78 protein-coding genes are annotated in these 94,408 nt (G+C 60.6%); 40 read left to right on the forward strand and 38 right to left on the reverse strand.

All coding sequences use genetic code 11. The features are described from left to right. The 4 genes from Q1A20_RS22065 to Q1A20_RS22080 form a co-directional block, all read left to right on the forward strand. Nucleotides 1–425, forward strand: a 425-nt coding sequence (locus Q1A20_RS22065) for a hypothetical protein (RefSeq protein ID WP_299918750.1), incomplete at its 5' end; no start/stop codon positions are given. Continuing rightward, on the forward strand, nucleotides 422–1,741 hold the full coding sequence (locus Q1A20_RS22070; protein ID WP_299410238.1) for a Gfo/Idh/MocA family oxidoreductase: 1,320 nt from the start codon (nucleotides 422–424) through the stop codon (nucleotides 1,739–1,741). The genes Q1A20_RS22065 and Q1A20_RS22070, both read left to right, overlap by 4 nt. Before the next feature lie 12 nt (nucleotides 1,742–1,753). Further along, nucleotides 1,754–3,031 (forward strand): glycosyltransferase family 4 protein, encoded by a 1,278-nt coding sequence (locus Q1A20_RS22075; protein WP_299410236.1) that lies wholly within the window; start codon nucleotides 1,754–1,756, stop codon nucleotides 3,029–3,031. 1 nt (nucleotide 3,032) lies between these two features. Beyond that, nucleotides 3,033–4,391: an oligosaccharide flippase family protein gene (locus Q1A20_RS22080; RefSeq protein ID WP_299918752.1), complete on the forward strand. Its 1,359-nt coding sequence runs from the start codon at nucleotides 3,033–3,035 to the stop codon at nucleotides 4,389–4,391. A 16-nt stretch (nucleotides 4,392–4,407) separates the two neighbouring features. On the opposite strand, the gene Q1A20_RS22085 is transcribed toward Q1A20_RS22080, so the two are convergent. The 5 genes from Q1A20_RS22085 to Q1A20_RS22105 all read right to left on the reverse strand — a co-directional run bounded on the left by Q1A20_RS22085 (nucleotide 4,408) and on the right by Q1A20_RS22105 (nucleotide 9,593). After that, the gene (locus tag Q1A20_RS22085; RefSeq protein WP_299918754.1) at nucleotides 4,408–5,370 is read right to left on the reverse strand and encodes a glycosyltransferase; all 963 of its coding nucleotides are present in this window, start codon (nucleotides 5,368–5,370) and stop codon (nucleotides 4,408–4,410) included. Further along, nucleotides 5,367–6,221, reverse strand: a complete 855-nt coding sequence (locus Q1A20_RS22090; RefSeq protein ID WP_299918756.1) for a sulfotransferase — start codon at nucleotides 6,219–6,221, stop codon at nucleotides 5,367–5,369. The genes Q1A20_RS22085 and Q1A20_RS22090 overlap by 4 nt, the downstream gene beginning before the upstream one ends. Then, complete coding sequence (locus Q1A20_RS22095) at nucleotides 6,221–7,186, reverse strand: glycosyltransferase family 2 protein (protein ID WP_299918758.1); 966 nt, start codon at nucleotides 7,184–7,186, stop codon at nucleotides 6,221–6,223. Before Q1A20_RS22095 ends, Q1A20_RS22090 begins: the two co-directional genes overlap by 1 nt. 1 nt (nucleotide 7,187) lies before the next feature. After that, nucleotides 7,188–8,732 (reverse strand): hypothetical protein, encoded by a 1,545-nt coding sequence (locus Q1A20_RS22100; protein ID WP_299918760.1) that lies wholly within the window; start codon nucleotides 8,730–8,732, stop codon nucleotides 7,188–7,190. Between the two features lie 81 nt (nucleotides 8,733–8,813). Beyond that, complete coding sequence (locus Q1A20_RS22105) at nucleotides 8,814–9,593, reverse strand: WecB/TagA/CpsF family glycosyltransferase (RefSeq protein WP_299410227.1); 780 nt, start codon at nucleotides 9,591–9,593, stop codon at nucleotides 8,814–8,816. A 415-nt stretch (nucleotides 9,594–10,008) separates the two neighbouring features. Here Q1A20_RS22105 and Q1A20_RS22110 point away from each other — a divergent pair, with 415 nt between their 5' ends. The 4 genes from Q1A20_RS22110 to Q1A20_RS22125 are packed head-to-tail and all read left to right on the forward strand — an operon-like array spanning nucleotide 10,009 to nucleotide 16,124. Next, a complete protein-coding gene (locus Q1A20_RS22110) occupies nucleotides 10,009–10,269 on the forward strand; it encodes a hypothetical protein (protein WP_298976346.1) in 261 nt (86 codons plus the stop codon). Continuing rightward, the gene (locus Q1A20_RS22115; RefSeq protein WP_299410225.1) at nucleotides 10,269–11,705 is read left to right on the forward strand and encodes a hypothetical protein; all 1,437 of its coding nucleotides are present in this window, start codon (nucleotides 10,269–10,271) and stop codon (nucleotides 11,703–11,705) included. Before Q1A20_RS22110 ends, Q1A20_RS22115 begins: the two co-directional genes overlap by 1 nt. 3 nt (nucleotides 11,706–11,708) lie before the next feature. Continuing rightward, entirely contained in the window at nucleotides 11,709–13,247 is a 1,539-nt protein-coding gene (locus tag Q1A20_RS22120; protein ID WP_299410224.1) for a hypothetical protein, read from the forward strand. A gap of 9 nt (nucleotides 13,248–13,256) precedes the next feature. Next, complete coding sequence (locus Q1A20_RS22125) at nucleotides 13,257–16,124, forward strand: hypothetical protein (RefSeq protein ID WP_299918763.1); 2,868 nt, start codon at nucleotides 13,257–13,259, stop codon at nucleotides 16,122–16,124. 18 nt (nucleotides 16,125–16,142) lie between these two features. On the opposite strand, the gene Q1A20_RS22130 is transcribed toward Q1A20_RS22125, so the two are convergent. Further along, entirely contained in the window at nucleotides 16,143–16,847 is a 705-nt protein-coding gene (locus Q1A20_RS22130; protein WP_299410221.1) for a sulfotransferase family protein, read from the reverse strand. A 169-nt stretch (nucleotides 16,848–17,016) separates the two neighbouring features. Here Q1A20_RS22130 and Q1A20_RS22135 point away from each other — a divergent pair, with 169 nt between their 5' ends. Then, the gene (locus Q1A20_RS22135; protein WP_299410219.1) at nucleotides 17,017–17,907 is read left to right on the forward strand and encodes a sulfotransferase; all 891 of its coding nucleotides are present in this window, start codon (nucleotides 17,017–17,019) and stop codon (nucleotides 17,905–17,907) included. Between the two features lie 13 nt (nucleotides 17,908–17,920). Continuing rightward, entirely contained in the window at nucleotides 17,921–19,135 is a 1,215-nt protein-coding gene (epsE, locus tag Q1A20_RS22140; RefSeq protein ID WP_299410218.1) for an exopolysaccharide biosynthesis GT4 family glycosyltransferase EpsE, read from the forward strand. 3 nt (nucleotides 19,136–19,138) lie between these two features. Here the strand turns inward: epsE and Q1A20_RS22145 are convergent, their stop codons facing one another. The 4 genes from Q1A20_RS22145 to Q1A20_RS22160 are packed head-to-tail and all read right to left on the reverse strand — an operon-like array spanning nucleotide 19,139 to nucleotide 23,040. Beyond that, complete coding sequence (locus tag Q1A20_RS22145) at nucleotides 19,139–20,236, reverse strand: acyltransferase (protein WP_299410216.1); 1,098 nt, start codon at nucleotides 20,234–20,236, stop codon at nucleotides 19,139–19,141. Continuing rightward, entirely contained in the window at nucleotides 20,169–21,113 is a 945-nt protein-coding gene (locus Q1A20_RS22150) for a capsular polysaccharide synthesis protein (RefSeq protein ID WP_299410215.1), read from the reverse strand. Before Q1A20_RS22150 ends, Q1A20_RS22145 begins: the two co-directional genes overlap by 68 nt. Next, a complete protein-coding gene (locus Q1A20_RS22155; RefSeq protein WP_299410213.1) occupies nucleotides 21,110–22,063 on the reverse strand; it encodes a sulfotransferase domain-containing protein in 954 nt (317 codons plus the stop codon). The genes Q1A20_RS22150 and Q1A20_RS22155 overlap by 4 nt, the downstream gene beginning before the upstream one ends. Continuing rightward, a complete protein-coding gene (locus Q1A20_RS22160; protein ID WP_299918766.1) occupies nucleotides 22,060–23,040 on the reverse strand; it encodes a glycosyltransferase family 2 protein in 981 nt (326 codons plus the stop codon). The genes Q1A20_RS22155 and Q1A20_RS22160 overlap by 4 nt, the downstream gene beginning before the upstream one ends. Nucleotides 23,041–23,251: 211 nt before the next feature. Between Q1A20_RS22160 and Q1A20_RS22165 the strand changes: the two genes are divergently transcribed. Continuing rightward, nucleotides 23,252–25,213: an acyltransferase family protein gene (locus Q1A20_RS22165; RefSeq protein ID WP_299918769.1), complete on the forward strand. Its 1,962-nt coding sequence runs from the start codon at nucleotides 23,252–23,254 to the stop codon at nucleotides 25,211–25,213. Here Q1A20_RS22165 and Q1A20_RS22170 read toward each other — a convergent pair. Continuing rightward, on the reverse strand, nucleotides 25,203–26,543 hold the full coding sequence (locus tag Q1A20_RS22170) for a glycosyltransferase (protein ID WP_299918771.1): 1,341 nt from the start codon (nucleotides 26,541–26,543) through the stop codon (nucleotides 25,203–25,205). The genes Q1A20_RS22165 and Q1A20_RS22170 overlap by 11 nt on opposite strands. Nucleotides 26,544–26,698: 155 nt before the next feature. On the opposite strand from Q1A20_RS22170, the gene xrtD reads away from it, so the two are divergent. Together xrtD and Q1A20_RS22180 are read left to right on the forward strand one after the other, a co-directional pair. After that, entirely contained in the window at nucleotides 26,699–28,291 is a 1,593-nt protein-coding gene (xrtD, locus tag Q1A20_RS22175; RefSeq protein ID WP_299410207.1) for a VPLPA-CTERM-specific exosortase XrtD, read from the forward strand. Between the two features lie 216 nt (nucleotides 28,292–28,507). Continuing rightward, complete coding sequence (locus Q1A20_RS22180) at nucleotides 28,508–28,903, forward strand: GFA family protein (RefSeq protein ID WP_299918773.1); 396 nt, start codon at nucleotides 28,508–28,510, stop codon at nucleotides 28,901–28,903. A gap of 66 nt (nucleotides 28,904–28,969) precedes the next feature. Here Q1A20_RS22180 and Q1A20_RS22185 read toward each other — a convergent pair whose 3' ends face one another. From Q1A20_RS22185 to Q1A20_RS22195, 3 genes are all read right to left on the reverse strand, one after another. Then, on the reverse strand, nucleotides 28,970–29,602 hold the full coding sequence (locus Q1A20_RS22185) for a sulfotransferase family 2 domain-containing protein (RefSeq protein ID WP_299410205.1): 633 nt from the start codon (nucleotides 29,600–29,602) through the stop codon (nucleotides 28,970–28,972). Between the two features lie 155 nt (nucleotides 29,603–29,757). After that, entirely contained in the window at nucleotides 29,758–30,273 is a 516-nt protein-coding gene (locus tag Q1A20_RS22190) for a VPLPA-CTERM sorting domain-containing protein (protein ID WP_298976368.1), read from the reverse strand. Nucleotides 30,274–30,509: 236 nt separating this feature from the next. After that, nucleotides 30,510–31,523, reverse strand: coding sequence for a replication initiator protein A (locus tag Q1A20_RS22195; RefSeq protein ID WP_299410203.1), 1,014 nt, complete (start codon nucleotides 31,521–31,523; stop codon nucleotides 30,510–30,512). 427 nt (nucleotides 31,524–31,950) lie between these two features. On the opposite strand from Q1A20_RS22195, the gene Q1A20_RS22200 reads away from it, so the two are divergent. Both Q1A20_RS22200 and Q1A20_RS22205 read left to right on the forward strand, forming a co-directional pair. Continuing rightward, complete coding sequence (locus Q1A20_RS22200) at nucleotides 31,951–33,333, forward strand: AAA family ATPase (protein ID WP_299918774.1); 1,383 nt, start codon at nucleotides 31,951–31,953, stop codon at nucleotides 33,331–33,333. A 76-nt stretch (nucleotides 33,334–33,409) separates the two neighbouring features. After that, a complete protein-coding gene (locus Q1A20_RS22205) occupies nucleotides 33,410–34,414 on the forward strand; it encodes a ParB N-terminal domain-containing protein (protein WP_299918775.1) in 1,005 nt (334 codons plus the stop codon). A 167-nt stretch (nucleotides 34,415–34,581) separates the two neighbouring features. On the opposite strand, the gene Q1A20_RS22210 is transcribed toward Q1A20_RS22205, so the two are convergent. The 4 genes from Q1A20_RS22210 to Q1A20_RS22225 all read right to left on the reverse strand — a co-directional run bounded on the left by Q1A20_RS22210 (nucleotide 34,582) and on the right by Q1A20_RS22225 (nucleotide 41,108). Then, the gene (locus Q1A20_RS22210; RefSeq protein WP_299918777.1) at nucleotides 34,582–37,728 is read right to left on the reverse strand and encodes a right-handed parallel beta-helix repeat-containing protein; all 3,147 of its coding nucleotides are present in this window, start codon (nucleotides 37,726–37,728) and stop codon (nucleotides 34,582–34,584) included. A 626-nt stretch (nucleotides 37,729–38,354) separates the two neighbouring features. After that, nucleotides 38,355–39,041: a rhomboid family intramembrane serine protease gene (locus Q1A20_RS22215; protein WP_299506636.1), complete on the reverse strand. Its 687-nt coding sequence runs from the start codon at nucleotides 39,039–39,041 to the stop codon at nucleotides 38,355–38,357. A 76-nt stretch (nucleotides 39,042–39,117) separates the two neighbouring features. Continuing rightward, a complete protein-coding gene (locus tag Q1A20_RS22220; RefSeq protein WP_298976265.1) occupies nucleotides 39,118–40,488 on the reverse strand; it encodes a hypothetical protein in 1,371 nt (456 codons plus the stop codon). An 11-nt stretch (nucleotides 40,489–40,499) separates the two neighbouring features. Next, a complete protein-coding gene (locus tag Q1A20_RS22225) occupies nucleotides 40,500–41,108 on the reverse strand; it encodes a polysaccharide biosynthesis/export family protein (protein WP_298976267.1) in 609 nt (202 codons plus the stop codon). A 335-nt stretch (nucleotides 41,109–41,443) separates the two neighbouring features. Between Q1A20_RS22225 and Q1A20_RS22230 the strand changes: the two genes are divergently transcribed. Then, on the forward strand, nucleotides 41,444–41,920 hold the full coding sequence (locus Q1A20_RS22230) for a hypothetical protein (RefSeq protein ID WP_299410294.1): 477 nt from the start codon (nucleotides 41,444–41,446) through the stop codon (nucleotides 41,918–41,920). A gap of 239 nt (nucleotides 41,921–42,159) precedes the next feature. Here the strand turns inward: Q1A20_RS22230 and Q1A20_RS22235 are convergent, their stop codons facing one another. Continuing rightward, on the reverse strand, nucleotides 42,160–44,562 hold the full coding sequence (locus tag Q1A20_RS22235; RefSeq protein WP_298976270.1) for a tetratricopeptide repeat protein: 2,403 nt from the start codon (nucleotides 44,560–44,562) through the stop codon (nucleotides 42,160–42,162). A gap of 230 nt (nucleotides 44,563–44,792) precedes the next feature. Then, nucleotides 44,793–45,491 carry a sugar transferase gene (locus tag Q1A20_RS22240; RefSeq protein ID WP_298976272.1) on the reverse strand — a complete coding sequence of 233 codons (699 nt, stop codon included), beginning with the start codon at nucleotides 45,489–45,491 and terminating at the stop codon, nucleotides 44,793–44,795. A 557-nt stretch (nucleotides 45,492–46,048) separates the two neighbouring features. Here Q1A20_RS22240 and Q1A20_RS22245 point away from each other — a divergent pair. The 5 genes from Q1A20_RS22245 (at nucleotide 46,049) to Q1A20_RS22265 (ending at nucleotide 51,727) form a co-directional block, all read left to right on the forward strand. Continuing rightward, on the forward strand, nucleotides 46,049–46,942 hold the full coding sequence (locus Q1A20_RS22245) for an AAA family ATPase (protein ID WP_298976273.1): 894 nt from the start codon (nucleotides 46,049–46,051) through the stop codon (nucleotides 46,940–46,942). Then, nucleotides 46,939–48,459, forward strand: coding sequence for a lipopolysaccharide biosynthesis (locus tag Q1A20_RS22250; RefSeq protein WP_299918779.1), 1,521 nt, complete (start codon nucleotides 46,939–46,941; stop codon nucleotides 48,457–48,459). Before Q1A20_RS22245 ends, Q1A20_RS22250 begins: the two co-directional genes overlap by 4 nt. Before the next feature lie 68 nt (nucleotides 48,460–48,527). Next, complete coding sequence (locus tag Q1A20_RS22255) at nucleotides 48,528–49,367, forward strand: CpsD/CapB family tyrosine-protein kinase (protein ID WP_298976277.1); 840 nt, start codon at nucleotides 48,528–48,530, stop codon at nucleotides 49,365–49,367. Between the two features lie 42 nt (nucleotides 49,368–49,409). Beyond that, nucleotides 49,410–50,438: an NAD-dependent epimerase/dehydratase family protein gene (locus Q1A20_RS22260; protein WP_299918781.1), complete on the forward strand. Its 1,029-nt coding sequence runs from the start codon at nucleotides 49,410–49,412 to the stop codon at nucleotides 50,436–50,438. A gap of 14 nt (nucleotides 50,439–50,452) precedes the next feature. After that, nucleotides 50,453–51,727, forward strand: coding sequence for a nucleotide sugar dehydrogenase (locus Q1A20_RS22265; RefSeq protein ID WP_299918784.1), 1,275 nt, complete (start codon nucleotides 50,453–50,455; stop codon nucleotides 51,725–51,727). A gap of 4 nt (nucleotides 51,728–51,731) precedes the next feature. On the opposite strand, the gene Q1A20_RS22270 is transcribed toward Q1A20_RS22265, so the two are convergent. The 3 genes from Q1A20_RS22270 to Q1A20_RS22280 are packed head-to-tail and all read right to left on the reverse strand — an operon-like array spanning nucleotide 51,732 to nucleotide 54,752. After that, complete coding sequence (locus Q1A20_RS22270) at nucleotides 51,732–53,192, reverse strand: sulfotransferase (RefSeq protein ID WP_299918787.1); 1,461 nt, start codon at nucleotides 53,190–53,192, stop codon at nucleotides 51,732–51,734. After that, nucleotides 53,189–53,407: a hypothetical protein gene (locus Q1A20_RS22275; RefSeq protein ID WP_299410284.1), complete on the reverse strand. Its 219-nt coding sequence runs from the start codon at nucleotides 53,405–53,407 to the stop codon at nucleotides 53,189–53,191. The genes Q1A20_RS22270 and Q1A20_RS22275 overlap by 4 nt, the downstream gene beginning before the upstream one ends. A gap of 19 nt (nucleotides 53,408–53,426) precedes the next feature. Further along, nucleotides 53,427–54,752: an arylsulfotransferase family protein gene (locus tag Q1A20_RS22280; RefSeq protein ID WP_299918790.1), complete on the reverse strand. Its 1,326-nt coding sequence runs from the start codon at nucleotides 54,750–54,752 to the stop codon at nucleotides 53,427–53,429. 602 nt (nucleotides 54,753–55,354) lie between these two features. Here Q1A20_RS22280 and Q1A20_RS22285 point away from each other — a divergent pair. Further along, nucleotides 55,355–57,094, forward strand: coding sequence for an ABC transporter ATP-binding protein (locus Q1A20_RS22285; protein WP_299410281.1), 1,740 nt, complete (start codon nucleotides 55,355–55,357; stop codon nucleotides 57,092–57,094). 114 nt (nucleotides 57,095–57,208) lie between these two features. On the opposite strand, the gene Q1A20_RS22290 is transcribed toward Q1A20_RS22285, so the two are convergent. After that, on the reverse strand, nucleotides 57,209–58,342 hold the full coding sequence (locus Q1A20_RS22290; protein WP_299410279.1) for a rhamnan synthesis F family protein: 1,134 nt from the start codon (nucleotides 58,340–58,342) through the stop codon (nucleotides 57,209–57,211). A 288-nt stretch (nucleotides 58,343–58,630) separates the two neighbouring features. Here Q1A20_RS22290 and Q1A20_RS22295 point away from each other — a divergent pair, with 288 nt between their 5' ends. After that, nucleotides 58,631–59,359, forward strand: a complete 729-nt coding sequence (locus tag Q1A20_RS22295) for a hypothetical protein (RefSeq protein WP_299918794.1) — start codon at nucleotides 58,631–58,633, stop codon at nucleotides 59,357–59,359. Nucleotides 59,360–59,390: 31 nt separating this feature from the next. Here the strand turns inward: Q1A20_RS22295 and Q1A20_RS22300 are convergent, their stop codons facing one another. Then, nucleotides 59,391–60,545, reverse strand: a complete 1,155-nt coding sequence (locus Q1A20_RS22300; protein ID WP_298976291.1) for a rhamnan synthesis F family protein — start codon at nucleotides 60,543–60,545, stop codon at nucleotides 59,391–59,393. Nucleotides 60,546–60,865: 320 nt separating this feature from the next. Between Q1A20_RS22300 and Q1A20_RS22305 the strand changes: the two genes are divergently transcribed. The 5 genes from Q1A20_RS22305 to Q1A20_RS22325 all read left to right on the forward strand — a co-directional run bounded on the left by Q1A20_RS22305 (nucleotide 60,866) and on the right by Q1A20_RS22325 (nucleotide 66,764). Continuing rightward, nucleotides 60,866–62,488, forward strand: a complete 1,623-nt coding sequence (locus tag Q1A20_RS22305; protein ID WP_299410276.1) for a hypothetical protein — start codon at nucleotides 60,866–60,868, stop codon at nucleotides 62,486–62,488. Nucleotides 62,489–62,510: 22 nt separating this feature from the next. Then, entirely contained in the window at nucleotides 62,511–62,885 is a 375-nt protein-coding gene (locus Q1A20_RS22310) for a DCC1-like thiol-disulfide oxidoreductase family protein (RefSeq protein WP_298976293.1), read from the forward strand. 86 nt (nucleotides 62,886–62,971) lie between these two features. Beyond that, the gene (locus Q1A20_RS22315) at nucleotides 62,972–63,772 is read left to right on the forward strand and encodes a hypothetical protein (RefSeq protein ID WP_299918798.1); all 801 of its coding nucleotides are present in this window, start codon (nucleotides 62,972–62,974) and stop codon (nucleotides 63,770–63,772) included. A 74-nt stretch (nucleotides 63,773–63,846) separates the two neighbouring features. Then, nucleotides 63,847–65,712 (forward strand): asparagine synthase (glutamine-hydrolyzing), encoded by a 1,866-nt coding sequence (gene asnB, locus Q1A20_RS22320; RefSeq protein WP_299410273.1) that lies wholly within the window; start codon nucleotides 63,847–63,849, stop codon nucleotides 65,710–65,712. Then, the gene (locus tag Q1A20_RS22325) at nucleotides 65,709–66,764 is read left to right on the forward strand and encodes a glycosyltransferase family 2 protein (protein ID WP_299410272.1); all 1,056 of its coding nucleotides are present in this window, start codon (nucleotides 65,709–65,711) and stop codon (nucleotides 66,762–66,764) included. The genes asnB and Q1A20_RS22325 overlap by 4 nt, the downstream gene beginning before the upstream one ends. 9 nt (nucleotides 66,765–66,773) lie before the next feature. Here the strand turns inward: Q1A20_RS22325 and Q1A20_RS22330 are convergent, their stop codons facing one another. From Q1A20_RS22330 to rfbC, 7 genes are all read right to left on the reverse strand, one after another. Further along, nucleotides 66,774–67,451: an FkbM family methyltransferase gene (locus Q1A20_RS22330; RefSeq protein WP_298976298.1), complete on the reverse strand. Its 678-nt coding sequence runs from the start codon at nucleotides 67,449–67,451 to the stop codon at nucleotides 66,774–66,776. Between the two features lie 168 nt (nucleotides 67,452–67,619). Next, a complete protein-coding gene (locus Q1A20_RS22335) occupies nucleotides 67,620–68,672 on the reverse strand; it encodes an adenine phosphoribosyltransferase (protein WP_299410270.1) in 1,053 nt (350 codons plus the stop codon). Nucleotides 68,673–68,915: 243 nt separating this feature from the next. Further along, nucleotides 68,916–70,295: a phosphomannomutase gene (locus tag Q1A20_RS22340; protein WP_299410268.1), complete on the reverse strand. Its 1,380-nt coding sequence runs from the start codon at nucleotides 70,293–70,295 to the stop codon at nucleotides 68,916–68,918. 28 nt (nucleotides 70,296–70,323) lie between these two features. Next, nucleotides 70,324–71,190: a glucose-1-phosphate thymidylyltransferase RfbA gene (gene rfbA / locus Q1A20_RS22345; protein WP_299918801.1), complete on the reverse strand. Its 867-nt coding sequence runs from the start codon at nucleotides 71,188–71,190 to the stop codon at nucleotides 70,324–70,326. A 13-nt stretch (nucleotides 71,191–71,203) separates the two neighbouring features. Beyond that, a complete protein-coding gene (rfbD, locus tag Q1A20_RS22350) occupies nucleotides 71,204–72,052 on the reverse strand; it encodes a dTDP-4-dehydrorhamnose reductase (protein WP_299918803.1) in 849 nt (282 codons plus the stop codon). After that, the gene (gene rfbB / locus Q1A20_RS22355) at nucleotides 72,049–73,089 is read right to left on the reverse strand and encodes a dTDP-glucose 4,6-dehydratase (RefSeq protein WP_299918805.1); all 1,041 of its coding nucleotides are present in this window, start codon (nucleotides 73,087–73,089) and stop codon (nucleotides 72,049–72,051) included. Before rfbB ends, rfbD begins: the two co-directional genes overlap by 4 nt. A 4-nt stretch (nucleotides 73,090–73,093) precedes the next feature. Beyond that, entirely contained in the window at nucleotides 73,094–73,657 is a 564-nt protein-coding gene (gene rfbC, locus Q1A20_RS22360; RefSeq protein ID WP_299918807.1) for a dTDP-4-dehydrorhamnose 3,5-epimerase, read from the reverse strand. Between the two features lie 165 nt (nucleotides 73,658–73,822). On the opposite strand from rfbC, the gene Q1A20_RS22365 reads away from it, so the two are divergent. Further along, nucleotides 73,823–75,151 (forward strand): UDP-glucose/GDP-mannose dehydrogenase family protein, encoded by a 1,329-nt coding sequence (locus Q1A20_RS22365; protein ID WP_298976307.1) that lies wholly within the window; start codon nucleotides 73,823–73,825, stop codon nucleotides 75,149–75,151. 12 nt (nucleotides 75,152–75,163) lie between these two features. Here Q1A20_RS22365 and Q1A20_RS22370 read toward each other — a convergent pair whose 3' ends face one another. Next, nucleotides 75,164–76,522, reverse strand: coding sequence for an arylsulfotransferase family protein (locus tag Q1A20_RS22370; protein ID WP_299918809.1), 1,359 nt, complete (start codon nucleotides 76,520–76,522; stop codon nucleotides 75,164–75,166). 83 nt (nucleotides 76,523–76,605) lie between these two features. Beyond that, nucleotides 76,606–78,018, reverse strand: a complete 1,413-nt coding sequence (locus Q1A20_RS22375; RefSeq protein ID WP_299918810.1) for a mannose-1-phosphate guanylyltransferase/mannose-6-phosphate isomerase — start codon at nucleotides 78,016–78,018, stop codon at nucleotides 76,606–76,608. A gap of 364 nt (nucleotides 78,019–78,382) precedes the next feature. On the opposite strand from Q1A20_RS22375, the gene Q1A20_RS22380 reads away from it, so the two are divergent. The 8 genes from Q1A20_RS22380 (at nucleotide 78,383) to Q1A20_RS22415 (ending at nucleotide 87,052) form a co-directional block, all read left to right on the forward strand. Continuing rightward, a complete protein-coding gene (locus Q1A20_RS22380) occupies nucleotides 78,383–79,402 on the forward strand; it encodes a glycosyltransferase family 2 protein (protein ID WP_299410258.1) in 1,020 nt (339 codons plus the stop codon). Next, nucleotides 79,386–80,906, forward strand: a complete 1,521-nt coding sequence (locus Q1A20_RS22385) for a hypothetical protein (protein ID WP_299506588.1) — start codon at nucleotides 79,386–79,388, stop codon at nucleotides 80,904–80,906. Before Q1A20_RS22380 ends, Q1A20_RS22385 begins: the two co-directional genes overlap by 17 nt. Before the next feature lie 34 nt (nucleotides 80,907–80,940). Next, nucleotides 80,941–81,852 carry a lysylphosphatidylglycerol synthase domain-containing protein gene (locus Q1A20_RS22390; protein WP_299506586.1) on the forward strand — a complete coding sequence of 304 codons (912 nt, stop codon included), beginning with the start codon at nucleotides 80,941–80,943 and terminating at the stop codon, nucleotides 81,850–81,852. A 128-nt stretch (nucleotides 81,853–81,980) separates the two neighbouring features. Then, the gene (locus tag Q1A20_RS22395) at nucleotides 81,981–83,420 is read left to right on the forward strand and encodes a UbiA family prenyltransferase (RefSeq protein WP_299918815.1); all 1,440 of its coding nucleotides are present in this window, start codon (nucleotides 81,981–81,983) and stop codon (nucleotides 83,418–83,420) included. Continuing rightward, nucleotides 83,417–83,839 carry a GtrA family protein gene (locus Q1A20_RS22400; protein ID WP_298976320.1) on the forward strand — a complete coding sequence of 141 codons (423 nt, stop codon included), beginning with the start codon at nucleotides 83,417–83,419 and terminating at the stop codon, nucleotides 83,837–83,839. The genes Q1A20_RS22395 and Q1A20_RS22400 overlap by 4 nt, the downstream gene beginning before the upstream one ends. Continuing rightward, a complete protein-coding gene (locus Q1A20_RS22405) occupies nucleotides 83,836–85,158 on the forward strand; it encodes an FAD-binding oxidoreductase (RefSeq protein ID WP_299918818.1) in 1,323 nt (440 codons plus the stop codon). The genes Q1A20_RS22400 and Q1A20_RS22405 overlap by 4 nt, the downstream gene beginning before the upstream one ends. After that, complete coding sequence (locus Q1A20_RS22410) at nucleotides 85,155–85,892, forward strand: SDR family oxidoreductase (RefSeq protein WP_299410251.1); 738 nt, start codon at nucleotides 85,155–85,157, stop codon at nucleotides 85,890–85,892. The genes Q1A20_RS22405 and Q1A20_RS22410 overlap by 4 nt, the downstream gene beginning before the upstream one ends. An 8-nt stretch (nucleotides 85,893–85,900) precedes the next feature. Next, nucleotides 85,901–87,052 (forward strand): hypothetical protein, encoded by a 1,152-nt coding sequence (locus Q1A20_RS22415; RefSeq protein WP_299918821.1) that lies wholly within the window; start codon nucleotides 85,901–85,903, stop codon nucleotides 87,050–87,052. Nucleotides 87,053–87,065: 13 nt separating this feature from the next. On the opposite strand, the gene Q1A20_RS22420 is transcribed toward Q1A20_RS22415, so the two are convergent. Together Q1A20_RS22420 and Q1A20_RS22425 are read right to left on the reverse strand one after the other, a co-directional pair. Continuing rightward, complete coding sequence (locus Q1A20_RS22420; protein ID WP_299918824.1) at nucleotides 87,066–88,118, reverse strand: acyltransferase; 1,053 nt, start codon at nucleotides 88,116–88,118, stop codon at nucleotides 87,066–87,068. Nucleotides 88,119–88,238: 120 nt separating this feature from the next. Continuing rightward, a complete protein-coding gene (locus Q1A20_RS22425; protein ID WP_299506574.1) occupies nucleotides 88,239–88,991 on the reverse strand; it encodes a hypothetical protein in 753 nt (250 codons plus the stop codon). A gap of 267 nt (nucleotides 88,992–89,258) precedes the next feature. On the opposite strand from Q1A20_RS22425, the gene Q1A20_RS22430 reads away from it, so the two are divergent. Then, a complete protein-coding gene (locus tag Q1A20_RS22430) occupies nucleotides 89,259–90,443 on the forward strand; it encodes a glycosyltransferase (protein ID WP_299918827.1) in 1,185 nt (394 codons plus the stop codon). Further along, nucleotides 90,433–91,353: a hypothetical protein gene (locus Q1A20_RS22435; protein WP_299918829.1), complete on the forward strand. Its 921-nt coding sequence runs from the start codon at nucleotides 90,433–90,435 to the stop codon at nucleotides 91,351–91,353. Before Q1A20_RS22430 ends, Q1A20_RS22435 begins: the two co-directional genes overlap by 11 nt. Here the strand turns inward: Q1A20_RS22435 and Q1A20_RS22440 are convergent, their stop codons facing one another. Together Q1A20_RS22440 and Q1A20_RS22445 are read right to left on the reverse strand one after the other, a co-directional pair. Then, a complete protein-coding gene (locus Q1A20_RS22440; protein ID WP_299918832.1) occupies nucleotides 91,354–92,340 on the reverse strand; it encodes a glycosyltransferase family 2 protein in 987 nt (328 codons plus the stop codon). After that, nucleotides 92,337–93,425: a glycosyltransferase family 4 protein gene (locus Q1A20_RS22445; protein WP_299918834.1), complete on the reverse strand. Its 1,089-nt coding sequence runs from the start codon at nucleotides 93,423–93,425 to the stop codon at nucleotides 92,337–92,339. The genes Q1A20_RS22440 and Q1A20_RS22445 overlap by 4 nt, the downstream gene beginning before the upstream one ends. Before the next feature lie 236 nt (nucleotides 93,426–93,661). Between Q1A20_RS22445 and Q1A20_RS22450 the strand changes: the two genes are divergently transcribed. Beyond that, a partial coding sequence (locus tag Q1A20_RS22450; protein WP_299918836.1) for a Gfo/Idh/MocA family oxidoreductase occupies nucleotides 93,662–94,408 on the forward strand: 747 nt, incomplete at its 3' end.

Here is a 94,408-nt window from a genome sequence, read left to right on the forward strand (position 1 = left end):
GTGGTGCGCTCTCCACCTTACGCGCCAGCCTGCGCGCGGGCGGGATCGACGGGGCTGCGATCTACGGCACGAAAGCGACACTGCGGATCGCTGGCCCGGCCTATCGCCCCACCGGGGCCGTGCTCTATCGCACGCATGTCGGGCCCGCGGTCACCGGCCCGAAAGGGCCACGGCGGCTCGAGGGGCTGCGCGAGAGCGCCATGGGTCTGCGGCTGTCGCGAGGACTGGCGGCGCTGCGGCGGCGTGGAGAGCGCCTCGGCGCCCCGTTCTCCGGCAACGGCTATCACTACCAAGCCCGCGCCGTGATGCAGGCGGTGGCCGCAGGGCGCACCGAGGATCCGCGCATGAGCCTTGCCGAAAGCGTTGAGATCATGGCGATGATCGACACAGCCCGTGCGGGCTGGTCCGGCGAGGGCACCTCATGAAGATCGGCGTCATCGGATGTGGCTATGTGTTCGATCACTATATGACCACCCTGCCCCAGCATCCTGGGCTGGAGATCGCCGGCGTGGCGGATCGCAACATGGACCGCGCCCGGCAGGTGGGGGATTATTATGGTCTGCACGTCTATGAGGATGCCAGCGCCCTGCTGGCGGATGATGACATCGGTATCGTGGCCAATTTCACCTCGATTGAATCGCATGGGGCGGTCACACGGGCCGCACTTGAGGCGGGCAAGCACGTCTATTCCGAAAAACCCTTTGTCACCGATATGGCAGAGGCGCAGGCCTTGGCCGATCTGGCCCATGAAAAAGGGCTGCGGCTCTCCTGCGCGCCCTCCAATGCGCTCAGCCCAACGGTCCAGACCCTGTGGAAAGCGGTGGAGGACGGCGCGGTTGGCGATGTGCGCATGGTCTATGCGGAGTTCGACGACAACCCGGTCTATCTGCTGGCGCCGGCAAGCTGGCGGTCACGCTCCGGCGCGCCCTGGCCTTACTTACATGAATACGAGATGGGCTGCACCTGGGAACATGTGGGCTATCACCTGACCTGGATGTGCGCGATCTTCGGACCGGTGCGCGCGGTCACCGCCTTTTCCAAAGCCACCCTGCCCGACAAGACGGATGAGCCGCTCAATCCCGCGGGCACGCCGGATTTCTCCATCGCCGCGCTGGATTTCGAAAGCGGGGTGGTGGGGCGCATCACCTGCTCGATTGCCGCGCCGACCGATCACCGGATGCGGATCATCGGCAACAAGGGCGTGGTCAGCGCCGATACCTATCGCGATTATCATTGCCCGGTGTACCTCGAAGGGTTCACGCCCTTTACGCTGAAGGCGCGCAATGCCCGCAGCATCCGCAATAATTCCCTGTTGCAGAGCCTGTTTTCCGTAGGCGGGCGCCGGGTACCGCTGGCGGAAAGCCCCGCCCCGGGATCGACCCGCATCGTGCGCGAGACGGGATCGCCCTTCTCGCCGAAGGACTGGCTGAAACGCCTGCGTCGGGCGCAGCTGGGCCAGCAGGACAAATGCATCGGGCTGGCGGAACTGGTGGAGGCCATCGCCATGGACCGCGCGCATTTCCCCGCGCCCGATTTCACCCTGCACCTGACCGAACTGACCCTGGCCATTCAGAGTGCCGGGCCCGATGGCGCCAGCCAGGTGTTGAAAACCCGCTTTGATCCGCTGCCCCTGCCCGCGCGCACAAAAGCCGCTGGCCCCGATTACACCGCCTGGACCAGACCCGCCCCGATGACCCGCGCCCTGCAGGGCGTGCTGTCCAAACTGCGCACCCTGAAATAGCCCCGGAGCCTCATGTCTTCGCCGTCGAAACTCCCCCGCATTGCCTATCTGACCGGTCAATATCCGGAGGTTTCGCTGACCTTCATCCTGCGCGAGGTGGAGGCGTTGCGCGATCTGGGGGCCGAAGTGCTGACCTGTTCGATCCGCCGCACCCCGCCCGAACAGCACCCCGGCCCGGCGGAAAAGGAAGCCGCCGCGACCACGTTTCATGTGCTGGAAGTGGCACGCAACCCAGCACGGCTGCTGGCGGCACAGGCCTATCTGATCACCCGTCCGGGGCGTTACTTTGCCACGCTGATGCTGGCGCTGCGCAGTGGCGCGCCGGGGATCAAGGCACGGGCTTACCAGCTGATTTTCTTCATCGAGGCCACGATCCTCGCCCGGCATCTCGAAGCCGAAAAGGTCACCCATCTGCACAATCACTTCGTCTTTGGCAGCGCCACGGTGGCGATGCTGACCTCGGAGCTCACCGGCATTCCCTACAGCTTCACCCTGCACGGGCCTGCGGACCTCTTTGAACCCACCCGCTGGCGGCTGGACGCCAAGACCGCCCGGGCGAAATTCGTCTCTACCATCAGCCATTTTGCCCGCAGCCAGCTGATGTTTTTCTCCGATCCCGCCCATTGGGACAAGATCCGCATTATCCATTGCGGGGTGACGCCCGCGCTCTATGAAACAGCCGCTGGTCCCGCCCTGCCGCCCCGCAGCCCGGATGAAATCCGGTTGCTCTTTGTCGGGCGGCTGGCGCCGGTCAAGGGGCTGCGGGTGCTGCTGGCCGCCCTGACGGAGCTTTCCGATCTGCCTAATCTGCGGCTGGTGCTGGTGGGCGACGGGCCGGACCGCGCACGGCTCGAGGCCGCCGCCGCACCCTTGGGGGATCGCGTCACATTCACCGGTTACCTGTCACAGACAGAAGTGGCCCAAGCGCTGCAGGCCTGCGATATCTTCGTGCTGCCCAGCTTTGCCGAAGGCGTGCCGGTGGTGCTGATGGAAGCGCTGGCCAGCGAAAAACCGGTGATTGCCACGCAGGTTGCAGGCGTGGGCGAGCTGGTCGAAGAGGGGCAAAGCGGCTTTCTCGTCCCGCCCGGCGATGCAGAGACACTCGCCGACCGCATCCGCACATTGGTGGGTGACCCCGAGCTGCGCGCCGCCATGGGGCAACATGGGCGGGCAAAGGTCGTGACCGATTTCGACATCCGCATCGAGGCCGCACGGCTGGCCACCCTTTTTGCGGGGGCCGCGGGCGAGGATATCCGTCCGGCCCCCCACGCGCGCGACGGGGACAGATGACGTGAAACGCCTTGTGCAGTCTCTGATATCCGGGGGAGATCTGAAATCCAGATCGCTCCGGGGCACGATGCTGACGATGCTGTCCTTTGGCGGCACCAACGCGCTGCGGCTGGCCTCCAACCTCATCCTGACACGGATCCTTTTCCCTGAAGCCTTCGGGATGATGGCGCTGGTGCAGGTTTTCATCACCGGGCTGCGGATGTTTTCTGACACCGGCATCCGCACCTCGATCATGCAGAACCCGCGCGGCGATGACCCGGATTTTCTCAACACCGCCTGGACGCTGCAGATCATTCGCGGGGTGATCCTGTGGCTTTTGACCTGCGCCATCGCCCTGCCGGTGGCCAATCTTTATGATGAGCCGATGCTGGCGCAGCTCCTGCCGGTGGTGGGTCTGGGCACGCTGATCGCGGGGTTCACCACCACCAATGTCGCCACCGCGGGCCGGCACATGCACCTGGGCCGCACCACCGCCATTGATCTCGGCACCCAGGCCTTCGGCGTTGTCGCCATGGTGTTGCTGGCGCTCTGGCTGGAATCGGTTTGGGCACTGGTCTTCGGCAGCCTGATCGGCTCCGTGGTCACGGTCATCGTGCAGGGGCTGGTGATGCCGGGCATCCGCAACCGGCTGCGCTGGGACAGATCGGCGGTCAGCGATCTCTTTCATTTCGGCAAGTTCATCTTTCTCAGCACCGCCGTCACCTTCATGATTTCCCAGGGCGACAAGGCCATTCTGGGGGGCTACATCTCGTTGGCGGAGCTGGGGGTCTATAACATCGGCTATTTCCTGGGGTCTCTGCCGCTGGTGCTGATGGGGGTGATCAACGGGCGCATCGTTTTCCCGCTCTACCGGCTCAAACCCATCGCCGAGAGCCCAGAAAACCGGGCCAAGGTTTTCAAGGCGCGGCGCATGGTGATGGCGGGGGGGCTGCTGCTGACGGCGGTCTTTGGCTATGGCGGCATCGCCCTCATCGATCTGATGTATGATGATCGCTATGCGCTGGCGGGGCCGGTGGTGGTGCTCTTGAGCCTGACGATGGTGCCGCAGCTGGTGATCAAGACCTATGGCGCGGTGCTGCTGGCAGCGGGCGATTCCAAAAACTTCTTCACGCTGAACTGTTCCACGGCCGTCTTGCAGACCGTGCTGATGTTCGCGGGTGCCACCTGGTTCGGCATCTTCGGCGTCATGCTGGCGCCGCCGATCGCGATCCTGCTGACCAATCCGCTGCGCATCTATTACGTGCGCAAATACAATGCCTGGGATGCCAAGGCGGATGGGTTTTTCATGACCACCGGGTTCATCGTCAACGGGCTGGCCTGCTGGCTGCATTGGGATGAGATCGTGAAACTGATGGGGTAACCCCCCTTATCAGGCTCTATTTATACTCGATCAGGCGGCTTTTCTGGCCGGTCAGCCGTTTCAACCCATATTCCAGCACGCCCAGAGCTTCGGGGATATTGCCCAGCGTCAGGAAAAACGCGCGCGGCCCATCGATGCCGCGCCGCATCAGGCGCAGGATTTTCAGCGGCCAGAGCAGTGTGAGCAATAACGCCAAAGGCGTGATGAAAAGACCGATCAACACGATAAGCGGCAGGCCTGCGCCCCAGATCAGCGCGCGCCGGGTCTGAGCCACGTTATGGCGTTCCGGCGCGGCCCCATGCAATGCGGCCCCCTCGGCAAAGGCGTGCCCGGCCCGGCGGGTGCGTTTCCACCACTGGCCAAAGCGGGTCAGCGCGGCGTCATGCCAGGTCATCTCCGCGTCGAGCCGCCAGATTTTCCAGCCCGCTTGGCGCAGGCGCACGCAGAGCTCCGGTTCCTCGCCCGCAATGAGGTCAGGGTTGTAGCGGCCCACTGCCTCGACAGCGGCTACCCGCATCAGCGCATCGCCACCGCAGGCGCGGGCCGCACCCACGCCCGTGTCCCATTCGTGATCCGTCAGCCGGTTATAAAGCGAGGCTTCGGGAAACCGTTCGCGCCTGCGACCACAGACCACCGCCACCTCCGGGTGCGCGTCGAGAAAACCCAACGCCTGTGCCATCCAGCCGTCGCGCATTTCACAATCACCATCGATGAACTGCACCAAATCGGGCGGATCTGGCCGCTCCAGCAGGGCGGCAAGCCCGGCGTTGCGGGCGCGCGCCGCGGTAAAGGGGTGATCGGTATCCAGCAAGACCACCTCGGCCCCGGCCTCCTCTGCTGCGGCCACCGAGCCGTCGTCCGAGCCGGAATCCACATAGATGATCGGCGCGGCCCGCCCCTTCAGCGCTGCCAGACAGCGGATCAGCCGCGCGCCTTCGTTGCGCCCAATCACCACCGCCCCGGCCCGCGAGACCGTCATTGCGGCACGAACCCGTAGGCCAGCGGCAGCGCGGGATGATCCGGAAACAACGCCGCCAAGGCAGTGCGATCCGGGGCAAACCGCTGTTCCAGTTCCCGGCGCAGGCTTTGCGGCAATTCAGGACGGTCGCCATGGGTGCGGGCTTTGCGGATCTTTGCCCGCAGAGCGGGGGGCACCAATCCGCGCCGTAGCGCGCGGGCCACCGGGTTAGCCACCAGCAGGCGGTGCAGCGGCAGGCGTCGGAACCGCTCGGATGAGACATTCTGCGCGCCCAACCCATGGTCCCAAATGAGCGGGGTGCTGCTGCCGATATGTGGCCCTATACGGGCCAAAACGCCATCCGGATCGCTTGTCAGCTCTTCCAGACTGGTCAGCAGGATCGCGTCCAGCCCAAAGCGCTCGATGAAGGGGGCCAGTTGCATCGGATAATGGCTATAGGCCACAAGTTCGGGGTGGTCGGCAAAGGCGGCAACCGGATCGTCGCCCATCCGCCCCTCGCTCCATTCGTGGATGTAATGCGAGACCGCCCGCGCCACCGGATCGCGGATCACATAGATCAGCTTGGGCGCAGGCACCATGTCAGCCAGCCGCGCCACGGTCTGCGGATAGGTGGGCAGCTTGGTGTAATGGGTGCTGGCCTCGCCTGTCAGATCGCCCGGGGCGGCAGCGTCAAAAAGCGCCTGATACCACTCGGGGCCTTTGGCAAAGACATCGTCATCGGAGAAATAATTCGGCTCCTTCGGCGTGGTCATGAAGATGCCCGCCTGGGCGGCCAACTGCGCCTGCAGCGTCGTGGTCCCTGATTTCATCGCCCCGATGATCAGAAAATCCGGCTCCTGCCCCGCTGTCATCACATCTCCCATGGGGCGTAGCGCGGGCCCAGCGGATTGCCGGCGTTGATCCAGATGTCGCGCCCTTCAGAGGCGGCCATCGGGGCCACGCGTTTGCCCACCAGCCGGGTCAGGTGCTTGATGCTGCGGCCTGCATACCACAGCAGATTGGCCGCGATCAGGCCACTGCGCCCATGCGCCTGATAGAGAAACCGCGTGCGCGAGCTGTAGAAATAGCGCGGCAGGCGCGCGCGTTCCTTGGCCAGCGTCTTGACCGGGCCGGAGCCGCCGCGGAAATGCACCGCAACCGCTTGCGGCACATGCGCCACGCGCCAGCCCGCCCGATGCGCCCGCAGGCAATATTCGACATCTTCGTAATAGAGGAAATACCCCTCATCCATGGGCCCAAGCGCGCGCACCATCTCGCCGCGCAGCAGGATGCAGGCAAAGCTGGCCCATTCGATCTGCGCCGGATCCGGGTCCGGCCCAAGCGAGACCTCATGGGTCTTGAACATCCGGGTGACGAAACCGGTGCGGGCACTGCGGATGAATTCGCTCAAAGGACCGGGAAAGCGGAAGCAGCTGTCCTGCACGCCGCCATCGTCATATTCGATGCGCGGCGCAAAAAACCCCGCCTGGGGATCTGCCTTCGCTGCCGCCAGGATATTGCCCAGAAAGCCGGGCCGCAAAACCGCATCGGAATTGAGCACCAGATAGAAATCCGCCTCGGCGGCGGCGATGCCCTGATTGTGGCCCCCTGAAAAGCCGGAATTCGTCTGCGACAGCACCAGGCTGACGGGCGTGCCTGTCGGCTGGGCCGCGATCCAATCGGCAATCATCTCGGCAGAGCCATCGCCCGAGAGGTTATCTACAACAACCACATGGCCGTTGATCTCCCCCATATCCGCCAGCACCGAGGCCACACATTGCAGGGTCAGATCCGCGGTGCGGAAGTTGATGATAGACACAACGATGTCGTAGGGCATGTCAGCTTTCCGAGCCTCTGGACGTGCGGCGGTTCGAGGACCCGCGGGCGTATCCCGATTTTCCCCTCAGCGGCGTCACATTCGGGGGGGGCCGGTGTTTCTCCGGGCGGGGCCTGCTGTATTGCCGGATCCGTTCAAAGACCTGTGCGACAGGTTGTGACGTTGTGCGCGAATGCAGCACCGCCTCCTGTTCCAGCCGCCCCAGCAGCGCCCCCGCAATCAGCCAGGTGATATTTGTCAGCCCCGCATTCGGAATGAGATCGACCAGATTGCCCGCCAAAATCAGACAGAGCGCCGAGGTGGCCCGGGATATCTCGTATTTTTGTCGTCGCAACATCATCAGCACGATGGGGATGGTCAGCAGGCCAAAGCGACTGAGGTATCCAAACCACCCCTCCCCGCCGATGCTGATGGTCCAGCGGCCATCGGTGGTGCTGACGTCCCGGCCGCGGGAATCGTAGACCCGGAAGCGGCCCCAGCCGCCCCAGCCAAAGAGCGGCCGGTCATTGGCCTTCTCCAGCAGGATATCCTCGTTGTTGAAACGGAATTGCAGCGAGTTCGCCCGCTGCGGATTGATCTTTTCGATCACCTGAACCACCTGATCGGTGGGGACCAGCCCGCTGCCGCGCAACATCGGATAAAGCAGCACGGTGATGGCAATGATGGCCGCCACCAGCACCTGCATCCGCGCCGTGAAAATCAAAATCACTGGCGCCAGAAAAGTGACGATGATCAGGGAGGTCATGCTCTTTGACAAGAGCAGGGCCAGGGCGACCCAGATGATCATGGCCCAGAGCCTGGGTTTCTTCTCTGGCGCGGAGACCCGCATATAGGCGATGGCCGCCATCAGCGCGCAGGCCATGAAGATGCTCAACCAGAGCCCGTGCCGGATAAAGACCAGCGGCCGGAACCCGTCACCGCGAATGTTCTGGCGCCAGGAGGCGGGGTAGTACCCGTAGACGATATTGTTCAACTGCGGCGACATCCGCACCTCGTAAAGCACCAGGAAGGCATAGGCGAACCCGGCGAGGGCCAGCACCATCAGCAGGTCCTTGTGGGCGTCATCCGTGGCCAGGCATTTGCGGGCCACGAGCAAAGGCAGCAAGGTGATGACCAGCGTCATCAGATTGGAAAAAATATCGTAGGTGCGCAGCCCGGGGATCGCGAGCGAGCCATAAACCAGCCTGTCGCCATTTGTCACCACGGTCATCACCGTGCTCAGAACCAGGCAGAAAAACAGCAACCGTCCCGCGGGATGGCGCGGCAGCCAGCCGGTCAACACTGGCGAGGCGGCCACCTGTTGCCCCCGGGTGCCGGAGACAGCGTCGCGCGATACCCGCAGCAGCACAAAGAGCGTCACCGCAAGGACGGGTATGGAATGTTTGTCGAACTGCGGCAAGAGCGGCAGGTCCAGCCGCGGGCCGAAGGGCAGCAGTAGATAACCTGCAATGATCGACCAACAGATGGCCAAAGGCAGGCTCAGCCGTTTGAACAGGATCAGGGCGACAATCGGCCAGCAGTAGATCACCAGATGGGGGGGCAACATCGCGTCAGACCTGCAAAAGCTGGCGCGCCGTCAGGCGGGCACAGGGGCCGGGTGGCGTTTTATGACAGATATTGCACATCATCAGACAGGTTTCTGACCTCCCTTGAGCCGGATTCTGAGGGACCGGTGCAACAGGCGGGGCAGGATGGCGATGCAGGCGCCGTAGCGGCGCGCCAGACGCCGCGGGTTCGAGGCCAGACGCCAGAGCCATTCTGCCGCCAGCGCCCGCACCAGCCGGGGCGCGCGCACCTGCTGGCCGGAGATGAAATCGAGCCCCGCCCCGATGGAGACAAACCCCATCTGCGGCAACTGCTGCGCGGCATGTGCGGCAAAGATCTCCTGTTTTGGTGCCCCCAGCGCCAGAAAACACAAGCCCGCCCCGGAGGCGGCAAGCGCCGCGATATGTTCTTCGGCCTCAGGGCCTGTCGGATCGAACCCCATTTGCGGGGCGATCCGGGCGGCCACCTGCAGGTCCGGATAGCGCCTGCGCAAAGACTGTGCTGCGGCTTCCAGCGAGCTTTCGGTGGACCCCAAAAGGGCAATGGGCACCCCGCAGCGCGCGGCAATCCCGGCCAGCGGATCGACCAGTTCGGAACCGGGCACCAGCGACACCTGCTGGCCTGCGATCCGCGAAAACCAGACAATCGGATTGCCGTCCGCGGTCACATGGGTCTGACGTTGATAGGCTTTGCGAAAGCTGGGCAGGCTGCGCAGCTTGGTGACATGATCGAGGTTGAGCGTGGCCACACTGAAGCCCTGCGCCGCCCGCAACCGCGCTTCCAGATCGGTCAAAAGGACGTCGCGCGCCTCGACGTTCACCACCACGGCATCCTCCTGGCACATATCGGACCAACGCATCATTACTCTTTCACCTCATCCGGGTCAGGCCGCTAAACCATTACCCTACCCAGTAATCTACAAAAAAATGTGTCCAAATCGGGGATCTGGCCACAGACGGTAAAAAATCCGCCGATCATCGTCCTTCGCCCGCAAAATACGCAATAAGCGGCAGCGCAGCAATGGTACCGCGCGGTGCATATCAGCAATGGTAACGAATTTATAACACTTTGCCCTCTCCGGAAGGGGGCACCCATGCAGAACGGTGATTTTCTGACAGCAACAGAAGCGGTTTCATCCGCTGATGCCCGGCGCCACCACGGCGCTGGCGGCATGCCTCATGCAGAAAGCACCCTCCCCGTTTCTCCAATCAGATCAAGTTCACCACCGATACTCCGGGCGGCGCACATGCAACCGGACACCAGAAAGGACATCTCCCATGGCTGATAAATTCTCCAGTTTCTCAGAAGGTCTCAACAGTCCGCCAGCATGCCTGGACGCCGTCATACCCGATGACAATACCGATCTGGCCTTTGCCAGCCGGAGCCTCAATGTCGCCACCGCAGGGAACGTGCGGGTCACCACCACCAATGATGACACCCAGACGCTCTATATCGCAGCGGGCATCGCCTTTCCGGTGCGGGCCAAACGCATCCACGCGACCGGCACTGACGCCACTGGCATTGTGGCGATGTACTGATGATCGGAGTTGGCATCGCCCTCGGCCAAGGGGCTTCGCAGGCAGGCGGCATGATCAGCGCAGGGCCGCCGCGCCCTACTCCTGCCATCACCGTTGCGACCGGAGGGCTCGTGCCAGCCGTATCGCGGCTTTATGAAGGTCAGTCCACAGCAGACATGGTGGGCTATGCCACGATGATCTCTGCGGCGAACTTCTCCTCCAACATCGGCCCTATCGCCAGTGTAGACGTCACCTTTCTGGGCAGCGCCACCGCAGCAGATGCCCCGCTGGCGGAAGGTGAAACAGCCGGGTTTTCCCTGCGGGTCACCGACAGCGACGGCAATAGCCAGACCTTCAGCAGCGGCCTCACAACGGTTGAGTATCTCTACCGCGATGTGACGACGGCAACCAATGAGCTGGGGCTGGACATCAACGACCTGGTCGACGATGCCGTCAACATCACCTTCACCCTATCGGGGTTCACCGGGGATAACATCCATTACAACGATGATTACACGTTTACCGCAGGCTACCTGCGGGCAACGAACCCGATCACCGGCACCCAGAAGATCAATTTCGACGGGCTGGCAGCGGATCTGGAAGAAGCGGATGTGCTGCGCGCAAACGAAGGGCTCTGGGTCTCCGACACCGGCGCGCTCACCCTGACCCATCAGTTCATGCGCGACGGGGTTGCCATTGCCGGGGCAACCGGCCCGACACACGCAATTACTGCAGCGGACATCGGCACGGCCCTCACGCTGCAGGTCACGGCGGATGACGGGGTAAACCCGGCCGTCACGACCACCTCCGGCGCCACCCAAATTCCGGCGTCCGGACTGTCCCATGACTTCCTGGGCAGCGCCTATAACGGCAGCGGCGATGCCTCCAATACCTTTGATTTCAGCGGTTCCGGCATTCAGCCCGGCGACACGCTCTACATTGGCTGCCTGGCCCAGCACACCAACAATGCCCGACAGATCAACGGCGTGCGCCTGAATGGCGGGCCGCTGGTTGCACCACGCGATGAAACCGCCAATGACGCGGCCACAAGCACCAATGTCTGTGCCTGCTGGTGTGAACTGACGGCCCCGGCCTCCCCCACCATGACCATTGCGCTGGAAAGCAATGTTGCCCCCGCCCGCAGTATGCTCGCGGTCTACCGCGTGCCCGGGGCCACCACGGTGACCGACCATGCCGCTGTGAACGATACCGACAGCGACACCGTGAGCAGCACCATCAGCACCGCAACAGGTGACGTCATCCTGGCCATTGCCACGGATAAGGACGGGGCCCCGGCCTCCTGGACGGGTGTGAGCGGCAATACCAACCGGGGCGGCGACCGCTTCGAGGCAGGCTCCCAGGCGGTCACGGCAACGGATGCCAATTACACAGTGGCCTATGTCGCCACCACAAGCAGCGACAGCGTTCTGGCAGCCCTCAACCTCAGCGGAGCATAAAAAATGGGTATTATCCTGAAATTACCTGCTGCGCTGAAGGGCACGAATGTCACCTTCACGCGGCCCAACGGGGTCACACGGGTTCTCAACAACTATGCCATTGTGAACTCGACCATCACCGTGGCCAGCGCTGGGGTGACCCCGGCGCTCTCGCCGCTCGTGGCCGGGCAATCCGTCAGCGACGTCGCAAATTTCGCGACCATCATGAATCCGGCCAACTATGCGACGGATTTCCCCGGCGGCACCATCACCCGTGTCGAGGCGCTGGTGATCGTCGGGATCAGCCCGCCAGGGGCCTATACCGCGGACACCCCGCTGCAGGCGGATGATATTGTCGAGCTGGTGATCCGCGTGACGGACAGCAACGGCACCGTCACCGATTTTGACACGGTCGACACCATCGTGCAGTCCGCCACCGCGGGATATTCGGTCACCATCACCGCCGGGCGCTATGCGCGGGTGACCATCTCTCCGGGCTATATCGGCGTCACAATCGCACTCGAGATCACCGGGGCCGGGATTTATGATGGCGTCTATGCCGATCTGCCGGTGACCGCCTTTGCCGATGGCGCAGCCCCCTATATCTTCCCCGGCACTTCGCAGATCGTCCTGCCCGCTACGCGCTCAGACGCCAGCGAATTGGTCGCCGGCGATGTGCTGACCATCTACCCCGGTCTGGTGGCCACCGAGAACGAGGATACCGTGCTGACCTCCTCGGTGAAGGCCGACGGGATCGAGATCGCCTCGCACACCGGGATCGACCCCTTCGATGTGATCCTGACCCCCTCCCAGAACGGCAAGACCATCACCCTTGATGTCACCGCAGATGACGGGGTCAACCTGCCGATGATCAGCACCGCAACCACCATTGCCGTGCCCATCCCGGTCTCGGCCGGGCCGCTGTCGCTCAACCTGATCGACACGGTCACCGTGCCCACGCTTGCCAGCGGGAGCACGCTGACCGTGGCGGCGGTTGATTTATCGGCGGTGCCGCAGGACGACTATGTGCATGCCTTCATGATGATCCGGACCTCGCCAGCCCTGGCCCCGATCGTCGGGATGTCGGTCGACGGGGTGCCCGCGACGCTGCTGGAGAAATCCCGGGATCTGGTCAGCACCCGTGTCGAGGTCGCCGCCTTCCGGTTTCAGCGTGGCGCCAACACAACGCCCGACATCGTGCTCGCCTTCGAGGACAACGCCGATGTCGACAATTGCCAGCTCAAGATCTGCCATATCGAAAACTATCTCGGTGAATTCACCACCGCCTCCGATGAAGCGCAGACCGATCAGACCCTCGACATCAGCCTTGGCGTTCCCGATGCCGGCATGGTCATTGCCGCGGCGGCAAATGAAAGCGGCAACCTCTCGGGCAGCTTCACCGGGGCGACCCGGTTGACAGCGGCCGACAGCACCTTCCGAGGAGACGGGGGGTTCATGCTTGGCACCCATCTGTCGGACACGCTGGAAACCCCCCGGACGGTCACCTTCAATTCTGCCTCCTCAAGTGCCCACAACGCGGCTGTTGCCGTCTGCGTCTATTAAGGAAACTTCATGTCAGCTGTTATCAAAGGATTCCCCGTGGGGTCTGCCCCCACGATTGGGGCGCTCACGGTCAAAGACTATGCCACCCCGCCGGACGGCGCCGAAGACCTCCTGACCCTGCGCCAGAATACGGTGGCCCTGCCGGATAACCCGGAAAGTTTCGAGATCACCTCCGCCCCCCCTCTCGGGCGCTACCATGTGCGCTCCGATGGCCTGCTGGGGGTCGATCTGACGGATGTGCAGACCGCGGATGAACTGACGCTGGAATATAACGACACCACTGGCGGCGGCTCTGTCCCCAAGACGTTCCTGTTCAAGCCGCAACAGGGCAAGGAGCGCTTTGGCTGGGGCAAGGGGCGGCATTACATGCTGCCCAAGGACGCCCAGGACAAGGTGATCTGGGAACCGGTACCGATCAACCGCCGGGACATGCATGTCTCCACCTCCGGTCTGAGCATTGCCGATATCGAAACGCGCGAAGGCGAAAACATGACCGCGCAGAAGCTGAAGGATCAGGTTGCTGCGGTCGGCACGGATATTCCGCAGGCCAATGGTGTGCTGAAATACGGCGAAATCCCCGAGCTTGCCATTCAGGAAGAGCCCGCCAAACTGGTCTGGCGGATCCTGGCCGAGCAGGAAGGACCCGGCTGCTGGCAGCTGCTCTTCAAGGCCGGAGAGCGCTTCACCGCCTGGAGCGGCGGCGGCGGGCGTGAAATGCGCGGCCTGAGCCCCATTCACCCGATGCGGATCGGCACCTATGGCGGCGACGAGGTCGCCACGCTGACCAACCTGCCGTCTTATGACAACTGCATCCTCCAGGGTAAATTCCGCATCCTCAGCCCGGTGAAGGAACCGGGCAAGCAGTTCTATCTCTTTGAAGATGTCGATTTTGCCCGCCAGCCTGCCTTTGTCACCGGCAAGGTGACGCAGAAATTCGTCACCGGGCGGCGCTACACCTGCTATGACATCTATCCCCGCACCCCGGACCCCAACAACAAGAACCCGGCGATCTGGGACGTGAAAGCACCCCATGAGGTCGGCACCTACCTGTCGGGCTTCAACGGCGTGCTGATCGAGGACAGCTTTCAGGATCTGATCGGCTGGGCACCCGATTATGACTACGCCGCCGACATCACCAAACCCTACCCGGTCAACCAGTTCTCGCATTGCCTCTATATCGACGGCGGCAATGCCGACATCACCGTGCGGCGCTCCGGCTACAGCCGCGGGTCGCTAACCGTCTACCAGATGCGCTCGGGCGGGCTCTGGTACGATAACTTCTCGATGGGCTCCAACCAGCAGATGTCGGTGGGCCCGGGCAAGAACGGCGATGACATCAAGGGGTATAACGGCAACCACGCCTATTTCCTGGACAGCACCTTCACCTGGGCCGGGGCCAAGCGTGAAGACATCGACTACATGAACGCCTCCCTGGGCATCCGCAGCCAGTCCTGGCATATTTCCCTGCGCAACTGCCTGCTCATGCATAAAGGAGAGCCGCCGGTCTTTGCGGTGGACCGGGCCTGGCCCTCGGTGCAGCCGGATGGCGCCTATAACTTCAACGGCGGTTCGATGTTCCTCAACGATCTGCTGGTCTACAAATGGACGGACAACCCCGATGAGAACATCGACGGGCTGGATACGGCCACCCTCGATGCCACCACGATCGAGGCCTATAACGACCAGTGGAAATCGGTCACCGGGTCGCATCGCAACGATCTGATTGCCAACCTGCGCGCGCTGGATGAGCCCTGGGTGCAGGCGATGGACATCAATGCCTGGTTCCTGGCGCAGACCGACCGCGCCAAACCGACCCGCACCGACGCCCAGACCATGGTGTTCGAGCCCTTCTTTACCGGGGAAACACCCGGCACCCGCTGGGACATTCGCCTCGACTGGTCCACCTTCACCCTGCCCGGCATCGTCGCGGGCGACAGCGTGGACCTCAACGGCTATCACGTGAACAACTTCGACACGCCGGATCATCCGCTGGTGGATCTGTCCCTGGGCGGCGGCGCGCTGACCCATTGCGGCGGTAGGCTCGACCTGACCGGCGACATTCTGGATGGCGGCGAGATCACCCTCGATGGCGCGGGCCAGCTTTTCATGGAGGGCGGCGCGGTACACTTCGGCGTCGACATGAACGTCGGCATGGGCGCGCGTTTGGCCAATACCGGGGCGCTCACCTTCAATGGTGATCTGCGCGCCTCCGGCACCTCCGAGGTGCTGTTTGGGATCGATGCAGGGGACACATTCGAAATGAACGGCGATCTGACCCTGAGCGGTCAGGTGCGTGTCGGCTTCGACGGCACCGGCGGGGCTGCGTCTTTGACGCTTGGCGCCGGGGCCATCACCACCTTCGAACATGTGTACCGCATGCGGGTGACCCGCGATGACGGAGAATTTGCCAAGGGCAGCGGCGAACCCTTTCTGGGGGACACCGTGACCGGTCTGACCTCTGGCTTCACCGGCGTGATCGAGCATATCGAGACGCTGAGCGATGACGACGAGATGTATTTCCACATCCGGCCCCTCTCGGGCGTGCCGGTCAATGGCGAGGTGATCGAGGGGATGCGCTGGTTTGGCCGCCCGCTGGGGTTCAACAGCGCCACGAACCGCTCCAACATCGCCAAAATCATCTCGGTGCCCAAAGTCATCCTGCCGAAGATCCGGAGCTTCACCTCCGGCCTGCACGGTCTGGCGGATCCTGCCATCACCTCAACGGTGACCCTGGGCGGGACACTGGTGGTGGATGAAACCAACCTGCCCCCCGGCACCTATACCCTGATCGAGGCCGACACGATCACCGGCGCCTTTGCCAGCCAGCCCACCAATGTGGCGGTGACCGGCACCACGGTGCGGTTGATCGTGAATTAAGGCGCAATCGGTTTCGCCCTAGAAGCTGTAGTCCAACAGGGCCACATCCCGCGCATAAAGCTCCGCCACCGTCTGGCGCGCGCGGGCGCTATAGGCCTCGCGGTAGGGCAGATGCTGTGACGGGCGCGCTTTGACAGGCGCGCCCGCCTCCAGTCCCAGCCGGGCGCGCAGCTGCGCCATATCGTCTTCCATCGTCTCGAACCGGCCCAGGAAATCCATCGCATGGGTCCGCGCGCCCGGCATGCAGATCCAATGGCTCTGCGGCCTGAAGTGGTCGTAATAGAGGATCTGCCGCCGCGCCCTGGGGTCTTCGAGCTTGCGCACGAAGCCGTCGAAATCACCGGTATCGGCCAGAAACTGGCGGGCAAACTGATTGTCGCGAAAGGTCGTGCCGGTGCCCTGGCTGAGATAGGAATAGGCCGAGAGCAGCCGGTCCCAGGGGTTGCGCACGAAAGCGAATTTGAAAAACGCAGCCGTGCGTTTCATGTCGTAAGCGGCATATTCGGCAATGCGGCGGTGCCCGCCCGCCGCCTTGGCAGAGCCGTAGACCTCCACCTTGATGCTGGAGCCTGCGGCCTTGGGCACATGGATGAAAATCGCCTCCCGTGCACAGATCGACGGCAAAAAGGGGGATTTGCCCGCCGCCACCCGTGGCAGCACATGCTGCAACAGCGCCGGGGACAGGGTGCCCAGAATAATGTCTTTGGCTCTGGCGTTGATCATCCCGTGCCGTGCGTCCTCTGATCTGCGGTCCCCACCGCAGTTCTTTTACGCAGATTGCTGCGGGGCAGCAAACCCCGGATATGGTTTTGCGCCGCCCATATTGCCGCCCGCCCCTGCCTGCCGCTATAGGGGAGGCGGGGGCAGGCGCAACGAGGATACGACCGCAGGCATGACCGATATCATTTCGCGCACGCTGACCCACCCGCCCGTGGATACGCGTTATATCGCCGGTCTGTGGCATCCCGCCCGCGTCTCGCCGCGCGGGTTCTGGACGGAACTGCGGGTGCTGGGGGCCAGCCTGATCAAACCGGCCAACCGACATGTGCATAAATTCCTGATCATCGGGCGCGCGCGGTCGGGCTCCACCCTGCTGACCCGGCTGCTGAATGACCACCCGCAGGTGCATTGCGGGCGCGAGATCCTGTCGCGCCGGGTGCTCTTTCCGCAGCGTTTTCTCAACCGGCTGGCGCAGAAGACCCCGCAGGCCGCTTACGGGGCCAAGCTGCTGTCCTATCAGATGATCCAGGTGCAGCGGTTCCGGGATCCCGTGGGCTTTCTGCAGGGGCTCGCAGACAGCGGCTTTCGCTTCATCCATTTGGAGCGCGACACCTTTGCCCAGACCTTCTCGCTCGACATCGCCCAGACCCGGCGCATCTACCACCAGCGCGACGAGAGTGCCGCAGGCCAGCGCAACCCGGGCTGGGAGCATGGTGAGAAAATCGCGCAGGCCGCCGCCCCGGTGCAGCTGGATCTGGATGATTTCATCGCCCGGTTGAAATGGAGCGCCCTGCTACTGGAGTATGAACGCCATTGCCTGAGCGGGTTTGACCATATGACCGTGTCTTACGAGACCGACCTGCAGGACCAATCCGCGCATCAGCCGCTGGCCGACCGGGTGTTCGACTGGATCGGCGTGCCCCCGGCCCCGACCCCGGTCGCAGGCGGCATGAAGAAAATCCTGCCCGCCGACCCGCGCGAAATGATCACCAATTACGAGGCCCTGGCCGACAGGCTGCACCGCGAGGGGCTGTCAGACCTGCTGCCCGCGCCCCCTTCATGAGACAGGATAACACGTGAGCGACACCCCCCCTGCGCCAATCGGATATATGGTCCCGGAATTCCCGGCCCAGACCCATGCGTTTTTCTGGCGCGAGATGGGCGCCATCGAAGAGGCGGGCGTGCCGGTCACGCTGCTCTCGACCCGGCGCCCGCCCGCCGGGGCCTGCCCGCATGCCTTTGCCGAGGCGGCACGCAACCGCACGCGGTACCTCTTTCCGCCCGACATGGGGGCGGCGCTGGCCTTGCTGGCACGGCACCCGGGGCGGCTGCTGGCGATGATGCGCTATATTCTGGGCTTGGGGGAAACCCCGCTGGCGACCCGTCTGAAATTCCTGGCGCTGATCCCCTCGGCGGCCGATCTGGCGGCCCTTTGCGCAGAAAGGGGCATCGCCCATGTGCATATCCATTCCTGCGCCAATGCCGCGCATCTGGGGGCCATGGCCCATATCCTCACCGGGTTGACCTACAGCCTGACCCTGCATGGCGATCTGCCGGTCTATGGCACCGATCACAAAGCCAAGATGGCCCGCGCCACCTTTGTCAGCGCCGTGACCGCGCCCTTGCAACGCTCCCTGCGCGACGAGATCAGCGAAACGCAGCCCTATCCGGTGATCTGGATGGGCGTGGATACGGAGACGTTCAAACCCGACCCGGCACAACGCAAGACCCGGCCCGAGGGCCGTTTTGAAGTGGTGACCGTGGCCCGGCTCAACAATATGAAAGGGCACCGGTATTTCCTGCGCGCCATGGCAGAACTGCGCGCAGAGGGCATCGATGTGCATTACCGCATCGCCGGTGACGGCCCCGAACAGGCCGCAATAGAGACGGAAATCGCCAAACTGGGCCTGGGTGATCACGTCACCCTGCTGGGGTCGGTCGATGAGGCGGTGGTGCTGGAGCTGTTGCAATCCTCGGACGCGCTGGCGCTCACCAGCATCAACAAGGGCGAAGCCGCCCCGGTGGCGGTGATGGAGGCGATGTCCTGCGGGGTGCCACCCATTTGTTCGATCATCGGCGGCACCGGCGATATGATCACCGATGGGCAGGATGGCTTTCTGGTGCCGCAAAAGGATGTGGCGGCGATCACGGAGGCCGCCCGTCGGCTGGCCACCGATCCGGGCCTCCGTACCGCGATGGGTCAGGCTGCGCGCAAAACGGCGCAAGCCAAGTTCGACCACCGCCGCAACGCGCTGGCGCTGTATGAGGAAATCCGCAAACCCGCAGGCTAACGCCTAGCGCTTCTTGCCCAGAATATAGCGGCGGGTCAGCCCCCAGCGCTCCGACAGCCGGTGCAACACCACCGGCAGGGCAATGCCGCAGACAATACTGGTCAGGAAAATCGGGGTCACCGCAGTGATGCCAAACGCCTGCAGCGCGTCGCGCGCGCCCGCCGTGCCAAAGACATGGTAGAGATAGATCGTGAAAGCATAGGGCCCCAGCGCCTCGAACCGGGCCACCCGCGGCAGGGTGAGCATGGCCAGCATGCAGACCGCCAGCCCCATCGCGAGGCTTTGCACGTCATAGCGTTGCAGCGACAGCTCGCCACTGGCGCGCAGCAACGAAAGGTTGGTGGCCGTGGCGACAATCACCACCAGCACCGACAGGCCGGTCAGCCAGGGGGCTGCCTGCGCGATCCGGGGCAGATGCCGGATAAACACCACCCCCAGCAGGAAGAAGGGCAGCAGGTAGATCGCCGCATTGATCGACATCACATTGCTCGGAATGAACCCGGCAAAGAGATAGGGCACCACGGAAAGCACCAGCAAAACCGTGGTAAACCGCCCGCGCAGCGCCATATCCAGCGCGCCGAAAAACACGAAGATCAGCAGGATCGCCTGCAAAAACCAGTAATGCGCGTAGGGAAAGAAATAGACCTGCCAGAAATCCGCCCAGGTGCGGGCGGAGCCTGATTCAAAAAGGCCCGCCATGATCATCATCAGGGTCGCCGCGATGGCCCCGGGGATATAGAGACGGCGGAATTTGCCGGTGATGAAACTGCCGTAATCCCCCAGCGCAATGGGCCGCAGCCCGTAGACGTAGCCCGCGATGAAGGCAAAAAACGGCATGCGCAGATCGATCAGGAAATCCGCAAAGAGCCGCAAGGGATGCGGATAATCCAGCTCCAGCCCGCTCATCGGCCCCGACCCGATGGCGTGATAGGCGACCAGCAGGAACACCGCGACCGCCCGCATGGTCTCCAGCGGATAATCGCGGGCAGCGGCGGTGGGCGGGGCGTCTGTGCGGAAAACCATCGGCGCGCGCTCAGGCGGAACCGGACGCAGCAGGCTCTGCGTCAATCTCGGCACAAAGCGCCTCGAAGGCCGCTTCATCGACAATCTCTTTCCAGGTCAGCTTGCTGACCGGGGTGCCGCTCTCCAGCATCTCGTGCAGGCGGGCCACCGGGAGGGTGCCGCGCAACGCTTCCATCATGAAGAAGGTCGGCGTCGAGGGCATCGCCGGGGATTGCCGCCAGAGGGCCAGCGCCTGCGGATGCCGTTTGATCTGCCACTGGAACATATAGGAGAGCGAGAAATAGAGATCCGGCACATAGGTGAGGGATTTGACGAAGGGCGCGTAGCCCTGCTCCCAGAGGGTCGGCAGCAGGTGATCCCGCTCGGAGACCAGAAACCACGAGGCAAACCAGCGCCCGGCCCCGGGGGTGCGGAAGACGAAAAACCCGGTGACCAGCAGCGGCGCCAGCCAGTCATCCAGCGGGCGGTGACAGTAGACGGTGGCATCCGTCCAGACGCCGCCATGGGTCCGCATCAGCCGCATCCGCAGCAGGTTGGCAAAGAACCGCGGCGGCAGCCCGTCGTGGTAATCGGACATGTCGAGATGCTCGGAGACGTTCTGCGCATCCAGCACCCGCACCTCCCAGCCGGGGTTCATCTGCCGCCAGCGCGCAATGCAGCGGCGCACCACGAAAGGCGCCTCGGCCTCGCCCTGTTGCCAGTAGATCCAGATGATCTTCGGAATATCCGCCTTGTGAAACGGTGCCAGACTACGGCGTACCGCCTCGGCTCCGCCCGCCCGGTCGGCGATGAACGCGCGGCGGTCCAGCGTGCCCTGACGGCGGGCATAAAGCTCATAGCGCGGGTTCTTCGGCACCTCGTTCAGCAGCCAGCGCGCATAAAGACGGCTGCGTTTCAGCCGCGTGCGCAGCCAGGAGATCACCGGTCTTTTGGGTTTATGCCCCTGCGTGCTCACAAATCCCACTCCGCGAAGGTCAGACCGGTCAGCCGTTCCAGCTCCGGGATCTGGGCGGCAAAACGGGTGCGCAGCAGGGCGCGGGTCTCGTCCTGCATCGGCGGCGGGATATGTGCCGTGGGGGCCGGGCTGCGACGCACGGCCTGACGGCGCAGCATCTCGCGCAACGGGGTGGGCACGGCCTGGCGCAGCGCCCAGAGCGGGCCTGCCCGTTTGCGCATGCCGTCCAGCGTGACCGTCTCTTCGAGCGCATTAAAATGCGCTTTAGAGACGTTTCTGGTCACGGAAGCCTCTTCAAAGACCGCATCGGCCAGCGGGGACAGCCCCAGGAAATCCGTCACCTGGCGCACCACCCCGGCCCGGTCGGTTACGAAATCCTCGAACTTCAGGAACAGGAAGCGGTCGGCGTCGAAATGCGCGCGATAGGCCATGATCTGCTGCACGTACTCGCTGCCTGCAAGACACAGTTCCGGCACATCGGGCAAATGCGCATTGGCTTTTGAAAACGCCTTTTCGCGGGGGGCGGCCCGGGCGTGCGGCTCGGGCAACACGAATTCCTCGAAGCGCCGATGCACCGCCCGGTCGCCGGTCACGTTCTGATAGTTCTTGAGGATCTGCACGTAGTAGGAATAGGCGCGGGCCACCGGGTCGCGCATCACATAGATCAGCTTGGCCTGCGGCAGATGCGCGTTCATCCGCGCCGCGGTCTGGCCGAAAAGCGGGCTCAGCGAATAGATCGTCGAAGCCTCCCCCACGGTCTGATCCGCGCGCGCCTCGGCAAAGCCCTGCGCGTAAGCCTCAACCCCTGCCGCATAGCGGTCATCACGGGCGAAGAACTCCGGCTCCTTGACCCGCGGCATGAAGATATCCGGGTGCCGGTCCAAAAGCGCATGCAGGCTGGTGGTGCCGGCCTTGGCCGCGCCGATGACCACAAAATCAGGCAACCTCATGAGGGGCCTCCCGCAACCATTTGCGCGCTATTGGCCTGAAACAGGCCCGCATTTTCCGCATCGATCTCGGCCACCGCGCGGGCCTTGCCCACTCGCAGCGCCCGGCGCTGATAGGCGCGGATGAAGGCGCGCAGCTCGGCATCCTCATACTGCCGCTCCCCGCGCAGCCAGGCGCCCAGATAGCCCTGCAGCATCGCCAGACCGCCCAGCACGAAGGGCCGCTCGCGCATGCGAAAGACACAGGTGGCCAGATAAAACAGCGGATCGGACCCCATGAAATACTGCCCGAACCCGTGTCGGCGACGCCCGGTATAGATCGAGGTCTGGCTCGACCCCATAGGCCGCAGGTGTTCAAAGCGCAGCTCCGGCGCGTCCCAGCTGACCGCAATCCAGCCCATCGACCGCGCCTTGTGGCAATCAATGGCATCCCACATCACCTCATGCACATAGCCGCCAATGGCGTCGAAACAGGCCTGCCGGTAGAACTTGGTCATGCCCACGGACATCTCGTCGCCGCGTCGCTCGGAGATCAGCTGGCCGCCCTCGCGCACGTAGGGTTTGCCCGAACAGGTGCCGATGCGCGGGTTTTCCTGCATCCGCTGCATCAGGATCTCGAAATAGCGCGGCGGCAGATCGAGATCGAGGTCGAGCTTGCAGGAATAGGCGAAATCGCCCGGATCGATGGTGGCATAGCCCGCGTAAAACGCCTCGATCACACCGGGCCCGACGGCGCGGTGCCCCCGGTCGGATTTCTGCACGATCCGGATCCAGTCGTGGCGCGCGGCATATTCCGCCAGGATCTGCGGGGTCTCATCGGTGGAGCCGTCATCGACAATCACCCAGGCCGCAGGCGTCACCGTCTGGGCCACCACACTGTCGAGCGTGCGGCGCATATAGGCTGCCTCATTCCGGCACGGCGAAATCAGCACATAGGACTGAGGGTCGGCGGAGGCATTCATGTTTTGAAAAACTTTCACGGGTCAACTTACCTGTCGGCTTGTAAAGCCGGTCCGCGCGAAAAGAAACAGGTTGAGTACTTAGAATCGCCGAGAAGTCAAAGATGCGCGCAAAAATGCATCCCCGCAGGGCAAGCTGCATATCTGCCCCGCAAACACAGGTTTATCAATTGATCGCTGCGGCAAAATTTGCCAAAAGCGACCCTGTATTTGTTTAAGGTTTTACGCGCTGATGAGTTTGAAATACCGCCCGGAAATTGATGGTCTGCGCACAATCGCGGTGGGGGCGGTGCTGATCTACCACGCCAAGTTCCCGTTCTTTTCCGGTGCTGTGCTGCCTGCGGGCTATCTGGGCGTCGATGTCTTCTTTGTCATCTCGGGCTTTCTGATCACCTCGCTGATCCTGCAGGAATGGGACCGGACGGGGCGGTTTTCGATCCTGAATTTCTACGAACGCCGGGCGCGCCGCCTGCTGCCTGCGCTTTTTGCGGTGATCTTCGCGACGCTGCCCGTCGCCTGGGTTGTGCTCATGCCCAGCGAGATGGAGGAGTTCGTCCGCTCGCTGATCGCCTCGGTGTTCTTTCTGTCCAATATGTTCTGGCATTTCGAGGCGGCGGTCTATGGCGCAGCCCCCGGCGCGCTGAAACCCTTCCTACACACCTGGTCGCTGGCGGTGGAGGAGCAGTTCTACATCTTCTTTCCGCTGATCTATATCCTTTTGCTGCGCCATGCGGCGGCGCGGATCATCCCCATCGGGCTCGCGGCGATCCTCATAGGGCTGATCGTGTCGGAGATCACCACGCGGGCGGATCAGTCGCTGTCGTTCTACTGGGTCATCAGTCGGCTCTGGGAGCTCATGGCCGGGGCGGTTCTGGCGCATTTTCTGACCCGCCATCCGGGGGCGGGGCATACGGCGACACGCTGTAGGCGGCTGCCTGCGATGGGTCTGGCGCTCATTGTGCTGCCGATGTTTGTCAGCGGGCTGAACCGCTATCACCCCGGGCTGGCGACGATTCCGGCTGTGTTAGGCACTGTTTTGATCATCTGGTTTGGCGGCCAGCAAAGGGATGTGGTCACCCGGTTGCTCTCCAGCAAGGCCTTTGTCGGGATCGGGCTGATCTCCTATTCGCTCTATCTGTGGCACTATCCGATCATGGCCTTTGGCCGGCTGATCGACCATGACCCCGGCCTCCTTGACCGCCTGATCTGGCTGGCGCTGTCCTTTGCGCTGGCCGTCCTGTCCTACCGGGTGATCGAGCGGCCGTTCCGCACCCCCGGCGCGGTCTCGCGCAAGGGCCTTGTCGGCAGCATTTCCCTGGCCACCGCGCTGGTTGTGGGCTTCACCACCGTGATGCTGGTGCAGGACGGGCGCCGCGAACGCTTCCCCGATCTGATCGCGCTTTATGGTCCTGCGGAGTTCGACAAGGCACGCCTGCGCGAGGAGGCCTGGCAGGTGCTGGCCGATTATGCGGCGGAATACGGGATGGGGCCCTCCGGCCCGCGCGCGCCCTCGCAATTCGAAGCCGAGGTGCTGTGGTACGACATGGACCAACCGGGCCGAAAGGTTCTGGTGCTGGGCAATTCGCTGGCCAAGGACATGTTCGACACCTTCCACCTGAATACCGAGCTCTTCCCGGACATCCAGTTTTCACGCTTCGGCATGAAGGCCTCGCTCGACAACCACCTCATTGACGGGCTGCTGGCCTCGCCGAATTTTCAGGCCTCCGACACGGTACTGCTGGCCTTTGCCTATACCAACCGCTCCGTGCGCCGGATGCCCAACCTGCTCGACCGCTTGCTGCCCACCGGCAAGCAGATCGTGCTGCTGCTCAATTCCCCGTCTTTCGCGGATATCGGCAGGCTGCCGGTCTTTGACTGGTACATCCGCACACATCAGGGGATCCCCTCCGTAGAAGACCTCAATGCCTTTGCCTACACCCAGCTTGATACCACGGTGGACGGGCGCACCGACCTGGGGCTGCTGAAAGTGGCCGAAGACTACGATATCCCGGTGCTGCGGCGGTATGATTATGTCTGTGATGATGAGACCAGAACCTGCGATATGATCACCGACGACGGGCGCAAGATCTTCTATGACTACCACCATTATTCCAAGGCCGGGGCTAAGCATTTCGGGGCAAAGATCGCCCGGACCGGCTGGCTGCAACTGCCGCCCCTGAAGGTCAGCCCATGACCTGTGGCAAGGGCCCGCCTGCCAGCACCGCATCATAGACCCGGCGCACCTGGGCCGCCTTGGCCTCCCAGGTGAAGCGTGCCTGCACATCGGCCCGGGCCGCCGCCGCCAACCCCGGCAGGGGCGACGGATCTGCCACGATCTGCTGCAACAGGGCGCCAAAGCGCGCGATGATCTCCGCCCGGCTGCCAATGGGCACCTTGTACCCGGTCTGCGCGCGCACCAATTCGCCCGGGCCTGCGTAATCCACGATCACCGGCACCACCCCCAGCGCCATCGCCTCCAGCACCACACCGCCGCCGAACTCGCGGATCGAGGGGAAGGTCAGCAGATTGGCCTCTACCGCAACGCTCTGCACATCCTCATGCGCCAGCATGCCATGGAAGGTGACGGCAGGGGTGATCTCCAGCCGGGCGGCCAGCGCCTCAAGGTCCGGACGCATCGGACCATCGCCAATGATGTCGAGGACCAACTGACCGGACCGCAGCAGGGGGGCGGCGGCCTCCAACAGCATGTCAGGGCCCTTATAGGGGACCAGGCGCCCGATAAAACAGGCTCTAAGCGGGCCGTTTAGGCTATGTTTTGCGCTGAGATTGAACCGCGCGGGGTCAATCGCATTCTCCGGCAGCCAGACGGTCTTGTCCCGGTGCCGCGCAGGGATTTCGCCCTGCGTGTGGCGCGATCCGGTGAGGATGGCGCTGGCCGCCTGCAGGGTGCGCCCACGGCCCGGCACCAGCTTGTAGGCGCTGCGCACATAAGACAGCCATTCGCGTTCCCGCCGCCGTTCCGCATCAAACCCCGCCGGCCAGGGCACCCCGCCATTGAGCGGACCGAGGATAAAGGGCACCCGCGCACGGGCACAGCGCAGGGCCATCGGCGAATGGATGGTCGGGCTCAGCGGCGTGACCCGGTGCACCAGATCATACTCCCGCCCCACCAGCGCGGGGCCGAACTGCTGCCAGACGAGATGTTCGAAATAGGGGTAAGACACCGCAGCTATCGCAGTGGTCATGGTCCAGCCCTTGCCGGTGCCCATGCGCAACAGCTCCGCCAACTTGTGCAGCGGCCGGGCGACGGCTTCGGAATCGATGGCGGTGAAATCGCGGCCCTCTTCCAGGCCTGCGCGCAGAATGGCATCGCGGTTGCGGATCTGGGTGACGATATGCACATCCGCCACCGCCCGCAGCGCATGGGCCATGGACCAGCCGACCAGGGGCACGCTGACCCATTCAGGGTTGGCAGCTTCGGCAATGACCAACACGCGGGGCCGGGTGTGTGGGCGGGGCTGCGTGTTCGGGGTAGGTTGCGTCACAATTTTCCCATCTGACATTTATGTGATCCCTGCAGACCCCATAGTGCGGAAAATATCTTCTATAAAGGGCCGTTGTAAGGTATGTCAGGTGCAAATAAATCGATGACCGCCTTAATTCTCTCGCAGACGTTTCCTATAGCCAACGATAGTATTTAGTAAAAAGGGTTGATCCGATGTCGATGACGCAAGATACAGCGCCACCCGTCGCCGTTTTCTTCAGTTGGGGTATGTTCTGGCTCGCCGTTGCCTTCATTGGCGCCGGTGTTTTCTTTATTGACGGGCTCGATGCCCTGCTGACCGCCTGGCAGCTGCCCGAATATAGCCACGGCCCCCTGATCCCGATCCTGTCCGGCCTGCTGTTCCTGCGTCAGCTCAAGGAATACCCGATCGATCCCGGCCCGAAACGCGACCGCTGGGTCGGTGTGATGGTCCTCTTGGGCGCGCTGGTGGTGGGCACCATGGGCAAGCTGGCCAATATCTCCGACATCGTTGCCTATGCCACGATCCTGTGGATCGGCGGTCTGCTGCTGATCAGCTTCGGCTGGAAGACGGGCAAGCATTTCTGGCCCCCCGTGCTGCACCTTGTCTACATGCTGCCACTGCCGGGCGTGCTCTATTACAAGCTCTCGACCTTCCTGCAGTTCGTCTCTTCCGAACTGGGCGTGTGGTTCCTGCAGCTGATGTCGGTGCCGGTGTTCCTCGATGGCAATATCATCGATCTGGGCACGCTCAAGCTGCATGTGGCCGAGGCCTGCTCGGGCCTGCGCTACCTCTTCCCGATCCTCAGCTTCTCCTACATCTTTGCGGTGCTCTATAAGGGTCCGATGTGGCACAAGGCCGTGCTGCTGATCTCTGCCGCCCCTATTACCGTGCTGATGAATTCGGTGCGGATCGCCATCGGCGGGCTCCTGGTGCAGGAGTTTGGCGTCGAATGGCTCGAAGGCTTCACCCATTTCTTCGAAGGCTGGGTGATCTTCCTGGCCTGCATCCTGCTGCTCTTCGCCCTGGCCCGCATCATGCTCTTCTTCAACCCGCAGAAGATGGGCCTGGTGGATGCGCTGGATCTCGATACCGACGGTCTGGTGCCGCAGATGCTGCGGGTGCGCTATGTGCGCGCCTCCACCGCCCTGATCGTCTCTGCCTCGGCCATGGTGCTGGCCTCCGGCATCTGGGCCGCTATCCCGGAACGGGACGTGCTGCGCGCGGACCGTGACAGCTTTGCCCTCTTCCCGCGCCAGATGGGCGAGTGGAAGCAGATCGGCATCCGCGACATACTGGACCCCAAGGTGGTGCGCGAGTTGAAAGCCGATGACTACCACTCGGTGAATTTCGCCAAGGGCAATGAGCCGACGGTCGGGTTCTTCTCGGCCTGGTACAAGGATCAGAGCCAGGGCGGCGTGCACTCGCCCGAGATCTGCCTGCCGGGCTCCGGCTGGGAGATTGCCTGGCTGGAGCGGGTCGACGTGGCCGCCGAGCTGAACCACGCAGGTGCCTTCGAGATCAACCGCGCGATCATCCAGAAGGGGGAAACCCGGATGATGGTCTATTACTGGTTCGAACAGAAAGGCCGCAAGGTCGCCTGGGACTTCGCCGCCAAGATGTACCTGGTGCTCGACGGGATCACCACGGGGCGCAAGGACGGGGCCATGGTGCGCCTGACCACGCTGATCGCCGATGGTGAGACGGATGCGGATGCTGCGGCACGCCTGAACGAGATGATGCAGGAAGTGGTCCCCGCCCTGCCCCGCTTCATCCCCGGCGCCTGACAGGCGTCCGGGCCCGGCAGGCACCGCCTCCGGGGTCAGGACGGATCCCCCGCGCCGCACCCAATGGCAGCTCAGCGCGCAGCAATGTCAGGTGCTGCGTGTGTGATGCATGTCTGCAGTGCCAAATTTGACAGGGATGTCTGCAACACAGTATCGACATGGCCAATCGCCTTCATCGTAAGGATCGCCGACAATGCCCGGAACGAAGTTTGAGACATGCTGAAAGGAACCTGCCACTGCGGCGAAGCTGGCTGGACTCTCGAAACGGTGCCAAAGTCGGTCACGGCCTGCAATTGCACAATCTGTCGGCGTTACGGCGCCCTATGGGCCTACGGGTACGATGGCTTTGACATTCAAACGACCGGGCAGACAAATACGTATCAGCGTCGCGACAGCGGGGATATCAATTTCCACTTCTGTGCCATTTGCGGGTGTGTGACGCATTTCATTGTTTGTTCCGAAGACGAGAACGGGCGCAAGCGGGCTGCCGTGAATGTTCGGATGTCTGACCCTTCACCAATCAGCGCGCTTCCAATCCGTCACTTCGAGGGGCACGACAGCTATAAAGAACTTCCAGGTGATGGCCGCATGGTAAAAGACATGTGGTTTTGAAGCATCGCAGATGAAAGGCTGCTGGGTCCGGCAGAGCGGAGCACACGGCCACGCCGCTCTGACGTGTCAGACCGGGTAGTCGAAAGCCTCGAAATCCTCTTGGTACATCTGCGCGATCTGCGGCTGTAACGTCTTGCGCAGCTTGGCCTTTTTCGCCTTGTTGTCCACCTTGGTCTTGTTGCGATGCGGCAGACTGCGGCGGGTCCCGAAGATCTGCTCTGACAGGTCTGCCATCGCCTCCCCCATCTCTTCGAACCGCAGGATGTGGTCGACCAGCAGCTTGCCGTTTGCGTCCATCACATAGCGGGTCTGCGGCATCATGTGCCGCGCGGTGTCGGAGAAATCATCCGGGTAGGTGCGTTTGAGGAACCGCGCCGCACTGGGGGTTTTCCAGAACGGCGTCTTCTGAAACCGGTAGAGATATTCGGAGATGATCCGGTCGTAAGGGTTCCGCACCACGGCGAACTTGAGGTAGCTGTCGAATTGCTCCTGGGTCACATGGCCCTTGCTGACGTATTCATCGGCATAGAGATGCGCCATCCGGCGCGGCCCCACCTTCGGGTCCTGATTGGGGCGCAGCAGCAAAGGCGCACGCTCCTCCCAGCTCAGCCCCAGATCGTCCAGAAACATATGTTCGACACTTTGCCCGCCGGTCTTGGGGATATGGACAAAGATCACCTTGTGCTGATGCGAAATCACGGGCGCTACATTCCTACGCAGTTGGGACGGGCAACAGCGTTTGTCTGAAGGATTTGCCTGCGGGAAACAAGGGCCGTGGCGGGGGAACCCCGCAATGAAAAAGGGCTGCCCGAAGAGCAGCCCTTTTCTTTGCCAGTTACAGTCGCCTGAAGAGCTTAGGCGTCTGCTTTTTTCTTACGACGGCGTGCAACGAATGCACCGCCACCCATGACGCTGGCGAGCAGCAGGCCTGCTGCTGGAACCGGCACAGGAGCCAACTCGACGTCGAAGTCGATGTTGTCTGTTGCTGCAGCAGCTGTCCATGAGAAGGTCAGAGTGAAGATTTCACCTGGTTGGAAATTCGCTGGACCGAAGTGGAACTCTGCTGTGGGCGAACCACCGTCAGTTGCCACAACAACGCCGTTGAATGTGATGACCAGATTTTCGACAGTTGTCGACCGGCGCACAGTACCGATGCCTTCAACGGAACGTGCTGGGTTGACTTCAAAATCAAAAGAAACGGACATCGGACCAGTGTCCAGATCCGCGATGTTTGAGGAACCCACGACGCCGGTACCACCGATCACGTTTGTTCCGACATCGGAGAAATCGCCCGATACCGTTGCAGCTGAAGCTGCGAATGGCAAAGACACGGCAAGGACGCCGGCTGCCAAAATTGTTTTGATATTCATATTCAGAATCCTCATTACGAAGTTAATCTCACGTTAATAAACCATATTCCTGCCTAATTTGGCCAGCCTTTTTGCGGATTTCCGCTCAGATTTATTAAAATACTTGGGATACCCCACAATTTAAAGTTGAATATCCGGCGGTCAGACCGACAGAACCGGTCTAAAAACGCTTTTGTCCCCTTTATGAAAACAATCTTTCCCATCACGGCAGATTCGCAGAATCATCTGTCAAGGGACTATTTCAACTCCAGGTTGGATACCCATTCCAGAAACACTTTCTGCGGTGTCCGAAGCCGTTTCGCTCCGGTCCGGCGCCAGTGTGCGCGCCATTCCGCCTCCAGCGCATAGACATCCGCCCCGGGCCTCAGCGCGCGGGCGGCCTCCAGCGCTTCGGGCGGCAGGATGGGGTCACTGCCCGGCTCGATCACCTCTGCGCGCGGCGTGACCGAGATGACATCGCCAGGCTCTTCCACCAGCAGGTAATCGGGCAGCGTGTCGGCGCGGATGATCTCGCGCAGCATGGCGCGGAACACCCGGCGCGGGCTGGTGGAGCCGGATTTCTTCAGCAGCGTCTCGACCGACACGCGCCATTCGGGCTGCTTGCCACAATGTTTGCGTGCCAGCTCGTAAAGCCGCCGCTCCAGCGGTTTGCGCAGGCTGAAATAGGCGCGGTTCAGGGTCAGCACCGATTTCGATAGCACCGCGTTATACAACCATTCCGACAGGCGCACCGTGACGCTGACCATGCGCCCCGCCCGGGTCTTGCGCACGATCTCCCAACTTTCGATCAGACCAAAGCCGGTGGTCACCAGCGTCGGGTCCCCCTTGGGCCCGGTGGCAATGTTGGTGGTGATGCGGGTGCCGGCGAGCCGCTCGAAGGCATCGCGCAAACGCCGGTAGCTGTCTCCGGAGGTTTCGCGCCCCGTGGCCTGCAACAGATCATGCGCCGTCAGCGTCAGTGTACGGGAGGTGGGCTTGCCCGCGTTCAGCGCCGCCATCAGCTGGCTGATGCAGAAGATCAGGATATCCGCATCGAAGATTGTCGCGCGCCCCTTCACGCTGGGGGTCACGGTAATCTCCGCATCGTTGTGGGTGTAGTTCAGGATCCGCCGGTCGGGCCGGGTCGACAGCGAAAAGATCGGATGTTCCATGCTGGCCAGATCATGTTTGGGACTGACCCCGAAAAAGTCGCAGACAAAAAAATCGCGTGTCTGCTGGGGGAGCGCCCCCTGCCCTGCCGTCCTGCTCATCCGACTGTCCTGCTCTTCTGCTCAATGGCGCGTTTTGCGCCCCGCGATCCCGTTTTCGGGATTCGTCGTTTCATTGACACCCACCCTAGTTATCCACAGGCGCTGCGTCCAGAGCGGGCATCGGGGGATCGGAGTCATCTGAACGGTGGATCGGAGTCACTTTATCGGGGGATCAGAGTCACCCCCCTTTGCAAAAACCCGCGCAACCCCGTTGTTTTTATGGCCCCGCAAAGACAGGCCTTGTCCCGTAACTATTAAATAACCCATACATAACAAAAAAAGATCAAAGGATCCTGTCAAAACAGCTGATCCGCCCTGCAGACCCCTTGTTTTTACTGAGAAAAGAAGAAGGGTGTATCGATTTCCTTTGCATGTGACAGCTTTCATGGTACTTTCATGAAAACATATAACATATGCGAGGCATCTCATGAGCAGTGATCTCCCGCCCCCTTATTTCAACATCTCTCCGGATGCGGCTTTTGCGCAGCTGGATGCGCCCACGGATACGGCTGGTTTCGCCCAGATCGCGCAGGCCTGTCAGCAGGGGCGCAGCGATCTCGCCGGGCGCGGCATGGATGATACCGGGCGCAAACAGCTGCGACGGTTTTCGACCTGGGAAATCACCAAATACCTGATCCCCGTGGCCCCCGCCCATTTCCGCCGGGTGCTGCGTCAGAACCCCGATCTGCCACAGGGCCGGTCCGAGACCGAAGGCGGGGCGAAATGGTTCACCCTCGAAGAGGTGCTGCGGCTGCGCGCGCATTTCGGGGCGGAGGGCTCCAAGGCCAAGGACTATATCCCCTACCGCCCCAAGGGGCAGCCTGCGAAAATCGTGGCGGTGGCCAATTTCAAGGGCGGGGTTGGCAAGACCTCGACTTGCGCGCATCTGGCGATGTCAGCGGCGCTGGATGGCTACCGGGTGCTGATGGTGGATCTGGACAGCCAGGGCTCGATGACCTCGATCTTTGGCGGGCAGGTGGCCGATGAATGGGCCACCGTCTTTCCGCTGCTGGCGCGGCATTACGGGCAGACCCTGCAGGCGGACAACCAGCGCCGTCTGGACCGCGGTGAGGCCCCCCTGCCCCTTGATGAAACGCTCTCCGAGGCCATGGGGGTGAAAACCGCGGATGTGATCCAGAAAACCCACTGGCCCAACATCGATCTCATCGGTGCACAGCTCAATCTCTACTGGTCGGAGTTCCAGATCCCGGTTTGGCGCATGCAGAGCCGCGGCTGGAAGCTCTGGGACGCCCTGGGGGACATTCTGGCCGCCGATGGGGTGCTGGATGACTATGATCTGGTCTTCCTCGATACGCCCCCTGCCCTGGGGTACCTCACGATCAACGGGCTCTCGGCGGCGGATATCCTGCTGGTGCCTCTGGGCGCGTCGTTTCTGGAGTTTGACAGCACCGGGCGGTTCTTTGACATGCTGCATTCCACCTTCCAGTCGATTGAGGCCAGCGAAAACACCGCTGCACGCGCCCTGGGGCGGCCAGAGATGGCCTTTGAGTGGGATGCGGTGCGGGCGGTCATCACCCGCTATGACGGCGCGCAGCAGGCGGAAATGGCCGGGCTGATCCAGGCCTATCTCGGGCGGACCATCTCGCCCTACCGGCAGGATTTCACCGCGCTGATCGGACAGGCGGGCGAAAGCGTGAATGGCATCTACGAGGCCGATTACCGCGACTTCAACCGCGAAACCTATGTGCGGGGGCGGGCCACTTTCGACGAGACCTATGCCGCCTTCAAGACGCTGCTGCTGGGCATCTGGCGGCGTGATGAGCAGGCCGCAGCACAGGCGGCGGAATGATGGTGCGCGCGCCTCGTTTGCAAACTTCTGACCCGATGGCGGTTACACCGGCCGCTGCACTCGCAAAGGACACCCCATGGCCAAACGCAAAAGACTGACCCCCGCGCCCGGTCTGACAGCCCCCACAGAGACTGTTACGCCCGCATTAGAGACCAAATCGGCCTTTCCCAGCTACCCCATGGGCGTCGCCCCCAAGCCTGCAGCGCGCGCACCCATTGCCCAGGTGGCCGGAGATGCGGCGGCGCAATCCGCACTCGATACACTGGCCGATGAGATGCGCGCGGCCCGCACGCAGGGCCGTCTGGTGCAATCGCTGCCGCTGGAGGCGATTTCCGAACGCCACATGGTGCGCGACCGCATGGTCAGCGACCCGCAGGAGATGGCGAGCCTGAAGGCCAGCCTCGCGGCCCGTGGCCAACAGGCGCCGATTGAGGTGGTGGATCTGGGGCAGGGGTCCTACGGGCTGATCTCGGGCTGGCGGCGGCTGCATGCGCTGCGGGCGTTGCTGGAAGAGACCAATGATCCGCGCTTTGCAATCATCGAGGCGCTGATCAAACCCATCGATACCGTGTCCGACGGTTATGTGGCGATGGTCGAGGAAAACGAGATCCGCACCAACCTGTCTTTCTATGAACGTGCGCATCTGGCCTGCGAAGCGGTGCGGCTGGGGGTTTACCCGACGCCCGCCCGCGCGATCCAGACACTTTTTGCCAATGCTGCCCCGGCCAAACGCTCCAAGATCGGCTCTTTCGTGCGGCTGCATGAGGCCCTGGGAGACGTGCTGCGGTTCCCCACGGCGATCCCGGAACGGTTGGGGCTGGCGCTGGTGGCCGCCACAGAGGCGGAGAGCGGCTTTGCAGCGCGTCTGAAGGGGGCGCTGCGCAAGACCTCTCCGGAGAGTGCCGAGGCCGAGCGTGCGGCGCTGGAGCGGGCGCTGCGCAAGACCCCGGCCAAATCCAGCCCGCCGGAGGTGGTGCCCGGCGTCCATTTGGAGGCGCGCAAAGGGCGGTTGGTGCTCACGGGGCAGGGGGTCACGGAGGACTTGCGCCGCGATCTGGAGGCCTGGCTGGCGCAGCGCTAAGGTTTCGCACGCGAAAAAAAATCACCCAACATACTGATAACAAAGAAAAACGCCCCTCCATTTTGAGAGGGGCGTTTTTTATTCAGGGCTGCGGTTTCCGCTGTGAGGCGCAATATATCGCGCGTTATCAGGCGTTTAGCGGAAAACCTTTCGCGTGCGAAAAGAGATCAGACGTCGATCATATCCGGATCATCGGGAATATCCGCCGGCAGATCCTCGGGGTAGATGCCATGCCCGTTTGTCAGGGCATCCCAGAGATCGTCATTGGCCTGCGCATCATTGGCATCGCCCTTGGTGTAGACGCGCTGCGATCCTGATCCGACCCCGGCCTCGCCAAGGTTGAGCAGAACCTGATCGGTTTCATAATCCACGATGATGCTCGCATCCTGCTTGGCGCCCAGCCCGGTGATGTTGATGTCCCCAAAGGCCCCGATGAGCTCATCAACGCTGATCAAAGTGGATTCCGTGCCGCCCGCGAGATCTGTGACATCCAGATCAAGCGTCGCATCCCCGAGGTTGATCCCGGACTGGATGCCTTTGCCGTCCGAGAAATGACCGCTGTAGAACTCGCGGATCTGGCCAATCTCGCCATCTTCGGCGGTGAAGCTCAGCGTGGCGTCATCCGCCATCAGCAGCACCCCGGTGCCGTTTTCCGCGCCGTCAAAGCCGACCTTGGTGTCGCCCCCGACGATCTCGATGCGGCTGTCGTCGTTCAGAACGAAATCCGCGCCGTCGCTGGCCAGAATGACCTGGGCGTTATCCGTCACTGTCAGCTCGGTATTGCCGGTAAAGAGGCCGGTATTGGCAAAGCGACCGCCATCCGCATTGATGCTCAGCAGGTCCTGATCGGTATAGCCGTCGGTCCAGAACTGGCCCGCGCGGTCGATGTTGAGATCCGCCCCGGCGTCGCCCACCCGCAGATCACCTTCGATCTCAAGGTAGCCATGGGTGACAAAGAGCTTGCCGCCCTCGCCGAAGTCGAGATCCTCGATCCGGTTGGTGCCGCCGTAATAGACCCAATTGCCCGCCAGATCGACGCTGTCGCCGTCCTGGGTGCCAGGCAGGTCCTCGGTGGACCAGTTGAGCCGGTTGTCCCAGCGCACGCCATCGCCCAGCTCATCGGGGATGAACCGCAGGGTTTCGGCCTCCGAGCGCAGGGTGGTCTGCAGGCCGAACCCGGTCTGGAAGAACTGGATGATCAGGTCGGCATCGACCACGTCATCCAGGCTGCCATCTGCTTGCCCGCGCAGGTAATCCGCCAGATCGCCGATGGTGGCCGTGTCCTTGCCCAAAAGGTTGGCGGTGAAGTTCTGAATGGTGGTTTCATCCAGAATATCGGTGTTCAGCCCATCGATGTTGGAATTGTTCTGCTCGAAGCGCTGCGCATGATCTGTCTTGCCCGCCCAGTTGTAGACAATGGTATCGTCGTAGAACACCTTGCTGTCGTGATGGTGCAGCGGGTTCTGGGTGAGCCCCTTGCCGTCCAGCCCGTTGGGATCGTTGGGATCCGCCAGATGGGTCACGATGTTGTCCATCAGCGTTGTCAGCTGGGTCTTGTTGACCACACCCTGGGTCCGGGCCCCGGTGCCTTCGGAGGTCGTCTTATGCGCGCCGGAGGTGACCAGGTTGTCGGTGAAGAGCGAGTAGTTTCCCGCATCCGAATAGCCGCCACCGGCCAGCAGGATGCCGCTGTTGTTGTCAAGGAAGACGTTGTCCTCGATGACCCCGCCGGGGCGCATCTGCACCCCCGTTGCCGCGCCGCGCATGACGATGTTGTCGCGGAAGGTGACATCGCGGTTGGCAGAGGCGAAATAGACATTGTGGCTGAACATGCTGGGCGGCTGCGGCGCATCCCCGTCCAGATTGTAGTCGTAGCCGTCTTCCCAGCCGTTGTGGTCAAAGAAGTTGTTCTCGAAGAGCGCGCCATCGACGCGGGCCATGTAGATGCCGCTTTCACGGTCCGCATGCGGCGACCAGGTGTCGCCCTTGCGGGGGTCTTCGTTCCACACATCGATGATCTGCGAGTTGCGCATGGTGAAGCCGTCGATGCCCTGGATGTTGACCTCGGTTTCCGAGAAATGCAGGTCATCAAAGAGCACGTCCTGGCCCACGAGCATGGCCGCGCCGCCGCGGATGTCGAGGCCCTGGATGACGATGTGATCCACACCTTCCTTGGTGGAGCTCAACCGGTCGTAGATGATGGGCCGGTCGCCTTCGCCGTAGCTGCCGATATAGGTCGGGTTCAGCTCGGATTCGCCCTCTGTCATGATCCGTATGTCGTTGTATTCATACCCTTTTTCAAAGAGTAGCCAGTTGGATGTCGGATCTTTTACCGAATTCTTCGTGCTCCAGCCGCTGTTGGCCCGCCAGGCAAGGTCCGCCGCATCCTCGGCCAGCGCCATGTCTTCGGTGGCGCCGTATTCGGTGTTGTGGCGGAAGAAGTTCTGATTGATCTTGCTAACGTCCTTGCCTTCAAGGGCGGCGATATCGGCAAGGGTCAGGGCATCGTCGTCGCCGGAAACATAGACCTTGCGGTGGTTCTCACCGTGCTCCACGACGATGTTGTCGTCTTCGTCAGTCTCCAGCATGTAGAAATCGCCCAGACCCCAGCCCGCCTTTTGCAGGCCCTCTGTCACGTCCAGATTGGCGGTATGGGCGCTGGTGCTGCCATCATCGTGGGTGATCTCGAATTCGAACGACAGATCATCGGTGCTCTTGGTGCCGGTCAGGACCACGGCCAGGGTATTGTCGGGGTTGACCGTGACATTGCCGTACTCGGGGCCGGAGATCATCCGGACCGAGGCGACATCATCATCGGGCAGCTCCAGCGTTGCCACGCGGCCCTGCATGACCGTGGCCGTGAAATCGTCAGACAGCGCGGTGCTGATGGTCACATCGGAATTCGGCGTTCCGGGCGTCTGAACCGGTGTCGGCGTGGGCGTTGGGGTGGGTGTTGGTGTCGGGGTGGGAACGACATCATCAGGGGAGGGGGCGGGGGCTGCGACCGGTGTGGGGGCCGGTACGGGCGGATCCACAACGACGACATCGTCATCGACCGGGTCCGGCGCGTCCGGATTTGCCGGGGCCGCGACAGCGTCGGGATCGGGTGTGTCCGGCGTCGCGGGGGCCGCAACGGCATCAGGATCCGGCGCGTCCGGATTGACAGGTGCGGCCAGGGCGTCGGGGTTTGGCACCGATTTGGGAGTGGGGGATGCGTCAGCAGAGAGAACCTCTTCTCCGTCTGCATCCTTGGAGGCACCGGCCATGCCGGCAAACGACAGGCTGCCGAGCAGCCCAAACAACAGGCCCAGCATTCTAATGGTCCCCCGAAAGGACCGTGGTTTTCGTTGAGATGATAAACTCTGACTCATTAACTCTCTCATGGCCGCAGTAGGCCATTGCACCGGTAAAAATTGAAGTCATTGTTTGCTTCCGTCCGTAACATTAACGATAGGTTAACGGTCCATGACCGTGCTTTATGGTGCATTGTGGAAAACGCTGTGGTTGAAGGCTGCTCATTTTATGGCAGGAATGTGGTTGAAGACCTGTTTCCAATTCATGCTTGTCGTTGGCTTTTTCAAATTGCCTATCGGTAGAACCCCTCAAATCCAACCATAGCTGGCTCTGAGGGGCGGGAATTCACTCATAAGTAGGCAGGATTCCACCGATGACGCCGGGGTAGGAAAATTAACATTTGGGGCGTGACGTTGGGTAAAGCATGCAAACATCATGGCGCCGATCGTTTCGGGTTCGGAAACCATAATGGTTTAAGGCGTTAACTATTTTTATTTTTGCCACCTGCGGGCGGTTCCCGCATTGGGTTTCACGACTGTGTGATGGGCAAAAAACCCCGGCAAGCCCGCATTATGGCATAAAGATGGTCTGCAGGATGCGGCCAGTGAGGCCCGATCTGGGCAAGAGGGCGCGCATCCGGCAACAATCAGTCGGGGGAATCGCCCTGATTTTCCGCTGCAATGCTGCGGGGATCGACCAGCAGGGCGGCCACCCAACCGGCCAGAAATCCGCCCAAATGGGTCTGCCAGGCCAGCAAACCATCCATCAGCCACCACAGGATCAGGTTCAGTGCCAAGAGCCCGGTGACCGCGCGCCCGACGGGCCAGAGCCGCCGCGCCGCACTGAACCGGTCCACGTAATTCCAGGCCAGAACGCCGCCCGCCAGCCCGAAGAGCCCGCCCGAGGCGCCCACCATCGGGCTGGTGGTTTTGGCCAGCAGCCCGAACCCCAGCGCGCCGCCCAGCACCGCGGCGGTATAGAGAAAGACAAAGCCAAAGGTGCCCACCCGGTCCAGCACCACGCGCCCCAGGCTGTAGAGGGTGAGCATATTGACCGCGAGGTGCACCGGCCCGCTGTGCAAAAAGGAGTAGGTGACAAACATCGTATAGGGCTGCAGCGGGTAGTTCGGGGTCCAGCGCCCCAGGAGCCCGGGCCAGAAGCCGAAGAATTCATAGACCGTCTGGCGCACGCGCCCCACGGGCAGCAGGCCAATGTCGCCCAGGCTCAGCGTGGTCTCGATCAGGGTACAGATCACGATCACCACCACAATCGCCCATTGCTGCCGCAGGGCGGTGGCGAGGGGAGAGGGGAGGGGCGGCTGGGGGGTCGTCATCGGGTTGGGCTCGCTCTGCCTGCCTCCGCCGCGCAGGGGGGTCCTTTGAGCGCCAGGCCTTGGTCACATATAGGGATCAAGGTCTGAAACTGAAGGCTTTTTCCAAGCTGACAAAGAGGGTGTTCGAGTTCCGGTCTTCCCGATCGTTCCGCTGGTTCGTGGAATACTCATAGCCCGATACCAGGCTCCAGTCGTCGCCCACGGCCCGGCGATAGCTGAGGCTGGCGCGCAGGGAGGTTGTATCTTCGTCATTATCGGCCAGCACGTTCTCATCGGCAAAGCGGAAGCTGGCGCTCATGCTGGAGATTTCGTTGAGCTCGCGCGAGTAGCTGACAGAGAGCCGGGTCCGGATGGTTTCATTGTCGTCATTGTCGACGGTGGAGGCCTGCGACAGATCGAGGCTGATCCGGCTGACATTGTTGATGTCCAGGTTGAGACCAGCGCTGATCAGGGGCTCGATGGAGAAGCCTTCGACCTTGGCCAGGCCGAAGCCGATGGAGGCGGTGCCGCGGGGCAGGTCGTAGCTGCGGTTGGCGCGGGCATCGACTTCATTGCCGTTGATCGTCTCGCGGCTGGAAATGTCGAAATCATAGGTGCCGTTGGGCCGGTCATGGGACAGGCCGAAGCGGTAGCCGGGGCCGCTGTTGTCCGTCCGGGTGGTGGATTCGTTATTGAAATAGGAAATCCCGGCAGAGAGGGTGGTGACCGCCGAGATGTCGTAGGTGCCGCCCACATCGAAGGAGGTGCGGGTGCGGTCATTGGCGCCGACCCCGTCCTGATCCTGCTCGCGCCAGCGGGCGGTGGCATTGAGGCTGGCCACAGGCGACAGCCGGAACGAGCTGCTGGCGGTCAGCCCGTTTGTGGTGCTGTCGCGCAGATCGGGATCGGTGGTGCCGGTAAAGCGGGAATCCGAAAAGAAGTGGTTCAGATCGAAGGTGACGGGCCCTTGCCGGTTCAGGCTGAGCGCGCTGCGCAACGAGAAGATTTCCCGCCGGCCATCGTCGGAGATGATGAATTCATTGCTCAGATCGTCGAAAAAGACCGAATCCTCGACATCCCGGCGCACGTAGGAGGCATCAAAGCTCAACCCCGCATTGCGGGTCTGCAGGTCGTAATTGAGGTTCAGATCGGGGTCTTCAAACTCGGTCTCGGACCGGCTGAAGTTGTAGACAAAGTCGGTCCCGGTATTGAACGACAGGGCCTGGTTCTGGTTTTCCGACAGCAGGCCAAAGCCCAGACGCGTGACGGAGCGGAACCCTTCGTTCTCGTTGTTGCTAAACCCCTGACGCTGAACGTTTTCCAGGCGTTCCGAGATGGTGAAGGAGGCACTGATCCCTTCCTCGGCCCGCAACAGCCCACCGGCCCCCACCAGGGGGAGCGCGACAGGGACGATCACGATCGCCGCGGCCAGCGTCGCCTTACCCGATTGCAATGATTTCCGCCCCACCTGTCTGGTTCCTATTCGAACAGCCTGCGTTCTGGGACCAGAATGACATCCCCGTCCTGCAGGATGATATTCCGGTTGAATTCGGCCCCGTCAGACAGGGCGCGGTAGTTGATGGTGATGATGCTGGGGGTGCCGGTCACCGGATCGGTGCGGCGCAGCTGGATGCGTTTGGTGGCGGCAAAACGGGAAAACCCGCCGCTTTGGGCAATTGCCTGCAGGAAGGTGGTGCCAGCGGCCATCGGGCGCAGGCCGTCGCCGTTCACTTCACCGATGAAATAGACGTTGATCGCGTCAGGTCCGACCGCGGTCTCGCCCACACGGGGGATGGAGACCGAATTCACCGAGACAAATACCGTCGGGCTGGTGGCGAAATTGGGGGCAATGCCCGCGGCAATGTTCTGTTGCACCTGGGCGGCGGTGCGCCCGCCGGCCTGAACGGTGCCGGCAAAGGGGAAGTTGACCGTGCCATCGGGCAAAACCAGCAAGGAGCGGTTCAGCGAGGTGTCTTCAAGCACTTCAATGGCGAGCGTGTCCCCGGGCTGAATACGATAGACGTTTTGCGCGCTGGCGGATGTCGCTGCCAGCATCAGGCCCCACAGGGCGAAGATAAGATATTTCATACCGTGCCTCGGTTATTTTGGCGCATGACCAGACGTCATGCCTGCTTGGCCGCATTATTGCGTCAATTTTCCCGCCGCGCAAAGCCCAAGCAAGGCAGTTGGCGGCAAGCTGTTGCGCGGTTGTGCTTCTAAGGTCACTCAAAAGGGGCAGGCGGGCGGTAAAGCGCCGGTAAGGCCGGGTCCTGGTGCGGAATGTCCTGCATTTCTGACCCCCTGGCAGCAGTGCGCGGACAAAGCCGACGAACCAAGCGGGTAAAGCAATGTTCCCATTTGCGGTTTTGGGCAGCAGGGACTGTTTACGCTATTGTCCATCAAACAACGTAAGCGGAGGACGAATGATCTGGCTTGAAGGATTGAGCTATCTGGTAACCATACTTGGCTTCCCGGCAGCTATTTTTGTTATCGTTCGCGAAGAAAGGTTGAGGCGCGCAAATGAGGTAAGTGAACTGCATCGCAGTCTCTCCCAAGAGTACGACGGTTTTCTGAGGATGGTCATGGATAACTCTGACCTTCTGCTCATGAGTCAATCGCAGTTGCCGGAACCGGTTTCTCAAGAGCAATGCGAACGTATTGAAATCATATATAGAATGCTCCTCTCGTTGTTTGAGAAAGCCTTCATTATTCTCCACTCGGACGAGATGGACACCGAAGCGCGGCGGCGTTGGTCTTCGTGGGAAGACGATATTATCGAATGGTGCCAACGGGATCACTTCCGGCAGCTCTTGCCGAAACTGGTGGAAGGCGAAGACCCGCAGTTTCGCGCTTATATACTGCAACTTGGTCAGGAAGCAGAAGGCAGCGCAATGACCTGATGATCGCCCGTTACTGAGTTGCGGTGGACGGAGAATACAAAAACTTGTTCGAACGAGAGAGCCGCCATGCGCTGCACTGCATAGGCTCCGTAGATGAGGGCTCTTTCGAGATCCTTGGCGGCATCTGCATTTTGAATAGCGCGGGTCTAGCACCTGACGCGTAGGGGCATCCGAGCTGTCATGCTCGGAGTGTTTCGCGGCCTTTCCTGTCAGTTGGCCGCGAACACAGCCGAAACGCCTTAATTGTCGCTGGAGGCTTCCAGCTCGGCAATTTTTGCGCGGATTTCATCGACAAGCTCGGCAGACCCCAGCGGTCCCACCCGTTCGATGGCCTTGCGCATCTGCGCCAGCGCTTCGTCCTTGCGGCCCAGCTCCTTGTAGACCCGGCCCAGGTGGTATTGCACGGTGGCATCCTCGGGCAGACCGGCCGCAGCGGGTTCCAGATATTCCAGCGCGCCTTCGGTGTCGCCATTGCGGAACAGGATCCAGCCATAGGTGTCCATCAGCGCCGGTACTTCGGTGCCCTGCAGACGCCGCGCAATCAGCGTGGCGCGCTCCAGGCTCTCGGGGTCGGAGCGGAAGGTGGCCAGCAGGCTGGCGAGGTTATTGGCGACAATCACCGAGGCCGAGTTCTGCTCATAAAGCTGCGAATAGATCTCGATCGCGCCGTCGATGTCGCTCTGTTCCTGCAGATAGGACGCCTTGGCCCAGAGCAGGTTGCCCGATTGCGGATTGGCGGCAATGCCGTCGTTCAGCGTTTTCAGCACATCGTCACTGGCATCATCGATCATCTGCATCTTGGCCAGCTGCAGCCAGGCCAGATCGGCCCCCGGGGCTGCGGCAACCACGGCGGCCATGGTTTCCTTGGCGCCGCTGATGTCGCCGGTGGCGGCTTCGGTCAGGCCGAGGAAATAGGCGTAGGACAGATTGTCAGGGTTGTTGGCCACAAGCTCTTGCGCCAGATCGCGCGCGGCTTCGGGCTCGTTGTTTTGCAGCCGGGCCTGGATCAGCGCGATATCGGCGCCGCCGACCTGCTCCGGCGACGCAGCCAGCGCTTCGAGATAGGACATCACCGCATCAGCCCCGTCTTCGCGGCCCAGCAGGGCCACTTCGAGCCGTCTGGCCTGCGCCATGGCTTCGGGTGTCGCGATGTCTTCCAGCGCGTCGATCACCTGCCGCAGACGACCGCTATCCTTTTGTTCCAGATAGATATTTCCCAAAAGGGTCAGCACTTCGGTATTGGCCGACTGCAGGCGCAGCGAATCCAGCAGCGTGGCTTCTGCTGCTGTCAGCCGGTCTTCGGCGGCCAGGGCAGTGGCATAGCGCAGCGCCTCTTCGGGGGCATTGCCGGAGGCGTCATTGGCCAGCGACAAAAAGTCGAGCATCAGGGCCTTGTCGCCGGTGCGCTGATAGGCCTCTGCCATGATGGTCATGGCTTCCGAGTCCTCGGGGCTTTCGGCAAGCGCGGCGCGCATGGCGTTGATGGCACCTTCGGTGTCGTCATCCTCGACCATCCAGCGGGCCTGCATCTTCAGCGCGCCGACAACAGAGGGGTTATCGGTCAGGATCTGTTCGACCAGCCGCCGGGCGCCCACCTCATTGCCATTGGTGGCCAGCATGGTGGCCAGGGTCACCTTGATGGTGTCCATCTGTTCGGTGTCAGCATCTTCGGGGGCGTTGTCGACAATCCTCTGCATCTCGGCCAGGGCCACGTCGCGTTGCCCGTTGTCGAATTTCAGCGAGGCGTTGAGCGCGCGCAGATCCAGCGCATCGGGGTTGGCGGCCACGGCATTTTCCAGCTCGGTGGCGGCCTCGGCGCGTTTGTCGGTGGCCAGCAGGAACTGGATCAGGGTGACAAAGCTGCTGGTGTCGCCCGCGGGGGCGGCGGCGGCCTGGTCGCGCAGGAAGCTTTCGGCCTCATCGCCCTTGTCGCGGCTGATCAGGAAGCGCAGCAGGTTGGACTGGTGCCGGTCTTCGTCGGGGAAAGTCGCCACCATGCGGCGCAATTCGTCCTCGACCGCATCCTCATCGTTCAATGTGCCCAGAAGCCTGATCTTGGCGAAATAGAGGTCCACATCTTCCGGCGTGGCCTGGATGGATTTCTCGATCTGCGCCAGGGCCGCGTCATAGCGTTCGCTGACGGTGTAGCCGTCGATCAGGATCTGCCGCAGGATTTCATTGTCCGGGAACTCCGCCTCCAGCGCCTCGGCCTCGGCCAGCAGGCTCTGGCGCGCGGCCCGGTCTTCGGCCAGGGCCGCGTCGCGGTAGCGCGAGGCCAGATCGAGCAGCCGCACATTGGCGTCGTCAGAGGCCAGCCGGATCGCCTCACCGGTGTGGCGCTCAAACGCGTCCCAGTTCTTGATCATGAAGGCCATCTCGCCCAGCTTGACCTGGGCTTCGAGGTTGTTGGGGTCCTGTTCCGCCACCCGCAGGTAGTTCCGGAACGCCGGGCGCAGGCTGCCGTCCTCGTAGTTCAGACGGGCCAGTTCGAGCCGTGCATCGATGTGGGTTGCTTCTTGTTGAAGGGCATTGCGGAATTCGATCCGGGCGCGGGCTTCATCGCCTTCGGCCATCAGTTCGAGGCCACGCTGGTAGTGCCCTTCGGCACGTTCCGCATCCGATTCGCAGGCGATCAGCGCCATGCAGAGGGTCATAGAAAGGGTAAATTTCTTGAGCAACACGGGGTGGATACCTTCATTTTACAATAAACTGAGCCTGTCTAGCAGGCAAAAGGCCTCTGGTGCCAGTATTCATAACATGATCGTTAACAAACACTGAGGCCATTTTATGGAATTTACGACAGGGGGCTGACGCGGAAAAGAGCGTGGCAATTGCCACACTCTTCCCTGGAAATTATCAGCCGTATTCTGGCTTAGTAGCCGGTGCCGCGCAGCACGACGACAACCGTCTGCAACAGCACCTTGATGTCATTTTTCAGCGACATGGTGCGTTCATAGACAGCGTCGTATTTCGCCCGGTCACAGAAATGGCAGGCGTTGCGGTCCGAGATTTGCCACAGGCCGGTGATGCCGGGGCGCAGGCGGTAATAGCTCTGACCGGGGTAGAGCGATTGCTGGGACAGCATCATCGGGCGCGGGCCGACCAGTGACATCGAGCCCATGAGCACGTTGATCAGCTGCGGCAGCTCATCCAGCGACGTCTTGCGCAGGAAGCGTCCGATCCAGGTGACCCGGATATCATTCTTGAGCTTCTGCGTGGCATCCCACTCCGCCTTCAGCGCGGGATCCTTGCTCAGGTGGTTCTGCAACAGCGCATCGGCATTATGCACCATGGTGCGCATCTTGATGATGCGGAAAGCCTTGCCGTTCCGGCCAACGCGTAATTGCGTATAGAACGGGGCGCGCCCGTCCAGGGACACGAGCAGGGCCATCAGTGCGATCACGGGGACAACGACCACGGCGCTCAGCGCGACGAGGGTGACATCCACAAGACGCTTGAGGCCGCTGTCATAAGACAGGGGGGGCCGGGGCGTGGTCGTGATCTGTGGATAAGCAGCGGTTGTGGACCCCAACTTCATCTTCAACTGGGTGTCCGAGGTATCAAATGGCATCAAAAACTCCGATATATTGTCGGTACTTGGTTACACACGCGTGAAGCTCTGCAGCTTCGGGAATAGTCGTCGTTGGGCTCCTCAATACCTGAACCCTGTGTCACTTTAACGAAAATTTAGTAAAATGCTAGGCATCCCGCCGCTCACTGCTGCCGGAATAGGCGGAATTTGCACTTTTGACGTGCAGTCGCTGCATTGCGTGGCAAAAAAATATGACAGCTTGCAATCAAGGCGTGTATTTCGAATCAACAATACGGGTTTTTTCCGGGGCATTGTCTGGCGAATTTGGGCATTTCGCTCGAATCAACGCCGTTTGGGTCGGCCCTGCCCGATGAGAGGCAGCGACGAGGTGTATTCCCTATTGATGCCTCAATTCCTATATAGTCTGTTGTAAGCGCATCGATTTCGAGACAGACTCTGATCGTTGACGTAAGGGTTTTGTGCCGATACCGCTCGCGGTGTGTGGTTGTGTGTTGAAAAGTGGGATGTTTGAATGGCACGGGTGCAGGAAACCAACGCGCGGGTTGTCGGCGGACAGAACGAGAGCAGATTCTGAGATGACGGCAGCACTTTATACGTCTTTCTTTGGATTTTCGGAGCGGCCTTTCACGCTGCTGCCCGATCCTGATTTCCTGTTCTGGTCCGACAGTCACAAGCGCGCCTATTCCGTGCTGGAATACGGGATCGCGACACGTGCGCCGCTGACCCTGGTGACCGGCGAGATCGGCGCGGGCAAGACCACCCTGATCCAGCAGCTGCTGAGCGTGCTCGATGAAGACGTCACCATCGGGCTGATTTCCAATGCCCAGGGGGGCCGGGGTGAACTGCTGCGCTGGGTGCTTTACGCGCTGGGGATCGATGCCGGCGCGCAGGACGATTACATCACGCTCTTCAAGCGGTTCCAGGATTTCGTCATCGATGAATACAGCGATGGCCGCCATGTGGTGCTGGTCATCGACGAGGCGCAGAACCTCAGCATCGAGGCGCTCGAAGAGCTGCGCATGCTGACCAATATCAATTCCAACAAGGATGAGCTGTTGCAGCTTATTCTGGTGGGGCAGCCGGAACTGCGTGATATCGTGGCCAGCCCCTCGCTGATGCAGTTCGCCCAGCGGGTGACGGCGACCTATCACCTGAAACCGCTGAGCCTGCCGCAAACCAAGGAATACATCCGGCACCGGCTGATCCATGTGGGCGGCACCGGCACCGAGTTTTCGATCTATGCGATCAAGTGCATTTACGAGGAAAGCGGTGGCGTGCCCCGTCTGATCAACAAGCTGTGTGACCTGGCGCTGGTCTATGCGGCCAGCAGCGAAGACAGTGTTGTGGGGATCAATGTGATGCGGGAGCTGGTGGCGGATGGGCTGTTCATCAAGACCAGAGAGCATGACCATGGTGTCTACGTTCTGGAAAACCGTATCGACGAACCATTGAGCAAGGTGGCGGAATGATCCCGGATCTGAGATTTTATTTGCGGCTGTTGTCGCGCCGGTTCCCGGCGATGGCCTTTCTGATCGTGCTGGCCAGCTGTGTGGGGCTGGTGATGGCGCTGCGGCTGCCGACGACCTATTCGACCAGTGCGACGTTGCTGGTGGAATCCGCGCAGATCCCCGACGAGATGATCCGCTCCACCATCAATGTCGAGGCCGCCGAGCAGCTGGAGGTCATTCAGCGCCGGCTGATGACCCGTGCCAACCTGATCCAGGTGGCGCGCGACAACAATGTCTTTCCCAACCAGCGTCGCATGAACCCCGATGACGTGGTGTCCGAGATGCGCCGTAAGACCAAGGTGCGCCGCGCCAGTGGCCGCAACCGCGCCACGGTCATGACCATCAGTTTCGAGGGCCGCAGCCCGCAGGTCGTGGCCGCGGTGGTCAGCCAATATGTCACCATCGTGCTGGCCGCCAACAGCGATTTCCGGGAAGAGCGGACCGCCGGAACGCTGGATTTCTTCGAACAGGAAGTGGCCGCCCTGTCGGCCAGTCTGGATGAGCAGAGCGCCAAGATTGTGGCCTTCAAGAATGAGAACGTCGATGCGCTGCCGGAAAATCTGGAATTCCGGATGGGGCGGCGCGCGACCCTGCAGGACCGGATTTCCCGGATCCGCCGTGACATCGAGGCGATCGAGGCGCAAAAACTCAATATCCAGCGGGTTTACGAAAACACCGGGACGCTGACCGACAGCCGCCGCGTGAAACTGTCGCCGGAGGCGGCGCGGCTCAAGCGGCTGCAGGGGGAGTTGCGGGTGGCGCTGAGCGTCTATTCGGAAACCAACCCGAAGGTGAAGATCCTGCGCAATCAGATCGAGACCCTCACCGCCCAGATGCGCGCGGCCGGGGAGGCCATCGCCGAAGAGGGCGGTAGCCCGCTGGACGCGGTTCTGGAGGAGATGGACGGCGAGATTGCCGAGCTGGAGCTGCAGATCGAGGAAGCCAAGGCCGAGTTGGAAGAGCTGGCCGATGGGATTGCGCGCACCCCGGCGAACCGGATTTTGCTGGAGGCGATGGAGCGCGAACGCCGCAGCCTGCAGGGGCTTTATGGTGGCGCCGCACAGCGGTTGTCGCAGGCGCGTCTGGGTGAGCGGGTAGAGGTTTCTGCCCGCGGCGAACGCATCACCGTGCTGGAGCCTGCCACCGTGCCCAATACCCCGTCGGGGCCGAACCGCGCGGCGATCATGTCGTCGGGCGTGGCCGCGGGCATGGGGCTGGCGGGGGGGCTGTTCGTGCTGCTGGAACTGCTCAACCTGTCGATCCGCCGCCCCACCGACATCACCAAGGTGCTTGGCATCACGCCGCTGGCCACCCTGCCGCGGTTTGAATCGCAAGCCGACCGCCGCCGCCGCCGGACCCTGCAGCTGCTGACCCTGGCTGCGGTGATCGTGGCCGTGCCAACCTCGCTGTGGCTGGTGGATACCTATTACATGCCCCTTGATGTGCTTTTCGAGAAAGTCAGAGAACGTCTCTTCTGATGTGATGAAACCCCTGCGGATCCTTTTGGACAGCCGTTCTTGTGACATAAGCCAGGAGACTGGAATCGATGGAAAAACTGCAAAAAGCGCTTAGCAAGGCCCGCCGCGACCGGGGCGGTGCCTCTGCCGGCACCCCGCGCCGCCGCACGCCAAAGACCCTGTCGCCTGCGGCCCCGGCGCTGATCCGGCCGTTCCCGCCGGTCTGGGACGAACTGCAGCCGATCGAGCCCAATCCCGACACCCTGACCGCGCATCGGGTGATCACCCTCAACGCGCAGGCCGAGGCCAATCCTTTCGACATTCTGCGCACCAAGATTTTTCTGTTGATGCGGCAGAACGGCTGGACGCGCCTGGGGATCACCTCACCGGACAAGGGCTGTGGCAAGACCACGATCAGCTGTAACCTGGCGGTGGGTTTCAGCCGCCAGCAGGAAGTGCGCTCCATGCTCTTTGATCTGGATTTCAGACGGCCCGGGATCGCGTCGATCTTTGAACACCGTCCCGAGCACGATGTGCGCGCGCTGCTCACCGGAGAGGTCAGCGCCGCGGAGCAGATGGTCCGGTTGCGCACCAATGTGGCGATTTCCATGTCCAAGAACCCGGTGAGCGACCCGACACAGATCCTGCTGTCGCAGAAGGCGGTCTCGGTGATGGATGACATCCAGAAAGAATTCGAGCCGGACATCATGATCTATGATCTGCCGCCGATGCTGGTGACGGATGATGCGCGGGCGGTGCTGAAAAACGTGGATTGCGCGCTGATCATTTCGCGCGCCGAGCACACCAAGGTGTCGCAGCTGGATGTCTGCGAACGCGAGGTGGCCGAACATACCAACGTGCTAGGAGTGGTGTTGAACAGCTGTCGCCATCTGGAGTCTACCGAAGAATATTATGGGGATTACGCCTGAGGTCTCTGGCAATTTTCCCCATCGCGCGCCAATAAAGTGGCCATGACAGATTCACCCGCCCGCAAAGTACTCGTGACCGGCTCTGCCGGTTTCATCGGATTTCACCTCAGTACGCTGCTGCTGGAGCAGGGCTTCAGGGTGCATGGCTTTGACGGCATGACCGACTACTATGATGTGCGCCTGAAAGAGCGGCGTCATCAGATGCTGCTGCAGAACGAGGCCTTCAGCGCCACCACCGCCATGCTGGAAGAGGCCGATGTCTTTGCCGCGATGGCGGCGGAGTTCGAGCCGGATGTGATCGTGCATCTGGCAGGCCAAGCGGGGGTGCGGTATTCCCTGGAAAACCCGCGCGCCTATATCGACAGCAATGTGGTGGGCACCTTCAACGTGATGGAGGCGGCGCGCGCGCATCAGGTCAAACATCTGCTGATGGCCTCGACCTCCTCGGTCTACGGCGCCAATGAAGAGATGCCCTTTGCCGAGACCGACAAGGCCGACACGCCGATGACGATCTATGCGGCCACGAAAAAGGCCAATGAGGCGATGGGCCATTCCTATGCCCATCTTTACGATCTGCCCACCACCATGTTCCGCTTCTTCACGGTCTACGGGCCCTGGGGGCGGCCCGACATGGCGCTTTTCAAATTCACCGATGCGATCCTCAAGGGCAACCCCATCGACATCTACAACAATGGCGAGATGTTTCGCGATTTCACCTATGTCACCGATCTGGTGCGGGGCATCCGGTTGCTGATCGATGCGGTGCCGGCGCTGCCCGGGGCAGAGGCTGCGGCGGTGCCCGGCGACAACCTCAGCCCGGTGGCGCCGTTCCGGGTGGTGAACATCGGCAATTCCGACAAGGTGCGGCTGCTGGATTTCGTGGATGAGATCGAGCGCTGCCTGGGGCGCGAGGCCATCCGCAATTACATGCCGATGCAGATGGGCGATGTGCCCGCCACCTGGGCCAATGCCGATTTGCTGAAAAACCTCACAGGCTACAAGCCGCAGACGGATTTCCGCGATGGGATCGCGCAATTCGTGGCGTGGTTCCGCGACTATTACGACACCTGAAAAGGGCAGGGGCCATGCTGAAAGTTGAGGACGCGAAGATCGGCGTGATCGGTCTGGGCTATGTGGGGCTGCCGCTGGCTGTGGCCTTCGGGGCCCGCCACCCGGTGGTGGGGTTCGACATCAGTGCTGATCGGATTGCGGCCCTGAAGCAGGGCAAAGACACCACGTTAGAGACGGATCCGGCGGAGCTGGCTGCGGCGGCGCATTTGTCCTTTACCTCGGATCTGGCGGATCTGGCCGCGTGCAATGTCTATATCGTGACCGTACCGACACCGGTGGATGGGGTGAAACGCCCCGACCTCGGACCGCTCATCGCCGCCTCGGAAACCGTGGGGCAGGTCATCGGGGCGGGGGATGTGGTGATCTATGAAAGCACCGTCTATCCCGGCGCCACAGAGGACGACTGCATTCCCATTGTCGAGCGGCTGTCGGGCCTCAGGGTCAACGCGGATTTCTTTGCCGGCTATTCGCCCGAACGCATCAACCCCGGCGACCGCGCCCACCGGCTGGCCGACATCCGCAAGGTCACTGCCGGCTCCACCCCGGCGGCGGCAGAGTTCATCGATGCGCTTTACGGGCGCATCATCACCGCGGGCACCCATCTGGCCCCCACGATCAAGGTGGCCGAGGCCGCCAAGGTCATCGAGAACACCCAGCGGGATGTGAACATCGCGCTGATCAACGAGTTGGCGATGATCTTTGAACGCATGGGCCTCGATACGCTGGATGTGCTGGAAGCGGCGGGCACCAAGTGGAATTTCCAGCCCTTCCGCCCCGGTCTGGTAGGGGGGCACTGCATTGGCGTCGATCCCTATTACCTGACGCATAAGGCGCAGATGCTGGGCTATGACCCGCAGATGGTGCTGGCCGGGCGCCGCATCAACGACGGTATGGGCGCGTGGATGGCGAGGCTGCTGATCCGCGCGATGATCGACCGCGATCTGAAGATCAAGGGCGCGCGGGTGCTGGTGCTGGGGCTGGCCTTCAAGGAGGACGTGCCCGATCTGCGCAACACCCGCGTGGTGGATATCGTCACCGAGCTGGCGGATTTCGGCGTGCATGTCGATGTGCATGACCCGATGGTGGACCCTGCCGAGGCGCGCGCGCAGCTCGGGTTAGAGACGGTTGAGCCGCAGGAAGGCGCCTATGACGCGGTGGTGCTGGCCGTGCCCCATGCGACGCTCCGGGCAGGGGGGCTGGACGCACTGCTGCCGCTGATGGCGGGGCAACCGCTGATCCTGGACGTCAAAGGCGTCCTGCCGCGCGACCCGGATATCCTGCGGGTCTGACCTTTCAGGAGGCCTTGTCCGAGTGTTGCGGACCCACCGCATATTGGGCGAGGGCGGCATAAAGCTTGTCGGCCTGTGCCAGCAGCGCAGGGTCAAAGGCATCGCGGTCCGTGACATCCGGCGTATCGCGGAAATAGCTGGCGAAATCGACTTCTCCGGTCTCGATCTGCAGCCCCTTGCAGAGCGCCTGCATGGTCGCATCGGGTGTCTGGCGCAGATCGTCCTGGGCCAGGATATGGCATTGCGCCACATGAGCCTGCACCTGGACAAAGGCGGCGATCCAATAGGCCAGCCAGTAATCCGGCGTGCGCGGGTCGTAAGCGCCGGGATCGAAGCCGTCAAACCCGATGGGCCTGTGCAGCTGACCAAATTCCAGATGGCCGATGTCGCGCATGTAGCGGCGCACGAAATCATCCTCTGCCTGCAGCGTCAGGAAATTCTCATGCTGGCGCAGCAATGAGGCCGCATGGGCGGCGGGGTTGCGCAGCAGCACCACGATGCCGCAATCGGGAAACATCTCCGGCAGCAGCTGCAACCGCGCGATATTGGCGTTGTTCTTGGACAGATACCGACCCTTCCCGCCACCGCGCAGCACCGCCATCTTGCGGAACATGCGGCGGAACACGCCCGCGGCCTCGGCCTTGGCATCCTCTGGCGTCCAGAGGGGGATGCGGTCACTTTTGTACTTGCCCGGCCAGTAGAGCATCCAGAAGATCTCATCAAAGGCTTCGGGGCTGTCGAGATCGATGCTGAGCCCGTCGCCATGGGCGCGCTTTTGCCGCGCGACCTCGCGTTTGAGCGGCGCGCTGAGGCGGCTCCAGAGCAGCGGCGCTGTGGCAAAGGGCATGTCGCGATAGGTATGGGTGACCATACCCGGCAGATCGTGCAGCGCGTTGAGCACCGCCGTGGTGCCGCCCCGCGCCAGCGAAGTCACCAGCACCGGGGGCTGATCCGCGACGCCTTTGATCTTGCGCCCCAGAAACATGTCTTCGAGCCGGATCGCGAATTTCTGGATGCCGGGCCCGGAAAAGGCCAGCATGTGCAGGAACCGGTCCCCGCTGCCATAGCCGGTCTGCGGTTTATCCGGATCTTTGCGCTTGAACAGCCAGACCAGCACGATCAGCGCCACGCTGACGCCGATGATGTAATCGAGCCGCAGCATCAGATCGAAGACAGCGGCAGAAGGGGAGAGCCCGGCGAATTCGGCGAGATAGATCGGCAGGGCGGCGGCCGCGAGACAGGCCACGAGCCGCCAGGCGATGGCGCCGCTGCCCACGATCAGGGCGATGCCCGCCTTGCGCACAGCCGCTTCCTTCTCGTCATCCGAGAGGCCGCTGTCCAGCATCGCGGAGAGCCCGGTGTTGGCCTGGGCGATGGCGCGTTGCGCCGCCCCGACAATGCCCGTGCCGTAAATCCCGGCCGCAAACCCGAAGACGGCGACCAGGGAGACCAGAAATGCGGTCATTCGTTCTCGGTGCCGGGCGCGGGTTCAGCCCCGTCACGTTTTTTGCGCATCATCCGCTTGATCGGGTACCACAGGAAGCCGACCACAAGCAGCAGGATGCCGCCGATGATCGCGATCAGGATGCCGATGGCACCCAGACCCGCCCCGGGGCCGATATAGGCAAAGGCCGGGGTGGCCATGCAGAGGGCGGTCAGGAAAAAGGCAAGAAATCTCATTGGGGTACCCTTTCAATAATCAATTACATGTGGCTGCACGTGTCTCGAAGAATGCAGCATCCATATCCGCTGGCAGCAGCTTTGTCATGAAGATCCGGCCGTTTATCTCATCCGAGATCCTGTTGCTGTAGCGCCAGGCCAGTTGTCCGTCCGGCAGATATTCGAGCGCGCGGCCCTCACCGCTGGAGGTCACCAGGATATTGCCGTTGGGCAGGCGCTGGTGCACGCCCATGATGTTGGTGAAGAACCCGTCCGGGCCCTCCCCGTTCAGCGCCACGCTGGCCTCCCCGGTGCGGGCATTGACCTCCACCACCCGGCTGGCGGGCGGGATCGGTTCGGTGGAGGGCGTCAGATTGCGGTTGTCGAAGATGGAGATGCGGTCGCCGGGCATGAAATCGGGGTCGTGATGGCGCAGAACCTGCCCGGTAGAGACGAATTTCATCTCCAGCGTGTCGGGATCGAAGACCGCAATCGTGTTGATGTTGCGCAGGGAGACCATGATGTCGCCGGGCGCGAAAACGCTCGACGCCATGCCTTGCGGAAAGATGTCCACATCGTTGAGGTGCAGCGTGTCGCCGCGCACCACGGTGCGGCCATTGGACAGGGTCGACATGAACAAGAGCCCCTCGAGCCCATTGCGCAGGAAGACATCGATCATCGAGATTTCGCGCAGCACCTCGCCGTCATCCGACACCTCCTGCAATGTCCAGGAGCGCAGGGGGGCGGCGTGGTTCTGGTATCCGGTCGGACCCTGCTGCACGTAGCGTTCGGCGGCCACCCAGGTGGCGCCCTGATCGGAATAATGCACGGCGTGATGCCCGAGGTTGTCGAGCTTCCAGGAGACCGCGCCGCAGACATCCATGCGGAAGGAGCTCAGATGTTCGAAATTCGCCACGATGCTGGCATCCGGCAGGATGTCGACCCCATGCAGATACATGCCACTGTCGCCCTTGGGGCGCCGATCTTCGGGGAAATTGCCTGTGCTGCCCGGCCAGACCTCTGACCACACAGGCCGCCATTCGTGGATCGTCTGCCCGCTTCTGTCGATGATCCGCACGGCGGTATCGCGGTCCTGCACGATTTCCGCGACCATCAGCAGCCCCGGTGCGAGGCGATCCGGCAGCAGCGATTCAACGGGGGTGTCGTAGCGGACGTTGCTGGCCACGAGGATCTGATCGCTGGGCGCCAACAGTTCCTTGATCTGTTCTGTGGCGCTTCTGATTTGCGGCATCGGGAAGAGGCGATGTTTTTGCGCCATAACGCCGTAGGTAAAGGCGAGTCCGAGCACGACAACCACCGCGCAAATGCGGAAAATCAGCAAAGAGGCATCTGGTTTGCGGGTCATTTGGGGGAATCAGTTTCTGTTAACGAAAAGCTCTTGGCTTGCGGACCATAAGATGGGCGTATTGTAACAAGCCAGCCCTGCGGCGAGAAAAAACCCGCTTGTGGTAAACTGTCGCTGATTGTTGAGCACTTACGGTCGCGAAATCCGCTTATCTGCCTCTCATGATGCAGTTCAAAGACCGAAATGGACGCTGGCAGGAAAGGCCAAATGCCCGCGATTTTGGTCCAAAGGGGGTGAGGCCCTGTGCCGCCATCAAAGCGGGATTATTAAAAGTCAGCGTGATTTATTTGCATAACTATCCTTATCCAGTCTCGTTTCATGTAGCTGCAGAGGTCAAATATCACCTGCAAGCAAAGCAGAAGTGCCACTCTCGTCTGCAATGAGAACAGACAGCGAGAGCAGATATGACATGGGTGACGATGAGCGAGCGGGATTTGAAACGCATTGAGTTTCTGGCGCAGTTGCGATGGATCAGCGGAGCCTTGCGGCAGTGGTCCTTTACAGGCCCAATGATCCCCCCTACGTAAGGGACCTCATGGGATCCGGGCACTGTCACGATGATCGATAGTTTTCAAACAAACGTTAACAGCGAAAAAAGCGAAATGCTCAAACGGCTTTTGCGTGAAAACCTGCGCTCTCAATCTTTGAGCTATGGTGTGGCGATTGTTGCCATGATCGTGATTGCGGTTACGACGGCACTCACCGCCTGGATTATGAAAGATATCATTGATTCCATGGTGCAATCAGGCGACCGCAATAAAGTTTTTGCCATTGCCGGTGCCGTTGCCCTGATCTTCACGGTGAAGGGCCTTGCAGGCTATGTGCAGGTCGTTGCGCTGAGCCGCGCAGGCAACCGGATTGTCGCCGACCAACAACGCAGGCTTTATGACCGTCTGCTCGAACATGGTGTGGCGTTTTTCAATACGCTCGATACCTCCAACATCCTGATGCGGGTCACTGCTTCGGCACATGCTGCGCGTACTGTAATTGATACTCTGATCACGGGATTTGTGCGCGATCTACTCACGTTGATCGGACTGATTATCGTCATGATATATCAGCAGCCAACCCTGTCGTTCTTTTCGCTGATTTTCGGGCCACTTGCGATCCTTGGCGTGCGTCAGATCCTCAAACGGGTGCAAGGTATTGTTGAGGCTAATATGGTCTCTGCCGCTGAGATCATCAGGGTGCTACAGGAAACCTCAACGGGCATCCGCGTGGTCAAAGCTTTTGCTTTGGAAAAGCATATGGCCGCTCGGATGAACACGGCCGTTACGACTGTCGAAAGCCGCTCGAATGCGATGGCGCGCCTCTCCGGAGCTACCAGCCCGCTAATGGAGACGCTTTCAGGCTTTGCGATTGCCTCTGTCGTAGCTTTGAGCACGGTCAGTATCTTCGGTGATGCTGCGACATCTCCGGGTGAGTTGATGTCATTTGTGACGGCACTTTTGATGGCCTATGATCCGGCAAAACGGCTTGCCCGAATGCGCGTTGGGATTCAGGCGGGCCTCGTTGGTGTCGGATTGATGTATCAGATCCTGGATACTCCGATTGCGGTGAGTGAAGAGGCCGATGCGCGCGATCTGCCGGAAGGTCCGGGCAAAATTATCTTTAACAAAGTCAGCTTCAATTATGAGGATAACAAATCCCTGTTGCGCAATCTCGACGTGACCTTCGAGGCGGGCAAGACGACAGCGCTGGTGGGGCCGTCCGGTGGCGGGAAATCCACGATTATCAACCTGATCCTGCGCCTTTACGATCCCGTACAGGGGCAAATCGAGATCGATGGCTTTGATCTCCGGCAGGCCACCTTTGCCTCCCTGCGGGACAAGATAGCTTTTGTGGGTCAGGAAACCTTTCTGTTTGCAGGTTCGCTCAAGCAGAACATTGCAATGGGTCGGGCGAATGCCACAAACGACGAGATCATCGCGGCGGCCAAGGCCGCTAATGCACATGACTTCATTCAGAGCATGCCGCAGCAATATGACAGTGATGTGGGCGAAAATGGTGGCAACCTGTCGGGCGGTCAACGCCAACGTATTGCAATCGCCCGCGCGATCCTGCGCGACAGTCCCATTCTTATCATGGATGAGGCAACAAGTGCGCTCGATTCAGAATCCGAATTCCTTGTGAATGAAGCGCTGCAGAAGCTGTCCAAGGGACGCACCACGATTGTGATCGCTCATAGGCTGTCTACCATTCTGAATGCAGATAAGATCGTTGTGATCAAGGACGGCGAAGTTGCGGAACAAGGCACGCAAGGCGAGCTGCTTTCGCAAAATGGCTTGTTCCAGACACTTTACGACAGGCAGTTTAGCTCCGGACCAGCCACTCTGGGCTGAGATCAGGCTGTGCCCAGAAATATCCTGTTCTGAAGTCGGGATGTGATCTGCGATGCGCAGCATGGTATCAGGCGCAAGCGCGATTTTACAAAGAGCCGGTAAAGCTGCGGACAATCACTTTGAAAGCTGAAGGTCGTTTGCTTCCATCAATGCTTCATCTGCGGCAGGTTCTGACAATGCTCCAAGCAGTAAAGAAGATATCTTGGCTGCATCTTGATCCAACCAAAGCGGTGATTTCTTTAGGAACGGAAACCCGAGAAACAAAACCGAATAGTAAGCAAGGGCATAGGCAGTCCCCTGTCGCGCAGCCACCATCAGAACGAAGTTTACCAAGTCGGTACGACTAAGCTTATCGATCGACAGAATGACGTTCGCCTTCGCCTTTTTAAGGCGTGAATCATCCAAGACAATCACGTGCCGTGCAACGTCTCGCAATTCCGGATCACTCAATTTGCCCAAGCATTCAGCAAGACGGTGCACGCCAAGCGTCTCTGCGTGCGAATACCCTCGCCGTAAGATCCATGCGGTCAAACCAATTTCGCCCCGCCGCACTGTGCGCTTCTTTTTGTTGGTGAGGGGAAAAGATGCCCAAAACTCGATGAATTTCGGGTCCTGTACAATTTTTTGACCAAGGCTTAACGCAAACGAGCAGTAGTGAAAATTCTTGTGATCAGTTCGATAGTCAAAGCTCAATTCACGGAAGTGGTCGGGGTCAACACGGGGTATCCCATAGTTTGAAACAGCGCCGGCAAACTCAACGCCAAGGTCATCAACGTCAGCCAACCAGTCCGTTTTGGAACTGACGGGAAACCAAACAGAGTCGTTGAGTAGAACCAACTGCTTGATTGCTGCCACATCATTACGCATCGACAGAATGCCGTCACGATACCCTCCGAAATCGTATCCATAATTCGGGCGTTCGATGTACATGTGGCACTTTGGAAGAACCGCAACTTTTTGTCCTGGATTCAAAGGTAAATTTGACACCACCGTCACTGCGAAACCCTTGGAAGCCAGATAGTCGAGGGTTCTGAAGTGCCCAGGCTGTAGCCCGTTTTTTGGGAAAATTAGATATACCGCCCGTTTGTCCGTTGTGTCCTGCAGACCAGACAAGATCGTTTTTTTGTGCGCTAAAAAGCGATCATAATAGAAGGTACCAAAGAGGAAATTTGTGGTGTCCGCTGGCCACTCTAACAAGTGGTTTCCCAAACGCTTCAGCTCCCGTCGGATTTTCCACCATTGCGGCATACCCCAAACTCCTAAAACACTTTCCGACCAGGCCCCAATCGTGGGTTATTTCGTTCTCTTGTGAGTTGAACGAGTACTGTTTGCAAGAGCAAGGCGACCGAAAGGGCGGGCCAGAAAACTTTGGCGGTGCGCAATCTTGCGTCGAGCCTCTGCAGATAGCGTAAAACAGAGCCGCTTTGCCAAATATCAACAGCTATTGGCAACTTGAGCTTGTCGATGGCAGCTCCTATTAGGGTCCATACCTACACCTACCGGTTGATCCGCGCTGCGATCAGAAAGGAACCTTTTGTGTCTCTGAAAAAACGTATCACCGCGATGTTTGCGCCCGAACCGGCACCCGAACCAGCCCCTGCAAAAAACACTGAGCTTTTCGCTCTCTTCGAGTTTGGTGACGGTGGTGAGTTCGACTACCAGGCCTACAGAGCAGCTCAAGTCACCAAAGCACAATCTGATACGGGTGACGTCTGGGCGGATCCCAAAACGTTAGATGTGATCGCTGATTATGCGCGCGCGAAGATCCCAAACCTGTCGTTCTTACTGTGCCACGGAAGCAAAGCAGGTATGGAATCCAGACATTTGGCTGCACGGCTTGGCTGCGAAGGAATAGGGACTGACATATCGCCACCGCAAGCCGCACAAGGTGTTGTGGAATGGGACTTCCACGAGAAAAATGACGAATGGAAAGGACGTGCGTCCCTTGTCTATACAAACGCGCTTGATCACGCGTATGATCCCAAAAAAGCGATTGATGCTTGGGTGGACCAGCTCGCACCCGAGGGTTTGATCTTTATCGAACATACGATGCTGCACGCGCCCGAAGGCTCCAGCGCGTCCGATCCGTTCGGGGCTCATCCACTGATCATGCCTTACCTGATCCTCGATTGGGGCCAAGGCAAATATTGTGTCCGTGATGTGATTAAACCCGAACACAAGAAACCACATTGGAAGCCAGTAGAAGGTGAAAGGCCAGACACCGACTTGGATATCTGGGTTTTTGTGATAGCTCGCAACACCTAACACGAGCAAAGCGACGCTCTTTGCTTTATTTTTAAGGCTTGGCAGACGTCCTGAGCTTCGGTTGCAAATACTCTTTTGCCTCTTCGAGCGCTTCCTTCGAAGCAGGCGTTTTCAGCCGCTCAAGAATACTTAAGGAAATCCGCGAGGCCTCTGGATGCAGCCAAAGCGGTGATTTTTTTAAGAAAGGGAATTTCTCTTCGATCACGGTAAATTCGGGGAGCGCATATCCAGTTCCCTGACGGGTAACGCCAGTCAGAATGAATGAAATTAGCTCTTCTCGGCTAAGTGTCTCAAGTACAGGAAGGAGCTGTTTCTTGAGCTTGCTCAGTTGGATGTCCTCGGGGATCATCAGGTTGGTAGCAACCTGCAACAGCCTTTCTGTATCCAGATCAGCGAGCTTCGCGTGCAGGTTTGTAACATTGAGCGTGCTGGCGTGGGAGTAACCCTTGCGAAGCGCCCAGGCCGATAAACCTAATTCACCGCGCCGAATTGTCTTCCTTTTGTCATTTGACAGTGGAAACCACTTCCAGAACCTCAAGAAAGAGCGATCCCGTAACACGTTCGAACTGAACGCCAGTGCGAAGGAGCAGTAATGAAAGCCTTTCCGTTCAGTTCTGTAGTCAAACTCAAGATCCCGGAATTTCTCCGCCGGTTGGCTATCGATGCCATAATTTGACACTGCGCCGACCATATCACGGTCAAGCTGGTCCACTTGATCTAGCCAATCGATGTCATCCGTGATGGGAAACCATACAGAGTCATTCAGCAAAATCAGCTGGTCCATCTCTGCCAACCGGGCTTGATAGGCCAGAATACCGTCGCGATAACCACCAAAATCATAGCCAAAATTGGGTCGCTGAATCAAACGCTCACAATGGTGAAGCAGCATTTCTCGGTCTTCAGGACTAATCGGCGCGTTGCAGACAACTGTAACGCTCCGACCTTTGTCAATGAGGTACCTTAGAGTACGCACGTGCGACTTCAGAACACCAAATTGGGGAAATATCAGGTAAATCGCGGATTTCGAGGACGGCATCTGCTGGCCATCAAATATCTGTCTGTCCCTTGACAGAATGTAATCATAATACCGCGCTGCTAAAAAAACTTCGTATATGACAACAGGAATATGTCCGATCTGTCGTCCCAGGCGATTGAGTTCCCGCTTTATTTTCCACCACTTTGCCACGGGGATTTTCCGCTCTTACGTTGCTTGCTTCCAAATATCCGCCAGTTCGCGAACAAGCATATATCTGATTCAACCGACGTTTATCCGGTTCGCTCTACAATCAACAGTAGGTAGCAAATCAAAAGTGGATTTCTGCCAACGCAAGACCGCAGTTGCTTGGCCGTTGTGCCCTCACCCAGCAGGTTTGAGCGGATTTGGGTTTTTGGTTGGCGCCGCAATGCCCATCCACTAGTACTTAAGGTAGAAGCGGCCCAGAATACACATGTAACGGGTGAACTTCAGTCAATGATATAAGTTCGAGCAGCAAGCAAAATCACCCTATGTTGACCCCCGACACTTCGACTGCGTCTAATCTGTGGTCCCGTTTCCAAGGCATTCTTCAGCCGGAGCTGGGTTATGTGCTTGTGACCCTTCTGGCATTCAGTGCTTTCACCGCGCAATTTCTATCCCTGAAAGAACTCGGGGTTGTTTGGCTATGTGGCGCGACCCCGTTCGCGGTTGCATTGTGCCTGATCGCTCCCGGCCCACGTAGCACGTCGGTGATCACATCTGTTCGAATAGTGGCTTGTACGATCGCTGTCGTTATGGCGCTGTACTCAGCTGTTGCAACGATCACCTACCCGGCAAAAGTGAACGCTGACTTTGACCTGGCGTTGTTGCTGGTGTTTCTGAGCGTGCCCGTCAGCTTGGTTTCAGCCGTCGTCAGTTTCTGGCGTCCTGCTTTTGTTTTCGTCCCGTCTGTACTGGTGCTCCAGCAAAAGGCCATCGCCTCAACCATGTTTGGGTTCGAAATTTCATTCACTGACTACATTCCAGTGCTCGAAATGGGTGTTTTTCTCGGACTTGCTCTGATGTTGCTCGGCCCGGGATTGGTTCAGCGACTTGGCCCGCTGTCGCGGATGTTGCGGAACTGCGATCTTGAATATGCGATGGTCCTGGCATTCATGGCTGCGGTGAGTGCGCATTTTTCCAACTACTTCTACTCTGGTTTGCAGAAAGTTATTCTCGAGGGCGGGCCCTTCCTTTGGGTTCTCCACAATCCGACACATATTCTTGGCGCAAACGCTTATTTATCCGGATTCCTACCGACAGGGACGAACGCAGAGCTTTCCGCTTTCGCTTTGTATAGCTTGGAAATCTTCAGGCCTGTTTTGAACGCAACAATTTTGGTTGGGCAGTTAGGCGCGCTTGTTTTTGTTGCGCGTCGCAGCATGCTGATCGCAGCGACGCTCTTTTACGACATCACGCATGTTGCGATCTTTTTTGCTAGCGGGATCATGTTTTGGAAGTGGGTTGCCCTCAACACGGCACTTGTCGCCGCAATGCGTCATCTGCCAAAAATGGCAGAGCGCCGGACTGCGGTGATCATGTCTTGCATGATCGTACTGTTGGCACCAGAAGCGTTCAACATTGTTCGGCTGGGGTGGTACGATACCCCCGCTCTGACCCGCACCGAAGTTATCGCTGTGACCAAAGATGGTAACGAATACGAAGTGCCTTCGAATTTCTTTGGTTCGTACTCTGTTACCGCAGCTCAGCACCGCCTGGGGCGAACTGCCACAGAGCATTTCCCAACTGTGACATTGGGGACCACGCAGCAAGAAGACATCTTTCACCAGGCTCATTCGGACTGCACATTTCCCGAAACCCCTTCCACTCCCTTCCAGCGCGACAAAGCGTGGATCACCAATCTGGTTCAAACGACACACACGTATGCCGCACAGCAAGCGTCTGACGATGGCCTGTATCGTTACGATCTGTTTCCACACCACATTTGGTCGAATCCGTGGATGTTTAAAGACTTCGCAAAGGTTGATCCAAACACCATCGATTTCTACATCTATCGAACTATATCTAGCTGCATAGCGCTTGACCGTGGGATGCCACTTGAGGACGTGCGCTTTGTGAGTGAATTCAAGGTCCCTGCTGTCACGCTCGATTGACAAACAAAGAGTAAAACTGGACATGACACAAGGTATTCAAATTGTGTACGACGGAGATTGTCCGTTTTGTTCGCAATACGTAACAATGACCCATTTGCGCCAGGCTGTTGGCCCGGTCGAGTTGATCGATGCCCGTTCGGAACATCCATTGGTTCAGGAGGTAAAAGCACTGAATGTAGATCTGAACGAAGGTATGCTGGCGCGTTATGGCGGGCGTGACTACTTTGGCGCAGATTGTATGAATTTGCTGGCACTTCTGTCGAACAGAGAGACCGTTGGCGGGCGCGCGATCAGTTGGGTCTTCTCCAACGAAAAAATTGCCCGTGCCCTGTATCCACTTCTGCGGACCGGTCGCAATGCAACACTGCGCCTGATGGGCCGTGCAAAGATTACCTAGAGAATAGTGATATTTGAGTGACAACACCGTGCTTACTCGCTAGGCATGGGCGAAATTTAGCTCTGGGCGACGACGCGCAAAATAGAATGCAAAAAACCTCGATCGCTGTGTATTCATGTTTCTTCGGTGACCCAGAACCCTACAATGTCGGGTCGTTGGGCAATGGCCAAGGTTACGATCGAATTCTGTTCACAGATCGTAAAGACATACAGCCTGACGGAGTTGAAATCCGGCATCGCTCGGCAGTTGCACTCGGACCAATGTTTGAATCGCGCCGCGCAAAGATACTACCGCATCGTGAATTGCCCGAATATGACTGGGCGATATATGTCGACAACCGCGCGTCTTTGCAGTGCGCGCCGGCAGATCTGATCCAGAAATTAGGCGGAGATAAAGCAAAGCCTGGTCGCTATGTGTTTCGCCACCTTGATCGTGAAATGGTACGAGACGAACTGGATGAATGTTTTCGCATGGGCCATTTGAGCGAGGACCAGTGGTCAGCCCTGGATGACCTTTTTACGCGGGCGAAGCTCTCGACCGATCTCAAGCTGACGCACAATGCGATCCTGATTTACAAGGCCGGAGACAGCGCAACGGAGAAAATGTCAGAACTCTGGTTCGATCTGTTTCTTCACTACAGCAAACGCGATCAGCTCACGATGCAAGTGGCCGAACACCTGACAGGAAGCCCTGCAATTCGCATGGACGGCAAGCTGGGCGATATTGCTGAATGGCCGGTCTATTGGCCAGAGCAACGGGCAGACAGCATGCAAGTCTTACCCGTGGAAAACCCATACCCAAAATACTCGCTGGCCAGGCTAAAATTTGATCGTATGCAGCAACGCAAGCAAGATGCAATTGCTGCAAGGCGCTCTCGCAGAACGTGAGAGATTGAATATTGCCGATCCAACGGCCATAGCAACCAAGAGGCAGTGCGCCTCACAAATCAGAGGGGTGTGGTATGTGTGGATTGCTGGCAGTGCTTGGCCTTCCCAAGGGAAGTAAAATTTCCCGAAATCATATCGAAGTTGCGCGCGATATCATGGCGAAACGGGGTCCCGATGCCGCCTCTTTGATCGAAATTGATGCGCCCAACGACAAAACCCATTTTCTGGCACACCGCCGCCTGTCGATTCAGGATCTGAGCGCGCAGGCGCAGCAACCGATGACCTCTGCCTCGGGGTTATGCTCCATCGTGTATAACGGTGAAGTTTATAACACCAAAGCGCTCCGCGACGCCTTGGAAGGTCATGGTATCAAATGCCGTACAACATCTGATACAGAGCTGATCCTTGAGGGCTATGAGCTCTGGGGATCCTCCGTTGTCGAAAAACTGAACGGTATGTTTGCGTTCCTGATCTGGGATAAGCGTTCCAACACGGCTTTTCTTGCCAGAGATCGCGTGGGCATAAAGCCGCTCTATGTTGCGCGCACACCCGGAGGGTTGGCATGCGCATCCGATTTGCGTGCCTTGCGCGCGCTCGGATTTGGCACAGAAATAAATAAAGAGGCTCAGGCGCAATACCTGATGCTTGGGTACGTACCTGCTCCCAATTCCATTTGGGAAGGCATCGAAAAAGTGGACGCCGGAACGACCCTGACATGGTCTCAGGATGGTACTGTCGCGGAACACACATATTGGTCGGCACCTGAAGACACCGACTATGAAAGTAGCAAGCCACCGCTCAGCGATCTGATCGATACCGTGGTCGAAGAGCATCTCTTGTCAGATGTACCCGTCGGTCTGTTCCTTTCCGGTGGGATGGATTCCAGCATCGTGGCGGCTTCGGTTGCAAATCTTGGCTCCGAACAGGCCAAGAATATGACAGCCTTGACCATCGCCTACCCAGGCAACGCGGCATCAGATGAAGCGCCGGTCGCTCAAAGAACCGCTGACATGCTGAACCTGGATTTCAAGGTACTGTCGCTCAACTCAGCAGCTGATCACAGCTATGAAAAATCCGTTGCCGCGTTGGATGAGCCCCTGGCATATAATGCTGTTGTCAGCCAATCAGCGATTTCAGAACTTGCCGCACAATCTGGCCTCAAAGTGGTTTTATCCGGCGACGGTGGAGACGAAGTTTTTGGCGGCTATCGCTGGCACGAATTTGCGCGAGCCAGCGATTTCACGCTGACACCACAACGCGGTTTTAAAAATTGGCTGAAACGCCTGAAGGGCAAAAATCGGATCGCGCTTCATGAAGCTGCGCTTGGAGATGCAACGCGGAAATTATCGGACATGTCCCTGCACGCCTTTCGCGTGTTTCCGGCCCTGCGTCCTGACCATGTAGCACAATTAATGAACGGGATGTCCAAATCCTTATGTGAGGATCTTCTGACTTCAACGCTCGGGCGATACGATGCACCCGGTTTGCCATGGAAAAGGCGCATGCAACGCGTTGATCTCTACACCTTCTGTCAAGACGTTGTACTGCCGAAAGTTGACCGTGCAGGGATGGCGTATAGTGTCGAGGCGCGCCCTCCGATGCTGGATCACCGCATCATTGAATGGGGCCTGTCGCATCCTGAAACAGATGATTTTGATGCACACCCCAAGAATGTCCTGCGCAAGATCGTGCGTGATCGTGGTTTGGGGTTTCTCCTGGATGAACCCAAGCGCGGCTTTAGCCTGAAACTAGGTACCGGACCGGATCCAGATTCCGTCGTTGAGAGCATTGACCGAAGTCGTGAAGCTTTGGGAATTTCCAGCAATTGGCGCAATACTCTGCATGACAAGACCGAACTGTTATCGATCAAGATGGACACCATGTATTTCCTGTCACTTTGGGAACAGTCTCTCAATCACGACCCATTGGTAGTCACATGATGCATCCACTTCAACACCTTGATGACCTGGACCTGGTGTCAAACCGACAACCCGATCCCGAAGCGTTGACCCTCTGCGCAATCGGCCGCAATGAGATGTATTTTCTTCCCAGTTTTTTGGAACACTATCGCAAGCTTGGCATTGAGCAATTTGCGATCTTGAATGACCGTTCTGATGACGGAACAAAGGAATATCTGCTGGCGCAGCCGGACGTGGTTTTGTTCGAAAGCAAATACACCTACGGAGACACTGTAGATCTGCCGGAAGATCTTGTCGCGAGAATTCCAAACCAGCGCATCTTGTATGTCTGGCGCACTGCTTTGTTTAACAGGTTTGCCAAGGGGAAGTGGGCTGTCCAACTTGATCTGGATGAATTCATCCACTTGCCACAAGGTTATACTTTTCAGGATGTTGGTCGCAAATTGGATGCTGCCGGTGCCCGCGTGGCGTATGGGCTCATGTTGGATGTGTATCCTAAGAATATCTCTGTTTTGTCATCTCAATCGAAGGACAAGGAAGTCGATCCAGGGGCGGATTGGTATTTTGACGGGGAACCCCACCTAAAACTGCAGGAAAATCAGCCCCCAAGCGTCGTGCATCCCGGCGCCCGCGCACGGTTGTTCAAGACTTATGGCACGACGCGGTTGTATGAGAGTCTTGGTTTCCCCGTGCCTCAGTACAAAAACTGGCGCCGCCGAATGCGTGCGACACGGTTTGGCACGAAAATCCCCGCATATAACGTCATGCAAAAGCCAGTTATGGCGCATTGGCCAGATGGTGCATTTTTCACCAACTCTCATGATACCAATGTGCCCGCAACACCCCACCTTTTGATGCCATTTCAACATTACCGTTTTACAGGATCCCTCTACGCCAAAATCGAGATGGCCATCCGGGAAAATTCCTACAGCGCCGGTTCGAGAGATCATCATCTGCTGTCAGATTTGCTGACCCAGATGCAAAAACGAAATGGTTCGTTTTGCTACCGCAAATCTCAGCGGGTAACGGGATACGAAGGTTTTGAAAAAGCGGGTGTTGCGTTCGGGTTATGAACCCCTGCCCTAGTGCCAGGTCAAATCAATGACTGGGCTCTTGATCTTCTCTGCACGCGCTTTCAGTGCAGCCACACGCGGTTCATGCCCTGGTATCTTGGTTTCATGCGTTTCTGCAAAGATGTATTTTATTCGCGAAAGCAGGTCAGCATCGTCAAAGAGTTTTTCAAACAAATCGACTTCCGCGCCTTCAATATCAACTTTTAGAACACCTATATTCTGATCCAAGTCTCGAAGAAACTTGAGAACATCGACTTGCGGAACCTCGAAGGAATCCTCGTGAGAGATGTTATATTTGTTCGAAACTACAGAGCTGGACTGAGAATTCATGATCGGGTCGTCTGCAAATTCAGGGTGGCGATATAGATTCACGCTGCCTTCGCACGTACCGGCCGCGGCTTCCACAATTTCCACGTTATCCAAATGCGCTGTATTCTTTCGCAGCTGTTCCAATGCCCAGGGATCTGGCTCAAACGCATATACCTTTTGAGCGCGCCGTGCCAGAAGTTGGGAGTACTCACCAATATTGGCACCCAAGTCGATTGAAACCATGCCAGCTGTAAAATCCAAGGCGTCAAGGAAACGCCAAGACGTACCATGCAGTTCATATTTTTCGGTATAGCGGCGACCAATTTTACCCGGTAAATGACGCAATGTTCGGTATTTTTTTCGTTTCCAGTCACTCATCGTTTGGCCACCTCAAATGCTCCAAATCGCGCCATACGTGCTCATACGTTGGTTGCTACGTGGGTTCAACTCCTCCTGTGAAGCAAAACCCGCAGCTGAATGTCTGATTGAGATAATGCTTTTCTGCTGGTGCTTGTGCAGGACAACAGTTGAAATCGGCATCGAGTTCTAATTTCGCGACAGCCTGCGTCGCGTTCGGCGTTGTCTATTCCGTTCTCGGAGCCTTGCAAGCCTGTCCTCTCCAAGAAGCATAGCCCCGATTTGTTGGCGTAGCGTCCCCCGCGCCTTTGATCGTTCAAAATAGCCCGGCGTTCTGCCCGAGCGAACCTGATCAAAGGCAAGCGGGCCAAGCCCTCGATCAATTTGTTTCATCAGCGCGTCGCGTCGCTGATAATACTCATCTTCAGCAACACCCGCAGTGGAGGTCTTGCGCAAGTGTACGAAATACTCGTGTGCGTGCGTTTCTGTGACGTCAATGACCTCAAGGTCCAGCAATCCAAGCTGTGCCAAGTCTCTTACCATTAACTCAAAAGTTGCCCCGAATGAGACGGTGCAGTGGACGTCTACATAAACAGGATCTGGCTGCAATTGTTCCGAATACAAATCAAATGCCTTGCCCATGCGCCGGTCCACAACAAAAAGGCCAGGGTCGCTCAACTGCAGCGAGCAGGAGTTATGCTGTCCTTCAGAGTCCTGATAGGTCGATTTATTCAATACATAATCAAAGATTGTGTCGGGATCTGGGGCATCGATGTCCTGTCGATACGCGCGCATCCAGTCAGACAGTCTGGTCGGAAAGCGAAAATGATCAAAACAAGTGCGATAATCAGGTATCGCCATGGAAACAATGCCGCCCTCAGGCAGCACATCAGCACATCCTTGGAGAAATTTTATAGGGTTTGGCAGGTGTTCGAAATTGTGAGACGAGACGATGTAGTGGATATCGTCATCGATTTGGGCAGCTTTGAGCAAATCTGCTAAACTGCTGGCGTCCCCAACGATGTCGACATCTTCAATTTCATCGATCCGTTCGTTTGGAATGTGATCCGAGGTTTTGGCGCGCTCTCTCAGCTCTGCCGTTGTTGAAATGTCCAGGACAAGCACGTTATATCCATCGGATTTCGGAACCGCAGGATTGAAGAAAGGCGCAATTTCAATCCCCTGTTTATGGCGGTCTACATATCTCGTCAGTTCCTGCAGTCTGCTGGATTTCTTGTTCAAGGTAATTTCCCATTATTGCTGAGACTAGTTTAATGGTTGCGGACCAAATCCAACAATTGACGACGCAAATTGCTCTCTGCTGTGCAGCGGGTGCGTTCCAACAGGCAGCGATCAGAGGAGAACATGATCAAACCTTCATTGTCAAAAAAGGGTCTTGAGCGGATACAAACTCCGTAAACTAGAGGCGCTCTAGCACAATGCTAACGAGACTAAAACAAGTGGATAGCGAGATTTTGGTCTGTCTCAATGGCTTTTGTTCAGCACAGTCCTGAGGTGTGTCAGCGCCCGTGCCAGTAGGGCCGCTGCCGCTTCAGTGTCTTTTGTCTCGATATAGAGCCTGAGTTCCGGGGCATTTCCCGAGGGGCGGACGTGGATCACGTCGCCGTCTGTCAGGATCATGCGCAGCCCGTCCGTCAGGTCCAGGCGCTCTTCTTCCTTGTTCAAGGGTGCCAGAAACGCAGCCCGCGCAGCGGGGTCTTGCTGCCACCGGTCCAAGAGTACGCGGCTTTTGGCCTGTTCGACGTTCTGCAACCGGTCCGCGACGGTCACCACGGGGGGTTCTTGCGCCACGCGGGCGGCGATGCCCCCGTCCCGGCCCGCGTAAAGCACCATCAGGAGCGGCAGGGTGCAGTCGCGGGTGACGAGCGGCGCCAGCGCACCCGCCGGGCCCATTGCTTCGAACCCCAGCAGAAAACCGCCATTGGCCTCGTATCCCACGACCCGGCCGCCGCCCTGCATCGCCGCAATCACATAAGGAGAGCCGATCTGCGTCAGTCGCACATCCTCGAAGCCCTTCCGTGTCACGCCGCTGTTGGAGGAAATCGGCGTGGCCACGACCTCTGCCTGCAGCGCTCGCGCGGTGATCTGGCCCAGGATATCGCCCGGGATCACGCGCCCGGTCTCATCGGCCAGCAGCGGGCGGTCTGAATCGCCATCCGTGGAAACCAGAGCGTGCAACCCGTGCTCCGCCACCCAGGTCTTGATCTGGTCGCGCACGGCTGGATCCACTGCTTCGGTGTCCACGGGGATGAAGCTCTCCGAGCGGCCCAGCTCGATGACCTCGGCGCCGAGATCGCCCAGAATGCGGGCCAGCACGTCACGCCCCACGGCGCTATGGGCATAAAGCCCGATGCGCTGACCGGCGAGCGCCCCTGCCCCGAAAGCATCGGTGAAACGGGTGATATAGCGATCATTGGCGGCCGTATCCTGTTCCAGCGGGCCGAGGGGACCACCCGGTACGGGCCTGTCCAGATGCGCGAGGATCGCGGCCTCATCCGCCTTGCTGATCTCGCCCGAGCGGACATAGAACTTCAGCCCGTTGCGATCGGCGGGGATATGGCTGCCCGTGACCATCACCGCGCCGCCGCCCGCGGCCTGTGCTGCCAGCGCCAGCGCGGGGGTGGGCACCGCGCCGCAGTCGATCACGCGGACACCCACGGCACGGGCGGCCTCGATCACATTCTGCGCAATACGGGGGGAAGAAGGCCGCAGATCGCGTCCGATGCAGAGCACGCCGCCGGTGTCACAGGCGGCCAGGAAGGCCTGCACATGGGCGGTGATCAGCGCCGGGGTCATGGCTGTCACCAGCCCCCGCAACCCGCTTGTGCCGAATTTCACGGACATGCACTGCCCTCCGCTGCAAATGCGCCTGTTAGAGACTGTTCAGATAGGTACCGTAGTCGTTCTTGGCATATTTCTGCGCCTCACGCTTGAGGTCTTCGCGGCTGATCCAGCCCAACTCGAAAGCGATCTCTTCGGGGCTGCCGATCTGCTGGCCCTGGCGCTTCTCGATGGTGCGCACGAAGTTACCCGCATCCAGCAGGCTGCCGTGTGTGCCGGTATCGAGCCAGGCATAGCCGCGCCCCATGCGCTGCACGGTCAGGGTTTCCTCTGCCAGATACATCTCCAGCAGGGTGGTGATTTCCACCTCGCCGCGGGCCGACGGCTTGACGCTGCGCGCCTTGGCGGGCGCGGTGCCATCAACGAAATAGAGCCCCGTCACCGCATGGTTGGAGGGCGGTACTTTTGGTTTCTCGATGATGCCGCGCACCAGGCCATTGTCGTCAAAATCCACCACGCCGTAGCGTTCGGGATCGGCCACCTGATAGCCAAAGACCGTCGCCCCCTGCGGTTGCGCATCGGCGGCGGCCATCAGCGCGGGCAGGCCCTGGCCAAAGAAGATATTATCGCCCAGCACCAGAGCAGAGGGCGCACCGTTCAGGAAATCTTCGGCCAGAATGAAGGCCTGTGCCAGCCCGTCCGGCGAGGGCTGCACGATATAGGTGAGCGTGATGCCCCATTGCGATCCATCCCCCAGCATGCGCTGGAACTGCGCCTGATCCTCGGGTGTGGTGATCATCGCGATCTCGCGGATATTTGCTAGCATCAGCACCGAGAGCGGATAATAGATCATCGGCTTGTCGTAGATCGGCAGGAGCTGTTTGGAGACCCCCAGCGTGATCGGATAGAGCCGTGTGCCCGAGCCGCCCGCCAGAATGATGCCTTTGCGCGATGTCATGGAAATCTCCTTGTTAGGCTCTTTTCAGATCCGCCAGAACCGCGGTCAGACCGGCGCGCCAATCGGAGCGCGGGATGCCGAAGGTGGCAGCCGTTGTGCTGCAGTCGAGCCTGGAATTCAACGGGCGTGTTGCCGGAGTGGGGTAGTCCGCCGTCGGGATGTCGGTCACATCCACCGTGAGATCCGCTTGCGCAAAGATTTCGCGTGCGAAATCGGCCCAGCTCACGTCCGGTGCGCCGCTGAAATGATAGGTACCGGTTTTGGTCGCGTCTTCTTTCAGCGCCTGTGTCATGGTCATGCAGGCGGCGGCGATATCGCGCGCTGGCGTCGGTCCCCCGATCTGGTCCCCCACGATGCTCAGGCTGTCACGCTCTGCGCCGAGGCGCAGCATGGTCTTGGCAAAGTTGTTGCCATGGGCGGAAAACACCCAGGAGGTGCGCAAAATAGCATGCCTGCCCCCTGCCCCGGTCACGCCGCGCTCACCGCCAAGCTTGCTTTGCCCATAAACGCCCAGAGGACCGGTCTCATCCTCCGGCTGCCACGGCGCCGTACCGCCGCCCTCAAAGACGTAATCGGTGGAGATCTGCACAAACGGCAGGTCGCGCGCGGCAGCGGCAGCCGCCATCGCCGTGGGCGCCATGGCGTTCACGATCATCGCGGTGTCGCGGTCGTCCTCGGCCTTGTCGACGGCGGTGTAGGCGGCGGCGTTGATCACCGCATCTGCGTCGGTTTCGGCAATGATCGCTTCGCAAGTCCCGGGATCGGTCAGATCCGCCTGATCACGGCCCAGACAAGTGACCCCGTCAAAGCGCGCCAGTTCCGTGGCCACCTGCCCGGTCTTGCCAAAGACGAGCACCTTCATGCTTTCACACCCAATCGGTCGCCAACACCTGCGCGGGTCTGCAAGGCGCGCCACCAGTCCTCATTGTCGAGATACCATTGCACGGTTTTCTCCAGTCCCTCTTCGAGGGTCACGGAAGGCCGCCAGCCCAGCTCCGTAGCAATCCGGGTGGGATCGATCGCATAGCGCAGATCGTGGCCCGGACGGTCGGTCACAAAACGGATCTGGTCTTCATAGAGACTGTTTTTGGGGCGTTTCTCTTCGAGAATGCGGCAGATCATCCGCACAATATCGATGTTTTTCGCCTCATTCTCACCGCCGATATTATAGCTGCGTCCCAGAGCGCCCTTCTCCAGCACGGTCAGCAGCGCATCGGCGTGATCTTCGACATAAAGCCAGTCGCGCACGTTCTCGCCCGCGCCGTAGACGGGGATGTCTTTGCCCGCCAGCGCGTTCAGGATCACCACAGGGATCAGCTTTTCAGGGAAGTGGTAGGGCCCGTAGTTGTTGGAGCAATTGGTCATCACCACCGGCAACCCGTAGGTCTCGGCCCAGGCGCGCACCAGATGGTCAGAGGCTGCCTTGGAGGCGGAATAGGGCGAGCGCGGATCGTAAGGCGTGGTTTCGGTGAACTGCCCCGTCTCACCCAGGGACCCAAACACTTCATCGGTGGAGATGTGATGGAAGCGGAACCCTTCCGGCTTGCTCTGCGCGGTCCAGAAACTGCGCGCCGCTTCCAGCAGCTGATAGGTGCCGGTGATATTGGTCTCGATGAAATCGCCCGGCCCGTCGATGGACCGGTCCACATGGGATTCCGCGGCCAGATGCATCACCGCATCGGGTTTATGGACACTGAAAATCCGGTCCAGGGCAGCACGGTCGCGGATATCGGCCTGCTCAAAGGCGTAGGCCGGGTTGTCCGCGACAGAAGCCACATTTTCCAGACAGGCGGCATAGGTCAGCGCATCGAGATTGATGACCTCATACCCGCGCGCGATGGCCTGACGCACCACGGCAGACCCGATGAAGCCCGCCCCTCCGGTCACAAGCAGTTTCATAGGGCTATCCTTCATAGACAAAGGGGGTGTCGAAATCCGCCAATCCCGGGGCGGCGGCGTCTTTTTGCGACAAAACAGGCTCTAAATCGCCCAAACCCCAGTCGATGCCGATCTGCGGGCAATCAAATCGCACGGCCCCGTCACAGTCGGGCGCATAGTAATCGGAGCATTTGTAGATGATTTCGGTCTCGGGCACCCGGGTTGCGAACCCGTGCAGGAACCCGGTGGGCACCAGCAGTTGCTTGCCGTTTTCAAAGCTCAGCTCTTCGCCCACCCATTGCCCGTAAGTGGGAGAGCCGCGCCGGATATCGACCACCACGTCAATGAAAGCACCGCGCCCGCAGCGCACCAGCTTGGCCTGCGCATGGGGTGGCGATTGAAAATGCAACCCGCGCACGGTGCCCGCCTGCATCGACAGGGAGTGGTTGTCCTGCACCCAGTCGATGTCGAGGCCCTGTTCGGCCATTTGGCGCTTGCTCCAGCTTTCGCTGAAAAAACCGCGCGCATCGCCGAACCGTTTGGGCGTCAGGATAAAAACACCGCTCAACTTTGTCTTCTCGATCTGCAAACCCGGCACCCTTACACAACTGCGGCCAGGGTCCAATTATCAAGCAGTCCGGCGGCTGTCACCCACAAACCCGGCAAAAGTACCCTTGGGACAAGCTGCCGGTGTTGACAGGTCCAGACACTTGCCGCATCACGCAAACGGATCTGTGCTGCAGGAGACGAGTAAATGAAGATTGCGATGATTGGCACCGGATATGTGGGCCTTGTGTCAGGGGTTTGTTTCTCTGATTTCGGACATGAAGTTGTCTGCGTGGACAAGGATCCTGCCAAGCTGGCCAAGCTGAATGCGGGCGAAGTGCCGATCTACGAGCCCGGGCTCGACGATCTGATGGCCAAGAATGTGGCCGCGGGGCGTCTGTCCTTCTCCGGCGATCTGTCGGTTGCAGTGGATGGTGCGGATGCGGTGTTCATCGCGGTGGGCACGCCGACGCGGCGCGGCGACGGCCATGCGGACCTCACTTACGTGATGGCGGCGGCCACGGAGATTGCCCAGGCGCTCACCGGCTATGCGGTGGTGGTGACGAAATCCACCGTGCCTGTGGGCACTAACCGCAAAGTGGCCGAGACCATTGCCGCGGCCAATCCACAGGCCGATTTCGACGTGGCCTCGAACCCCGAATTCCTGCGCGAAGGGGCGGCGATCGACGATTTCATGCGCCCGGACCGGATTGTGGTGGGGGTCGAGAGCGAACGTGCGGCAGAGGTCATGCAGGCGATCTACCGGCCGCTTTACCTGCGCGATTTTCCGATCATGACCACCGATCTGGAAAGTGCCGAGATGATCAAATACGCCGCCAATGCGTTTCTGGCGACCAAGATCACCTTCATCAACGAGATCGCAAGCCTGTGCGAGCGGACCGGCGCGGATGTGAAGATGGTCTCCAAAGGCATGGGCATGGATGGGCGCATCGGCAATAAATTCCTGCACGCAGGCCCTGGCTATGGCGGCAGCTGTTTTCCCAAAGACACCTCCGCCCTGGCCCGGATCGGACAGGATTACGCGGTGCCGATGCAACTGACCGAGACGGTGATCAAGGTCAACGAAGAGGTCAAACGCCGCATGGTAGAGAAGGTTTTCGACCTCTGCGGCGGCTCGGTCAACGGCAAGACCGTGGCGGTGCTGGGGGTGACCTTCAAGCCCAACACCGACGACATGCGCGACGCGCCATCGCTGACCATCGTGCCCACACTTGTGGGCAATGGGGCCAAGGTGCGGGTGGTGGACCCGCAGGGGTTCCGCGAGGGCGAAGCGCTGTTGCCGGGGGTTGTCTGGACAGAAGATGTCTATGAGGCGACCAAGGATGCGGATGCGGTGGTGCTGCTGACCGAATGGAACGAGTTCCGCGCGCTCGATCTGGCGCGGATCGCAGAAGATATGACCACGCCGGTGATGGCCGATCTGCGCAATATCTATTCCCCCGACGATGCCAAGGCCGCGGGGTTTACCGCCTATACCTCGATCGGGCGGTCGGATTATCAGCTCGCATCCGACTGACAGCGCTGCCGCTTACGGGCAGGACCATTCCGCGCGTGTAAAATATGTGCGCGGATACATCCGGGCTTCGGTCACCTCCGCCACCCGGTCCGCATCATAGCGGTTGAGGTATTCCCAGGTGATCTTCCCCGCCGCGTTGGTTTCAAAGATACGCCCGGCCTCGAATTCGGTCACCAGATAGCCGCCTTCGGGGGTGATCTCGTGTTTGCCGCGCACCACGGTCCCGAAGGTCTCGCCCGCGCGCGCGCCGTAGACAACGATATTGGTACCTGCCGCGGGATCGGTTTTGATAATATTGCTGACCAGCGGTGCTTTGGGGTCGACCTTGTCGCTGCTGCCGCCAAGCGTGCTGGTGCGGTAGGTGTTGTTGTTGAACACGGTCAGCGTGCCGTCGGCATTGAACTCAGGGTCATGCTGCCGGCGCCAGGGGCCGGTCTGGTGCCATTTTACGCGCCAGGAATTGGGGTCGACCATCAGGACGAGATTGTATTTCCGCAGCGACAGAACCAGGTCCCCCGCATCGAAACCGACAAAGGCATCGGCGATGTTGCCCGGTAGTTCCCCGATCTTGTTGAGATGAACAAGTTCGCGGTCCCAGGTCTTGTTGCTCATGATGGATTCGCCCGTCGCCGTCATGAGAGGTTCAAGCCCGTTTTCGAACAGCAGCGCGCTGACGGATTTCTCCAGCAGAATTTCGCCGTCTTCGGAGACTTTCAGAATCAGATCATCTTCGACCATTCCCCTGCCGCGCATGCGCATGAGATGCGGAAACAGCGTGTCGCGCGCCTTTGGCCGCAGAAAGCTCCGGCCCGGGATCCAATATCCGCCGCTTTCGGCGGTTTCCACCGAATGATGCGTCGGGTGATCAAGGGTCCAGAGCACATCGCCGCAGGGCGACAGCTTCACGCTGCCGCTGTATTCATAGTTGAACACGACCGACCCATCCGGATTGACGAGCGCGCCATGGAGGTCGACATTCCAGTCGCTTTGCGGTGGCTGCGGCAGAAACGACGGGTCGGGGAAATGCTCTGAAAACCGCACCGGCCATCTGGCCACAACCGTGCCGTCCCGCTGCATCAGACGCATCTCATTGCCGCCGTCGAAAAAGCCCGACACAAAGATCAGCATGCCGTCGTCCGGTCGGGTATTCGTGATGACCCCGCTGCCCTGATGCCGGGCGGGCTGCAGGAAATGAACCGGGTCGTCACCGCGTTCGGTCAGCAGCGTATCGGCCGTGTTCCTCAGATCGCGCAGCGCAAGGAAGGCGGCGTTTTCCCGTTGCCCTGAATAAGCCCCGAAGATGAAGGCGGCCCCGACCAGCAGGACCACACATGAGAAGGCGAAGATCAGTTTCTCGGGGTTTTTGAACATAGATTCTGCTGGTCCTTCTGGACGTGTGATCTTCCTGGGCACGATATGTCGGGGATGTGGGGCTGATTGGAAAACTGTCCAGATCAGCTGCGGTCATAAATATCCTCGTAGCGCACGATGTCGTCCTCCCCCAGATAGGCGCCGGTCTGCACTTCGATCAGATACATTGGCACCTGCCCGGGGTTGGCCATGCGGTGCACGGCGCCCAGCGGGATATAGACGGATTGGTTTTCGGTCAGCAGCTGTTCGCTTTCCCCCACGGTGACCTTGGCGGTGCCCGCGACCACGATCCAGTGCTCGGACCGGTGCACGTGGCTTTGCAGGGACAGCACGCCGCCCGGTTTGACCATGATGCGTTTGACCTGAAAGCGGGACCCGAGGCAAAGCGTCTCGTACCAGCCCCAGGGCCGGTAGAAGCGTGGATAATCGGTGGCCTGTTCGACCTGCGCCTTTTTCAGCAGAGTGACCGCGTTTTTGACCTGCTGCGAGGCGTTCATATCGGCCACCAGCACCGCATCGCGCATGGCCACGGCGACGATGTTCTTCAGCCCCACGCCCACCAGATGCAGATTGTCATCCTCCGAGCGCAAAAAGGTGTTTTCGCACTCCAGCGCTGTGGTCGGCCCCTGTTGCACCAGCCCGGCGTCATCAGGATCCGAAGCGGCCCAGAGCGCATCCCAGCTGCCCAGATCGGACCAGCCGCTGCTCAGGGGCACGGCCATGACGTTTTCGGCCTGCTCCATCACCGCGTAATCGATGGAGTCGGCGCGCACCGCGGCAAAGGCCTCTTCTCCCAGCCGCATGAAGCCCAGATCCTCCGCCCCGGTCTCGATGGCCGCGCGGCAGGGCGCGATCATATCCGGCGCATGGGCCTCAAAAGCGGCGATGATATCGCGCACGCGCCACAGGAAAAGCCCCGCATTCCACAGGTGCCGCCCGCTGGCCATGAAGGCCTGTGCCGTCTCTGCATCGGGTTTCTCGGTGAAACTGGCGAGCTTGACCGGCGTGTCGCCTGCGGCTGTCTCCGCCAGTTCAAGGTAGCCATAGGCTGTTTCCGGCCGGTCGGGCGTGATGCCGAAGGTCACCAGATGGCCCTCAGCGGCGGCTTTTGCCCCCGCCTGAATGGCCGCATGGAAGGCGTCGATCCCGCTCATGATGTGATCGGAGGGGGCGACCAGCATCATCGCTTCGGGTTCCGTCTCCAGCAGCAGCGCGGCACAGAGGATGGCGGGCGCGGTATTGCGCAGGGCGGGCTCGATCACCACGCGGGCGTCTGTCAGGCCAATGTCGGCGCATTGCTCCATCGCGATGAACCGGAAATCGGCGTTGGTCATGATCAGGGGTGCGGCAAAATCGGGCCCGCTCAGGCGTTTGCAGGTGGTCTGAAACAGCGTGTCTTCGCCGATCAGGTTGCTGAACTGCTTGGGAAAGGCTTTGCGCGAGGAGGGCCACAGACGTGTTCCGGAGCCCCCACAAAGAATAACCGGATGTATCACACGCGTCTCCCTGCACCTTGGATCTGTGGCTTGCACTCCTCATGCACATACTCCGACGACATGCAGGCGACAATAAGGTCTGACGCGCCAAAAGCATGATCCTGCCCCGCCTCTGCATGCGGGCCGGATCGGGCGCAGGGAATTGATGCGAAAATATCACAGCAAAAAGACGCCTGAAATCGTGCTGCAACTGCAAACAGATTGCATGCTGGTGGGAAAAACCCTGATGGTATAGGGGGAAACCGGGCGGTGACATTGTCCATTCAGGGGTAAAAAATGTGCATCTCTGCGCTGCAGCGTCATAAAGCCGTGCGTTCCCGGGTATTAATGTTGTAACGCATAACGATAGTCGCAAGTTGGTCAAATGAAGCTTATTATCCAAATCCCCTGCCTCAATGAGGAAGAAACCCTGCCTGCGGTCCTGCGGGACCTGCCCACCACAATCCCCGGCATCGATATCATCGAAACCCAGATCATCGACGATGGGTCGACCGATCATACGGTCGCTGTCGCGCAAGAACTTGGGGTCACCTATATTGTGCGCAACAAGACCAACAAGGGATTGGCGCGCAGTTTCCAAAAGGGCATCGAACATGCGCTGCTGCGGGGCGCCGATATCATCGTCAACACCGATGGCGACAACCAGTATGACGGCAATTCTATCCCCGATCTGGTGAAGCCGATCGTGGAGGACCGCGCCGATATCGTGCTGGGCGACCGCGATACCGCCAGCAACATGGAATTCTCCGCGCTCAAGCGGCGCCTGCAGGCGGTGGGCAGCTCGGTGGTGCAGCGCATGGCGGGCATCGAGGTCACCGATGCGGTCTCGGGGTTTCGGGCCTATTCCCGCGAGGCGGCGTTTTCGATCAATGTGATGACCACCTTCAGCTACACCACGGAAACGCTGATCCACGCGGGCCAGATGGGTCTGACTATCGTTTCGGTGCCGGTGGGCACCAACAGCAAGACCCGGCCGTCGCGGCTCTTCAGCTCCATGTCCTCCTTCATCAAGAAGCAGGCGCTGACGATTCTGCGCAGCTATGTGATGTACCGCTCGCTCAATGCGTTCTCCACCCTGGGGGCGGTCATGATCGTGATCGGGATCGTGCCGATCATCCGGTTCCTGTATTTCTATTTCATCGGCGAAGGCGGCGGCAACATTCAGTCGTTGATCCTCGGCAGCATGTTCCTGCTGGCGGGGTATCTGACGCTGGTGCTGGCCCTGCTCAGCGATACCATCGCCACCAACCGGCGCCTCATCGAGGCCACGCTGCGCCGGGTCCGCCATCTGGAGATCGATCAGCAGATGGCGCTGTCAGACGCCGCAGAACCCCCCTTCGTTGAAGCGCCGCAGAAGAAGACCGCCAGTGCTGGAAGAAAGTAATATACTGCCCTCCGAAAGGGTGTCCCCGACAACCCTGGTGGCTGTGATGATCGCCGTTGTGAGCACCCTCGTCTATCTGCTCCTCGCGCTCGACATCATGATGCCGTGGAAAGACACGCCCTATTGGGGCATGGACATCTATAATTACCAGGCGATCGGAATACTCAACGGCACGTTGGAGATGCCGGTACGGATCATCGGCTACGAAGGCCATTATGCGCCGGATGGCACGGCGGTTTCCTATCACGGGATCGCCCCGATCCTGACCCGGCTGATCGTGGCGCCTTTCATGGATCTCAACAACCCGGCGATCTCGGGGGCGTCGATCTGGTTCTGGTGCACGCTGGGCGCGGTCTTCTATCATCTGTCCTTTCATCAGGTCGCGGCCCGCTACTGGCCCGAGGAATCGTTCAATCGGATGGTCTGGTTCGGGGTGCTCTCATTCATGGTCTGGGTCACCGCGCCCACGCTGCTGATGGTGGTGGCGGTCCCCTTCTATCACGAGCCCATCGCGCTGAGCTATGCGATGGCGGCGATCTGCGTCTTTTGCATGGTGCGCTATCACTTCTTCGATGCCCCGCTGTCCAAAATCCTGATTCCGATGGGGATCTGTGCGGCGATGACCGTACATGCACGGCCCAACCTCGCTCTGGGCTTACTGCTGGGGACGGGATTTCTCTGCCTTGTGGCGCTTATCGGGCGGGACCGGATGAAGATGCTGATCCCCATCGCGGTGTCCGGCACCATCATGGTCGGCTCGCTGGCCGGTTTCATGGTGCTCAACAGTGTCAAGTTCGGCAGCGCCGGTAAGGTGCATGGCACCTATGAGGACACCGGGGTGCAATATGGCCCGGTTTTCTGGGGCTTTGAGGAGCGTGACAGCCCGCGGGCCAGCGCCTTCATCGAACACGGGCGGTTCAATGCCAAACGCATCCTGCCCAATCTGGCTATGTATACCTTTGCCCCGCCACGGCGGGTGCTGAAAAGCAAGGCCCCCTACCGCAAGGCCCTGATTGCCTACCGCAAGGTCACCACACCCATGCTCGGCTTCATCCGGATTTATATGCCGACAGCAGGCGCCTTCTACCTCTGGACTGGCTGGTTTGCGCTGGTGCTCTTGGGTTTCAGGCGCACAGGCATTTTCACACCGGGGGGCGTGGCGCTCCTGGGGACCACAGCCGTCCCGGCGGTGGTGACGCTTAGCTACGGCACGATCAGCCTGCGATATTCCTTTGACATGTGGCCCTTTCTGATGGCGCTGGCGATCTTTTCGCTGCCGGCGGCCTGTCGCAGCCTGATGGACAAGAGCACCCCCAGAAAGTTTTTCCTGCTCGGATGCGCCGCATTGGTCTTTGGGCTCTACATAAGCCTAATTTCCGCGCGCACCTATAATAACGGGTATCAGCGGACCTTCGGGCAGGTCTGGACCTATGAGGAATGCGCCGAGCGCGTTGCCGAGAAGGGCCTGCCTTCAGAGCGGCTTGCTACGATATGTGCGCTGTGACCGGCACCTGGGCATCCTCGTGGGGATGCCGCTGATGCAAACCTCAGAGACGGCAAAATCCCGCAGCAGCGGGGTTGTGAAATGGATCGGGCGGGCGCTGACGCTGGCCGCCCTGGCCTTCATCGCCTGGGAGGTCCACCGGCAATGGCCCGCGCTGAGCCAGTGGCAGCCCACCGCGCTCGATCTGACGCGGACCCTGGTGCAGTCGATGCTCTATGGCGCCTCGCTCTATATGCTGGCGGGCAATTGGCAGATCATCCTCGACAAGCTCAGCGGTGGGAGCATGCCGGTGCGGCTGGGGCTCTTTTCCTACACCAGCACGCAGATCGCCAAATACATTCCTGGCAATGTCGCCCATCTGATCGGGCGCTACCTGGTGCTGCGCGGCAAGGGGCTGAGCGATAAGGCGCTGGGGCTGGCCACGCTGATGGAGCTCTTGTCCATGCCGCTGGCCGCCGTGCTGACCGCCTCGCTCTTTGTCACCCTGATGCCGCTGGATCCGGCGATCTGGTTTGCGCCGCTGGCCAATTTTGCCGCCCCCTTCGTGCTGGGCGCGGGCGTTCTGGCGGGTCTTGCCGCTTTCGTGATCCCCGCGCACCTGCCCTGGATCTCCCACGGGCGCAGGCTCTGCCTGGTGGTGCTGATTGCCTGCCTCTTCATGGGTATTCTCGGGCTCAATCTCTGGGCAATCCTCTATTTCATGATCCCCAACCCCTCCTTTGCGGTGATCCCCGCCACCATCATCGCCTGGCTGGTGGGCTATCTCACCCCGGGCTCACCCGGCGGCATCGGCACGCGCGAGGCGACGATCCTGTTGCTGCTGGAAGGGGTGGCGCCGGACAGCACCCTGCTGCTGTCTGTCCTGATTTTCCGCATCGTCACCGTGAGCGGTGATTTCTTCTGTTACGTCTCAGGACAAGTGCTTTTACGCCCAACCGCTGCGTGAAGCAGCAAATCCCGCCGACGATCGGCGGATCGTCACGCGACTGCCACAATAATTTTGAAAGACCCGGTAAAGCGTTGTATCTCCCCCCTGCCGCTGCGTAGTGCGGCGTTATTTGAATGTTGAAGGTCATGTTACAGGACACAGTGGAACATCACCCGATGCTTGCGGTCGATCTGGATGGCACATTGCTGCGCTCTGATATGCTGCATGAAAGCTTCTGGTCTGCGTTCAGCCGCGACTGGCGCACGCCCTTTGCTGCCGCCCAAAACCTCTCTGAGGGGCGCGCGGCGCTGAAAAGCCATCTGGCCGAGGCCGCCGATATCGATGTGACCACCCTGCCCTATGACACAGGCGTCATCGACTATGTCCGCGCCTGGCGCGACAAGGGGGGCAAGGCCGCGCTGGTCACCGCCAGCAATCAGGATCTGGCCGACCGTATCGCGGCGCATCTGGATATTTTCGACGCGGTGCATGGCTCGGATGCGGCGCATAATCTCAAAGGGCCAAACAAGGCCGCCTTCCTCACCGAGACCTTCGGGCCGCGCGGTTATGCCTATATGGGCGACACGGATGCCGATCTGCCGGTCTGGAAAGGGGCCGCGCGGGCGATCACCGTCAATGCGCCACCCGCTTTGCAAAAACAGGTCGATGCGATGGACGGCGAGGTGGAGCATCTCAGCACGGTCACCGCCTCGGCCAAACCCTACATCAAGGCCCTGCGCCCGCATCAATGGCTCAAGAACGTGCTGGTGTTTCTGCCGATGCTGGCGGGCCATCAACTGGGCGCGATAACCTTTTTACAAAGCATCCTGGCCTTCATCATCTTCTCTGTTGTGGCCTCCAGCGTCTATGTGCTGAACGACCTGCTCGATCTCAAGGCCGACCGGGCGCATCCGCGCAAATGCCTGCGCCCCTTTGCCGCCGGGACCATCCCGATTGCCCATGGCGGGCTGATGTTCGCCGCGCTGATTACGCTGGGCGCGGTGCTGTCGCTCTTTCTCACCCCCACGTTCCTGGGGATCATGGTGGTCTATTACATCACCACCACCGCCTATTCGCTGACGCTCAAGCGCCGGGTGATCATCGACATCTGCACGCTGGCAGGGCTTTATACCCTGCGCATCATCGCCGGTGGGGCCGCTACCGGTATTCAGCTCTCGATGTGGCTCCTGGCCTTTTCGATCTTCTTTTTCTTCTCACTGGCCACGGTCAAGCGGCAGGCGGAACTGGTAGACAGTGCCGCCAGCGGCAAGCTGAGCGCCTCGGGGCGCGGGTATCATGTCGATGATCTGCCAATGGTGTCGATGATGGGCATCGCCTCGGGCTATGTCTCGGTGCTGGTGATGGCGCTTTACGTGCAGTCGCCGGACGTGATGCAGCTCTATTCCAGCCCGATTGCCCTCAGCGGCATCTGCTGCATCCTGCTCTACTGGCTGTCGCGGATGGTGATGCTGACCCACCGCGGCTATATGCATGACGACCCGGTGGTCTTTGCCGCCAAGGACCGGATCAGCCAGGTCTGCGTGGTCGTCATGGCCGGGTGTGCCATCGGCGGGGCCCTGCTGTGAGCCTGCAAACGCTGGTTCTGCGCTATGCCGCCTTTGCGGTCATCGCCACCATTGCCAATCTTGGCGTGCAGCGCGTGGTGCTGGCCTGGGATGCCTCCGCCCTTGGCTTTGCGCTTGCCGTCTTTGCCGGAACGCTGGTGGGGCTGGTGATCAAATACGCGCTCGACAAGCGCTGGATCTTTGCCGACACCTCCACCGGGCTGAAGGCACATGGCCAGAAATTCACCCTCTATACCGTCATGGGCGTGATCACGACCGCGATTTTCTGGGGCACCGAAACCGCCTTCTGGCTGATCTGGGAGACGGATCTGATGCGCGAGACCGGCGCGGTGCTGGGGCTCGCGGTGGGCTATATCGTCAAATACAAGCTCGACCGCCGCTTCGTCTTCACCGACACGCATCTGGGGACCGCCGCATGAAACTGTCGGGCTGGGGGCGCTACCCTGTGCATACCACGGCACTTTGCAGGCCGCGCACGCCGGAGGCCCTGCAGGCAGCATTGGCCGACGGGCCGGTGATCGCCCGCGGCAACGGACGCGCCTATGGCGATAGTGCTGTGGCCCAGGGGCGCACGGTGCAGATGCGCCACTTCAGCCATATGATCTCGTTCGATGACGCAACAGGCGTGCTGGTGGCCGAGGCGGGTGTGCTGCTGGGCGATGTCATCACCGCCTTTCTGGCGCGCGGCTGGTTTCCCCCCGTCACGCCGGGCACCAAATTCGTGACCCTGGGGGGCATGATTGCGGCGGATGTGCACGGCAAGAACCACCACAAGGACGGCAGTTTCGGCAGCTTTGTCGACTGGATCGAGCTGATGGGCCCGGACGGCATGGTCAAACGCTGCTCCCCGCGCCGCAACAAAGAGCTTTTTGAATGGACCCTCGGCGGCATGGGGCTGACGGGTGTGATCCTGCGCGCGGCGATCCGGCTGCGCCCGGTGGAAAGCGCCTGGATCCGCCAGACCACCCGAGCGCTGCCCAATCTCGAGGCGGCGATCGAGGCTTTTGAGGCCGCAGATGAGGCGACCTATTCCGTGGCCTGGATTGACTGTCTGAGCAAGGGCGATCAGCTGGGCCGCTCGCTCTTGATGCTGGGCGAACATGCGGCGGGCGATGATCTGAAAAAGAGCCGCAAGAAACGCCCCTTCGAGGTGCCTGTAAAATCCAAACGCACCATCCCCTTTGACGCACCGGGCCTCGCGCTCAACCGCTTCACCGTGCGGGCCTTCAACAGGCTCTATTACTGGAACGGCACGCGCAAGGCGGGCACCACGCTGGTGGATTGGGACAGTTATTTCTATCCGCTCGATGCGATCCTGGGCTGGAACCGGATCTATGGCCGCCGCGGCTTCATGCAGTTTCAATGCGCGCTGCCGCTGGAGACATCCGCGGACGGTCTCAAGGCGCTGCTGGAGGCGACATCTGCCGCAGGCGCCGGGTCCTTTCTGGCGGTGCTGAAACGGTTCGGGGCGCAGGAGAGCCGGTTTTCCTTCCCGATGGCGGGCTATACGCTGGCGCTGGATTTCCCGGTCAACCGCACCACGCTGCAGCTGATGGAGCGGCTTGATGCGATCACGCTGGCGCATCAGGGGCGGTTTTATCTCGCCAAGGACAGCCGCATGAGTGCGCAGACCCTGCGCAGCTCCGACACCCGGGTTTCCGATTTCGAAGCGATGCGCGCCGCAGGCGGGCTGCCGGCGCGGTTTCACTCCAAACAATCTGAAAGGCTATCCCTATGAGCAAAGGCGCTGTTCTGATCCTCGGGGCCACCTCCGACATTGGCCTTGCCGTGGCGCATCGCTTTGCCGGTCTGGGCCATCCGGTCCAGTTGGCCGCGCGCGATGCCGCAGGGTTGGAGGCCACCAGAACCGATATGGCCCTGCGCCATAACGTCGAGGTCACGACCCATGCGTTTGACGCGCTGGCGCTGGAAAGCCACGCGGGCTTCATCGACGCGCTGCCGGAACTGCCGCGCATTGCCGTCTGCGCCGTGGGGCTGATGGGCGAGCAGTCGGAAAACGAGGCGGATATGGAACGGGCCGTGCGCGTCATGCGCTCCAACTACGAAGGCCCGGCCAGCATCTTTGGCCATCTGGCCAATCGCTTTGCCGCCCGCGGATCGGGTGCCTTGGTGGGGATCAGTTCGGTCGCCGGGCTGCGCGGGCGTGCGACAAACTATATCTACGGCTCGGCCAAGGCCGGGTTCACCGCCTATCTGTCAGGCCTGCGCAACCGTCTGGCGGGGGAAGGCGTACATGTGCTGACCGTGCTGCCGGGCTTTGTCGCCACCCGCATGACCGAAGACTTGGAGCTGCCCGAAAAGCTGACCGCCGAACCGGAGGAAGTCGCGGATGCCATTGAGGCCGCCCTGCGCAAGGGCCGCAACATCATCTATGTGCGCAGGATCTGGTGGGGGATCATGACGATCATCTGCAATATTCCGGAACGGATCTTCAAAGGCATGAAGATATGAGCGACAGCATGGCCCTTCCCCGGGAGAGCCGGTTGGAAAGATATATCTGGCTGCTGGCCTTTGCCATTGCCGCCCTCAGCCTGCTCATGGGCTTCTGGTATCACTACAATGCCTATCTGGCCGGCGGGCACCCGTTCATTCAGGGCGACTGGCTGATCAATTCGATCAACGGGCCGGTTCGGCGCGGGCCCCTGGGCTCCGTGATCATCCACATCGGGGACTGGACGGGGCTGGGCCCGCTCACGGTGACAGTGATCCTGCAGCTGAGCCTGATGATTGTCATGACACTGCCGGTGCTGCTGGCCTTCTGGCGGCTGCGCATCCCGGCCTATGCGCTGCTGCTGACCTCCCCGGGGTTCTTTATCGTGTTCTGGGCCTCCAGCCCGACGGGTAGCCTGCGCAAGGAAATGATCGGGCTGGCCAGCATCTGCGTGCTGCTGCTGATCCCGCTGTTGCCAAAGGCGTTTCGGGGGCTGGTGGTGGCATTTTCCCTGCTGCTCTTTGCCATTGCCTGCATCGGGCATGAGGTAAACACCTTTATGGCCCCGGTTCTGGCCGCCCTTTTCGTGATCACCCTGCGCCCCGATCTACGCTCGCGGGTGCTCTGGGCGGCGGCGGCGGTGTTCTTCGCTCTCACCGCGGCGGCCCTCCTCTATGCGATGAGCCAGGCGCAGATCAGCGACCGGGCGGCGGTCTGCGATCCGCTGCTGGAGCGGGGTCTGGGCAGTAACATCTGCAGCGGTTCCATCCGCTGGCTGACCTATGACAGCGCCCATGCGCGTTCCGAACTGATCCGGCGCCTGACCGCCCCCGGTGCCGCGCTGAGTTTTGCCGTTGCGGCCACGCTGGTGGTGGCGCCGCTGGTCTATCTGGTGTCGCTGCATGACCGGGCGCGGCTGCTTTATGGCGTGCTGGCGGCCTGCCTGCTGCCGGTGCTGCCGCTGTTCTTTGTGGCTCACGACTGGGGGCGCTGGCTCTGCATCTACATCACCCTCTTCACGGTGGTGATCTTTGCGCTGGCACTGCAGGGGCGCATCAGGATGGTCCGGCCGGTCAACCCTGTGGTGCTGCTGACCTTTGTCTGCCTGAGCTTTGTGTGGTCGCCCCACCATATCCTCGGCCTGCAGCTCGGCGGGATCGTGAAACGCATCCTGACGTAAGCCGCCTGCAGCTTCAGGCCTGATCCAGACCGGGTGCCGCTCGCCGCCGTTTGGCGGCCGTGCGCAGCTGTTCCACCGGCGCATCGACATATCTGCGCAACAGCAGGCTGAGCCCGGCGCAGATCAGAACCGCCAGGACAAAGACGATGCCCCCTTCCAGCGTGGTGTTGGGGCGGGCCACGCCGACAATATAGTGCGCCGCGATCAGCGCTGCCGTCCAATGGGCGATATAGATGTGATAGCTGAAATCGCCGATGAAGCGGTCCGCTGGGCTGTCGAACCGCTGGCTGGGTTTGGCCAGCCAGCCCACCGCCACTGCATTGAGCGCCATATTCACATAGAACATGCCCGAGGCGGGGTAATCGATCCCCTGTTGGCGCAGCCAGGAGGCAATGGCGGGCAGCAGCGCAAAGAGCGGGATGAACAGCAGATAGGTCAGCCGAATGTCCGGGCTGCGCTGCTCGAACCAGAACCGGTAGTGATAGATCAGCCCGCCGATGGAAAACGGCAAAGCACCTGCCACGATGAAGGCGTATCGGGTGCCATAGCGCAACTCCAGCGCAATGGTGGTGATGTGATAACCCAGGCTGAGGATGAACACGGCCCAGGTCAGGCTGCGCCAGCGAAAGAGCCCCAGACCGATGAGCGCGTAGTAAAAGAGCTCGATCGTCAGCGCCCATGTGGCGGGCGCCAGCCGGGGCTGCACGCTCAGCGGGATCCAGCTGGCAAAGATCATGGTGATGTTCTGCAGCCATTCCGCCGCGGTTGTGGGCAGGAAGATCGCGGGGCGGTAGGTGCTTGTGACCTCTTCTCCGAGGATCAGCACCACCCCCACGGTCAGGATCAGCACCACCCAATAGGAGGGGAAAAGCCGCAGGATCCGGTTCAGTGCAAAGGTGGCCGTGCCCTGCGGCGAATAGCCGTAAACGCCGTTCATCACCAGTGCCATCAGGTAACCCGACAGGATGAAAAACCCATGCACCGCGTAATGGCCGACAAAGGGCAGAGCAATGATATGCGAGGCGACCACCCAGAGGGCCAGATAGGTTCTAAAAAGACCGAACATGAAAAGAATAAAGCTCTTTAATAAGGTTAAATATCGATGTTTTCCTAGTGTTTTTGCAGATAAGCGTCCACGTCAAACCGGGGGGCAGCAAATGAAACGCATCCGGAACAGGGTGTGCCCCTAGCCCAGCAACCCCTCGGGTGGGGTGTAGTCAAAGTGTTTGATCTCATGGGCAAAGATCCGGCGCACCACCGCATCGGAGGCTGCCGAGAGCTTCTCGGGGTTTTCCGCGCGGGTATGGGTCTTGGCGCGTGGCAGCTCCACGCTGGCGATCACCTCAGGCGCCACCCCGGCGCGGCCCAGGGCCGTGGCCAGATTGCCCGACAGATCAGAGAAGTCGAAGACGTCATCGACGATGACCCTGTTCTGCAGCGTGTAGCGGTCCCAGTCGGTGGGGTATTTCTGATCCACCGTGCGCCCGGCCATCTTGCCACAGACAAAGGTGTTGAGATCCACCGGCGCGTCGTTCAGCCGGTTATACCAGAAATAAAACGACACCATCTTGTCCCAGGGGTTCCGCTCGAAACAGAAGGTGTAATAGCTGTCCCAGATCTCCGCCCCGATCCGCGCCTTGATCGAGGCCGCGCGCATGTGGCTGTAATAGCGGTGCCGCTGCAGCCGGTCGCGGATCACCCGGGCCACGGCGGCGGGGCGCATGTCCAGCAGGATCTCGTTCAGGGGATTGAAGGTGCCTTCGTAGTTGCGCGCATGCGCCTCCAGCACATCATCGCGCCCAATGCGGCCGCGTTCCGGCACATCGGAGGATAAAATATCATCAGGCCCGCAGATTTTCGCCAGCGCAACTTCCATGGAGGTGCCCGCAACCTTACGGTTTTTGACAAAAATGAACTTGTGCTTATGCGATACGATCATGACAACACTTCCGACTGACGAACAACACCTGAACGGTTTTGGGGGCCATGGGACCCCGCGCGGGAAAAATCAGCGGCCCAAAAACCCTTGCCGCCTTATGGTTCAAAGACCACTACATGCCAAGGCCCGGATCCGGGAAAGAAAAATGCGCCTGCCCGCAGACCCCAAACCGATTTACGCCTGTTTTTCGCCTGCATTTGATGCGATGTTCCGCACGGGCGCATTCCCGTCCATTCCGCACCGACCTAGCACGGGACACGCGCCGCAATGAAACATCTGCTCGTCATCTCCTCGGCGCCGGCACAGGTGACGCCAGAGGGCGTGGTGCTGGATAAGAAGTTTCTCGAAGGCATGCGGTCTTATTGTGCCGGGTGGACCGGTCAGGTCCATTGCATCCTGCAGAAAACCGGCACGGTGCCGTTTGGCACCACGGTTGATCCTGAAAACCTGCCTTTTGAGCTGCAGATGCCCGATGCGGCGGCGCGGCTGACGCGAGAGCAGTTGGCACAGTATGACGTGATCCTCTGCAGCGGCGACAATCACCGGTATTTCTATCTGGCGGATCTCTGCCAAACCCTGCCTGTCAGGCTCTATTACATCATTGAATATATTCTGGAGACGCGGCTGCAGATCATCCAGCTGGATGCACGGCTGTCCCCCCTGCGCAAGCTCAAGGGGGTGCTCTGGACCCTGCGCCAGGAGCGCCGCCGCCGCCGCGCCTTTCGCCGCGCGGACGGGTTGCAGGCCAATGGCTACCCAGCGGATGCGGCCTATCGCGGGATCAATGCCAATACGGTGCGCTATCTCGACAACCGGGTGCGGCGGGCAGATATGGCAACGGCCGACGAGATGGCGGCACGGCGCGCGCATCTGGCGGCGCAGGGTCCGCTGCAGCTCATTCATTCCGGGCGGTTGGAGCGGATGAAGGGCAGCCATGATCTCATTCCGATTGCCCGCCGTCTGCGCGACCGGGGCGTGGATTTCCGGCTCGACATCTTCGGCACCGGCAGTCTGGAGGCGGAGATCCGCACCGGCATCGGCGCGGCCGGGCTGCAGGACCATGTGCATCTGCACGGCACGGTGGATTTTCAAAGCGAACTGGTGCCCTTCACCCGGACCCAGAGCGATATTTTCCTCAGCTGTCATCGCCAGTCCGATCCCTCCTGCACCTATCTGGAGGCCCTGGGCTGCGGTGTGGCCGTGGCGGGCTATGCCAACCGGATGTGGCAGGCGTTACAGCAGCAATCCGGTGCAGGCTGGGTCGCGCCCCTGGGCAAACCGGAGGCGCTGGCCGATGTGATCGCCGCCGCCGCAGCGGACCGGGCGGATGTCACGGCCTGTTGTGATGCCGCCCTCACTTTCGCGCAAAACCACAGTTTTGAGACGGAATTCAACCGGCGCATTGCACACTTGGCGGGCACCTCCTCGAAAGGCGATGCCAGTGCCGCATGATCCGGTCCTTCTGCACGTCGGCTACATCAAGACGGCCACGACCTTTTTGCAGAACCAGGTCTTTGCCGGGCCGGATGAGGGGCTGGAGCTGGCCGCCGGACCGCAGACCCGGGCGCAGATGGTGCAGGAGATTCTGCTGGGCGATGATTACGCCTTCGATGCGGAGGCCACCCGGACCCGTCTCGAAGCATTGGCTGCGGATGTGCGGGCGCGGGGCAACCTGCCGGTCTGGTCCGAGGAAATGTTGCTCGGCAACCCGCCCGCGCGCCGCTATGACGGATTTGCCAATGCGCGCAAGCTGCAGATGGTCTACCCAAACGCCAAGGTGCTGATCACCATCCGGCGCCAGCCCGCCATCGCGCTCTCGATCTACCGCGAATATGTGCTGGGCGGCGGCGCCCTGCCTCTGCGCGGGGTGATTGGCAGCGGCGACGAGGCGCTCTCCTATACGCCGATCCTGCGCCCGGAGTTCCTGTTCTTTGACCGAGCCATTCGTCACTATGTCGGGCTTTTTGGTGCGGAAAACCTGCTGGTGCTGCCGCAGGAGATGCTGAGCGCCGACCCGGCGGCCTATTTCGCAGCACTCTCCCAATTCACCGGCTGCACCATCGCCCCTGACCGGCCCCGCGCCCGCGAACATGTGGGGGAAGGGTTCAGCGCGCTGGCCCTGCGGCGGCTGAGCAACCGGTTCATCGTCAAGGACCCGACGCGGCGGGGGCGGCAGGGGATCGATCATCTGACTGACCGGGTGATCCGCAAGCTTGATGGGGTATTGGGCCGCAATGCCAAGCGGCGCCGCGCCCATGAAGCGCAGATCGCCGCGCGGTATGCCGGGCTTTTTGCCCAGAGCAACCGTGCAACCGCCGATCTGACCGGGCTGGCGCTCGATGCTCTGGGCTATGAGACCTGACTACCCGGTGATGGCCCGTTTGAGACGCCCCGCGACCCGGCGCAGAGACTGTAATGATCCCATCACCTGATACTGCCATTTCAGGCGCGGCTGCAGCGTCGGGCGCCCCGCCAGACCGAAATCGCGCAGGAACTGCCCCGGTGCGGTCACCGCCGTGACCTTGTGCCAGTGGATCTCCCCCGCCTTGGGCCCGTCGTGATTGCCGTGTCCGCAACCCTTGGCCACCAGCGCTTCGGTCACGCGGATGAAATTAAAGTGATCCTTCTGGCGCACGTGACGGCCCAGCACCCGGATCAACCCGTCCTGATCCTCGCGCAGCGGATCGGTGGCCGCGACCACCAGATCGACGAAGCCCTTGTCCAATACACCCTGATCATCGGCCAGCTGATCCGGTGTCAGCGCGGCCAACGCGGGCTGAAACGCTGCGATGCGGTCCTTGAGGGTGCTGGCGCGAAACACCCGGCAGGAGCCACAGGTATCGTTGAAGGTGTTGACCTTCAGCGCCGCCTCCAGCTGGAACCCGGTGGGCGCAGGGCGCAGGGCCGCGTGATACCCGCCCGCCAGCAGGAACCCGTCCTCGGCCACCTCCTGCCCTTGCAGATGCGCCAGCAGATCGCGGTGCACGAAATCATCGCCATCCATCAGCATGATCCAGTCCGGCGCAGGATCCATCAGCGCGACCCAGGTGCCCAGCACGTATTTCATGCCCTTGTCGACCTGCACATGATTGCGGCCCGCGGCAAAGCCGGGATGCTCCGGGATCACCAGAAACGTGACATGATCCGCGAAATCACCTGCCCAATCCGGCGCCTGATGACAGACCACCACCACATGGGGGCGGGGCCCGTGCTGGGCGGTCAGGCTGGTGAGGGTCTCGCGCAGGATCATCTCGACCACAGTATAGTTGTCGACCTTGCCCCCCTGCGGGTGCACCAGCGGCAGCACAAAGGTGATGCCCTGGGCATCGGTCGGGGAGGAAGACGTCATGGAGAGGTCCCTTCTGTCGCTTGAATTTCCGTGACCAGCCTTTGGGCCGCATCGGTCCAGGTATAGGAATGCGCGGTCTGATAGGCCGCATCCGACATCGCCCGCCAGGCCTCCGGGGACATCTGCGCGACTTCGGCAATCTTTGTGGCAAAGGCGTGCCCGTCCGCCTCCAACAGATCGCCGTTGGTGCCATCGATCAGATCGGCCGCAGCGCCCGCGCGGGTGGCCAGCACCGGGGTGCGGCAGGCCATGGCCTCCAGCAGCGGCAGGCCAAAACCTTCGTGGTCACTGGTAAAGAGCCAGAGGTCACAGGCGGCATAGAGTTTCGGGATCTCCGCCTGTGGCGGCGATTGATGGTAGTCCACCCAATCGGGCAGGCCGAACTCCTCCACAGGCCAGCCACGCCCAAAGGCCACCACCCGCAGATCGGGGACAAGGTGCTTTGCCGCCAGCACCGCCGCCAGCGCCAGATCGGCGCGTTTGCGCGGATGCGCGTGGTAGAGAAACCCGACCGTAAGCGGGGTGTTCCGGGCGCGGGGGGGGGCGTCGAACTGTTTGGTATCCACCGCATTGGGAATGACGGTGATGTCCGAGACCCCGTGATTTTCGCTGACACAGTCTCTGATATAGCCCGAGACCGCGATTTTATGCAGCGGCAGCGTGTAAGAGGTCGCGACATCCTCGGCGGGCAGATTGCCGAAGGTCTCGTAATCCTGCAGCAGGTAGAATTTCTTGCCCTTGGTGGCGGGCAACTGCGCCACGCTTTCGGCGGTTTCCCACCAGGTGGCAATCACCGCATCGCCATCGGGCACATCGCGGGGGGTCACCGGGCGGAACCGGTCCAGCACCACGTGCCGATCCCCCAGAAAATCCAGAAACGGCGTGGTCCGGTCTTCGCGCGCCCGGGCCCGCGCCTTGCCGGTGATCTTGTTGATCAGCGTGCGCAATGGCGATGTTTTCACCCGCAGGGGGCGCGAGATTACGGTAACCTCATGGCCCGCCTGCGTCAGTTCCCGCGCATAGGTGGCAATCACGCGGATGCCGCCCGACAGGGAGGCAAAGGGCAGAATGAAACTGATGCGCATGAAAAGGCCCCGTCTGTTCGGTCCTGCGTTCGATACGAATATGGGGTCATGGACACAAGGTGCGAGTTCGGCAGGCGGGGTCGCTTTTGCGCCGGATGCCTGCAAGATATGCGCCCGGAAGGCTGTGCTGCATTCTTTATGCACCCCGCACCAGAGCCGCAGTTGAACAATGGCCAATATGGGTTAAACAGGCAGCGGAATTCAGGCGGCACGGGCCGCAAAGGAGAGCATGCGCGATGACTGATGTCCGGGGAAGACCCTTTCGCTGGGCCATCCTTGGAACCGGGTCCGTGGCGCGCAAATTCGTGCTGGACCTGCGCCAGTTGGAAGCAGAGGCCGAAGCGCATATCGTGGCCTCGCGCACCCCGGCCAATGCACAAAGTTTCGCCAGCAGCCTTGGGGTCGCCCACGTGGCGCAAAGCTACGCGGAGGCCGCTTCGGCGGATGTCGATGCCCTCTATATTGCCACCCCGCCTGCGCAGCATGAAGAGCACGCGCTGCTGGGCATTGCAGCAGGCAAGGCGGTTCTGGTGGAAAAACCCTTTGCGCGCGATGCCGCCGCCGCAGAGCGGATCATGCAGGCGGCGCGCGCGGCAGATGTCTTCTGCATGGAGGCGATGTGGACCCGGTTCCAGCCGCTGCCCGGGCAGATCCGCGACAGGATCGCAGCGGGTGATCTGGGAGACATCCGCGGATTCGACGGATCGTTCATGGCCGCCAATGCCCCCGATCCCACCTCCAGCCTCTTCGATCCCGCCCGCGGCGGCGGCGCGCTCATGGACCGCGGGGTCTATCCGCTGTCGCTGGCGCGCTACTGGCTGGGGCCCGTGACAGACGCCCGCGCCACGGCACGGATCGGCGACACCGGCGTGGATGAGGACTGCACGCTGATGTTGCGGCACGCAAGTGGTGCGCTCTCCACCTTACGCGCCAGCCTGCGCGCGGGCGGGATCGACGGGGCTGCGATCTACGGCACGAAAGCG

It is taken from the genome of uncultured Roseobacter sp. (genome assembly GCF_947501835.1).
GTDB lineage: Bacteria > Pseudomonadota > Alphaproteobacteria > Rhodobacterales > Rhodobacteraceae > Roseobacter.

Coding starts and splice junctions, on each gene's coding strand:
- Q1A20_RS22315 (WP_299918798.1), top strand. CDS start 62,972: ATGCAAAAAACCTCGATCGCTGTGTATTCATGTTTCTTCGGTGACCCA.
- Q1A20_RS22425 (WP_299506574.1), bottom strand. CDS start 88,991: ATGATCGTATCGCATAAGCACAAGTTCATTTTTGTCAAAAACCGTAAG.
- Q1A20_RS22395 (WP_299918815.1), top strand. CDS start 81,981: ATGTTACAGGACACAGTGGAACATCACCCGATGCTTGCGGTCGATCTG.
- Q1A20_RS22430 (WP_299918827.1), top strand. CDS start 89,259: ATGAAACATCTGCTCGTCATCTCCTCGGCGCCGGCACAGGTGACGCCA.
- Q1A20_RS22235 (WP_298976270.1), bottom strand. CDS start 44,562: ATGGCGCTGATCGCCTGCGAATCGGATGCGGAACGTGCCGAAGGGCAC.
- Q1A20_RS22200 (WP_299918774.1), top strand. CDS start 31,951: ATGAGCAGTGATCTCCCGCCCCCTTATTTCAACATCTCTCCGGATGCG.
- Q1A20_RS22405 (WP_299918818.1), top strand. CDS start 83,836: ATGAAACTGTCGGGCTGGGGGCGCTACCCTGTGCATACCACGGCACTT.
- Q1A20_RS22210 (WP_299918777.1), bottom strand. CDS start 37,728: ATGCTGGGCCTGTTGTTTGGGCTGCTCGGCAGCCTGTCGTTTGCCGGC.
- Q1A20_RS22305 (WP_299410276.1), top strand. CDS start 60,866: ATGTTGACCCCCGACACTTCGACTGCGTCTAATCTGTGGTCCCGTTTC.
- Q1A20_RS22155 (WP_299410213.1), bottom strand. CDS start 22,063: ATGAGGTTGCCTGATTTTGTGGTCATCGGCGCGGCCAAGGCCGGCACC.
- Q1A20_RS22170 (WP_299918771.1), bottom strand. CDS start 26,543: ATGTCAGATGGGAAAATTGTGACGCAACCTACCCCGAACACGCAGCCC.
- Q1A20_RS22270 (WP_299918787.1), bottom strand. CDS start 53,192: ATGACCGCATTTCTGGTCTCCCTGGTCGCCGTCTTCGGGTTTGCGGCC.
- Q1A20_RS22165 (WP_299918769.1), top strand. CDS start 23,252: ATGAGTTTGAAATACCGCCCGGAAATTGATGGTCTGCGCACAATCGCG.
- rfbA (WP_299918801.1), bottom strand. CDS start 71,190: ATGACATCGCGCAAAGGCATCATTCTGGCGGGCGGCTCGGGCACACGG.
- Q1A20_RS22440 (WP_299918832.1), bottom strand. CDS start 92,340: ATGACGTCTTCCTCCCCGACCGATGCCCAGGGCATCACCTTTGTGCTG.
- Q1A20_RS22105 (WP_299410227.1), bottom strand. CDS start 9,593: ATGATGCGTTGGTCCGATATGTGCCAGGAGGATGCCGTGGTGGTGAAC.
- rfbB (WP_299918805.1), bottom strand. CDS start 73,089: ATGAAACTGCTTGTGACCGGAGGGGCGGGCTTCATCGGGTCTGCCGTG.
- Q1A20_RS22145 (WP_299410216.1), bottom strand. CDS start 20,236: ATGAAGCGGCCTTCGAGGCGCTTTGTGCCGAGATTGACGCAGAGCCTG.
- Q1A20_RS22205 (WP_299918775.1), top strand. CDS start 33,410: ATGGCCAAACGCAAAAGACTGACCCCCGCGCCCGGTCTGACAGCCCCC.
- Q1A20_RS22250 (WP_299918779.1), top strand. CDS start 46,939: ATGATCCCGGATCTGAGATTTTATTTGCGGCTGTTGTCGCGCCGGTTC.
- Q1A20_RS22090 (WP_299918756.1), bottom strand. CDS start 6,221: ATGACAGCGGGGCAGGAGCCGGATTTTCTGATCATCGGGGCGATGAAA.
- Q1A20_RS22135 (WP_299410219.1), top strand. CDS start 17,017: ATGACCGATATCATTTCGCGCACGCTGACCCACCCGCCCGTGGATACG.
- Q1A20_RS22310 (WP_298976293.1), top strand. CDS start 62,511: ATGACACAAGGTATTCAAATTGTGTACGACGGAGATTGTCCGTTTTGT.
- Q1A20_RS22095 (WP_299918758.1), bottom strand. CDS start 7,186: ATGCCCTACGACATCGTTGTGTCTATCATCAACTTCCGCACCGCGGAT.
- Q1A20_RS22070 (WP_299410238.1), top strand. CDS start 422: ATGAAGATCGGCGTCATCGGATGTGGCTATGTGTTCGATCACTATATG.
- Q1A20_RS22195 (WP_299410203.1), bottom strand. CDS start 31,523: ATGAGCAGGACGGCAGGGCAGGGGGCGCTCCCCCAGCAGACACGCGAT.
- Q1A20_RS22110 (WP_298976346.1), top strand. CDS start 10,009: ATGGCTGATAAATTCTCCAGTTTCTCAGAAGGTCTCAACAGTCCGCCA.
- Q1A20_RS22325 (WP_299410272.1), top strand. CDS start 65,709: ATGATGCATCCACTTCAACACCTTGATGACCTGGACCTGGTGTCAAAC.
- Q1A20_RS22100 (WP_299918760.1), bottom strand. CDS start 8,732: ATGTTGCCCCCCCATCTGGTGATCTACTGCTGGCCGATTGTCGCCCTG.
- Q1A20_RS22415 (WP_299918821.1), top strand. CDS start 85,901: ATGGCCCTTCCCCGGGAGAGCCGGTTGGAAAGATATATCTGGCTGCTG.
- rfbD (WP_299918803.1), bottom strand. CDS start 72,052: ATGAAGGTGCTCGTCTTTGGCAAGACCGGGCAGGTGGCCACGGAACTG.
- asnB (WP_299410273.1), top strand. CDS start 63,847: ATGTGTGGATTGCTGGCAGTGCTTGGCCTTCCCAAGGGAAGTAAAATT.
- Q1A20_RS22290 (WP_299410279.1), bottom strand. CDS start 58,342: ATGCCGCAATGGTGGAAAATCCGACGGGAGCTGAAGCGTTTGGGAAAC.
- Q1A20_RS22265 (WP_299918784.1), top strand. CDS start 50,453: ATGCTGAAAGTTGAGGACGCGAAGATCGGCGTGATCGGTCTGGGCTAT.
- Q1A20_RS22120 (WP_299410224.1), top strand. CDS start 11,709: ATGGGTATTATCCTGAAATTACCTGCTGCGCTGAAGGGCACGAATGTC.
- Q1A20_RS22285 (WP_299410281.1), top strand. CDS start 55,355: ATGCTCAAACGGCTTTTGCGTGAAAACCTGCGCTCTCAATCTTTGAGC.
- Q1A20_RS22115 (WP_299410225.1), top strand. CDS start 10,269: ATGATCGGAGTTGGCATCGCCCTCGGCCAAGGGGCTTCGCAGGCAGGC.
- Q1A20_RS22280 (WP_299918790.1), bottom strand. CDS start 54,752: ATGACCCGCAAACCAGATGCCTCTTTGCTGATTTTCCGCATTTGCGCG.
- Q1A20_RS22085 (WP_299918754.1), bottom strand. CDS start 5,370: ATGACGGTCTCGCGGGCCGGGGCGGTGGTGATTGGGCGCAACGAAGGC.
- Q1A20_RS22125 (WP_299918763.1), top strand. CDS start 13,257: ATGTCAGCTGTTATCAAAGGATTCCCCGTGGGGTCTGCCCCCACGATT.
- Q1A20_RS22365 (WP_298976307.1), top strand. CDS start 73,823: ATGAAGATTGCGATGATTGGCACCGGATATGTGGGCCTTGTGTCAGGG.
- xrtD (WP_299410207.1), top strand. CDS start 26,699: ATGTCGATGACGCAAGATACAGCGCCACCCGTCGCCGTTTTCTTCAGT.
- Q1A20_RS22390 (WP_299506586.1), top strand. CDS start 80,941: ATGCAAACCTCAGAGACGGCAAAATCCCGCAGCAGCGGGGTTGTGAAA.
- Q1A20_RS22275 (WP_299410284.1), bottom strand. CDS start 53,407: ATGAGATTTCTTGCCTTTTTCCTGACCGCCCTCTGCATGGCCACCCCG.
- Q1A20_RS22340 (WP_299410268.1), bottom strand. CDS start 70,295: ATGTCCGTGAAATTCGGCACAAGCGGGTTGCGGGGGCTGGTGACAGCC.
- Q1A20_RS22420 (WP_299918824.1), bottom strand. CDS start 88,118: ATGTTCGGTCTTTTTAGAACCTATCTGGCCCTCTGGGTGGTCGCCTCG.
- Q1A20_RS22260 (WP_299918781.1), top strand. CDS start 49,410: ATGACAGATTCACCCGCCCGCAAAGTACTCGTGACCGGCTCTGCCGGT.
- Q1A20_RS22410 (WP_299410251.1), top strand. CDS start 85,155: ATGAGCAAAGGCGCTGTTCTGATCCTCGGGGCCACCTCCGACATTGGC.
- Q1A20_RS22370 (WP_299918809.1), bottom strand. CDS start 76,522: ATGTTCAAAAACCCCGAGAAACTGATCTTCGCCTTCTCATGTGTGGTC.
- Q1A20_RS22215 (WP_299506636.1), bottom strand. CDS start 39,041: ATGACGACCCCCCAGCCGCCCCTCCCCTCTCCCCTCGCCACCGCCCTG.
- Q1A20_RS22330 (WP_298976298.1), bottom strand. CDS start 67,451: ATGAGTGACTGGAAACGAAAAAAATACCGAACATTGCGTCATTTACCG.
- Q1A20_RS22075 (WP_299410236.1), top strand. CDS start 1,754: ATGTCTTCGCCGTCGAAACTCCCCCGCATTGCCTATCTGACCGGTCAA.
- Q1A20_RS22380 (WP_299410258.1), top strand. CDS start 78,383: ATGAAGCTTATTATCCAAATCCCCTGCCTCAATGAGGAAGAAACCCTG.
- Q1A20_RS22245 (WP_298976273.1), top strand. CDS start 46,049: ATGACGGCAGCACTTTATACGTCTTTCTTTGGATTTTCGGAGCGGCCT.
- Q1A20_RS22255 (WP_298976277.1), top strand. CDS start 48,528: ATGGAAAAACTGCAAAAAGCGCTTAGCAAGGCCCGCCGCGACCGGGGC.
- Q1A20_RS22240 (WP_298976272.1), bottom strand. CDS start 45,491: ATGCCATTTGATACCTCGGACACCCAGTTGAAGATGAAGTTGGGGTCC.
- Q1A20_RS22180 (WP_299918773.1), top strand. CDS start 28,508: ATGCTGAAAGGAACCTGCCACTGCGGCGAAGCTGGCTGGACTCTCGAA.
- Q1A20_RS22190 (WP_298976368.1), bottom strand. CDS start 30,273: ATGAATATCAAAACAATTTTGGCAGCCGGCGTCCTTGCCGTGTCTTTG.
- Q1A20_RS22230 (WP_299410294.1), top strand. CDS start 41,444: ATGATCTGGCTTGAAGGATTGAGCTATCTGGTAACCATACTTGGCTTC.
- Q1A20_RS22225 (WP_298976267.1), bottom strand. CDS start 41,108: ATGAAATATCTTATCTTCGCCCTGTGGGGCCTGATGCTGGCAGCGACA.
- Q1A20_RS22130 (WP_299410221.1), bottom strand. CDS start 16,847: ATGATCAACGCCAGAGCCAAAGACATTATTCTGGGCACCCTGTCCCCG.
- Q1A20_RS22445 (WP_299918834.1), bottom strand. CDS start 93,425: ATGCGCATCAGTTTCATTCTGCCCTTTGCCTCCCTGTCGGGCGGCATC.